The sequence below is a fragment of the Shewanella yunxiaonensis genome (genome assembly GCF_018223345.1).
GTDB classification, from domain to species: domain Bacteria; phylum Pseudomonadota; class Gammaproteobacteria; order Enterobacterales; family Shewanellaceae; genus Shewanella; species Shewanella yunxiaonensis.
Map to the genome: position 1 here is coordinate 3196027 of NZ_CP073587.1, position 115343 is coordinate 3311369.

Here is a 115343-nt window from a genome sequence, read left to right on the forward strand (position 1 = left end):
GTGCCAGAAGGTTGGTGAATAAGTGTGATTTTAGTGTTTGGCGCTGGTTTGCCATCTGGACCAGTGATAACACCACGCATAGAAGACGTAGTATCAGCAGCAAAGGCCATTGTAGACGCACCGAGAGCCAATGCCATGGCGAGGGCCAGACGGCTTTTGGTAAATCCCTGAATCATCATTTGATCCCCTGAGTTTTATTATTTGATGTTCGTTCCCGAAACAGTTAATTTCTTAACCAACCGTTGGCCAGATCCAAACTGGTCCAACGAGCGCGTTTTATAGCATAAAAACATTGCACTTTTGTTTAACACACCCACAACAAACAAACAATTGTTTATTTTTTAGCCGGCAAATTAACGTTACGCCTATTTCTGCAACAAAATGCCTTTCGAGGAGCGCATGAATTGTCACCCCATTAATGTGTTCAAAAATATCTGTCTGTTTTATATGTTTTTTCAAGGAGGAATGGCGATGGCAGGCGATTTGAACACCCTTAAAGTTGCCACATTTAATGTCAGTATGGAGGGGGGCAATTATCTTGCTAAAGGGCAGAAAATACCGACGCCAGGCGCATTAAATACTTTGTTACAAATTAATGACAATGCGCAGATCTGCAACATCGCTGAGATCCTGCAGCGAGTGCGTCCAGATATCGTTTTACTCAATGAATTTGACTATATCCCCGACCCGAAGCAAGGCGTAGAAGCCTTTATCAAACGTTATCTGCATCAGCCACATCAAGGTGCGGCCGCCATTGACTACCCCTATTATTACCTGGCGCCGGTAAACACCGGTGAACCATCACCATTCGATCTGGATCATGATGGAGTAGCATCCGGCAAAGGTGCCGATGCCTGGGGTTTCGGCTGGTATCCAGGCCAATATGGCATGGTATTGCTGTCACGCTATCCAATAGATAGTGCCAACGTCAGGACCTTCCAGATGTTGAAATGGTCGGCCATGCCAGGCGCACAACGTCCAGTCGATCCGACAACGGGTCAATACTGGTATAACGAAGAACAATGGCGAGCATTACGTTTATCCTCCAAATCGCATTGGGACATACCGGTGAATGTAAATGGCCAGTGGCTGCACATCTTAGCCGCCCATCCAACGCCACCAGTTTTTGATGGTCCTGAAGATCGTAATGGCCATAGAAATCATGATGAAATCCGCTTATGGGCAGATTATCTGACCGGTGGCGAGACGGCGGATTATATCGTTGACGATCATGGTCATCAGCGCTCATTGCCTGATGATGTGCGGTTTGTGCTGTTAGGCGATATGAACTCGGCGCCATATAAAACGGCCGAACAAAGTGGTGCAGTGCGTCAGCTATTGGACCACCCGAGAGTTAATGGCAGCTTTGAGCCACAAAGTGACGGGGGGGCAGAATATGTCCCAGGAGTAACCGCCGCCAAATACTACACCGCATCTTGGAAGGAACGAGCCGACTACGTCTTACCCTCAAAACAGGGCTTTAAGGTGATTGATGGTGGTGTATTCTGGCCGACTAAAGCCGATCCGTTATTCCGTCTCGTAGCAAACCGCAGTGCATCATCAGATCACCGACTGGTTTGGCTCACATTGAAAATAACCCCCACCGCAAAGTGATTAGCACACTTTAAACAAAACCCCGGCGCTTTGCCGGGGTGGGTTGTTTGTACCTTACTTCAATGGTGAGCTTACTGCCCATTCCACGGTTTCAAACTGTCGTTACGCAATTGAGCTTTCTGCTGTTCGCTCAATTGATAATAGCCTTTACCCAAACCGGGCTCCCAATCACCATAGGAAGGATTTGGCAGCAAAATAAAGTGTCGGCCAAACTGTTGCTGATGGGCATCTACGGCGGCATTACGGTCAGCATTCAATTTGTGATAAGTATTTAATTCTGGGAAATCATTCAGATTATCCCCCAGAAACAGCACAACCTTATAACCATCCGCCTCAATCGATTGCATCCGTGGCGCTTTATCAGAAGTGTCCTTTTTCAGCCGCAGGGTGAAATCACTGACATTCGGAAAACCATCCTTAATCAGATTAGCTTTAGTGGCTGCAAAAGTGCGATCTGAGCGATTTGATACGTAAAACATGGTGCCACCATTGTCAGTCACATATTTGGCAAAAGCCACAGCGCCATGCAAAGCCGGGGTCTGTACGGCATTGACCCAGTTATCCCAACTGCTTGAAGCAAACGGTTGCTGGTGTTGGATCTGCCAAGCCGCATACGGAGAGTTGTCCAGCATGGTTTCATCCAGATCGACCATCACCGCCAATTTCCCTTTCTGGGTCGCTTTAGCCGCATCAAATGCCATCTGCGCTGTATTGTATGCCTGGTAACATAATGCTCGGTATTCCCCGGCATTCTGCATCCACAGGACAGACTGGGTATTCTGGGTAACTAACTCACTAGTTTCAGGTGTTGTCTTAGCAAAGGAGGTGGCCGCAACGAATACCAGCGGCAGTACGGAGATCAATGCTTTCATTAGTTCCTCATATCTCTATCTTTCAAAAATAGTTACTGGTTCAATGCCGGCAGTAACGGGGTAATAGTGCCATCGACAGGATGGGTAATCGGTAAACCTAAAATATGCGCCACCAGTGGATAGACACTGACATTATCAAATGCAGGTAACATAACCCCCTGCTTAAATGCGGGCCCTTCAGCAACAAATAATGCGCCCATATCTTTGATGTAGCTGTAGCCATGATTACCACCGCCATGACGTTCAGCCAGTGGTTTGGCAGTGAAATAGCTAGGGGCATCAACTTCGAGAATAATGTCCGCCACGCGGGGACTATCGGTGTAATGGCGAGCTTGCAAATAGTCTTCGGTCAACACCCGATAATGACCATTAGCCACCTGCTTCAGCTGTTGCCTTAACGCACTGATATCTGGCTGAGTTACTGCGGGTTTAGCGTAAAGCAGTAACCGAGTCGAAGCATTGACGACCTGAAACTTTTGTTCGTCGATGGACAATTGCCGATAATCAAAGGCTTTTTGGTTATCAATAGCGGTCATGCCATGATCTGCCAGCACGATAAGATTTACCGGATAATCAAGCTGCTTAATACCAGCGCGCAAGCGGCCGATCAGTGTGTCAACTTTGGCAACGGCTTGTGCAACTTGTCCTGAGTCAGGACCAAAATCATGGCCCATCGTATCCACTAATGAGAAATATCCCGCGATAAAGTGAGGACGAGCGGCTGGCGGTAATTTGAGCCAGTCAATAATCTGGTCGATTCGCGCCTGATAGTCCGACTTTTGCGAATAGTGATAGTAATAAGAGGGTGTCATACCATTGATTCTGGCATCAGACTCTGGCCAAAAATAGGTGGCAGCTTTAACCCCATTTATCTCGGCTAAGTTCCACAATGGGATCCCTGACAACCAGGTGGAATCCTCTTTTCCCATCCCCATCTTGTAGCACTGCTGACGCTCTTTATCACAAAAACGGTTATCAACAATGCCGTGATGCACCGGGTACAAGCCGGTGATCAAGGTCAGATGATTAGGAAAAGTCTTAGTTGGATATGCCGGACGCAACTGTTCGGCTCGGACACCATTGGCAGCAATCGCCGCCAGATTTGTCGCATGATATTTTTCAATGTAATCCCAGCGGAATCCATCGAGCGACATCATTACCACCGTGGGTTCTGCCGTATTCGGAGTGGCCGCAGCAGCGGAAAAAGCCACGGATAGCAATGCTACCGATAAAAATCCCCACAGGGATATCACATGTTTTTTCATATTGATTAACTGATTATCAGAACGATAGGTCAATTTGAGCGAACAGTATAACGGCAAACGATGACAGAAATGAGCCTTTTAATTGTCATAAAACGTGTCATCGGAAGATGAGGCAATTTGTCATCATGCAGCCACCAGCTCATTGTTGATTTCTGAAAGCAACCCAGAATCGGACACACTGTAACAACGATAAATGCTTAGGCTGCTATGCTGATAGCGATTTCGCGCTAAGACGCAGCATGTTATGTTGATGTTCAGAGACGTTTATCAACAGGGAGTGTAAATGCAGCTTACCCTTCAGGTCACCTATCGTATCGGTGATAGTCACCGCAGCCGCCATTATCAAAGCGAAGAAAGCGCTAAACGGGGCATCTATAAATGGCTGCTGAAAAATCAGCAGCACGCAGATATCAGTGCCAGTTATTTCTCTGCGGCATCAGGCTATCAAGCGTTTCAGGATATAGAACAACTCAGCGACTACGCCCCCAAACCTTCAACCAACTTTTATCTGTCGCGAGCGTGGCAAGATTTACGTTACCAAGTATTGAATAGCCGCGAACACCGCTGTGCTTTGTGCCATCGCAGCGCTGCCGAACACGGCATTGCTGTGGAAGTGGATCATATTCTGCCGCGCTCCCGTTATCCGGATCTGGCACTGGATATCAATAACCTGCAGATCCTTTGTTATGAATGTAATCGCGGTAAGCGAGATAAATAGCGTGTTACCTTGTGCTCAACCGTTTTCATTTAATTTTCAGAAACTCTGGTTATAAAAGCCGTTTGCATTGATGCCTCGGCCCATCGAGCAGATGAGCGATTCCGGGTGGACTGGGTATCACCTGTCTCTCACTAACTATAACGACAAGGATAACCATGGCATCGACTTCCACTGGAAGCTGGCCGCGCCAGATCCCGTTTATCATTGCCAGTGAAGCCTGTGAGCGCTTCAGTTTTTACGGCATGCGCAATATTCTCACCCCTTTTCTGATGACGGCCTTGCTGCTGTCAGTACCAGAAGAACTGCGCCAGGGGGAAGCCAAAAACGTATTTCACTCATTTGTTATTGGCGTGTATTTCTTCCCGTTGTTAGGCGGTTGGATCGCCGACCGTTTCTTTGGAAAATACCATACGATCCTGTGGCTGAGTATTGTTTATGTCATCGGTCACGCCTGCCTCGCCATTTTTGAAACCAGCAAAACCGGCTTTTATTCCGGGTTGTTTTTAATTGCCCTGGGCTCCGGCGGTATTAAACCCTTGGTGTCGTCATTCATGGGCGATCAATTTGATCAAAATAACAAGTCATTGGCACAAAAGGCCTTCGACATGTTTTATTTCACCATTAACTTTGGTTCGTTTTTCGCCTCGTTATCGATGCCATTGATCCTGAAATTCTGGGGACCATCAGTGGCGTTCGGCATCCCCGGGGTACTGATGTTTATTGCCACCGTGTTCTTCTGGTATGCGCGTAAGCGTTATGTCCATATTGAACCGGACGCCCATGATCCCCACGGCTTTTTGCCAGTGATCAAAAGCGCCATCCTGACGCCACAGCCGGGACAGACCAATAAAGGTCTGTGGTTGAGCATCATCGGCATACTGCTGGCATTATTCGCGTTAAGCCAATTTGCCGTGCTCGGATTGGTTACCAGCTTGTGTCTGGCGCTGGTGCTGCTGATGGGATTTGTTGGCGTAGGGGCCTCAATGCAACTGCAACGGGCACGGCAACATCATCCCGCAGAATCGGTTGATGGTGTAAAAGCCGTATTTCGGATTCTGATCCTGTTTGCGCTAGTAACGCCCTTTTGGTCACTGTTTGATCAGAAGGCCTCGACCTGGATCTTACAGGCCAACAATATGGCGAAACCGGAGTGGTTCGAGCCGGCGATGATGCAAGCGCTAAACCCGCTATTGGTAATGCTGTTTATCCCGTTTAACAATTTCGTACTATATCCACTCCTGCACCGCGCCGGATTGCAATTAAATGCCCTGCGTAAAATGGGCGCCGGTATTGCGTTTTCTGGTGTATCTTGGATTGTCATCGGCACCATTCAATTAGCGATGGATGGTGGCAACGTGATGTCGATTACCTGGCAGGTACTGCCCTACGCGTTGCTCACCTTTGGAGAAGTTCTGGTATCAGCCACCGGACTGGAATTCGCTTACAGTCAGGCACCGAAATCGATGAAAGGCAGCATCATGAGTTTCTGGACACTGTCGGTAACCGTCGGCAACCTGTGGGTATTGCTTGCCAACGCCAGCGTCAAAAGCGATGCCGTCACTGCCAAGATTGCAGAAACCGGTATCAGTGTTACCGCCTTTCAGATGTTTTTCTTCGCCGGATTTGCGCTGCTGGCAGCACTGATTTTTGCCCTGTATGCCCGTTCTTATACCATGCAGGATCATTATCGTAGCGCCGAACTGCAGCAAGTCTGAACAGCAAAAAAACTAACCGACAACATCGACAAAATAGGTCAGCATCGTGCTGACCTTTTTGCTGTTAGCACTCAAGCAAGAATAAAATCTGCCATCACCGCAGCAATTGCCAGCCCATCATGTGGCTGCTGATAGCTGATCAGTGCCTGTGCAGTTTTTTGCTCACCAATATCGACCCGCCGTTTTTCCAACAGCGCTTTACCATACTCGGGTACAAATTCCGGATGCCCCTGAAAGGTGAGGACCAAATCGCCAATATTAAATGCCGCGATTGGGCAAAAATCGTTACTCGCCAGTAAGGTTGCGCCTTCAGGCAATTGCGTGACCTGATCGCGATGGCTGCAGATGAGTTTGAAATCATTGGTGTTTGCATGCAGCCATTGCGGCCGATGGCACCACTGATAGTCCATTACCCCGACACCCCAGCCATTTTCTGCTCGTTGAGCCTTGCCACCCAAGGCATGCGCCAGCAGTTGATGACCGAAACAGATCCCCAACAGCTTTTGTCCTGCGGCATAACGGCTTCGCAAATAGTCCGACAAGGTATTAATCCACGGCAATTCGCTATAGGCATCGGCTTTCGACCCCGTAACCAGCATGGCATCAAACACCTCTGGCTCCTGGGGGTAAATGCCCTCAATCACACTGAAAATTTCACTTTCGACGGCAATGCCAGCGCTGGCGAACATCTGCTGAAACATCGATCCATAACCATGATATTGTTGCAAAAATTCTGGATGTAGCACGTCTGTTTGCAATATTGCAAGTTTCACAATAAACCCCTAAAAATTACCACACTGTTTTTATCTTGCCGCCATCCACGGCCAAAGTGACACCCGTGATATAACTGGCCGCTGGCGACAATAAAAATGCCGCAGCATTTGCAAATTCTTGCGGCTCTCCATAGCGACGCATCGGCAGTTCTGCTTCCTGTTGCTGCCTCACTTCGTCGGCTGAGATATTCAGGACTTGTGCGCGCTTTATATTGAGCCCGGTAAGGCGATCGGTATTGATAAGGCCCGGCATCATGTTGTTGAAGCGAATATTGTCCGGCGCGTACTGCTGTGACAGGCTTTTCAGCAGTGAGGTTACGCCGGAGCGCATCACGTTGGATAGCAACAGAATATCAATCGGTTCTTTCACCGAGGATGAAGTCACCGCCACCACCGAACCGCCCCCCAAAGATTTCATGGAGGGCAACACACCACGAATTAGCCGCACGGCACTCATCAGTGTCAGCTCGAAAGCTGCCCGCCAATCATCGTCACTAAACTGTTCAAATTGTCCAGGAGGTGGCCCGCCCGCATTCACTACCAATCCCGATACCGGCCCGAAATCTTCCAGCGTGGCGTGCACCCAGGCATCAATGCTTGCAACATCCTTGGCATCAAAACTGTAGCCTTTAACCAGCGCCCCCGTTTGCGCGGCAATCTGCTCTGCGGCAGCGGCGATCGCTACGGGATCACGACTGGCTATAGAGACGTTAGCACCCTCCCGCGCACACTGCAGTGCAATGGCGTAGCCTATTCCCTTACTGGCCGCAGCGACCATCACGGTCTTGCCCTGTAATGCTAAATCCATCTATGAATCTCCTGTGTTTCAGGTTATTCGCAGACACTATCACGAACGCTGATGGTTGCGAAGCTGCGCTAACGCTCTACCGTTTAAATGCAACTTTGCGCTGACAACAGGAGTTTGTACTATGAGATTTCGACACTCACGGCCGCTTACCGCTTCTGCCAAGGGAACTATCGATGAAACGCGCCACTTTGCTGTCAGCACTGATGCTCTCTCTGCTTTTCACCGGCGTCAGTATTTCTGCGGCTGCCACACCCCACCCAATTGACGCGATTAAACCGGTGGTCGACGCACAAGCTGCATGGTTGATGAACCAATACCAAATCCCCGGAATGGCTTTTGGCTTGACGGTTAACGGGACGGTGCATTATTTCAGCTATGGTTTAGCCGACCAACAAAGTAACACACCGGTGACCGAAAATACCTTGTTTGAATTGGGCTCAGTGAGCAAGACCTTTGCCGCTACACTCGCCTGTTATGCCGAGCAACAGGGGCGGCTATGGTTCAACGATAAAGTGTCCCGTTATTTGCCAGAACTCAGTGGCAGTGTAATTGGCAATACTAAGCTCATCGACCTGGCGACGTATACTGCCGGTGGGCTACCACTGCAATTCCCCGACACCGTGACCAATCAGCAACAGATGCTGGCTTACTTCCATGACTGGCAACCCATATTCCCGGCAGCAACCCAAAGACAATATTCCAACCCTAGTATCGGACTTTTTGGTTATATCAGCGCCTTGAGTTTACACGCGGATTACCGACAGTTGGTTGTGCAGCATATTTTTAAAAACGTTGGCATGACAAACAGTTACATCGACGTTCCTAAAGATATAATGGCGCAGTACGCCTATGGTTACAACGCCGAAGGTAAGGCAGTAAGAGTCAACCCAGGAGTGCTTGATGCTGAAGCGTATGGCATCAAATCTACCAGTGCGGATATGGTGCGTTATATTCAGGCCAACATGGGAGAACTCTCTCTGGCTCACGAAATCCAGACGGCACTCAATAACACTAAGACAGGTTACTACCGGGCCAGCTCGCTCATCCAGGGGCTAGCATGGGAGCTTTATCCCTATCCAGTGACATTGCTGACATTGCTGCAAGGAAATGCCGCAGAAACCATACTACAACCGCACCCAATAACCCCATTGTCGCCCTCTTTACAATCTCAGCAAGTGTGGGTGAATAAAACCGGTTCAACCGGCGGCTTTGGTGCTTATGTTGCGTTTATTCCCAGCCAACACGCCGGCATAGTGATCCTAGCCAACAAATACTACCCCAACACCGCGCGGGTTAATGCGGCGTACCAAATCCTCACAGCCGCTATGCGACCGCTACCACAAGGCCAATAACAGAAAGGCACCATCTCGCTAAATAACGGGATAGTGCCTTCATAAAGCTGTTGTGACTCACAGACACTGACCCTATTGCTTGTCAGTGCCGTGCAAACTAGCCGACGATTTCGACCAGTACTTCACCAGGATTGATACGATCGCCCTTCTTCACATAGATAGCTTTCACTTCACCGGCAACTGGCGCAGTCACTTCAGATTCCATCTTCATCGCTTCAGTGACCAGCAATGCCTGACCGACAGTAACCTGATCACCGACCTTCACCAGCACGTCCACAATGTTGCCTGGCATAGTGGTGGTGACATCACCCGGACCACTCGCCTGCTTACGCTTACCATTGTCAGCCACCAGCTCGTTTAATGGTTCAAAGACGACTTCTTCAGGGAATCCATCAATCGACATATAGAAATGACGCTTGCTGGCACTCTTAATGCCTACACCAGTGATATCAATATGGTAGGTTTCGCCATGCACATCGATAACAAATTCGGTCGGAATTCCTTCAGTCTGTGGTACAGCACCGGCAGCGGTGTTGGTAATCGGCAGTAATGGTTCGGGCTCCAATGTGCCTTCAGCACGTTCCAGCAGGAACTTACGGCCAATTTCCGGGAACATGGCAAAGGTCAGCACATCTTCCTCAGAGGTGGCCAACGAACCCACGTCCGCCCGCAGTCCTTCTAACTCGGGTTTCAACAGGTCTGCAGGACGAACATCGATGATCTCTTCCTTGCCAATGGCTCGCTGTTGCAGCTCTTTATTGATGGCACTCGGTGCTTTACCGTAACGCCCCTGCAGATACAGTTTCACTTCATTGGTGATGGTCTTGTAACGCTCACCAGCCAACACGTTAAATACCGCCTGGGTACCTACAATCTGTGAGGTTGGTGTCACCAGTGGAGGAAAGCCTAAGTCTTCACGGACTTTGGGGATCTCAGCAAACACTTCATTGATCCGATCCAATGCCCCCTGCTCTTTCAACTGGTTTGCCAAGTTAGACATCATGCCACCTGGGACCTGATTGACCTGCACGCGGGTATCAACGCCAGTGTATACGCTTTCAAACTGATGGTATTTCTTACGCACTTCATAGAAGTAGCTGCTGATTTCCTGCAACGCTACCAGATCCAAGCCTGTGTCGTATTCAGTGCCGCGCAATGCTGCCACCATCGATTCTGTGCCGGGATGACTGGTGCCCCACGCCATACTGCCGATAGCGGTATCAATATTATCAGCGCCGTTTTCAATCGCTTTCAGCTGACACATTGCTGCCACACCAGCAGTATCATGAGAGTGCACGAATACCGGCAGATCGAAATTGTCTTTCAGGGCTTTGACCAATTCGCCGGTCGCATATGGGGTCAACAAGCCCGCCATATCCTTCACCGCGATGGAATCGATACCCAATGCCACCATCTCACGCGCCTGTTGCACAAACTTCTCAGTGGTGTGCACTGGACTGGTGGTGTAACAGATAGTGCCCTGTGCATGTTTACCAGAAAGCTTCACCGCTTCGATAGCGGTTTTCAGGTTACGCACGTCGTTCATGGCATCAAACACGCGGAAAACATCAATGCCGTTTTCTGCAGAGTGTTTGACGAACGCCGCCACTACGTCGTCACTGTAATGACGATAACCCAGCAGGTTCTGACCTCGCAGTAACATCTGCAAACGGGTGTTAGGTAATGCTTTACGCAACTGACGAAGACGCTCCCACGGGTCTTCCTTCAAAAACCGCAAACATGCGTCAAAGGTTGCGCCACCCCAGACTTCCAGCGACCAGAAGCCCACCTTATCCAGTTTCGGGCAGATCGGCAGCATATCTTCGGTTCGCATCCGAGTCGCCAGCAGAGACTGGTGGGCATCACGCAGCGCGGTTTCGGTAACAGTGATTTTCTTGCTCATGTGTTCTTCTTCCTGAGCCGACAGCCTAACTGTCGGCAATCATCAGTTATAAGCCGGCATTCGCTGCAATCGCTGCCGCAATTGCTAACGCCAGTTGTTCCGGACGACGTTTTTCTGAGTAATCCATCAGTTCCGGATGCTCCTCCACAAAACTGGTATTAAATTGACCAGTGCGGAATTCCGGATTACGTAGGATCTGCGAATAGTAAGGCGCGGTGGTTTTCACCCCTTGCACCCGCATGTCATCCAGCGCCCGCAAGCTGCGGTCCAGTGCGTCTTCCCAGTTAAGCGCCCACACCACCAATTTCAGACACATAGAGTCGTAATACGGTGGAATGACATAACCGGTATAAATCGCAGTATCAGTGCGCACACCAGGGCCGCCCGGTGCGTAGTAACGGGTAATACGACCGAAGGATGGGAAAAAATTATTTTTGGGATCTTCCGCGTTAATACGGAACTGCAGCGCAAAGCCGCGATGGCGGATATCTTCCTGCTTCACTGACAGTGGCAAGCCAGACGCAATGCGGATCTGCTCGCGCACAATATCAATACCAGTGATCTGCTCAGTAATGGTGTGCTCCACCTGTACCCGAGTGTTCATCTCCATAAAGTAGATTTCATCACCGGACAGCAGAAATTCTACGGTACCTGCGTTCTCGTAGTTCACTGCCTGCGCCGCACGTACCGCCATTTTTCCGATATAAGCGCGTTGTTCCGGTGTCAGCTGAGTACTGGGCGCAATTTCGATCAACTTCTGGTTCCGGCGCTGAATTGAACAGTCACGCTCAAACAGGTGCACGGTATTGCCTAAGCTATCTGCCAGGATCTGCGCTTCAATATGCTTAGGGTTGATAATGCACTTTTCCAGAAATACTTCAGCGGAACCAAAGGCTTTAGTCGCTTCAGAAATCACGCGCGGAAACTGCTGCGTGAGTTCTTCACTACTGTTACAGCGGCGGATCCCACGTCCACCGCCACCAGAAGTGGCTTTTAACATCACCGGATACCCGATGCGTTCTGCTTCTTGCAAAGCTTCTGCGAGATCTTTCAGGTTACCTTCAGTACCAGGTGTGCAGGGGACACCCGCCGCCATCATGGTACGACGTGCCTCAGTTTTATCGCCCATACGCCGGATAATTTCTGCATCTGGACCGATAAACTTAACACCATGTTCAGCACACAACTCTGCCAGTTGCGGATTTTCAGACAGAAAACCATAACCGGGATGTAATGCGTCACAGCCCGCTTCCACTGCCAAACTCACCAGACGTTGCGGACTCAGATAACCTGCTAAAGGATCGTCGCCCAAACTATACGCTTCATCAGCACGCTTCACATGCAACGCATGACGATCAGCATCGGAATACACGGCCACCGAACGGATACCCATTTCTGCACAAGCCCGGATGATGCGCACGGCAATTTCACCCCGGTTGGCAATTAGGATTTTTTTAATCACAAATAGTGACCTCATTCATTATTAACTTGGATGATCCATGGACGATAAACCGTACTTCCATTTCTGAAATAATTAAAATTAATATTTATTTGGTTTACTATAAGGAATAAGTTATCTATTGAGAAAAATCGTGAGAAATTCCTACATGAGGATCACTTTGCGGCAGCTGCAAGTGTTCCGTACCGTCTGTGAACAACTTTCTTACAGCCGCACCGCAGACCTGCTGGGGCTCACGCAACCCGCGGTAAGTCAGCAAATACGCTTGCTGGAAGAACTCGTTGAAGAACCCTTGTTTGAGTATATTGGAAAAAAGTTATATCTCACTGATGCCGCAGAACATTTGTTTCGTACAACGAACGATATTTTTCAGCGATTGGACGAGCTGGATATGCAATTGTCGGAGTTACGCGGCACATTGAAAGGCAATCTGCGGATTGCTGCCGAATCCAGCGCTAAATATTTATTGCCCCATATTCTCGCGAGCTTTCAGCAACGTCACCCGGATATCCACTCAACCTTGAATGTGTTCAACCGTTCACAGCTGTTGAAGCGGATGAATGAAAACCGTGATGATTTAGTGATCATGACTAACGTACCGGAAGAGTTATCGCTGGAATTTATGCCGTTCCTGAAAAACCCGATTATTGCGGTAGCCAATCCGCGTCACCCACTGGCGGAGCAACCGGGCCCCCTCTCGCTTGATGCGCTCCCCGCTTATACGCTGCTCAGCCGCGAAAATGGCTCCGGTACGCGCAAAGCATGTGAAGAGTTTTTCCAACAAAAACGCATTCATTTCAACCACATCATGGAATTTAATTCGCATGAAGCACAACGTGAAGGGGTTATTGCCGGTCTTGGCATTGCCTTTGTGCCAAGACACTGTGTGTACCGGGAATTGCAGGATGGCTCCATCATCGAACTGCCCATTAAAGCCATGCCATTGTTACGCAGCTGGTGTTTAGTGCATCCACGCGGCAAGAAACTGTCACCGGTAGCGCAGGCATTAGAGGATTTCATTCGTGAAGAACGACAAGTGATCCGCGCCATTGCCGAGAAATTTGGGGTTAACCGGCCATAACGGCAAATCCATCGGCTAACTGGCGGTTTTCTGAAAAGCCATCCGCGGCGTGCCATCGCGCACATAGATGATGCCGCAATACTGGTAGCCGTTTTTGTCAATCACCCGCCGCATCGGCGCGTTATTCTCATGGGTATCGATACGCATGTTGCCGGTCTGCGCAAAACACCACTCCAGGCAATAGGTGGCGATACCCTTTTTGTTACTACGCACCGCAATCCGATGCAGCACGCCATAAGGCAGATCGTTGATCCATTCACCGCCATCAAGGTGCTGATAAGTAGGCTCCTGTTCCACCGCAAAATAAAAAGTGGCGACAGTTTCCCCATCATCCAGACACAGGTAACAGTGACCTTTTGTGATGCCTGCAGCAATCAACTCTCGCTGCGGATAACCATCAGCCCACTGTCCACCGTTCCCTGTTGCGACCATAAACGCTTTAGCGTGTTCATAAATCGCCATAATGGTATCGAGATCGGCCATGGTCGCTTTGGTTATCTGCACTGAAACTCCTTACATTTTTACCACACTACAATTATCAGCAACGGCGGTATTTGTCCGCTTATTCTGTTGCTGGCAACTGTTGCACATCCCAACCGCCACCGAGGGCGGCGATCAGTTTTACGCTGGTGAGCAATTGAGTGCCAACCAGCGACAACAGATTCTGCTGTGAATTGAGACTGGTGGCCTCGGTGGTTGCCGCATTCAGATAGCTGATCATCCCGGCCTGATACTGATTCATGGTGACTTTAGCCGATTCCATGGCGGCATCCGTTGCCAGCTTTTGTGCGACCATCTGCTTCTGCAGCGCGGCGGTTTCCGCCAGATAATCTTCAACTTCGGCAAAAGCTGACAACACGGTCTGACGATAGCTCGCCACCGAGGCGTCATAAGCCGCGCGGGCGTTATCGACTTCAGCACTGTTGCGACCAAAATCCAGTACGGAGCCGCTTAATTCTGGGCCAATAGACCAGACACGCGATGGCAAGCTGAAAAGATCCGACCACGTACTGCTTTGGTAACCACCTGTCGCCGATAACGTCAGATCTGGATAATACCCCGCGATTGCGACACCAATTGCCGCATTCGCTGAGGCGACACTGCGTTCCGCGGCGGCAATATCAGGACGTCGTTGTAATAACGCCGACGGGATGCTGCCAGGCACCTGAGGCAGATGATAGCTCAGTGGTGCCGGGTCAATTTTAAAGGTTGATGGCACTTTACCCACCAATACCGCAATGGCATGTTCATACTGCGCACGTTGCCAGGTGAGGTCGTATTCCGAAGCTTCGACACTGTGCAGCTGATTACGAGCCTGCGCCACATCCGCTTTGGATGACATCCCCGCTTTATACTGATTTTCGACAACGGTCAGATACTTACTGTAGATTTTGATGTTGGTATCGTACATCTCGATACGTGCATCCAGGATCCGTAACTGGAAGTAGTTCTGTGCTAACTCTGACTGCGCGCTTAACAAGGCATTGGCTAAATCGGCGGCACTGGCTTGCGCCGATGCGGTTTGCTCTTCGCGAGTACGACGCAGTTTACCCCAGAGATCCAACTCCCAACTGGCACTGCCGCTCACCTTCATGCTATTGGCAACCGCCGCCGAACTGCCGGAACGGGTAACCGAAGTGCCCAGATCAAGCTGTGGATACAGATCCGCCCCCGCGGCCTTCGCCATCGCCTTGGCTTGCGCATATTGCGCTGCATATTGCGCAACATTCTGGTTATTGATAGCGACCTGTTGTAGCAAGGATGACAATTGCGGGTCCTGATACACCGCCCACCATTCACCCTTTTGCTGTTGATCCTGTGGCTGCGATTGGCTCCAGCCCTGGGCTTCTTTGTATTGCAGGCAAGTTGGCGCCTCTGGACGTTGATAATCAGGGCCGACAGCGCATCCTGACAGCAATAACAGTGCGGCGCTAACGCCAGTTAATGTGAATTTTTTTACTATCATCAACTTATTCACCTAAGTGCATGGGCTCACGGGTGCCGTTGTCACGGCGAATAATACGGTGCCACAAGCGGCGGGAGGCCTGACTCATGCGATCCATGTACAGATACACCACCGGGGTAGTGTACAGTGTCAGGATCTGGCTGATCACCAGACCGCCACAAATTGCAATCCCTAATGGACGCCGTAAATCGGCATCACCACCACTGTCCAGCGCCATCGGCAGGGCGCCGAAAAATGCCGCCAGAGAGGTCATTAAAATGGGGCGGAAGCGCTTGATACAGGCTTCAAAAATCGCCTCCTCAGCCGTCAAGCCTTTGGAGCGTTGGGCATCCAGGGCAAAGTCAATCATCATGATCGCGTTTTTCTTCACGATGCCGATCAACAATAAAATACCGATCAGCGCAACCACGGTTAATGGGGTACTGGTCAGCTGCATCAGGATCAGCGCCCCAATCCCCGCAGACGGCAAGGTCGACAGAATGGTCAGTGGCTGTACATAGCTCTCGTACAACATCCCAAGCACGATATACACCGCCACCAGTGCCGCCAGGATCAGCAACGGAATATTGCTGATGAAGCTCTGTGCCATCTGGGCATTACCGGCATAACTGGCAGCCACGGTTGTTGGCAGCGCAATTTTCTGCAGCGCCGTTTGAATGGCCTGTTGCGCCTGCGCCAGGGTATAGCCGTCATTGGTATTAAATGCGATGGTCACGGTAGCCGAATGTCCCTGGTGCGCCACCGCTAATGGTGCGTTACCGCTGACAACGTGGGTAAAAGCACTGATAGGGATGACATCACCGCTGCTATTCACGATGTGCATATTTTGCAGCACTTCAGAATCGCCGGTGTAATCCTTGGTAAGGCCCATCACCACATAATATTGATTCAGCGATTGGTATAAGGTGGCAACCTGACGTTGGCTAAAGGAGTTGTTCAGCAACATGTCGAGATCTCTCACCGAGATCCCTTGCTGTTTCGCAGCATCACGGTCAATCACTAACCGCACTTCCTGCCCACCCACTTTTAAGTCAGAATCGACCCCGCTTAATTCTGGCAAGGCCGACAGCGCATCCTGTACTTTGGGCGCCCAGATTTCCAGCAGATCCAGATCATCCGCCTGCAAGCTAAGCTGATAGCTGGCATCAGCGCTGCGGCCACCAAAACGCAAATCACTAGCTGCGCGCAGGAAAAGCCGTCCGTCAGCATATTGCAACGCCTTTTGATACAAGCGATTAGCCACTTCTGAGGCACTGGCGGTACGCTCTGAGTACGGTTTCAGTCTGATGAAGAAACGTGCTTCGTTACGTGAGCCATGACGGCCACTACCAATAGAGCCCATCACGCTGGCAACTGCTGGGTCGGACTGGATCATCTCGGAGTATTTTTTCAGCCGTGGTTTCATCATCGCAAAGGATGTGCTTTGATCGGAACGCAAGCTGCCAAAAATAATCCCGGTATCCTGGGTGGGAAAAAAGCCCTTCTGCACCACGGCATACAGGTAGAAGTTAAACATGATGGTAATTAACAAACTCAGCAACGTCAGCCGTCGATGTTTCAGGACAAAGTGCAGCGATGTCTGGTATCCCCGATGCATTGCGGCCAAAAATCTTTCAATGGCGCGATAGAGACGGTTGGGCGTCGAAGACAGGGTTTGCCGACGTAAAATGCGGGAACACAGCATCGGTGTCAGCGTCAGCGACACCAGCATGGAGATCAGCAATGACACGGTCAGTGTCACGGCAAACTCGCGGAACAAGCGACCGACGATGCCCCCCATCAGCAGCAGCGGAATAAACACCGCCACCAGCGACAAGGTCATCGACAACACGGTAAAACCGACCTCTTTAGAACCACGCAGCGCCGCACGCACCGGCCCATATCCCGCTTCAAGATGCCGGGAAACGTTCTCCAGCACAACAATAGCGTCATCGACTACAAAGCCGGTGGCCACAATCAGTGCCATCAGCGACAGGTTATCCAGGCTATAGCCCAGCAGATACATCACCGCAAAGGTACCGATAATCGAGATCGGCAATGCCAGTGCCGGGATCAACAAGGCGCGGCCGTTACGCAAAAAGACAAACACCACCGCAATCACCAGACACACGGCAATGATCAGCGTATTTTCCGTTTCATGCAGCGATGATCGAATGGTGGGCGAGCGATCCATCGACACCACCAGCTGCGTCTGTTCTGGCAATAACTTTTGAAACAACGGCAACTGCGCTTTGACGGTATCAATGGTTGCCAGCATATTAGCGCCGGAAGCTAACATCACCGCGATGTTAATGGCTGGCTTACCGTTGTAGTAACCGATGTTGTACTCGTCCTGCACACCGTTATACACATCGGCGACATCGCCAAGATGGATAGCCGCACCGTTCACATAAGTGATGACCAGTTTTTTATAGTCAGCAGCATCCTGCAATTGATCATTACTGTTGATAGCCCAGGCATAACGCTCAGTCTGGATAATGCCTTTCGGACCATGTGAGGTAGCGTTGGTGATCGCCTGACGCACCGTGTCGAGTGAAATGCCGTAATGAGTCAGTGCCTGTGGATGCAGATCACCCCGCACAGCCGGTAACGAACTCCCGAAGATAGACACAGAGCCGACCCCCTGCACCTGTGAAATGCGGGTTTCCAGATTACTGGCGGCAAAATCGTACAACTCAGCCGCGGTTTGTTTGTCAGAGGTCAGTGCCAACATCATGACCGGTGCCGAAGACGGATTCATCTTACGGTAAGTCGGTAAGTTGGGCATGGAACTCGGTAACAGACTGCGTGCCGCATTTATCGCCGCTTGCACATCGCGGGCAGCACCGTCAATGTCGCGATTCAGGTCAAACTGCAACACAATACTGGTAGTGCCCTGAGAGCTGGATGAGGTCATTTCATTGACCCCAGCGATTTGTCCCAGCGCTCTTTCCAATGGAGTGGCAACGGTTGCGGCCATGGTTTTCGGGCTGGCACCGGCAAGGCTAGCCGACACCACAATCACCGGAAATGACACCGATGGCAATGTGGATACGGGCAGCAATCTAAAGCCGAGCACCCCGGCCATGATCAGCGCCATGGTCAGCAGCCAGGTAGCCACCGGTCGAAAGATAAACAGCCGCGAGAAGTTCATTACGCGTCTCCATTCATCGGCACATGGCGGTGACGCGCAAAACGGTCAAACAGCAAATAGATGACAGGCGTAGAAAATAGCGTCAGCAACTGACTGCAGATAAGCCCGCCCACAATCACCAAGCCCATCGGCTGGCGCAATTCGGCCCCGGAGCCGTGTGCCAGCATCAACGGCAAGGCCCCTAACAGCGCCGCCATGGTGGTCATCAATATCGGACGGAAACGCAATAAACAGGCTTGATGGATCGCGTTCCGCGGCGACAGGTGCTCCACTTGCTCTGCCTCCAGCGCAAAGTCGATCATCATAATGGCATTTTTCTTCACAATACCAATCAATAGGATCACCCCGATCAGCGCAATCAGGCTGAATTCGGTATTGTTGAACAGCAAGGCCAGAAATGCGCCGATAGCCGCGGTCGGGAGTGTGGACAGAATGGTCACCGGATGAATAAAACTCTCGTACAGAATCCCCAGAACAATGTACATGGTGACCACGGCTGCGAGGATCAGATACAGAGTATTGCTGGATGATTTGCTAAAGGCTTCCGCGGAGCCCTGATAGGTCAGAGTGATGCGTTCTGGCACCTGCAACGATTTCAATGTCTCGGCGATCGCTTGTTGAGCGTGCTCCAGGGCATAACCATCCGCCAGGTCAAAGGAGACTGTGACTGCGGGGATCTGTCCTAACCGCGCCTTCATCAGCGAGCCGGTTTTCTGGGTCACTGTAGCTACGTCAGTCAAACGCACCATTGGCGTGGTACTGACAGTGCTGCCAGTGGTGGAAGCCGTCGTTGTGCTGCTGGTATTAGTTCCCGCAATGTAGATGTCGCTAAGATTCTCAGGACTTTTCTGGAATTGCGGCGCGACTTCCAAGACCACTCGGTACTGATTCGCTTGCGTGAAGATGGTCGAGATCAGCCGTTGTCCATAAGCGTTATACAAGGCGGTATCGATATCCGAGGCAGTAATGCCATAGCGGGCGGCAACCTCACGGTTGATTGTCACATAGCTCACCCGTCCCTGGTTATCCAGATTGCTGACCACGTTTTCAAAACCGGGCTGCAGTTTTAATGCGGCGACCAGTTTCGGCGTCCAGGTTGCTAACTGGCTGCTGTCGGTATCATCCAGGGTAAATTGGTACTGGCTCGGCGTGAGTTGATCATCCACCGTCAGATCCTGCACTGGCTGCAAGTACAACTCAATGCCGGGAATGTCGGCCACGGTTGCCGCTAAACGTTTAATGATTGCTGGCGCCCGGTCACTGCGGGACTCAAACCCCACCAGACTGATCTGCAGCGAACCACGGTTGAGACTGATATTGTTATCGCCGTCCACCCCAATAGTGGAGCTGATGGTTTTCACATCCGGATCTTGCATCAGACGTTGCACCATCTGCTGCTGGCGTTTGGCCATCTCGCTATAAGACACATCGGCAGTGGCAATCGTGGTGCCGCGGATCATGCCGGTGTCCTGTGACGGAAAAAATCCGTGCGGGATCACCATATACAGCAATACCGTTAGCACCAAAATTCCTGCCACAGCAGTCAATGCCAGGCGCTGATGATCCAATACCACCGTCAACCAGCGGTCATAGCCGTTGAGCAAGCGATCGAACAGTTCTCCGCCTTTCTTATAAAAGCGGGTCTGCTCATTTTCCGGGATATGGCGCAGCAAGTAGGCGCACAACATGGGCGTGAGCGTCAGCGATACCACCATCGACACCAAAATCGATACCGACAAGGTAATGGCGAATTCACGGAACAACCGCCCCACCACGTCGCCCATAAACAGCAACGGGATCAATACTGCAATCAAGGAAAACGTCAGCGAGATAATGGTGAAGCCAATCTCTTTGGAGCCTTTTAAGGCAGCTTCCATCGGGGATGCACCTTTCTCCAAATGACGGGAAATGTTTTCCACCACCACAATCGCATCGTCAATCACAAACCCGGTAGCAATAGTCAGCGCCATCAAGCTGAGGTTGTTGAGACTGAACCCCGCCAGATACATCACGCCAAAGGTGCCGATCAAGGATAACGGTACCGCGACACTGGGGATCAAGGTAGCGGCAATCGTTCTCAGGAACAGGAAGGTCACCATGATCACCAATGCCACTGACAGCATCAGTTCAAACTGGACATCATCAATCGAGGCACGGATGGTCTGAGTACGGTCTGATAAAATGGTGAGATGCACGCTGTCGGGCAGCAGTGTTTCCAGCTGCGGCAGGCTGGCTTTAATCCGATCCACCACACTGATCACGTTAGCGCCCGGCTGGCGTTTGATCTGCATGATAATGGCCGGTTTTCCGTTAGCAGTCGCTAACAGGTACTGGTTTTCGGTGCCATCCTCGACGCTGGCAATGTCCTTCAAGCGCAGCGGTGAGCCATTTTCGTATTTGAGGATCAGGTTGGCGTATTCATCGGCACTGCGCAGCTGATCATTGGCATCAATACTGATGGAGTGATATTTGCTGTCAAAACCGCCTTTGGAACCATTGACGTTGCTGTTATTAATCAACGTGTAGATATCTTCCAGCGACAACTTATGTGCCGCCAGCGCCTGTGGATCGGCTTTAATTCTCACCGCGGGCTTATGTCCACCCGCCAGTGATACCAATCCCACGCCGGAGATCTGCGATAACTTCAGGGCAATGCGGGAGTTCAGCAAATCCTGCACTTTGGTCAGCGGCAACGTATCGGAAGTCGCGGCTATGGTCAGTACCGCACTGTCGGCCGGGTTCACCTTTTTATAGGTGGGCGGATTAGGCAGATCGCTAGGTAACAGACTATCGGCCGAGTTAATGGCTGCCTGCACCTCTTGTTCGGCCACGTCCAGCGATAACGACAACTCGAATTTCAGGGTGATAATCGACGCGCCGCCAGAACTGGTGGAATACATCTGACTCAACCCGGACATTTCGCCCAGCTCGCGCTCTAACGGTGCGGTGACTGACGTTGCCATCACATCTGGGCTGGCGCCGGGATACAAGGTGGTCACCTGAATGGTCGGATAATCCACTTCCGGCAATGCCGACACCGACAGTTGTTTATAGGCCACCAAGCCGGAAAGCAGCACTGCCACCATTAACAGAATGGTGGCAACCGGGCGTCGGATAAATAGCTGAGACGGATTCATGAACGATCCTGTTGCTGAGTGAGCACTTTCACTTGCGCACCATTGGACAGGTTATCCATGCCGGTAGTTACCACCTGCTCACCCACCTTAACGCCTTTGAGGATCACGATATTATCGTCATCGGCGTTCGGACCTGCCGTTACCTGGCGTTTTTCAACCTTGGCATCCTGACCGACCACAAACACAAAATCGCCATTGTCGCTAAGCTGTAACGCCGCTTTCGGGATCACGATGGCGTTTGCCAGCGTCTTCAGCTTCAGCTCAATATTGACAAATTGATTCGGATAAAGTTTTTCCGCTTTATTGTCGAAAGTGGCTTTCAGCTTAACCGTGCCGGTATTGGTATCGATCTGGTTACTGATGTACTTGAGTGTACCTTGGGCAATTTGGGCACTGCCGTTCTGATCGTAAGCATAAACAGGGAATGCCTCACCGGCGCGCAGCCCAGTGAGTACCGGTTGTAACTGTGCCTGCGGAATACTGAACGTAGCGGCAATTGGATCTGTCTGCGTAACGGTGACGATTTCGGTGCTATCGGCAGACACCAGATTTCCCGGATCGACCAAACGTAAGCCGACATAACCACTGACCGGCGCATGGATATTGGCGTAGTCGATATTCAGCTTTGCCGATGCCACTTGGGCTTCATCCGCTTTTACCGCGCCACGATACTGGCCGACGGTGGCAATCTGATCCTGCAGATCTTGCTGCGATAAGGAATCCTGCGCAAACAATCCCTGGTAGCGTTTCAGGGTGACTTCAGCGCTTTGCAGCAATGCCTGATTCTGTGCTAACGAGCCTTGATATTGCGCTAAGGTGGCCTGGTAACTGCGATCATCTATCTGCGCCAGACGCTGCCCCTTTTCCACATACTGGCCTTCTTCAAAGAACACCTGTTGCAGTTCACCGGTAACACGACTAGTGACCGTCACCGTACGATTGGCGATCACGGTGCCGAGGGCTTTCAAATAGACATCCACATTCTGCGTGGCAGCCGTGCCAACATATACGGCATTTGGCCCACGGCTGAACATGCCCGGCGGCCCACGACGTGATGACGATGCCGCCGCAGATTGCTTTTGCGCCATCGGCGCAGTGCCAGCTTCGGTGCTGGCAGAATGGAAATGCTTCCAACCCAGCCACCCCAACACCAGCAAAACAATCAGGGTGATGATAAGCAGGGAACGACTTTTCGTGTTTTTGGCAACCGTGTTATTTGTCATTGCTGAACCGTATCCATCGGGCTTGTTTATATGAGTGACCCGCATCTCATCTCCGCAATAACATCGCGGTGAACCAGCGGACATCGCAATCTATCCGTATCACCAAATGCTCAGACAAAGGTCACTATCTAGTAGAATGGTTCTGTGACTTTATTGAGACCTTTAAGTTCAATAAACGAGCCCCCAACTCCGCCCGCTATTAAAAACGTCAGTATCTCGCTAAAGCCCAGCATGGCTGGATCTATACCATATTCTGAGCGGGCTTTCTTGTGGGGGATTGTTGCAGGATATTACGGTGCATACATTAATTGACTTTTCCATAATGGCACTGCATCAGCTGCGATGAAAATTCGATTAACACAGTGGAATGAGGTCATTTTTTAAAATTTCAGCAAAATACTTTGGATACACACTGTTACAACAATTTGCCGCGATGATCTCGCCACTATCGTCAGCCAACGCTCGGGCGTCATAGTAAAATGATGACGCTACGAGCCATGTTAAATTAACGCGTTAGCTTTTCCATGGATAACGCAAGTTTGCGGATAACCAACGCCGTTGCTGTCAGTTATTGCAACCGCTACTGTTCAATCCATTGCTGTTGCTGGTAGTACCAAACGCGCTGCTGCTGATCCAGCTGATACAGGAATAACCAACCGTTATTGACCAAGGATGCCACATCTGCATGTTTTGCCATTATCGCTTCGATCGCCGCCTTAGGTGCTTGAATAAAGGCACTGAGTCTGACCGGTTGATGGCGATATTGCTTGCCATCATGTACTGATTGCCTTGACAGGCCGATGCGTAAATCGCCGCCATTGCCTTCAAATACCCCGATATGCCCGCCGACTACGTTATGCAGCAGTTTATTGCCGCTGCCATATTTTTCCGGAGCCGTCACCGAGGCGTAATATTGCAGATTAATCCAATTCATCACCAGCAACGGCGCCGTCATAATCTTTTCTAACTGCGTAAACTCTGGATCTTCACTGACGTGATATTCGTGCAGAAATGCCCGGCCGCCAAAGTTCAGTTTGCGGGTCAGACTCCGCGGCGCAATAAACACCCCGGCGTTATTACATAACCCCCATTCTGGCCGCATCTGTGCCCAACTGGTTGCACGCTGCTTAAAAAACCGCTTCGCTGCCGCATTGCTCTCAGTTGCCGGGGCCTCAAATTGGGTCATACGCGCCAATCTGGCTTGTTGCCCAGCGCCAATAATCCACCTGCGCCATGGCGCATCAGGGGCGTCGAACACAGTTATCTCATCCGTAGTCGTGTTATGCATGGCCGCGTAAAACTGGGTATCCACAGGAACCGTCACCCCAAAACTTGGCATTTGTGCCCGGACCTCAGCTTCGTTCAACAGATGAGCTAACACTTTGACGTTCACCTCACCAGTCTGGCCCCCACAGGCACCACAATCGAGGCTGGAAGCAGTATGGTTGTTACAGGTCTGGCTGCCATGGCCGGTAAGCAATACCACTTTCGCCAACCGCTGACTGATCCCCATCGCTTTTAGTATACCCGCGCCTAACTCAGCTTTTTCCGTGGCACTAAGCAGTTGTTGCTGTCGCACCAATTCCCATTGCTCGTTATGTCTCACATCGCGGTTGACCGGATTTTCAGTACCGTGCTGTAACACCACTCGCTTGAACAAACTGACTAACTTTAACAGGCCGCCAGCTTCCACCATTCCCAGATTGGAAGAAGGCTTTTCCAGACTGCTTTGCCACCCCAGTTTAGTCAGACGCAGGATACGTTCTGGTTGCTTATGGGTTTGTTTGGCAATTAACTGCGGTGCCAGCAACCCCGGCAGTTGTGGTCGTAAAATGCTGCCATCGTAGGTCTGATAGGCGATAGGGATACCAAAAAAGCCGGCGAAGCCGAGTGTCTCGATGTCACTGGCTTGCGCTTCCAATGCCCGACGCATCGGTTCAGAACGCACGTCAATACAAAAGATGGCTTGCAGTTCCGGGCGCGCCAGTTCTGGTGTGGGAGTGACAGCTTTCACTTGCGCTATCCAAGGCGATTGCACACTAAGCTCCAACGCGCGCTGCCATAACCACAGCGGCGCCAATTGTTGCTGCGCCAGCTGATAAAACGCCTCCACATGACTTGCCTGATGATGCAGTGTCTGGCGGATTTTCGCTGCAGTTGATGCGTCATGCTGAATGAGCCATTGCATTAACACCGTATCCCACGCCAGCAGTATGGCGGTTAATCCCAAGGTGTGTGGCACATTGATCGGCTGCTTCGCCAGTCCGGCTTGCCAATCTAACCAGGATTGCCAACCGGCCCAGCCTGACAGTTGATGCAGTGATGCGCGCATGAAGGCATAGGCTCCGGAGTCACTTTCCCAGATCGATTGCCAGTTGACACCAAGCTCATCAAACAGCGCGGAGACGCTGTCCGGCAAGGCGCGAAAATGGGCTAAGAGGTCAACACCTAACAAGGTGTTAATCCCCTTGTCACGGGCCACCACTTCTAACCAACTCTGATACAAATGTTCGCCATTTTTACCATGGGCATCAAAGCGTTCAGGATATTGATGGTAAAGCCCGATAAACTGGCTCACCTGCTGGACGATTTCCTGTGCCCAGCTATGTCCCTGTGCCGATGGAATGGTTTCATCCATCAACATCGCCAGCGTTTTCCAGCGTACCGAGACATCGGTATCGCCGTGCTGAATATCTTCCTGCAACTGCGCCAACGTTAGTGGCGAATGCTGTTCAGTAATCGCCTGCAGCAGATGTTGCGCGGTGATCTGCTGCCCCCAATGCTGACGGTAATAGCTTTTACACATCAACCCGGTCTCACCCGTGAGTACCGCTTGTTCGGCAAAGGTGCGCTCAATCTGTGCATGCCGCTGCGGCCACCAAGGGTTTACCGCAACCGACTGGTCCAAAGGGAAGGCCGGGGCAATCGAGGCCGATACTAGCTTGGCAATATCCAGGGGTGAACATGCTATCTGTTGCTCAATCATTGTTTTGCCTCAGCGTTGATGTGCCACTGTGCGTGTTGCAATTGCAGTAGTGAAGTGCTGGGCCACAATTTCAACGTTAAACGAGTCGCCCATTCATCGAGATAAGCTCCGGCATTCAACCAGATAAACAAGCGCTTCACCCAGTGCACATGCGGCCAGTATTGCAGGGCCACCGAGAGTGCAAACAGGCTGAAAAACAACAGGGCAACAAAACCATCAGCGTAAGGATTCAGTGGCGCATCCACGCCCATCAGCGCGGCCAAATGGTGTTTAGCGGTGGTATAGAGCGTTAGTAACGCCGAAGCAAACAGTAAGGTGATGATAATACGCGGCAGACTGCCGCTATCCCAACGTGTCACGCTCGGCACCAACAGCGCGCTTAATGCAAACCAGACCAACACGGTCGCGGCCATGCTAGTCATTACCGCAAACTGCCATTGCGCCACCAGCAGCAACAAGGCAGATAGTGTCAGCGCCAAACTCCAATGCCGTACTTTAGGTTTGATTTCGCCCGCCAGTTTAGCGGCCAAGTAATGGTTAACGGTGCTGCCGCTGTTGAGAAATGAGTAAGATTTATAAAAGGAGTGGGCAAACAGATGTAGCAGCGCCATTTCGTACAATCCAAGCGCAATCTCCACCAACATCAAGCCCATCTGAGAACTGGTGGACCAGGCCAGTTTTACCTTGACGCTGATACGCGTGGTACTGACCAGTCCGGCAATGGTGCTGCTGACGCCTGCGAGTACCACCAGCAACCAACTGGCAGTGGCACTGGCTGCCAACACTGGCGCGAAAAACAATAGTAAAATTCCGCCGAGATTGACGATACCGGCATGCAGTAGCGCTGAAACCGGGGTCGGCGCCTCCACCACCTGGATCAACCAGCCATGCATGGGCAACTGCGCACATTTAATCAGTGCCACCAACGCCAGTAACACCGCCGCGAGGGTCAGTTGCGGGCCGCCATGCGCTTGCGCCACCTGCAGCATTAAGTCATGGATATTTGCCGTGTGAAACTCGCTGTATAACGTGATAAAAGCTGCGGCTAATAACAGTTCGCTGAAACGTGCTAACAAGAATTTTTTGTGGGCAGCCAATTGCGCTCTTGGACGCAGCGGATAAAACAGGATCAATCGATGTAAGCAGAGGCTCACGCTTACCCAGGCAGTCCAAAACAGCAGCAACTGATTGCTGATGATCACCAACACCACAGCACTGATAGTCATCATCAATGCGCGTAAAAAGCGGCCGCGATCAGCTTCGCCAGCGAACGCCACCCAGCTATAACGCACAATCGTGATACCGATAATCGCCACTAAACCCAACAACATGAGTTTGAGCGGTGTCACCAAAAACAGAGAAAACATGACGACTCTCATACATTTAACAGTGGCGGTATTTTGAATCGCTGGTTAAATTAAGTAAAATATATAATAAATTAGTAATCGTTCTATTTTACAGAACTATAAACACTCATGAGCCGACTGAATTACCATCATCTCTATTACTTTTGGCAGGTGGCACAGCAAGGCAACCTGACCCAAACCGCGCAAAAGCTGCACATCTCGCAGTCGGCACTGTCATTTCAAATCAAACAGTTAGAGCAAGCGTTAAACGTCGAGTTGTTTACCCGTCAGGGGCGCAAGTTACAACTAACCGAAAGTGGCTATCATGCGTTGAACTACGCCAATGAGATTTTTAAAAACGGCGAAGAGCTGGAACAACTGCTTACCAGCGGGACGACACTGCCCAGCGCGACCATCCGCATTGGTATGCTTTCCACCATTTCCCGTAACTTTATTGAGCAGTTTATTCAACCGCTGCTCACTCAAAACGACGGCCGTTTCTCGTTGCAGTCGATGAGCCAAACCGGCCTATTAAACGCCTTGGCCGAGTTACAACTGGATATGGCACTCACCAATATCCCGGTGCGCGGCTCCAACAACGATAACTGGCAAAGCCGGGTGTTAGCGCGCCAACCGGTAGCAATCATTGGCCCATCCGGTTTAGATTTAACCCCGGTATTTGACGAACGTTACCGCCATCGCCGCTGGGTGTTGCCCTATGGCGAAAACCCGTTGCGTTCGGCGTTCGATGCCTTTGCCGCCCAGTATCAACTGCAACCGGAAGTTGTGGCTGAATCCGATGACATGGCGATGCTACGTCTGTTAACCCGAGATACCGGCGCGCTGGCGGTGATGCCGGAAGTGGTGGTCAAAGACGAAATCGATTCGGGGGAGTTAAAAAACTATATGTTGCTGCCCAACGTCTATGAAAACTTCTATGCCGTAACTGCCAAACGCCGGGTAGTCCATCCTAAATTGGGCATGTTGATCCGGCCACTTAACTGACCTCAGGGCCGCTAAACCGGGTAACTGTTTCCGGCTTTGGCTAAAAGTTGTTATTCAGGTCTTAGAAATCTAAACCAGAAATGTTGTTTACTTAGAGCGGTTTGAAAACCTCAATGATGTGATAAAAATACAGAGAGTCGGCCCACATGAAAAAATCAATACTGCTTTTATCATCCCTGTTGCTGTTCGCGGGATGTTCCCCAAAGTCCACAGATCAATCCAACCTGTTCAGTGTTAAGGTGCCTCAATCAATCAAGATCACTTCGATGGACAAAGCCAGAGAATTACTGGACTTCGGCGGTATGTACAGTTTCTGTGGTGCTTACAGTAAGTTGTCAAAAAATGCTGATGTACCGGGACATGCAGACGAATATTTGGGTATGGCTGACAATATTTTTGCGTTGGTGCGTAACGCTGACTACACCGGTGACGGATTTGACAAAGCGGATCACCAGGTCATCGATTTATGGAAAAAAATGAAGAATATAAATGACATAGTTAATACCCAATTAACGAAAAAGATGGCAGCGAATCCGAAGATGGGCGTGAGCGACGTTTATGCCATTATCAATCAGAAAAAAGATGACCAACATAAGGTGAGCTACACTTGCAGCACTGTCGGTACGGCCTTGAAAAGTTTCCTGGAACATCCTCAAAGCTAATATTATTCACCTGACACAGGCATTCAGCGGGCGGCGAGACACTTCGCCGTGCTGCTGACACCTGGTAAACAATCATGCAGCTAACAGCGTGTTGCGGCTGAAATTTGCACGCGAGCGCAACCCGCTGTTGGATTATCAAAGTGAGGCCATTAAGCACATTGCAGATGCGTAATGAATGCCTCAATAAAGAGGCACTAGCGGCTATCTTCCGTGGCAGCAGTCATGGCTTTTTGCAGTACCTTGAGGAATTTGGGGTCATAAGGCCGTGTCACATTAAAGCGCATATAGGCTTTGCCCTCCTCGCTACCAAAGAACAGTTTACCTGGCGCGGTCATATATCCCTGTTGGTATAACGCTTGCTGCAGCTGTTCACTGTCAATATGTTCACCAAAGTAACACCAGAGAAAGAGCCCCTCTTCACCATCCCCCACCTTAAGGCCGAGGCTTTGTAGTGCCGCGCGTGCATGTTGGCGCGCGTCTGCCAGACGATGGATGATGCGTTTACAGCTTTTGTCATACTCGCGAGAGGACAGCAATTGGTATACCGCGTATTCAGTAAACATTGATGAAGCCAGCACCTGCGAGGACTTAAACAGCAGTAAAATATCAATGATCTCTTTTTTCGCAGCCACATAACCGACACCTAGCTGCGGCGTTAATACCTTGGAAAAGCCGCCAATTTGTATCACTCTCTGGAACTGATCCATGGCGGCTAACTGCGACACCGGATGGTCCAAATAACGACTACTGAAGTCAGCGTAGTTGTGGTCATCAATGATTAAAAAATCATATTTTTCAGCCAGTTTAAGCAGATTAAATGTCTGTTGTGGCGACAGAGTGTCACCCATAGGATTTCCCATCACCGAACTACAGTAAATCGCGCTAACGGGTCGCGATTGGCACAACGCTTCAATCTTGTCGAAGGCATCGGCTTGTTGCAGTGACGGTACTCTTTCAATCTGCATGCCACGCGACATCAACTGGGTACTTAACATAAAGCTCGATGGCGCTTCGATAATGACGCAACTACCAACATCAAACAGCGATGCGGTAACCAATCCCAACGCTTCATGAGCACCGGATGTCAGTAACATCTGCTCTCTGGTTAATGACAAATTGTTGCTTGAGAAGCGCTTACATAGGTATTCCAACAACGGTGGATAGCCTGCTGCTTCGGTAAAATTGCCCAACTCACGCAAGTTGTGTCGTAATGAGGCACGTAGCGCGGTGGATAACTGTTTTTCTGGCAGCCAAGATTGCGGTAAGCAACTGCTGCCATAGTTATTGCTTGCAGGGACATCCGCGAACAGGACCAATTTCCACGCTTCTTGTTGCTGAAATTGGATATCACTGCGTGGTGTTACCGGCTTTAGCATTCGCTCAGCAGCACAAACGAAGTATCCCATGCCCGGACGAGATTCAATCAAGCCGTAAGCGGTAAGACGATCATAGGTTCTGATGATAGTGTCACGACTAAGCGATAGTGATTGCGATAGTTTGCGGATGGACGCCAGCTTACTGCCGCTGGGATAAACCTTATTTACGATTTTACTGCGTAGCGCCTCAAATAGCTGATCGCAGAGGTTTTTTCCCTGTTTGCGATTAGCCTCAGCGTGCATCTGCTGTGGGTCAAGAGGATAAAGCAGATCGTCCTGCATCTCGATGATATCCAGCGTTAGTTAACTGTTATGATCAAACTAGCATAACGGTTTGACCAAAATAGTCACTAACTGTACCGACCACTAAGCAAATTTGTTGGGTATATTTTGCTCAGATTCACCATAAAACAAAAAATTAACATATATAAAAAATGACTAAATAAATAATATCTTAAAGGAATCAGAGGGAAGAACTTATGCAGGCAAAGACCCACAACTCACGCACAATGCGGCATAACTATTTAACCGTATGTGTGGTTGCAATTTTGGCGACAGGGGCTGGCGTTTCCAGCATGACTCACAGCGCCTATGCTAAAACACAAACAGCCCCGGCTAACAATATGGCACAGTATGCGTTTGATATTCCAAGTGGTACTTTGCCTAAGACGCTGCAGCAAATTAAGCACGTGTCCGGCGAAAACATTATTTATGACCAAGAGAAATTGTCAGATGTCAGTGTTCCTGCGCTACATGGTACTTATACCATACAGCAAGCGTTGGAAATCATCTGTGCCAAAAACAGTTTGGTAATCGTCAAGACTGACGCCGGTTGGTCCTTACAGTTACCACAAGATATGGAAAAGGTTACGGTTTATGGTAGCCAAAACGCTGCCGAAAAATCCTTCCAGGTTACCCGCTCCGAAACGGCCACCCGCTTTGGCGTCGATTTACAAGATCTGCCACAAAGTATCACGGTGATTACCTCTCAGGTGTTGGAAACGCAGCAGAACCAAACCGTACAGTCAGCCTTGATGACCAGCGGTGGCGTGTCCACCCAACAAGGCTCACAGGGCAGTTCATCTTTCCGCATTCGTGGCTTTGGTACCTCAGGCATGATGTACAATGGCGTAGCTAACTCTAGTGCAACCGCCACTAACGTCAATGCCGTAGAACGTATCGAAATTCTCAAAGGGCCCCAGTCCATTTTAAGTGGAGCCTCATCGATGGGCGGTTCAGTCAACATTGTACCGAAAAAGCCGACTTCGACTCCCATCCGCAAAATCTCAGCAGTTTATGCGACCAACAATGATTTAGGTGGGTCGGTAGATCTATCACAACCACTGACTGATGACGGGAAATTAAGTACTCGTTTTATTGGTGCCAAGTCAAAAGCAACCGAGTCTTATGGTGACTTTGATAAAGGTCGTGAATCTAAATTCGCACAGTGGGGCTTGCGCTGGAACGATGATAAAACCGACTTTTATATCAATGGTTCCTATGACAAAAACTTTGCACCGCAGGCTCCTTTTACCGTCGCCCAAGACGGCAAAATCTTAGCTAAGCCCACCATGCGCGTTGGTACACCGGATGCCGGTGTTGGTCAAAAAGCCACGTCCTTTTTGTACAGTTTTGAATATGCACTGAATGACTGGGCAACCATCGTGAGTCGGGCACAGTATTCGAAAGCCGATACCGATCTCAACGTGTTTTTGACCTATGGTCAGCTAGCGCCAAACACTTATTTAACGACCAATACCAATAATGAATCGTCAATTACCACCTTTTCTGGCGATCATTATTTGCGCTTATCCGTTGATACCGGCCCAGTTGAACACCGCATTTCAACCGGTATCAACCACATGGAAACCAAAAACACCAGTGACTATTACGACTCCGCTTTTGAGCTGGTGGACCTCTATGCTACGGAACAATACGACTTCCAACCCACGCTGCGTAACGATGAAACCCACTCCAATATTGTCAAAATCAGTGCCAAGCAGGTTGGCGCGTTTTTCCAGGATTTAGTGGGATACAAGGATGTTTATCTGTCGTTAGGAGTGCGTCGTGACCGCTACCTGGACGGACCTTCAGATGTCATTAACCTGTTGTACCCCAACTACTCCTCTACCGTTGGCACCAAGAAGACCTACAAAACTACCCCAAGTGTGGGCTTGCTATACGCAATGAATGAAAACTTATCCTTCTATGGCACTTATTCAGAAGGCTATATACCGCAGAACACCTCTCGCCCCAACTGCGCGGATGGCACCTACGGTTTACCCGCCAAGGAAACCCGAAATAAAGAGGTAGGCGTCAAGCTGCAAACCAATGATGGTAAGTTCTCGGTAACGTCCAGCGCCTATCAGATCCAGGAAACCAATACGCTCAGTTATGACTCGCTTGAACAGTGCTACAACGTACAAGATGCGCGACAAGTGAAGGGGATGGAGTTGGAAGCTCAGGGCAGTCCACTTGATGGTCTGAATATGATCTTCTCCTACACCTATACTGATGTCACCGATGTCAATGACCCTGATTACTATGCAGCAGCAATCTCCGCGCACAAAGCCAGCTTATGGTCTAACTATCAGTTGCCGTTTAGCGAACTCAGTGATTTTGGCGTAGGTTTTGGTGTAACGGCTTACTCGAGTTCACGTATGGGATACACCGCAACGGCGGCTGAAGTCCCCGGTGGGGCACGCGTCGATGTCGGGGTGTACTACGATAAGAAACCATGGCAGGTACGCCTCAACGTCAACAACCTGTTTGATCGTACCCTGTATGGGGTGACAACCACCGAAGTGTTTGTTCCTATCGAACCACAGCGCAACATGTCACTGTCGGTGTCTTATAACTTCTAAGTGTTCTCTGAAGTGTGCGCTGTCATTCATTATGGTGGCGCACACTGCCTTATCTGCCGTTACCATTTATGGTGTAAGTAAGATTTTTGTAAGGTTAACAATTAATGACGAATTCATCAGCGTTCAACGCTGACATTGATGGCGCCAAGTTCTCAATGCGAAGTGCTGATCGTCCGACGATATGGCAACTAATATCACCCTTTTGGCTATCATCGCAAAAGCATCTCGCTTGGCTGATTTTTGCGATTATGGCCGCAATGTCGTTCACCACCACCTATGCCTACGTCAAGCTCAATGAAGTCCAGGGCAAACTGACCGATGCACTGGTGGCAGTGGATTGGAACACATTGAAGTATCTGTTGCCACTGAGTTTAGGGGTAGGCTCAATCGCGGTGCTCCTGCCGTTGGTATCGACGCTCTTTCAAGGTTATCTCGATTTACGCTGGCGTACTTGGTGGACCCATTCCTATGTCAACAAGTGGACCCATAACAACACCTTCTACAAGCTGGAGCGTGATGGCTTAATCAGTAACGCTGACCAACGTATCGCTGAAGATATCAAGCTGTTTACGGCACTCACACTGAATCTCAGCTTATCGCTGATTACCGTAGTGGTACAAACCGTCAGCTACAGCATTTTACTGTGGTCAATTTCCAAAACTCTCGATGTCACTGTGTTCGAGGTCAATGTTGCTATCAATGGATACATGGTGTACGCCGCTTACCTCTACTGTGCTTTACACATCGCATTATCACACTGGCTAGGTAAGGTACTTATCGGCCTCAATATGCATAAGCAAACGGTAGAAGCAGATTTCCGCCGTCAGGGAATGACCTTGCGCGAATATGCAGAACAGATCGCCTTTTATGGTGGTGGTGAGCGCGAATCCGCCACCCTGACACAACTGTTTCAACGGGTTTATGGCAATACGCTGCAGATTCTGATGCGCACCTTCAAATTAATGTTTGGTCAGCATGCGTATGCCCAAATATTTGCCTTATTACCAACCTTGCTAGCCCTACCGTTACTGCTGTCCGGCAAAATCTCCTTTGGCGATATGGTACGGATTACGGGTGCCTATTCAATGTTGGTCAATACCATCGAATTTTTCCCGCAAGCTTATGCCAGCTTTACCAACTGGATGGCGTTAGCCAACCGATTGCGGGACTTTCTCTGGGCCGTCAATAAAGTTGAACAACAAACCTCAGAAATTGATTATCAAATTAATTCTCAGCCACAACTGTGTTGTGAACAATTGTCCGTCAAACGTCCTAATGGCGATGGTCTGATTGATGCGCTGAACTGGCAGGTAAATCAAGGCGAGCGCTGGTTGATCAAAGGCAGTTCTGGCACCGGTAAAAGCACATTACTCAGAGTCTGTGCCAACTTGTGGCCATACGGTGCTGGCAAGATTGCGGTGCCGGCGCTGACACAACTGTTTCTGCCGCAACGCAGTTACATTCCGGCCGGCAGCCTAAAAGAGGCGTTGTGTTATCCCCATAGTGACACCCAATTTACTGATGAGGCCTGTATTCGGGCGTTAAACGACAGCTGTTTAGGCGAGTTATCGGCGGCGCTATCGATACACGACAAGTGGCAGCAGGTGTTATCTGGTGGAGAACAACAACGGTTGGCGATCGCTCGCGTGTTATTGCAACAGCCACAGTTGGTATTTCTCGATGAAGCAACCAGCGCCCTCGATCCTGACACCGAAACACAACTTTACCGCAACTTAATGCAGCAGTTGCCAGACGCCACCATTATCAGCGTGGCTCACCGCGAAACCCTGCACCGTTTTCACGATCAAGTATTAGATCTCAATCATCATCGGAGCATTCATGCCCACAGCAATCATTAAAGTTACTCAAGCCACTGTTCGCGAAAATATTACCGATTCTACTGGCTATGTATTACTGGATCTTTGGGCGCCGTGGTGTGTGCCATGCCGGAATTTGGCACCGGTAATAGACTCCATTTCGAAACTGCCTGACAGTGAGCTGCAAGTCGCCAAACTGGATGTGGAAGCCCACCCTGAGGCAATGACGCAATTTGGCGTTCGCGGGATTCCGACGTTGATCCTCTTTCACAACGGTCAGGAAATTGGGCGTCAGGTTGGACAGAAATCGTTTCGTGAATTGAAAGCCTGGCTGGAAACACAACATGTTGACCTTGGCGAGGCGAAACCACTTACTGCCGCAGTGGGTGACTTTGCGTCCTTTTATGGTGATGAGGAGCTACGGCAATTTTTTATTAATCGGGTGATGCACCATGCCGCACAGCAGCAGATCATTGCGCGCAATTATCCATATTGGGATGAAAAATCAGGTTCAATCAGCGCCGCTTTCACTCACTGTGATTCATTTACTGTGTTTGAGCGGGTAACCGGTATTAATGCCACTTTTGCCGCACTGCTGGAGTTAATCGCCCCTACCGAAGTTCATGCCTTGCAACCCATTACCGACGCATTGACCGCAGGTAAGAATTACGCGCCGATGCCAATGCGTTTCATCCATGCGTTTTTCGCCGAACCCAGCTTTGCCTGGCCGACATTATTTGCTGAGGTCAACGAGGCGGAGCAGTTAAGACTGGTGTTTGTCGCATTACTAGAACGCTATCTGCGTGGTCGCGATATCGACGACGCACAGTGCCAGCAGTTGCAACGACAAGCGCAGGCGCTGTTACACCATCAGGACGTCAGCGTGGCACTGGTCGCCGCCATTATCGAACAACTGGCAACATTGCCAGCAGCCAGCGATTTCGACAGCTGGAACGAAGTGATCGGTCGATTGAAAACGCTCATCTATGATATCGGCAAACATCTTTCAGGTTGGTCTGCCTACGATCGCAATACCGAAAAACGCCGCTTCCAGTGGTTTATGAATAAAGAGCAGCAGAGCGCATCCGGCAAACTACAAGGCACCGAACTGGAAGCCTATCGCCAACAGTGGCAGGAAGAAAACACCGAATATCAGCTTAAAGAAGCCGCTTTTTTTGCTGACAACTTTGCCAGCATGCAACCCATTTATCACCGACTGCATCAGCTGCTCACCGAAGCGTTACTGCATAGTCCTATCTATATCGCGGCCTAATCAACACCGGAGTTATGTTTCAACATGGCAGATTTACATTCCACTGGGCAGATGGCGTCAGCGGTCGACCATTTGCTGCAGCTAAACCAGCAATATCCGCAGCGCGACATTCAAGTCAACGCATTTGAGGCATCCGGACTCAATCTGGACCTACGCCAGGGCAAACTGGAATCGCGGGTGAATGAGCAGAAATTTGGTATCAATATCAAGGTGTACGAACAAGGGAAAAGTGGCAGTGCTAACGTCGCCAGCTATCATCCGCAGTCGCTGACCGAAGCATATCAGGCAGCATGCGCCATTGCGAAAGCCACCGATACGGATGCTGCTGCGGGAATTGCTGCACCAGAACAACTCTGCCGCCAACCCAAGGCGCTCGAACTTTATCACCCGTGGCCATTAGCGGAAACACAAACGATTGAACTGGCCAGACGCATTGAAACCGCTTTAGAGCAGTATTCCTCTCAAGTAAGCAGCCATGGCGTGCATGTGAGCCTCAGTGAAATTCGTACCCTGTTAGCGAACAATCATGGTTTTTACCAAAGTAGCGAGCAATCACTGTATGGCATGGGAGCCACGGCGCTGGCACGTAATGAGCAATACAACGAAATCGACTGGTGGCACACCATGTCTCGCCAGCCCGAGCACTTTGACGAGGTTGAGTCTATCGGCGTCAAAGCAGCACAGCGCGCTGAGCGTTACTTACACCAAAGCAAGCTCAGTAGTGGTAAATATCCGGTGTTATTCGATCCGATGAATGCCATGTCGTTGATCTCCCATATAGTGCAGGCCATCAGTGGCCCCGCGCTATATATGAACGCGAGCTTTTTACAGCACAAACTGGGGCAAGCAATTATGCCGGCCCACCTGAATCTGCACGAAGACCCATTTGTAGCCAATGGCTTAGCGAGTTTTGCATTTGATGGTGATGGCATAGCACCGAGCCAACGTGCATTGGTATCGGAAGGCTGTTTGGCTGGATTTTTACTGTCGTTGTATGCAGCTCGGCGTCTGGCATTGTCTGCCACCGGCAACGGTTTAGGGGCGGGGAATCTGACACTGAGCAGTTCGCAAACCACTGCAAATGATTCCTTTGCCGCGATGTTGAAAAAGCTTGATACCGGGCTACTGGTGACAGGCTTAGTCGGTGATGGCATTAACCTTATTAGTGGCGACTATTCCCGTAGCGCACGTGGTTACTGGGTGCAACATGGAATAATTCAACACGCCGTTACTGGCGTCACCCTGTCAGGAAATCTGCAGCAAATGCTCTCAGATATACAGGCAGTAGGTAACGATCTTTATACTCAGGGTCCCTTTACCACAGGTTCAGTATTGATTGGGGAGATGCAGGTTTCTGCATAAGGTGAGCATAATGAACAATTCAACCAACAACGCGATTACGCTCGCCAGTGAGCAACTGCTGGCGCCTAACGGGCTGGATATTCACAGTTTGCAGCAGGTGTTGCATGTTATCCATCAATACCAGGTCGACTTTTCCGATCTGTACTTCAAACAGCATCGGCAACAACGTTGGCTTTTGGAAAATGGCCAAGTGCGTTCAGGAAGTTTCGATGTTGATCAAGGTGTTGGTGTAAGAGCAGTTTGTGGCGATGAAACCGCCCTGGCCTACTCACAAACACTGGATAAAAACGCTCTGATGCTCGCAGCACAGTCGGTGCGTACGGTGGGGCATCATGGCAATGGCGTCATTGAAATCGTACCCAAAACCATGCCATTCGCCAGCTACTATCCCGCGCAGGACAGTATCAGTCGTTACGCTGACATCGAAAAAATCGCCCTGTTACAGCGAATCGAGCAGATAGCACGCCAACTGGAATCGCGTGTTGAGCGCGTGATTGCCAGTCTGACACTATCGCATTCCACAGTATTGGTGATGCGACATGATGGCCGCTTGGGGGCCGATATTCGACCAATGGTAGAACTTCACGCCACGGTATTTGTAAAACATGGCGAACAACTCGAAAGAGCCAGTTGCAATCTTGGCGGGCGCACCGATTTAACACTGTTCACGGAAGACTATTTACAGGCAAAATTGCAACAGGTAGTCGACTGTGCATTAACCAAAATTGCGGCAGTGCCGGCTCCAGCGGGGCGCATGCCCGTAGTATTAGGCCCAGGTTGGCCTGGTATGTTATTGCATGAAGCGATGGGCCACGGCTTTGAAGCCGATGATATCCGTCTGGGCAGCTCGATTTATCGGGATAAGTTGGGTCAGCGGATTGCGCCGAAAGGGATCAATATTGTTGATGATGCCACGCTTGTGAACCGTCGCGGCTCCCTGCAGATGGACGACGAAGGCGAACAAGGTCAGTGCACCGCCCTAATCGAGGATGGCATTTTGTGTGGCTATATGAATGACGCCCTCAACGCCCGGTTGACCGGCATGACACCCACAGGCAATGGTCGGCGCGAATCCTATTCCGTACTGCCAATGCCGCGAATGACCAATACCTTTATGCTGCCGGGACAATATGAAGCAGCGGAAATTATTGCCTCGGTAAAACAAGGGATCTATCTTGCCGAACTCGGCGGTGGACGTGTTGATACGGTAAGTGGTCAATACTCTTTTGAAAGTGAACAGGCGTATTTGATTGAGAATGGCAAAATTACCCGTCCGGTCAAAGGGGCTACATTGGTGGGCAGCGGCCCGGAAACCCTGCGACAGATTTCCATGGTCGGTAATGATCTGGCCTTGGATAACGGTGGAGCTATCTGCGGTAAACGCGGCCAAAGTGTCGCGGTTGGCGTTGGGCAGCCCACGCTCAAAGTCGACAATTTATTGGTAGGAGGGACTGCATGATGCACCGAGGGTGCAACCGGTAATGAAAAAGGTATTACTGACGGGATTCGAACCTTTTGGCGGCCAAGTGCTCAATGCCTCATGGTGTGCTGCCCAAAGGTTGCATCATACCGTTATCGATAACGCAACGGTAATCGCGGCGCAGCTGAGTTGCAGCTTTCACAAGACTCACGGTGAACTTAAGCAACTCATCTCTCGCCATCAACCCGATGTTGTGCTGTGTCTTGGACAAGCCAGTAACAGCTCAGTAATTCAGGTGGAGAAAGTAGCATTGAACTACATCGATGCCCGTATCGCCGATAACGATGGTGTGCAGCCTATTGAGCAACCAATTATTAACGATGGGCCCAATGCTTACTTTGCCAGCGTGCCAGTAAAGCGTTTAGTCACGGCAGTGCAAGCCCATCAGATCCCCGTGAGTTTGTCGTACTCAGCAGGCACATTTGTCTGTAATCAGTTGTTTTATTTACTGATGCATGAACTGACACTGCATCCGCAGATGATTGGCGGCTTTATTCATGTGCCCGCTTGTGAACAGCAAAGACTGTTGCATCAACACCCGTTTATGAGCACGGCACAAGTAGTGACCGCATTGAAGATTATGATCCAACGGTTACAGCAGCCGCAAGATGAGGTAACCCAGTCACTGGGCACCCTGTATTGATGTGTTCATCTGCCAATCGAAGCCCCCCCTATCAATCACGTATAAGTGTTCAGCGTTATTCGGCCCGTTAGCCCGTTTACTGGCGGTTTGAATCAACAAAGTAAGCCATTAAATTCTCTAAAAACAAAACCCCCGAACTTTAGTTCGAGGGTTTTGTATTAATGCTTGGACGAGAACTAAGGCAACTATGGTCTTAGTTCATCCACAGTGAGCGATGTAAACTAAATTACATCATCCCCCCCATGCCACCCATACCGCCCATGCCACCCATATCAGGAGCGGCTTCTTCCTTTGGCAGCTCACCGACCATAGCTTCGGTGGTGATCATCAGGCCAGCAACGGAAGCAGCGAACTGCAGTGCAGAACGGGTCACTTTGGTTGGGTCCAGAATACCCATTTCCAGCATATCGCCGTAAGTGTCGTTACCAGCGTTGTAACCGAAGTTACCGTTGCCGTCTTTCACTTTGTTGGCAACTACTGAGGCTTCTTCACCAGCGTTGGCAGCGATCTGACGCAGTGGAGCTTCCATTGCGCGCAGCGCGATAACCACACCGTGTTTCTGATCTTCGTTAGCTACTTCAACATCGTGGATTTTAGAAGCTGCGCGTACCAGAGCAACACCACCACCAGCAACCACACCTTCTTCAACTGCGGCGCGAGTAGCGTGCAGCGCGTCTTCCACGCGTGCTTTCTTCTCTTTCATTTCTACTTCAGTAGCAGCACCAACTTTGATCACTGCGACACCACCGGCCAGTTTAGCCATGCGTTCTTGCAGTTTTTCTTTGTCGTAATCAGAAGTAGATTCTTCGATTTGCTGTTTGATCTGTACCACGCGGGCTTTGATCTGAGCTTCTTCACCGTTACCATCGATGATGGTGGTGTTGTCTTTGGTCAGCACAACGCGCTTAGCAGTACCCAGGTCTTCCAGAGTGGCTTTTTCCAGTTCCAGACCGATTTCTTCAGCGATAACAGTACCGCCAGTCAGGATAGCGATATCCTGTAGCATGGCTTTACGACGGTCACCGAAACCAGGAGCCTTCACAGCAGCCACTTTCACGATACCGCGCATGTTGTTTACAACCAGTGTCGCCAGAGCTTCGCCTTCAACATCTTCAGCCACAATCAGCAGTGGTTTACCTGACTTAGCCAAGCCTTCCAGCACTGGCAGCAGTTCACGGATGTTGGAGATTTTCTTGTCAACCAGCAGGATGTATGGGCTGTCCAGCTCTACGCTGCCAGTTTCTGGTTTGTTGATGAAGTATGGAGACAGGTAACCACGGTCAAACTGCATCCCTTCTACCACATCCAGTTCGTTTTCCAGTGCCTGACCTTCTTCAACGGTGATAACACCTTCTTTACCAACTTTTTCCATCGCAGTGGCGATGATCTGACCGATAGATTCGTCAGAGTTAGCAGAGATAGTACCTACCTGAGCGATAGACTTAGAGTCTGAGCATGACTGAGACAGGGCTTTCAGTTCTTCAACAGCGGCAACAACCGCTTTGTCGATACCACGTTTCAGGTCCATTGGGTTCATACCCGCAGCCACAGCTTTCAGACCTTCGTTAACGATAGCCTGAGCCAGTACAGTGGCAGTAGTGGTACCGTCACCCGCAGCATCGTTGGCTTTGGAAGCAACTTCCTTCACCATCTGAGCGCCCATGTTTTCGAACTTGTCTTCCAGTTCGATCTCTTTAGCAACTGACACACCGTCTTTGGTGATCAGCGGTGCGCCGAAGCTCTTATCCAGAACGACGTTACGACCTTTCGGGCCCAGTGTTACTTTGACTGCGTTAGCCAGAACGTTTACACCCGCCAGCATTTTTACGCGGGCATCATTGCCAAATTTAACTTCTTTAGCTGCCATGTTGATTATCCTTTGATTCTTTAGTGAGTTGGAATGACGTAATGGTAAGCGTGGCTTATTCCACAATGGCCATCAGATCAGATTCAGACAGGATCAGTACTTCTTCACCGTCGATCTTCTCTTTCTTAACGCCGTAGCCTTCGTTGAAGATCACGACATCACCAACTTTCACATCCAGTGGCCGCACTTCGCCATTTTCCAGGATCCGGCCATTGCCTACTGCCAGCACTTCGCCGCGGGTAGACTTTTCGGCCGCGCTGCCGGTCAGCACAATGCCGCCAGCGGAAGTAGATTCCACTTCCAGACGTTTAACGATTACGCGGTCATGTAATGGACGAATATTCATTTATGGATTCTCCTAATGACGTTTGCCCAATTTATTTAGGCGAGTTTACAGGTTGATTATATACAGCAGCGTTATCTGCCGCCGCTCGATGTACCTCTATATGGGGCTGATTTTCAGAGTTCCAAGTGCGATCGAATAAAATTTTTTAAAATTTTTCCGCGTTGATTCCGCCTTTACACAATCGGGTTTTGCCGCTTACGCGCTTCCTGCTAAAATCGCCGGCCAATGGCATTTTCAAATTCTTCACTCATGGGGTAGTAGACGATGAGGGACAGACACGGGCTGCTAAGCCAGCCAATCGGTCGTGTGCTGCTCAACATGAGCCTGCCCAATATGCTGGGTATCCTGACGGTACTCGGTTTCAATCTGGTAGATACTTTCTTTATCAGCCGTCTCGGTACAGAAGCATTGGCCGCAATCAGTTTTACCTTTCCGGTGACCTTGATTATTGTCAGTGTTGCAATTGGCATTGGTGCTGGCGTCTCCACCAATCTCGGGCGGCTGATTGGTGGCGGTCATGCCCCCCAAGCTAAAGTGTTTCTGCACGATGCTTTGTTGCTGACTTTTTTGTTGATCAGTACGCTGGCAACCGTCGGTAGTCTATGTAATGACTGGTTGTTTACCCTGATGGGCGCGACCGATGGCATTCTGCCGTTAGTTCATCAATATATGCAGATCTGGTATCTCGGCGTGCCAGTGCTGGTATTGCAGATGGTGGGCAATCAAGGACTGAAAGCCACGGGGGACACCCGTTTACCGGCGCAGATCCTTGGACTGGCAGCACTGATTAATCTGTTGCTCGACCCGCTGCTGATTTTCGGTATTGGCCCATTTCCACGACTGGAACTGCAGGGGGCCGCGATTGCCACCGTAGTGTCATGGATAGTGGCACTGTGCTTCTCCAGTTACCTGCTGGTACTGAAACGTCAATTGCTGGTGGCAGCCCCCATCAGTATTAGTCGTTGGTGGGCCAACTGGAAACAACTGGCTCACATCGCCCAGCCCGCGGCGGTGATGAATCTGATGAACCCGCTGGCCAACGCCATGATTATGGCAATGCTGGCGCGCATTGATCATGCAGCGGTAGCCGCCTTTGGGGCGGGGACACGTTTAGAGTCGGTGTTGCTCATCGTAACCATGGCGCTGTCATCCAGTGTTGTGCCCTTTGTCGCCCAGAATCTTGGCGCCAGTCAGAAACTTAGGGCGCGGGCAGCGGTGCTGTTGTCATTGCGCTTTATTCTGGTATTTCAGACCTTGTTATATCTACCGTTGGCACTGTGGGCAGAACCGCTGGCGAGGCTGTTTACTGATGACGCGCGAGTGCTTGAATGGCTGACGTTTTATATTCGGGTGCTGCCGCTCGCTTATGGACCGCTGGGCGTTGTAATTATTGTGGCGACGGCCCTCAATGCGTATCACCGCCCGATGGCCTCACTGACACTTAATCTGTGCCGCTTATTCCTGTTAATGCTGCCGCTGGCCGCTATTGGTGCCTGGTTTTATGGTGTGAAGGGGCTGTTACTAGCACTGCCGCTCAGCAATTTGTTGATGGGGATGGTGAGCTATCTTATTGCGCTGAGGATTAAGGAGCCAGCCAACATGCCGCCCCCTTGTCATTTTGAAAACGGCGACTGGACCGGCAAATAACTGTCATATTGACCGCACAAAAAAGCCCGGACACGATGTCGGGCAGAGGTTTGTCTTGAGTAGCGAGTGCTAGTTATCGCGTTTGTCGTCATCATCGTGATGCAGCTGATGACTGTCCGGTCGCTTATCGGATGGATCAGGTTTGTGCTCATACTCGCCGTCAATGACATCGTCTTTTTTCGGAGGCTGCTGCCGATTAAACGGCGCGCGCCCGTTGTAGGGTGACATGACCACTCGCATCTTCATGTGCTTATACATGAACTTGGCAATGACTTTACGGCAGATGGGGGTAAGAAAGATCACCCCGACAAAATCAGTAACAAACCCGGGAACCACCAGCAAAATGCCTGCCAGTCCCAGCAACATGCCTTCCACAATCTCTTCGCCCGGCGCTTCACCCTGTGCCAACTTGCGCTGTACCGCCATCAGCGTATTCAACCCCTGGCTCTTAACCAGCGAAATTCCCACCACCGCGGTGAGAATGACCAGCGCTACCGTGTTTAAAGTGCCTAACACGTCGCCAACCTGCATCAGCACCGACAGCTCTACCATAGGTAGAAATATCACTGCCACCAGCAAAATTAAAAAAGGCATGAAGATCTCTGTTTACTCATCTTTCGAACAAACTTAATGGGGCCATTACGGTCTGAATTCAAGACCGGCATAGCTGCCAAAGCTCACTGTTTTAGCAACTGCTTAATGCAAGTCTAGGACAAACCACGTAAAGTAAGCGCTCGGATTGTCCTGTCGACCCAGTCATCAGTTAATTAACAGAGTGACACAGATGAATAGTAAAATGCCAGAATTCCTGTTGGTGTTCTGCAGTTGTCCAGATCATGACACCGCACTGACACTTGCCAGAACGCTGGTAAAGGAAGGTCTGGTGGCGTGCGCGCAACTTTCATCGCCCATCACCTCGGTTTACCACTGGCAGGAACAACTGTGTGAAGACAGCGAAATCAGCCTCCAGCTTAAATGTCTGGCGGCGGTTTATCCGAAACTGCAGCAACGTGTGCTGCAACTACATCCTTATGAAGTGCCGGAGTTAATTGCTGTAGAGATCCAGCAGGGACTGCCGACGTATCTGGACTGGATAAAAGACAACACAAGATTATGAAACGACTCATCACCCTGCTGTTTGCCTCATTGTTATGTCTGCCATTGGCCCATGCCAGCGGTTTAAGCGATAAATTCCCTTTTCTTAAGAGCGAACCGGAGCTGATGCCGGTTGAGAAAGCCTTTGCCTTTGATGCCGAACAAAACGGCCAAGTGGTAAAGGTTAGTTTTGTGATTGCCGACGGCTACTATATGTACCGCGACAAATTGCAATTTGCCGTTGAAGGTGGTGAGCTGGGCGATGTCGCCAAACCAAGTGGTGAGAGCCACCATGACGATTATTTCGGTGATCAAGCGGTGTATCGCAGCTATGTGGAAATCCCTGTTGCCATTAAAAAGGCCGGGGATGCCGCGACACTGAAAGTCACCTACATGGGCTGCGCTGAAGGCAAATTGTGCTTTCCGCCAACCACCAGTACCTTGGTGCTGAAAGCTGTGGCTGAAAATGATGGCAAACTGGCGGCGAGCGCTAGTGCGCCCAATGAAAGCGCAGCGTCTGTGGCAACTCAGATTCAAACTGCCCGTCAGCCATTGACGGAGCAAGATTCACTGCTGAACAAGCTGATCCATAGCGATAGCAAGTTACTAACTCTATTCACCTTTTTTGTGCTGGGTATCGGTCTGGCGTTGACACCTTGTGTGTTTCCTATGTACCCCATTCTGTCCGGCATTATTGTCGGTCAAGGGCAAAAAGTGTCGACGGCACGCGCCTTCACCTTGTCGATGACGTATGTGCAGGGGATGGCCATCACCTATTCCATTCTCGGCTTAGTTGTCGCAACTGCTGGCATGCAATACCAAGCGGCACTGCAGAGCCCGCCGGTACTGATTGGTATTTCAATCCTGTTTGTCATTCTGAGCTTATCGATGTTTGGGCTGTATGAGCTGCAACTGCCCTCCGCCTGGCAACAGAAGATGAACTCGCTGTCCAACAAGCAGCAAGGTGGCAAACTCACTGGCGTCTTTATCATGGGCGCATTGTCCGGACTGGTGGCGTCACCTTGTACCACTGCACCGTTATCCGCCGTGCTGGTGTATGTGGCCCAAAGTGGCGATCTGCTGCAAGGCTTTATCACCCTCTACATTCTCAGCATGGGCATGGGTCTGCCGCTGCTGCTGATCGGGACTTCCGGCGGTAAATTGCTGCCGCGTGCTGGCGCCTGGATGGAGATCATCAAACACATTTTCGGCTTCCTGTTGATCATGGTGGCGATCATCATGTTGGGACGCATCTGGCCGGGATTGGTATCCGATCTGCTGTGGGCAGTATGGGGCATCTGCCTGGCGGGATATCTGATCCATGAAAATAAAACCACCGCATTCACCTGGAAACAAACAGTTCGTGGCGTGTTATTGCAGTTATTCCTGATCGGCAGCTTTGCCTATGGTACACAAGCGCTGCTGGCCTCCATGGGCTATGGTTTGGGCCCCGCCAGCGTGAAAAGTGAGGCCGTCTCATTCAAACACATCAGTACCCTGGCAGAATTTAAAACCGAAATCGCCAATGCCCAGGCAGCAGGCAAACCGGTGATGCTGGACTTATATGCCGACTGGTGTGTGGCCTGTAAGGAATTTGCCAATATCACCTTCAAAGATCCTGACGTGCAGCAACGAATGTCACAGATGGTGCTGCTGACTGCTGATGTCACCGCCATGAATAAAAATGACGAAGAGCTGCTGAATGCCTATAACGTTCTCGGTCTGCCTACCCTGTTATTTGTGGGCGCTGATGGCAACTTGCGCGATGACTTAAGGGTGACTGGCTTTATGGCACCCAGTGAGTTTGCGCCGCATTTAGATCATCTGCTGAACTGAGCAATGGTTTTTCCATAAGCGGAGTCTGCCACCGGCAACTCCGCTTTTTATTTATGCTATTGAATGTCTTATAGTAGATAACAAAATATTCGCTCGTGGATGATCATTCACTGCCATGGAACCCGCTATTCTTGTTATCACCCTTGCCTGTGGCTTGCTGGTCAGTCGTATTAACCTGCCACCGTTGATCGGCTATCTCGCTGCCGGGTTTGTGCTGTATGTGATGGGGTTTGACAGTCACAACCTGCCATTGCTTAACTCATTAGCCAGCCTTGGGGTCACCCTGCTGCTATTTGCCATTGGTCTCAAACTCGATATTCGGAGCCTGTTTAAAGCCGAAGTCTGGGCGGGCTCCAGCTTACATCTGATACTGTCAGTACTGCTGTTTGTGCCGTTGCTAAAATTGCTGGGGCTGATAGGGCTCAGCCAAATCACCCGTCTTGATGCCGCACAATTAACCCTATTGGCATTTGCCCTGAGCTTTTCCAGTACCGTATTTGCCGTCAAGGTGCTGGAAGATAAAGGCGATATGCAGACGCTGTACGGCCGGGTCGCTATCGGTATCCTGATCATGCAGGATATTTTCGCAGTGTTATTTCTCACCATTTCTAAAGGTAATTTTCCGTCTCCCTGGGCGCTGACCCTGTTACTGTTGCCGCTGGCAAAACCGCTGTTTTACCGCGCCTTTGACCGGGTCGGCCATGGCGAACTGCTGGTATTGTTCGGGCTAGTAATGGCACTGGTGGTGGGCGCCTGGCTGTTTGAAGCGGTCGGACTGAAGCCGGATCTGGGGGCGCTGGTTATCGGTATCCTGTTGGCGGGTCATGCCAAAGCCTCCGAGCTGGCGAAATCGCTGTTCTATTTTAAAGAACTGTTTCTGGTAGCCTTCTTCCTCACGATTGGCCTCAATGGCTTACCCAGCAGCAGTGATATTCTGTTAGCGTTGCTGCTGGTGTTACTGATCCCGTTAAAAATTCTGTTGTTTGTATGGCTGTTAACCCGCTTCAAACTACGTTCGCGGACAGCGATGCTGGCAGCGTTTAATCTGGGTAATTTCAGTGAATTTGGGTTGATTGTCGCCGCTGTTGCCACCGCCAAAGGCTGGCTGCCATCGCATTGGCTGGTGATCATTGCCGTAGCCCTCAGTATCAGCTTCTTATTGGCCGCGCCGCTGAACGCGTTAGTGGGCAAACTGTATCAGCGTTTTCAGAAAAAGCTGGTGAAACTGGAGCGACGCCCGCTGCACCCGGAAGACCGCCCGATTCCTATTGGCAATCCGCGCTTTTTGATCCTCGGTATGGGTCGCATTGGCAGTGGTGCTTATGATGAACTGAAAAACCGTTTTGGCGGTGAGATCCTCGGCATCGAACACAAACAGGAACTGGTGGATTTTCATCGCCAGCATGGTCGTAATGTGGTTAAGGGCGATGCCGCTGATACCGATTTCTGGGAGAAACTCGACCGGGCACCAAATCTGGAACTGGTGCTACTCGCGATGCCCTATCACGCCGGTAATCTGTTTGCGGTACAACAACTGAAAAAACTCGACTATCAGGGCAAGATCAGCGCCATCATCCAATACGGTGAAGACGCCCAATCACTGAAAGATCTCGGGGTCCACAGTGTCTATAACTTGTATGAAGCTGCGGGTGCCGGTTTTGTCGATCATGTGGTCACGGAGTTATTGCCACCAGAGCCAACGAACACTACGGAAACGGAAAAAACGTCTGCGGCCTGACCAGCGCAAATCCTTGGCAGATGGCACATTTCTCACTAACGTTTGGCCCGATAGTCGTGATATAACTGCAGGATAAATAAGTCTGTGCCAGACTTTGATAATTAAGTTGTTTTTGTGGAATAACCCGGAAAATGTCAAACCCTGCACCCAGTGCGACCAAACTCTTCGTCAAAACATTTGGTACGAAACCTGATGCGCTTTTCAGTGCGCCAGGACGCGTCAATATCATTGGTGAACACACCGATTACAACGACGGTTTTGTATTGCCCGCCGCCATCAACTTTCACACGGTCATTGCAGTAAAAGTTCGCAATGATGACCAGTTTCGCGCCGTTGCTGACGCGTTTCCCGATATCCGCCAATGGCGCTATGGCGCTGAAGGCCCCAAAGGAGAAGGTGACAGCTGGATCAACTATCTGAAAGGCTTTAGTGCCGCAGTGGCGCTCAGTGGTCTGCCCGCCAAAGGATTGGATCTGGCAGTTGTGGGCAATGTGCCGGAAGGGGCAGGACTGGCATCCTCGGCATCACTGGAAATTGCCTTTGGCACCGCCATTAACGACACCAGCCAGCTGCATCTGTCACCACTGGCGGTCGCCCAGCTGGCGCAGCGCGGTGAAAATCATTATGTGGGTCATGCCTGTGGCATCATGGATCACATCACCTGCGCAATGGCGGAGGAAGATAACGCATTACTGATCGATTGTATGGATCTGGAGTGCCAGCCGGTACCGATCCCGGAAACGTTAAGCCTGTTGATCATCAATTCTGGGCTGCCATCAATACGTCATAGCGACGAGTTTAATGAGCGGCGGGAACAGTGTGAACAAGTTGCCGCGCATTTTGGATTAGATACTTTGCGACATCTGACCTTGGCACAACTCGAACAGCAGCAGCCGGAAATCGACCCGGTGGCATACCGTCGCGCGCGGCATGTTGTCACCGAAAACAGCCGTACACAAAAAGCCGTACGGGCACTGACTAAAGGTGATATCAGCCGCATCTCTCAGTTAATGGCAGAATCGCACGATTCTATGCGGGATGATTTTGAAATTGTGCCCCCAGCAATTGATCAACTCGTGCAGATTATCAAGCAGCAGATCGGTGCGCATGGCGGTGTGCGCATGACCGGCAAAGGCTTCGGCGGCTGTGTTATTGCACTGGTGGAACATGATTACACCGATAAGGTGATTGCGGCGGTAGAGCAGGAATACCAACCCAGTACCGGTCTCGAAGCCAGTATCTATCTGTGCAGCCCGACCGCTGGCGCCGCCAGAGTAGCGAAATGATAAACTAATCAGCAAGGCAGAACGGATGAATCAAGGACAATGGAGCACAATGGTAAGGTTCAGTGTGTTGGAACCCTGGCAGGACCCACGTGGCGGAGAGATTGAACGCATACGTCTGGATAATGGGCTCCTCGCCCTTGAAGTGCTCAGTCTTGGTGGGATCATCCGTTCGTTATGGGTTCCGGATCGTGAGGGTAACCGCGGCAACGTGGTGCTTGGCACCGATTCGGCTGCCGACTATCTGACGCAAACTGCCCATCTCGGAGCGGTCGCGGGACGTTACAGCAATCGCATCGCCAACAGTCGCATCAGTTGGCAGGATCGCAGTTTTCAGCTCGATGATAATTTTCATGGTCACTGTTTGCATGGTGGGCAGCAAGGATTTAACCGTAAGCTGTGGAATATTGGCACCTTGCCGGATGGGTTGCGGCTGACGCTGGTGAGCCCCGATGGCGATATGGGCTTTCCCGGCAACTGTCAGGTGCAATTGGATTACCGGCTGGTGGGTAACAATCTCTATGTGGAATTCGTTGCTGCCAGCGACGCACCAACGCCGATAAGCCTGACCCAACACAGCTATTTTAATCTGGACGGTAGTGGTGATATCCGGCACCAGCAGATACAGTTGCTGGCAGATAAGGTGTTGGTTCCTGATGCCTTAGGTATCCCGCATGGTACCATGGCGGTGGCTAATTCCGTGTTTGATTTGCAACAAAGCGCTACTTTAGGTGAGCGTTTGCAGCATCCGGAGCTGGCAGCAACTCACGGCTATGATCACTGTTATCTCATTGATAATCCAAATGCAGACCTTCGACAAGTCGCTACCGTCAAAAGTCCCCAAAGTGGCCGCCAACTGACCTTGCACACCAATCAGCCGGGGGTACAGTTCTATACCGCTAACTTCCTGGAAGGTACACCCGGTCGTCGCGGCAGCACCTTACAAAATTATCAGGGCTGGTGTCTGGAACCCCAGATGTTACCCGATGCGCCGAATCAGCCACAGTTGCCTTGTCAGCCTTGGCTTTTGCCGGGCGAAACCTACCACCATATCAGCCGCTATGAATTTGGCAGCTGTTAGCGATGAACTTTCATTTCAATAGTGAAGACCTCGGGCAGATCAGCATTGGGGCCTTTGCGTTGTCTGTGCCCATCGCTTTTTCACAAGAAGCCTGGGATTTAGCTGCAGCACTGCCACTGGGGAATATGATCTTAGTGGTGTTACTCAGCTTGGGATTTATTGCGTTATTTGCGTATCAGAGCGTGTTCCAGGCACGGATCCGCACCCGTATCGCCGTCTTTTTATTGCGGATTGTGTTGGCCTACACCTTGACGCTTATCATCGTCAGCATCGTATTGCTGGCATTAGATAAATGGCCGTTACTGAGCGAGCCCTATCTGGCGCTGAAGCGGACATTGCTGATTGCCATGCCCGCCTCAATGGGCGCCATCATAGTCGATAGTTTTGATAAGGAATAACTGACTGACGATTACTCTTCGTAATCGTCTTCATCATCCCAGCTATCATCGCTGTCATCTTCGAAATCATCGCCGACAACATCACTACCACTCTCTTCATCGTCATCAAGCTGCGGTTCCGGCTTAGCTTTGCGAGCAGGCGCAGTATCCTTGATGTTCGCCAGATTGATACGCGCAGAATGTTTCTGCATGAATTCGTTTCTGGCTGATTTCCATGCACCACCAAATTCACTTTCAGCGGCTTTCAGCTGTTCGTCACTCAGTTCGTGAAGGTTAGGCTTCACCATATCTTCCACATACTCCACAATGGCTTTACGCTGAGTGTTGTACAGGTAGATACGGCCCGCAGAGGCCTCGGGTAACTGATTGTCATGGATGACGATGGCGTTTCCTCGCGCGGTTCTCAGCTCGCCATACCAAACTTGTTTTTTAGCAGTGTTATACATATATGCCAATACCCTTAAATCAACACATATACCAAATTAATAAATCAAAAATGCGCACGTTAACCGAGGTTTTCCGTCCACAGGAATGCGCCCACAACCACCGGGGTCAGCCAGTGCGTATTTTTGCAGAATCTTTTACAGAATCAATGGCGAAAATGGTGATTTAACAACCAAAAATGACAGTATTCACACCGTATTTTTCGGCCATCTGGCGTCAAAAGGGAATTTAGCCTAAAAAGCCGCTAACGCAAATGAATTTGTGCGAGAAATAACTATTAATTGCTATCGGCGGCGAATTTTACGCTATTGGTGAACAAAAATTGAATTTTAGCTTAGAGCGCTAACATCACTTTGCCAACATGCGTGCCCGCTTCCATCAAACTGTGCGCTTCTGCCACTTGCTCCAATGGATAGACTTTATGGATCGTGGGTTTTAACATGCCGCGTTCCAATAATGGCCAGACCTGGTGCCGCAATTGTGCGGCAATTTGCGCTTTCGCCGCCACGGTTTGTGGTCGCAACGCTGAACCGGTCCAGACAATCCGTTTAAACATCAATAGTGCGACATCAACCTCTGCCATACGGCCACTACGGGTGGCAATAGACAACATGCGGCCATCCATCGCCAACACTTTCAGATTGGCATTGATGGTCTTGCCCGCTGAAATGTCCAGCACCACGTCAACCCCGCGGCCCTCAGTAAATGCCAAGGTGGGCTCAACAAACGCATCATCGTGATAATCGAAAGCAGCATCCGCCCCCATCGCCAGACAGTAATTGCGTTTCTCTTCCGTACCACTGGTTGCAATTACCCGACACCCAAACGCCTTAGCCAGCATCATGGCAGCAGTGCCAATACCACCGGAACCACCATGCAGCAACACGGTTTCACTGCGCTTTAAGGCTCCGCGCATAAACAGATTGCCCCACACAGTAAAAAAGGTTTCCGGTAGCGCTGCAGCCTCGGTCATACTCCAACCCTGAGGTACTGGCAGACAATGCCCGGCCCAGGTAAGTACGTACTCACTGTAGCCACCTCCCGGCACCAAGGCACACACCCGATCGCCTACCTGCCAGCGGGTTTCGCCCTCAGCAATGGCGGCAATCTCGCCAGCCACCTCCAGCCCGAGCACCGGCGAGGCATCTGGTGGTGGTGGATAATTTCCCTGGCGTTGAAACAGATCAGGACCGTTAACGCCAGCAGCAACTACTTTGATCAGTACCTGACCAGTCATCGGTTCAGGCACAGGCACATCTGCCACATATAACACACTAGGCTCACCAGGGGTGTCGAACGCTACCTGTCGCATCTTACTTCCTTTTTTATGCTGTCACTGTTAACGCTACTGTAGCAGTGAAGCAGGAAAAACGTCAGGTCCCGGCAGAAAAAAGCATTGGCAAGATAGTCACCTGCAAAGAATTGTCAGGTTGCCATCGGCAAGTATTGCCGCTAACGGCCGAAGGGAAATTATGCGGACAGCAGGACTGTCCGCAGCGTGTGGGGACTAACGCAAGTTATATTGCAGCAGCTTCTTGCAACCGGGCACCATGTTGCAAACGATGCGGATGACTATAGATATTGGCACGGCTGTTACGGCAAAAGCCGACAAGGGTGATATTACTTTTTTCCGCTAACTCTGCGGCGAGTGCAGTGACAGCCGACATCGCGAATAAAATGCCGATATCGGCACTCGCCGCCTTTTGCACCATCTCAAAACTGGCACGGCTTGTTAACAAAACTGCCGCAGGCTTTTCTGCATTCCGTCGGGAAAACGCCCCAATCAGTTTATCCAGCGCAATATGTCTACCAATATCTTCATAAACATATATCACTTCACCTTGATTATTTAATCCGAGCGCGGCGTGAGTTGCCCCAGTTAATTCAAAATTGGTTTGTTTAGCTTTTGCCTGTTCTAAAATACCTGGCAAATAATCCATATTAAAAACTGCATCTGAATCAACAATTTTAATTGGCTTCACCGCGTCGTCCAATTGAGCCACCCCACACAATCCACAACCAGTACGCCCAGCCATACTGCGCCGATGTTCCTTTAAATCCATGAAGCAACGCTGGGTAATTTCGATGTGAATAATGATGCCATTTTCCACATGTTCGATATCCACACCTTTGATTTCATTAACATTTGAAACAATTCGTTCAGATAATGTAAAGCCGATAGCAAACTCTTCCAGATCACGCGGACTGGCTAACATTACCGTGTGTGAAATACCGTTATAGACCAAAGCAACTCGCACTTCATTCGCGAGTTTATCGGTTAATTCGGAACACTTATTGCGCTCAATAAGGGTGATATTTTTTTCAACTACAACATTTTGATTATTATCGTACATAAGCACCCCATGAACTACCATTTATTAAAAACAAGTGTGCAAAAAATTAAATTCTTATCTTGATCACAAAGGACAGATGAAAATAAAAGTTTCATTGAATTATCGTCCTTCATTAATTACTATCCGGTTGTCCTCTTGAGGAAGAACGTCGTCTCCGGTGAGGCGTCCGGACTTCAAATCCGGGTGGGGCTGCCAGCAGTCCTGGGTAGGTTCGACTCCTATGTTCTTCCGCCACTCCCCGTGGTCCCGAAACAACTCACCATCGCGAATATCCCGACTGTTAGAACGGTACTTGCGGCGGGTAAAGCCACTGCGGTCAAAAAATTCCAGTAACTGAATCGCCACCTTACGACCGAGTCCCACCATGTCCTTAAATTCCGCGGTTTCGAGTGCATCATGGTAACGAAAATGCTCGCGGATGGTATCGGCGATCTCACACAATCGAAAATTGAGCATGTAACGATCTTTAAGGATGGCGCAGATATAGCCCTGCTGGACCAGTTGAATACACAATGGACGGATATTATCAGCGTCTGCCGCCAGCGCTTCGGCCATGTCCGTCACCCATACCGGCCCGGATTGCTGGATTAACCAAGGCAGCAACTGTTGCCAGAAGGTCAGTGCCGCCGCCGAGAGTTGCTGTTTGTGCTGCGGCAAGTGCAGCATAGTGCCACGATTCAGCAACCGCCCCTGTTGCATCAGTTGCTCCATCACTGCCTTGGCCACTGCTTCAGGCAATGAGCAATGGCACATACGTAGCAGCCGGCTCAGCCCCACCCCTAATTGATCAGGGGCTTGCTGATGATATTCCGCCAACACTTCGATAAAACGCTCGGCTTCCCGGTCCAGTAATGCCGGCGCCACCAACCAATGTGTAATTATTTGCAGTCCTGCTTGCGCTAACAGTTGCTGCAATCCCGGCTCACTCAACTGCCAGCGCCAGATGACTTCGCTCACCGGTAATGCGGCAGTGGTTGCCAGTTGCTGCAATGCGATAACAGCATCGTCGGCTTGTGCCAACGCCCACAGCAACTCCAATCGTTGCGGCGTGCGTTTACGGCGATTCGGCACGCTGAGTGCCAGTACCCGACCCGCGCCCAACGTCTGCTTGCCATTGGCATGGCGCAAGATAATCCTGTCGTCTTGGCACAGCTGCAATGGTTGCGCCAGGACCAGTTCTGCCAATTGCTGGCCTTGGGGACCCGGCTCACCTAATAATGACAAATGTGCCAATGTGTGATCAGCACCATGATGACAATGCACACTTTGCCAGTGTCCCACCGGTTGACTGGCAGCGACCACCACTACTGGACGGTCACTGGGCTCCGGCAGCGCGATGCTACTCAGCCAGTCGCCGCGTTGCGGCGGACGATTATTATCAGTACCGGTGAGATTCAATGCCACGCGGTTACCCGCCGCCACTGACGGTGTCTCCTGCCCTTGTGCATGAATGGCGCGGACCCTTAAGCCACCTTTTTGCGCAGAGCTATATAAGGTATCGCCAATCTTCACTTCGCCACTGATCAGGGTCCCAGTGACCACACATCCCGCACCTTTCACCGTAAACGAGCGATCCAACGCCATGCGGAATAACTGTTGCGGTGAAGGCTCATCAGCCGAGAGCGTGTAAATATGTTGCCGCAGCGCATCAATGCCATCGCCGGATACCGATGACACCGGAAATACGCCTTCTGCCGTAAGTCCGTAAGACTGAAGCAACTGCGCAGTTTCACGGATAACGTCGGCCTGACGTGCAGCGTCTACCAAATCGGTCTTGGTCAGCACCAAGGTGAGACTTTGTAGTGGCAATAATGCCAGAATGTCCAGATGGTCACGGGTCTGTGGCATCACCCCGTCATCACAAGCGACAATCAGCAATGCATGACGGGCATGACTGACGCCCACCAGCATATTATTGATAAATTTTTCGTGCCCCGGCACATCGATAAATGCCAGCCGACTGCCATCCGGTAACGGCAAAAACGCATAGCCGAGATCGATGGTCATGCCGCGGCGTTTCTCTTCCGGCAGACGGTCAGCGTCCATCCCGGTGAGCGCCTGGATCACCGAGGTTTTGCCATGATCGACATGGCCGGCGGTGACAATAATCATAACGCTGCCCCCGAGGCTTGCAGGTCAGCGAGTAACGCATCAAAATCATCGGCACCGCGCAGATCCAGCAACAGCTGCTCATTGGCAATCCGGCCAATCACTGGGCGGGTGGCGGTTTTGAAATGCCGCTCCAGCGTCAAAATAGAGGCACCATTTACGGCACTAAATGCCAGCGCCACCGACGGCAGGAAAGTATCTGGCTGTGAACCACTGCCCACTTGAGTGTTGCAATCGATGATCTGTAACGAGTAAGCCGGCGCATAAACCTTGGCAAGCGCAGTTTGCAGTCGCTGGGCTTGCAACTGTAACTCGCCCTGAGTGCGCGCGAACTTCTTCATGATCGGCAGTTCACGATCCAACGTTTCTGGCTTGAGATAGTGGCGCAAGGTGGCTTCCAGTGCCGCCAGGATCAGTTTGTCACAACGCAGCGCCCGCTTCAGCGGATGCCGTTGGATATCGTTTATCAATGACTGGCGCCCGACAATCAGCCCTGACTGCGGGCCACCCAATAATTTATCGCCGGAAAAACTCACCAAATCCACACCGTCTGCCAGCATCGCCTGCGGGGTGGGTTCCTGTTTCAGTCCGAAACGGCGCATATCCGTCAGCGCACCACTGCCGAGATCTGACAGCAATGGGATAGCTCTTTCCCGGCAGAGTTTGCCCAATAACGCTTCATCCACGGCGGCGGTAAAGCCACTGATATGGTAGTTACTGGTATGCACCTTCATAATGGCGCCAGTATTTTCGGTAATGGCCGCTTCGTAATCGCGCAAATGGGTGCGGTTAGTGGTGCCAACTTCCACCAGCGTACAACCGGCCTGACGCATAATGTCAGGAATACGAAACGCGCCGCCAATCTCTACCAGCTCACCGCGGGAAACGATCACCTCTTTACCGGCAGCCACCGCCGATAGCATCAAAAGCACCGCCGCCGCATTGTTATTCACCACGCAGCAGGCATCCGCGCCAGTGAGACGATGCATTAGCTCGCTGATGGTATTGTCGCGATGGCCGCGCTTACCGGCTTCCAGCTCAAATTCCAGCGGCGTCGGATAACGCATCACCGAGGTTACCGCCTCGATAGCCGCTTCTGACTGTTGTGAACGTCCAAGATTGGTATGCAAAATGGTGCCGGTCAGATTCCATACCGGTTGCAGGCTATGGCGATGACTCGCCTGCAGTTGATCAGCTAAATACTCGAAAATACTCGTCGCAGAATCGAGCCACTGTGGCAGTTGCTGACGGCTGGCAATTTCACTACGTGCAGCAGCCAGCATCTGGTTTAACGCGAGTTTGAATTCAGCCTTACCGTAGCGCTGCAACAAGGGTTGTAATGCATCCTGGCTGAGCAAAGCGTCCATGGAGGGAAGCGCTCGATAGAGCTTTTCCGGGGTATCAAGTACTTGGGTCATCATCTGTCACAACTAGCAAAGGATAAAGGAGAGAGCCAACGGCCCATCCCGGTATATTCCAGGCGATCATGCCTAAGATTCTGACGCCGACAGCAGAGCGTAACGCTACCTCAGTTTGGCATCACCACAGTTAGTACACCGTGTAGCGCTATAATGCCACTGTGTTCAGCTCAAACTGCAATGCAGGTAACGCTATCCGGATTATTGATTTCTATATTTCGGCCAAATTGGACAAAGTGTCGCGGCAGATTTGCCATCTGCCATGATACGGCCGCAGGTCACGCCTTCACCGACATAAAAAAGCAGCGCCACTAAGCGCTGCTTTTTACTGTTAACCCAGAGCCAATTTATTGGGCGGGTTTAAGCAGATATTTCTCGAAGAAGTCGGTCTTCAGCGTCTGTCGATGCAACGTCGTCCCCTCGCCTTCTTTGAGCGCGTGGGTACGGTTGGGGTACGACATAAACTCAAACTGCTTGTTGTATTTCACCAGTTCGTTGATCAGCTCTTCCGTGCCCTGATAATGCACGTTGTCATCACCGGTGCCATGCACCAGCAGTAACTTGCCTGTGAGGTTTTTGGCAAAGGTGATCGGTGAGCTCTGGGTGTAACTATCCGGATCAGTTTTCGGATTGCCAGAGTAACGCTCCTGATAAATGGAGTCATACAGACGAATATCCGCAACCGGCGCAAATGCCGCGCCGACCTTGAACTTGTCACCATGGCGGAACAGCAAATTCAGGGTCGAGCTGCCTCCACCTGAATGGCCCCAGACACCCACGCGTGCGCTATCTACCTGGGGCCAGCGTTTGGCGATGGCATCCAACGCATCTACCTGATCCCGTACCGTAATGATGCCGATTTTCTTATAGATAGATTTACGCCATTCGCGACCTTTGGGGGCGCGGGTACCGCGGTTATCGACTGACACCATGATAAAACCATGCTGTGCCATCATGCTGGACCACAGATAGTTATCGCCGCTCCAGACATCCTGCACGGTTGAACCCCAGGGTTCGCCGTAGACGTAAAAAATAATCGGGTACTTTTTGGATTTATCCATATGCGGCGGAAACATCACCCACCCATCCAGCGCTACACCGTCACGCGCCTTCACCTGGAAAAACTGATGCTGCGGCAGATCCAGTTTGGCCAGTTTGGCTTTCAGTTCGGCGTTATCAGTCAGCGCTTTAATGGTGTTATGGCCGTCGACTTTGATGATTTCGCTGGAAGGCGGCACATCAAAGCGGCTATAAGTGTGCATTGCCAGACTGCCATCTTTGGAGATGTAGTAACGGTTATTGCCACTGAAATTTTCCGGGGTTATGCGAGTAACCTTACCGCTGCCATCAAGACTGGCCTTAAACAGATAGCGTGCCTCCGGATGGTTCGGTGAGGCAGTAAAATAAAGGCTGTTGGTAGCTTCATTCAGTGTCAGCAGGTCGACTACATCGTAGTCCCCTGGTGTCAGGTCCACCACACTTTTGCCATCACGGGAAACCCGGTACAGATGACGCCAACCGTCGCGTTCACTGTGCCAGATAAAATGACGGCCATCTTTTTCCCACTCGGCCGGATAGTACCACTCCAGGAACGCATCATCATGCTCGGTCATGATGGTGGTCAGCTGTTGTTTCTGCCAATCGAACAAACGCAAAACGTTGGTATTCTGCGGCCGATTCACATCCTGGATCAGCACTGCTTCACTGGTCCCCGCCCAACTGATACGTGGCACGTAACGGTCACGATTGTCACCAGGTAATGGTGCCCAGCGGGTTTTTCCGTCTTGCACATTCACCACCCCGATGCGCACGGCAGAATTCTGTTCACCGGCTTTCGGATAGGGGAACTGGGTGATGGTTGGATACAGCCCCGCGGTGTTATTGATCATGGTGAATAACTTCACACCACTGCTATCAAGCTGCCAATAGGCGATATTCTGACTGTCGGGGCTCCAAAGAAAACCATCCTTGATGGTGAATTCCTCTTCATAGACCCAGTCAAAATGGCCATTGATTAAGGTATCGCTACCATCATGAGTGAGCTGTGTTACTTTGCTGCTGCCCAGCGATTCCAGGTAGATATTGTTATCCTGAACATAGGCGACACGTTTACTGTCAGGCGAGAACTTGGCAAACATCAGCTTCTTGGCGGCAGGTTGTGCGCCCCCGAGCTGGTACAGTTTGTTGCTCTTGAGATTCAGCACCCAGAAATCGCCGCGAGTGCGGCTGCGCCACACCTTCTGCCCATTAGTGAAAACTAACAACCATTGGCCATCATCTGACCATTGGTAATCTTCAATGGTAAGCGCTTCTTTGGCACCTTGGGGGGTTAACTGCTCCAGCGACACCAGCACTTGGCGACCGCTGCCATCAGCTTTATAAAACACAATGTCACTGCCTTTGACACCATGTTCCTCTTCACCTGCTTTTGGCTTGGTTTCGGCTTGTTTGTCACGCGGTTCCAGCACGGTATAACCGCTGCCGTCATCCAGCCAGCGGAAATAAGGCGCACGTTGCGGTTCGAATTCCTTGTCCTGGTAAATACGTTTGAGGGTGAGTTTAGCGCTGGTATCCTCCGGCGCTACCGAAGAGGCACAGCCACACAGACTCAATAGCATAGGCGCCACACATAGTAGAGATTTATAGATATTCATCGGATTTATTATTGAATTTATTATTGAAACAACAAGCTATTCATTAACACAAAGCCGATATTGTATACAGCCTCTGGTGCCTGAAACTTCGTTAGCAGATGTGTACCGTCCCTGGTGCACACGCTTAATGACTGCGAAAGAATGGGGGTTTGGCGAACCAGATAATCACCATCAGCCCAGCAAACATCCAGCCGAGCAAGGTGAAATAGTCGATGGTGGACATCATTATCGCCTGTTGCTGTAGCAACTGTTCAATCTGCGCCAGATTACTTTGGGTAACGCCGCCCATCTGTTGCAAATAATGTTGTGCCTTGTCGTTCAACAGACTGATGTTTTCGCTCAGTTGCGCCCGGTGGAAAATCTCTCGGCGATCCCACAGCCAGATACTCAGCGAAGAGGCAAAGCTGCCCCCCAGCACCCGCAGAAAGGTAGCGAGTCCGGAACCATCGGCAATCTCGTGGTGTTCCAGATTTGACAGCAAAATAGTGGTCAGCGGCATAAAGAACAGCACCACCCCGATGCCCATAAACAGCTGTACCAAGGCTACCGAAGCAAAGTCTACTTGCAGATTGAACCCGGCACGCATGAAACACGATGCGCCGATCACGATAAACGAGCCGGTCACCAGCAATCGCAGATCAAACTTGTGGGCATATTTACCGATAAGCGGCGAAGTCAGCAGCGGAATAATACCCATCGGCGCCGCCGCCAGCCCCGCCCAGATCGCGGTATAGCCCATGTTGATCTGTAACCACTGCGGCAAAATCAGCGCGATGGCAAAAAACGCTGCGTAACCAAACACTAACGCTATGGTACCAGTGGTAAAGTTGCGATCGCGGAACAGCGACAGATTGACGATCGGATGATCACTGGTGAGTTCCCAAATCACAAATGCCACCAGCGATACCAGCGATATCAGCCCCAAGGACACGATAAAGCTGGATGAAAACCAGTCGAGATCGTTGCCTTTATCCAGCATGATCTGCAACGCGCCCACCCCGATCACCAGCAGCGACAACCCGCCAAAGTCGATGGGATTACGCACTGTGTCTTCCGGGCGTTCCCGCAGCTGTAAAAACACCACCAGGGCGGCAAAGATGCCGATAGGCACGTTGATGTAAAAGATCCAGCGCCAGGAGTAATTGTCAGTGATCCAGCCGCCAGTGATCGGCCCGACAATCGGGGCCACCACCGTGACCATCCCAATCAAAGCCAATGCCAACCCCCGTTTGTCGCGCGGGAATATCGCCATCATCAAAGTTTGCGACATCGGAAACAGTGGCCCGGAGAAGAAACCCTGCAATGCCCGGAACAGGATCAATTCATTCATCGAATGCGCCATACCACAAAGAAAAGAGGTGATGGCAAACATGATCACAGAACCTAGGAACAGCTTGGTTTCGCCAATGGTACGCGACACCCAGCCGGTCAGCGGCAACGCAATCGCATTACACACCGCAAAGGAAGTGATCACCCAGGTACTTTGGTCGGAGGACACCCCAAGGTTACCGGCAATTGTCGGCAACGCCACGTTGGCAATGGTGGTATCCAGCACCTGCATGAAGGTCGCCAGCGACAACCCGAGTGTCGCCAGCGCCAGATTCTGCGGCCGGAACTGATAGTTATTCATCCGTTAGTTGCCTTTGGTCTCAGCGACGACTGCACTATCCGTGGTGATACCATTTTCCTTAAGGATCTGCTTCACCAGCTGGTGTGCCTGCTGTAACTGATCGTCATAGATATCAGTGCTAAACCGGGGTTTGCTGACTGGGGTTTGTGCCAGCAACGGCCCATTTTCATCTTGCAGATGTACCGTGACCATGGTTGACAACCCAATCCTCAGCGGGTGTTGTTTTAGCTGCTGCGCATCATCTAGCACTACTCGCACCGGCAACCGCCGTACGATTTTGATCCAGTTACCTGTGGCGTTTTGTTCTGGCAGCAACGCAAACGCACTGCCGGTGCCGATCCCCAAACTGGCGATATGCCCTTTAAAATGCACATTATCACCATACAGATCGGCCACGATATCCACTGGCTGACCGATCCGCATTGCCGCCATCTGACTTTCTTTGAAGTTAGCGTCAACCCACACCTGTTCCAGCGGCACCACCACCATCAAAGCGGTACCGACCGACAGTTGTTGCCCGACTTGGACCGCACGTTTAGCGATGTAACCGGACTCCGGGGCTTTGATTTTGGTGTATTGCAGATTGAGATAGGCGTTTTGTAGCTGTGCAATGGCGCTCTTGATGGCCGGATGATTGGCAATAGTGACGCCTTCAGTCAATGCCAGTTTTGCATTAAGTGACTGTTTTACTGCATTTAACTGATTCTCGGCTGCTTTCAGACTGTCCCGATAATGGGTCACTTCCTCTTCGGAGATCAGATTCCGTTTTGCCAGTTTTACCCGCCGTTGATAATCCGCCAGCGCTTGCTGATAAGTGACTTGCTGCACCTGCACCTGCGCTTGATAGTTGTCGACATCGTTATACAGACCGCGGGTCTGGCGCACCACATTGGCCAGATTCGCTTCGGCACTATCCAGCGCAATTCTGGCGTCACTCGGGTCAAGAGTCACCAGGGTCTGGCCTTTCTCGACATAATCGCCTTCATCGGCAAACACCTGAGTCACACTGCCGGCAATCTTCGGCGCAATTGAGATCAGATTGCCCTGTACATAGGCATCATCAGTCTCTTCATAAAAACGGCCATATTCCTCTTGATAAACGTAAGCGCCCAAACCTGCCCCCATGATCACCAACAGCAATCCCAGCAGATATTTTTTACGTTTGCTGGGTTTTGCTGACGATACTGCGGCCGACTGTTTTTCTGTTGTTTGCTCAACCATAAAAGTCTCGTTCGATATTCAGATAAAAAGGAGTTATTCCGGTTGCTGCTCCAGCACGCCACCGGCAGATAAAAGTTTGCGCAGCAGCGACTCTAGCTGTGCGATGTCCTGGTCATCCAATCCCAGGGTGAATTCATTCAATACTTGTGCAATCAATTCCGGTAGTTGTCGACACAAAGCCTGGCCGCTTTCAGTGAGTTGCAAGGCTATCTTGCGCCGGTCGTTATCATCTCGAACCCGCTGCAATAGCTGTTTCTGTTCCAGCCGATCTAACATGCGAGTGGTGGCACCCGCGTCGATGGATAACCGCTGACTGAGCACGCTGCAACTCTCAACATGATCACGGTGGACCAGCATCAATACCTTGAATTGTTGTGCCGTGATATCCAGCGGCAGCAGATGCCTTGTCAGTACCCGATCTTTATGTTGGTTCACTAAGTGCAACAGGTGCCCCAGTGAAAACGGATTTTGTTCAATTTTGCTTGCGGTAAAATATGCCATGTCAATATTTGCCTAGGCAATTAAATAAAAATGAATATACGCCGCGGCGATACATGATGCAACCGCCATAACTCTGCATCGGCCATATGACCAGGAATAATCGCTAGGTTATCGATGAATGCGCAGCGGTAACCGTGGCATTTGGCAAGGATTTGCGTTAGCTTATGCGGCTTTCTTTGCCGCGCTAATGGTGCATTCATGTTTATCGGGTTTGATTACGGCACATCTAACTGCTCAGTCGCGCATATGGTGAATGGCGAGCCGCAGCTGCTACCACTGGAAAATGCCAGCCACTATTTGCCATCAACACTGGCGGCGCCGACCCGCGAATCCGTTTCCGAATACCTGTTTCGTCATTATCAGATCCAGCCGTTAGATGCAGTTGGTCAGCAGTTGCTGCGCCGTTCTGTCGCAACGAACCGCGAAGAAGGCATCAACCTGCACGCGGAAGATTTGCTGTTTGGTCAGGCGGCACTGGAGCTGTATCTGGCGCATCCGCAAGACCTGTATTACGTCAAATCACCGAAGTCATTTCTGGGTGCGATGGGTTTGCATGAGGTGCAACTGAGCTTTTTTGAAGATCTGGTGTGCGCCATGATGGCCAACATCAAACGGCGAGCAGAACAGATCAGCCAGCAAACGATTGACGATACAGTGATTGGTCGGCCGATTAACTTCCAGGGCAGCGGCGGCGAAGCATCCAACCATCAGGCAGAAAACATCTTGCGCCGCGCCGCCACCCGTGCCGGATTCCGGCAGATTGAATTTCAATTCGAACCGGTCGCTGCCGGGCTGGAATATGAAGCCGGGCTGACACAGGAACAAACCGTATTAGTAGTCGACATCGGTGGCGGGACTACCGACTGTTCACTGCTACAGATGGGCCCCAACTGGCGCAAGAAAAAAGACCGCAATGACAGTCTGTTGGCACACAGCGGCCAGCGCGTTGGTGGTAACGATCTGGATATTCATCTGGCATTTCGTCAGTTAATGCCACACTTCGGCTTGGGCAGTTTGCTGGAATCCGGGCTGGAGATGCCGATGAAACAGCTGTGGAATCCAGTGGCAATAAATGATCTGTCCGCACAAAATGATTTTTATGGGCAGCGCAATCTGGCAGAGCTCAAACTACTGCATAAGGAAGCGCAACAACCGCAGAAACTGGCTCGCCTGTTACAGGTGTATCACGACACGCTCGGCTACAGTTTGGTTCGCCGTGCCGAAGAAGCCAAAATCGCCCTGTCACAACAGCCGGAATTTCACAGCACACTGACATTAGCAACGGAAGCGCTGCCGGTGACCATCCATTACGATGAGATGTTGCAAGCGTTGGATGGCCCCAAACAGCAGATCACTAAGCTGGTACGGGAAGCCTTAACCCAAGGAGGCTGTACGCCGGACGTGATCTTTATGACTGGCGGTTCGGCGCGTTCTCCCGTCTTGCGGCAGGCGGTCGCAGAAGTATTACCACAGGTGCCTTTAGTCAGCGGTAACGACTTCGGCTCAGTCACCGCCGGGTTGGCGCGTTGGGCCGAGGTGTGTTTCGGCTGATTACTTAAATAAGTACTCCGCTAACACCTGACGCTGCTGTCCCCACTCATCAGTGACCCCAATCCCCAAGCCGATAATCTCACCTTCAGCACTGGGGAGGTGTTGCTGCATCAATTGCTGGAATGTCGCCAGTTGCGGATTTTTCTCTGCCGCTAACAGCGTCAAATGTGGCTCAAAATTCTGAAAGACATTGGGGCTACCATAACGCTCGAATGCTGCCAGTTTATCCGGGTAGGCCTTCACCCACGCAGGCAGCACTGGATTCGGATCGCGCAGCGGCGCTAGCGCTAAAGTCACTGCATCTGCCAAGCGTTGCAATGCAGGACTACGCTCCACCTCAATAAAGGCCCAGTTACCTTTAGTCACCGTAAAACCTTTGGCAACCAGTGGCAGCGGCTGATTCTGCTGACTCAATTGCTGTACCGCCTGTTTGATAGCGGCGTCGCTTCCGTCAGGGAAAGCGGTCAGATACAAAGTGATATGTACCGGAAGCCCTTGCTGATAAAAACTTTGCATGCCATAAGTGGCTAACTGCTGGCTGGTGTTACTCACCAACTGCACTATCGGTTTGGAAGGAATGGCATAAACATCCAGCATTTGTGCCGCCTGACTGCTGCTTGCGCCAAGTGACACGGCGACTAGCCAAGCGCATGTGAATAAACGAGTTTTTAGGGACTGCAATCCGTTCACTGTGACTCCCAAATAGCGGTGATTAACGTGGTGATTATAACGGCTTGTGCAATACGGCAACTGTCAGTAAGCATTTCAGCCACTCACCAAAGATAAATTCACCAATAGTAACAACCCCTGACAATATAGCGTTTGTCGCCCCGGTAATTTATCGCTAGCATGATGGCTACATAAATATACTTCTATTTAACAATCATGAAGATACAGAAACTCTTACCCGTGCTATCGCTGGTAAGCGCCATCAATTTTGCCGTTGATGCAGCACCGGTTACCCCACTGACTTCGCCAGTTACAACCTTTGCCATGTGGCCAGGTGCACAATACGCCAGCAATATTCCTACAGTAAAACAAGTACTTGGTTATGATCTTGGCGAGCGCATCACCAATGATGATGACATGCTGCGTTACTTTGATGCACTGGCAAAAGCGGCTCCAGACCGGATCAAAATCTTCAATTACGGCCAGAGCTGGGAAGGGCGCCAATTAATTTATGCGGTGATTGGCAAACCGGCAACCATCGCGCATTTAGATCAATATGCCGCAGAGATGCAGGCATTGGCCGATCCCCGCAAAACCAGCGAAAAGCAGGCGCAAGCGCTAATCGACAAACTGCCCTCTTCCGTGTGGCTGGAACACAGCGTGCACGGTAATGAAATCAGCAGCACCGACGCCGCCATGATGACCGCGTATCACCTGCTGGCATCACAAAACGATGCCGTGATAGACAAGATTTTCGCCAACACGCTGGTGTTTATTGACCCGCTGCAAAACCCCGATGGTCGCAACCGTTTCGTGAACTATTACTACCAGACGGTGGGGATGGTACCGAGCAGCGATCGCTTAAGCGTCGAACATAATGAACCCTGGCCCCAGGGCCGCAGCAACCACTACCTGTTTGATATGAACCGCGACTGGCTGGCCATCACCCAGCCAGAAACCGCTGGCCGCATGAAAGCGATGCTGCATTATCATCCCAACATCGTGATCGATCTGCATGAGATGGAAGGCGATTCCAGTTACTTCTTTGTGCCTGCCGCCAACCCATTTAACCCGCATATGAGCAAAGCGCAGATTGCCAACAACACCCTGGTCGGCAAAAACAACGCCAAGTATTTTGATCGCTTCGGCTTTGATTACTTCACCCATGAAGTGTTTGACGCTTTCTATCCGGGCTATGGCGATAGCTGGCCGACCTTCTTCGGCGCGTCTGCCGCCACCTATGAAGTAGCCTCCGCACGCGGCGACTGGTTCCGCACCGCTACCGGCAAAACCATCACCTTCCCGCAAACGGTGCAGAAGCACTTTGTCGCGTCTATTTCCACCGCGGAAATGGCCGCCGACAACCGTAAGAAACTGCTGACCGATTTTTATCAGTATCAGCAGCACGCCATAGAAGCCGGTAAAGATGACAGCAAAGAGCGTACCTTTATCATTCCGGGGGTGCGTGATGCCGCCGGTAGTCATAAGCTAGCGAACTTGATGGCGCGCCACGGCGTAGAGGTCAAACAGGCCGACAAACCATTCAGCGCCTGTGGTAAAGATTATCCAGCGGGCGCCTACTTTATTGATACCGCCCAACCACGAGGCCGTTTTGTGAAAACCACCTTCACTAAGCAGGTGGATATGGACCAGGATTTTCTGAAAGAGCAGGAACGCCGTCGCGCCCGTAAACTCAACGATGAAATCTATGATGTGACTGCATGGTCATTGCCGCTGATGTTTAATATCGATACCGATGCCTGTGGCAAAACCGTGGATGTTGCCAGCCATCAATTAACGGTCGACGCACCTTTGGTGGGCAAAGTCACTCATGCCGATGCCAAAGTCGCTTATCTGGTGCCGTGGGGAGATATGGCGGCGGGACGTTTCCTGACCGCAGCGCTGCAAGCAGGTTTAACCATTAAAAGTGCCGATAAAGCCTTTGTCACTGGCGACAACACTCACTATCCAGCGGGCTCGCTGATTGTGGAAGTGAAAGCCAACCCAGACAATGTGGCCGACCTCGTCAGCAAAATTGCCCATGACACAGGTGCGCAGGTGACCGGCGTTGACAGCAGTTGGGTCAGCGAAGGGCCAAGCTTTGGTAGCGAAAACACCGTCACCATGACCGCACCCAACGTCGCCATCGCCTGGGATGAACCGGTCAGTTCACTGAGCGCCGGGAGTGCCCGCTTTGTGGTAGAACAGGAATTCCACTGGCCAGTCACCGCTATCCGCTCTGACAAATTGGCGAGTGCTAACCTGAGCCATTATCAGGTGTTGATCCTGCCATCTGGCGATTACACCGCGGCACTCGGTAAAAATGGCGCGGCCAACCTGAAAGCCTGGGTCGCACAGGGCGGCGTATTGATCACGCTGGCCGATGCCACTCGCTTTGCCACCCAGCCGGATATCAGCTTGCTGGACGTGAAACAGGAACTGGCCTACCAAGCTCCGAAAGAAGGTGAAGACAAGGCAGCATCTGAGGCAGAAGCCAAGGATGACAAAGACAATCAGGATAACCGCGTACCGGGACAACTGATCAAATCAAAAGCCGAGCTGATTACCTCCATCGAAAATGACAAGGAAACACCGGATAACGTCGCTGGCGTGCTGGCCAATGTCGAAGTAGATCAGGAGCATTGGTTAACCGCCGGGGTTAATCCACAAGTTGTCTCTATGGTCACCGGCCATGATATCTACACCCCAATCAAACTGGCTTCCGGTAAAAACGTCGCCTGGTTTGCCGATGAAAAACATCTGCTCGCCAGTGGTTATCTGTGGCAGGAAAATCTGAAACAGCTCGCCTACAAACCATTTTTGATTTATCAGCCAACCGGTAAAGGCATGGTCATTGGCTACACCGAAGACCCCACCAGCCGCGCCTATCTCGATGGTCTCAACGTCATGCTGATGAACACCATCTTCCGCGCCGCCGCCCACGCCACACCGCTACGGTAATTAAGCATTCAAATGCAAAAATGGGCCTTCATGGCCCATTTTTTTATTCTGAGTTCTGGTTAACGCGAATTTGGACAATTTCGTGTTAAAGCCTTAACTCTAACTCGTCAGTTTCGGATAAAAATTTCTATGGGGTAACACCAAGCTAAAGGGCGCAAACATGTAGGCGATAATCGCGATGCGCCCACATGTTTGCATCCCTGCGACTGAAGGGAGAGACTTAAGCGCCTTGTTAGGCGATTTGCCCAATTAGACCGCATTAATAACCCCTTACAACTAAGAAGAAAATGCAGATAGCGGACATCAGTAGAACGTAAATAATTAGAGGGCCTGCATTACCATTTTTGGCCTCTGACGCTAAATAAGCATTAAACTCTTTTTTACTCTGCCTACGGTCATGCTTGGATGAAAATTATGATTGCCTACTGATGTAATGCCTTCAGTTACAAACTCTTTTTCCGTAGCTAGTGTAGATAAAGGACCAAAGTCTATCGTGCCGTCTGATTTAAGTACATACCAGCTAGAGCCGTGTTTAACAATGAAACGACCATCTGAAACTGAGTATTGACCTGCCTCTATCCTTTTGACAGATGTCATGGTATTCCCTTATCACCTAACGCCACAATAATCGGCGCAAACGCGTGAGCGATAATTGCGAAGCCACCCACGAGTATGCGTCCGGCACCGCAGGTTCGAATTAAATTGGCTTGTTATACGAGTTGTTCACCACATCCTTTACATTTTTTAATCTTCCATCCCCAACCAGGATTTCTACCACAGTTAGGGCACAACGAATATTTGTATGCAAAATATAAGAATATTAGCCCGATAAATTTTAGAGATAATGTAATAATAAAAGGCTCATACTCAAGCAACATGGGCAATATCAGTGCGGGTATCCAGAATAATAAAAACATTACTGTAAGCAGTTTTCTTTTTTTCTGATTTTCAACGTACGTTTCTATATGTGACATAGCTTCCTTACTCGTATAACGTCGCCATAAACGGCGAGCAACTTGTTGTGAATCCAGCGCACGTAATGCGCGGTGTTTAGTGGCCTTTTTTTATAATGCGCCCACGCCAATAAGCTAAAGAAAATAATAGATGGTATTAGAATTCCTAGTATCCATGTAATACATTCAACAATAAAATTTCCTCGTTAGGCTAATTAATTCCGTACTTTGGAAGACGCCCTAAACTAAGAACCTTAAATGAGCACCACCCTATCCAACACCAAGGCCTAACGATAACGCCTAACTCTATTAGTACGAATATAGCTCTAAATATCAAAACTACTGGTCTAAATAAGACTTCAAGGATTTCCATACTGATCCTTAGAACGCATAACGCTTCATTAACTTTTGTTTTCACCTATTTCACAAGATGGTATTTCTGTTGTTTCGATCAAATTAACTTCCCAAAACTCGCTTAAGCTATTTTCATATTGGGCAGTAACTCTATACTTAGTACAAGGTTTAGCTTCTATTGGGAACCACGCTTCCCGTGTTTCTGAGCGCCCTCTATGTTTTTTAGTTGTTTCTAACAGTATTAAATGAGGACCAGGTTCTATGTTTATTTTTGTATTATTTGAGAAGATTTGCTTACCATCGATGACTTTGACCCTAACTTCATAGTTATTATCATCAGAGCTAACCTTTCTTCCACCATCTATTACCGCATAGGGTGTTGATTGGCATCCAGCTAATATTATAAATATGGATAAAACTAATTTTGAAAGTCTCATTTATTCATCCTTAAAAAGTTAACAGCTTATTAGTGCACATTTATCTCATTAGACCAGTAAAAACGCGTATTGTTAACTAATTGTGTCGCCTAGTTACCTACCTAGGCTAGACATGAGGCAAAAATTCCTTAACTGACATCATGTACTGGTAGGTCAGAAGAAAGGTGTAACGGGCAATCGGTGGTGACGATACAATGAACGACTAAACAGAATGTAAAAACCGTAACCAAGTAAACAAATAGCTGCTACAAGGAACATTTTTTGATGTAAGTATTTAAAAATAGCTAAAGCAGTAAGCACATATAAAAATGGCATTAGCTCATAGAGATAGTTGGGAATATTACCAGTTTTCCTACGTTTGACAGGATCTGTTCGCCGATTTTGTGAACGGAGAGAATAGACCCTAGCCCCCAGAACAAACAACACAATCGCACAGAAGTGGGCAAAACTAGATTCAAGCACCATTAAACTTGTACTAGCAACCGCCATGTATCCATAGGGCAATAACTCGTAAAACGATCTGTTGAGCATAAGCACTCCTTTGCTTTAGTTCAATATCTTTGGTCAGGCCTGATATGATCTGATCCAACAATTGTGGACAATATGCAACATTACTAAAATTTGGTCAAATGACAAAGTACCACATGGCGACCGAAACGAATTCCTGAAACGTTTTGGCGCAAATCAGTCAAAAGGTAATTCTGCGTGTCCTGTGATAATTATGCCTGGCGATTCGTAAAAACTGCCGCCAACAATGCGATATGCTGATGCGTTCATCAGTGTTTCTGCATCCCCAGGTTTTATATTCTCGCTATTAGTGGCCGATAGAACCGTTCTAAACCATCGCCCTGATTTTGTAAATGAAGGGTATTCAACTCGGTAGAAGAGCCAGTTTTGGGCACAATTTGGACATTGGTAAAACCAGACGTCGCCATAACGACTATTAGTCATATCAAGACCTAAAAATACGCCGTTACGTTCACAATCCCAAAGTCTGGGCTGCATGCATTCACATTCATCAATTGACATAAAACTTATCCCGAGCCCCGAATTAAGGAAACAATCGTCACTCTGTCGCATTGCTAAATTTTGGTCAATCGTGGATTGCTAGCGTTAAGCTGGTAGATGGTGATGAGCAACACGATTACGCCAAAGGCTTTTCCCCTTGGCGGCAATCTGATGGCATTTAAATGCTACCCGGTAACTGCCGGCTCTTGCGGCACCAAGCGTGATAGTGGCTTTTCCACTTCACTGTAATGGCACAACTCCAAGCGACCATCACGGTGTTCCAATACTGCGGTGCAGTTCTCTACCCAGTCGCCGGTATTGATATAAAGCCGTCCTTCTCGGTATTGCAGTTCTGGATGATGAATATGCCCGCAAACCACACCATTGACGCCATGAGCGAAGGCGCTTTGCAGCGCGGCTTCGCGAAAACGCTGCATTGCTGTTTCTGCCTTGGTAGAGCACTGTTTTAAAGTACGTGCCACCGACTGATACGGCAAACCCAACAGTCGCCGTCCGGCGTTCCACAGTCGGTTGAGGAACAGCACTAAATCGTAAGCATTATCACCGAGCCAGGCATCAAAGCGGCTGGCGCATAATTCCCGGTCAAATTCATCACCATGGATCAACAGTAATTTGCCGTGAGATGGACTGTCGTAGATAAACTCGCGATGGACTTCTATCTGGTCCACCGCACCACCATCAAAACGGCGCATGGTGACATCGTGATTTCCCGGTACATAAATCACTCGAGTCCCCTGGCGCGCTTTGTCCACTAATAACTGAAACACTTGTTGGTGTGTGTTAGGCCAATACCAACGCCGGTTAAGTGCCTGCATATCAACAACATCGCCGACGAGAAACAGAAAATCGCTTTGATGTTGTTTGAGAAAGGTCAACAGATACTCGGCGCGACAATGCTTTTCGCCAAGGTGAAGATCCGATAGCCAGATAGCCCGGCAATAGCGGCTGGTTGAAGTTGCTGCTGAGGTCATGGTTAGGTTCCTGTACCTGACGGAAATTCAACAGCTGCAGATTAGCTAGCAGGTTTGACGCAATGGTTACCACAACTTGATGATTTTATGACAAGGACTCAGGTAAAAGGCCGTGAACCAAGGTCACGGCCTTAACGACAACGGGGGTTATGCTACCTGTTGTGCTTGCTGCAACAGCGCTTTTTTCGCCGCATTACGCTTGGCAACCCAAGTGGTAAGCAGTGGCACCGTCAGCGCCGTCAGAATGGTTGATGCCGCCACTTGCGTGGTTGCAATGGCGGCCGCCTGATGCATGCTTGGATCAATCAATGCAATGGCAGCAGGAGTCGCCACCGCATTACCCGAGGTCGATGAGATTGCGGCCCCGGCAACGCCGGAACCGCCAGAGGCTTTGTCGGCAAAGATGTTAAAGACACCGCCGAGAAGTAAGGTCATCAACCCCAGTAAAATGCCAGATGCACCTGATGACAATAGCATACCGAAGTCGATACCCACCCCTAGTCCAAAGGCAAAGAAAGGGATCAACATATTGGCACCGGCGCGGAGGAATACTCGCATCTCCTCATCCAGGTTACCTAGTAACATGCCGATCAGAATAGGAATGATCACACCCACCAAATTCATAAAAGGAATGGATACCAAGCCAGCGGTTCCGAGTGCCACCATAGTCAGGAACGGCCCATCGTTGAGAGAAACAATGGCAATAGCACCAACATCGGTTTCTGAGCCATATTCACCTGTCAAAGCAGCATACAAACCGCCATTGCTGTTGGTCATCGCGGCGATAATTGCCAGTGCTGACAGACCGAACAGACCATCTGGACCAAACAGTTTGGCAACCGCCAACCCAACTGCTGTTCCCACTAAAAACTTCACCAGCGTAATGGTGACACCGGTTTTTACTGCTTTAGGTGCCGCTTTCAGTTTGATGTCTGCCCCCATGCAGACCAGAAATACCCCTAAAATTGCCATCGCGCCGTGGGAAATGGAGGTAACAAAACCACCAATTTCTAACGAGCCAGGAGCAAAGGTTTTGAACAAGGCACCAAGCAGCAAGGGGATTACCATCATGCCGCCGGGAAATTTCTCGATTGCTTGTTTGATTTTCATAATGTTGTGCTCTGATTAAAGCGCTGGCGCTGATACTGAATCAGCCCCAGCGCAAGTGCTTAGAAAGTAGGTGCAGTCTTGTAAATACAGAACTCTTTATGACCGAGGGTTTCCGCCTTGGTGTGCTTGCCACTGGCAACCGTCAGGATCTCCTTCAGTAATACCTGGCCCATGTCCTGTATCGATTTTTCGCCGTCGATAATCGCGGAAACATCCAGATCGATGTTGCCGGGCATCTTGTTATAGGTCTGCTTGTTACCGGTGATCTTGATAACCGGCGCAATGGCATTGCCGGTTGGTGAACCGCGACCGGTGGTAAATACCATGATATGAGCACCACCAGCCGCCATGCCGGTCATTGACTCGACGTCCTGCCCAGGGCTGTCCATGATGTAAAGTCCTTTCTGGGTAGGCATATCGGCATAATTGAGAACACCAGTAATCGGGGCATGGCCAGACTTATGGATACAACCCAGCGATTTTTCCTCAATAGTAGTCAGGCCACCTTCAATATTGCCGGGAGTGGGCTGCCCACCGCGAATATCTTCGCCAAGTGCCATCGCCCGAGCTTCGCAATCACGTACCAGTTTTAGAATGGCTTCGGAGGCTTCTGGCGTAATGGCTCGGCGCGCCACTACATGTTCTGCACCAATGAATTCTGTAGTTTCTGACAGCATGGAAGTGCCACCGTTATTTACGATGGCGTCAGAAGCCTCACCCAGTGTTGGGTTAGAAGCCAGACCTGATGTGGTATCAGAGCCACCACATTCCATACCGAGGATCAGTTCGCTGATGTCACACTCTTCGCGCACTTGCAGTGATAACTGCTGGGCAAATTCCCGTGCATATTCAGCACCTTTAGCCAGTGCCCCCAATGTGCCGCCATCGCCTTGAATGGTGACCATTTCAACCGGTTTGCCGGTCTTTTTAATCTCATCATAAACATAAGTGGGTTCGGTACCCTCACAGCCAAGACCGACCACGACTACTGCGCCAACGTTGCCATTCAGCGCAGTGTTGATAACCGTTTTAGTGGTAAGGCGCGCATCGGAGCCAATCTGACAACAGCCGAAAGTGTTGTTGATATAAGTACAACCCTGCACTTTTTCAGCGATCTCACGAGCGACCTGGTTAGAACAAACACTGGTCGCCAGAACCAATACATAGTTACGAATGCCGATCTGACCATTTGGTCGTCTGTATCCCATAAATTTCATCATGACCTCTCATTCATCTGTGCTGGTTATGCCTGGTGATCGCCGCGACCACGTTCACTTTCCACGTTATGCACGTGTACCCACTCGCCGACTTGAATGTCCTGAGTTGCCAGACCAATCGATTCGCCGTATTTGATGACATGCTCGCCCGCAGCAATTGGCTTGATCGCCAACTTATGGCCGAAGGCGATATCGTCTTTTAGCCTGACTTCACTGTCCTGATCGTTGATAAACATGCTGGCAACATCGCCTTTTTTAAGGGCAACGGTGGCGACTGCTATCGAGTCTTGCGCCGTAATCACCACTGCGTTCTTTTTCATCTCATCCACCTCTTATGTTTATTGGCAACACCACTATCGCAATCACGATGCCAAAAAATTAGTGGATTGATTTTGTTTAATTTTTGTGAAATTGCTCGACCGCCACCAGAAAAAAGTGAGGTACTATCCATCAACCACTGCAGCAAATTACATCACCGCCAGTTGCAACCGCTGAACATTGCAACAGTTGGAGTACGTCCATGAGTTACCGCAATAAAATATGTCTGGTGGCCCCATATGAAGAATTGGCCAATGCCGCTGAAAGACTGCTACTAACGTTGCCATTTGCGATTGATATTTACCGCAGTGATCTGACCCATATAGTCAGCGATATTCCAGTGTTGGAAAGCCGAGGCTACCAGGTATTGATCAGCCGCGGCGGCTGTGCTGAATTGCTACGACGCAACTGTGCATTGCCCCTGGTGGAAATCAAAGTATCGCTGTTTGACCTGTTCGATGTGCTCTCGCCCTTTATTGGTCAATCGCAAAAAATCGGCGTGGTGGGATTTCGTAGCGTGATATCCAGTTGCAAGAAACTGACGGAAAAACTGTGCATTAACAGTGAATTACTGTTTGTGGAGGATGACCATGCCAACGATATGGAAAAGCAGATCCTTCAGGTGAAACAGCAACTGGATAATCGTCAATTCGACTGGATTGTCGGTGATGCGGTGTATCAGGACTTTTTTGCGCGCAAAAAAGAAGGCTACACCATCATTCAGTCCAGCGATGAATCGATCACTAAAGCCTTTGAAGACGCCGATGCACTTACTAAAGCCTTTGTCGCCAAACATAAAGAAAGTCTTTATTTTCAAACGGTTTTTAACCACTACGAAAATAGTTTAATTACAGTCAACGCCAATGGTGAAGTGATCCACGTTAACTGTAATGCGGGGGAAGTACTGGGACTGGAAGGCAAAAATATTCGCGTTTTAGCTGATATTGATCCGGCGCTGGAAAGCGCGATGGATTGGGAACGACTTACGCAAGGCAAGAAAATTATCGGCACGATTGTCGATGCGGACTGTGGCACCTTGGTGATCAACCAGATCCCGATGCTGGCCGAAAACGCCCTATACCGGGTGATGCTCAGCATTCAAACCGTAAACAACCTCCGAGGCATGGAATACAACGTACGCCGCCATGAATTGGCGCGGCGCGGATTGTCGACCCGTTACAGCTTTAGGGACATCATCTCCACCAACAAAGATATGCTGAGGCGGCTTCAGCTAATCGAGAGTTATGCTAAAACCGATGCCACCATCATGATTTACGGTGAAAGTGGCACCGGCAAGGAGATGATTGCGCAGAGTATTCATAATGCCAGTAACCGCAGTCATGGCCCGTTTGTGGCGGTGAACTGTGGTGCGTTAGCCCCGCAATTGCTGGAAAGTGAGTTGTTCGGCTATGTTCCGGGTGCGTTCACCGGAGCCTCGGCTAAAGGCAAGATGGGCCTGTTTGAATTGGCGCATGGTGGCACAATTTTCCTGGATGAGATCAGCGAGCTGGATAAAAACCTGCAATCCCGGTTGCTGAGGGTATTACAGGAACGGCAAATTATGCGTTTAGGCTCTGACCAGGTGATCCCGGTAGATATCCGGGTGCTGTCGGCCAGCAATCATCAGCTGCAGGCATTGGTAAAAGAAAACAAATTCCGCGAAGATCTCTATTACCGCCTGAATATCCTGAAAGCTACCCCGTTGCCACTGCGCGACCGCCGAGAGGACATCATTCCGATTGGTCAGCATTTGATCCAGAAATTTTCACGCAAATACAACAAGCCGGTCATCGAACTGAGCAATGAACTGTGGCAACTGCTGCTGAAATATAACTGGCCGGGCAACGTGCGGCAGTTGGGTAATATCATTGAGCGGCTGGTGCTGTCGATTACCGTCAGCCCCGCCTCCATCGACGAAGCCTTGCTATTGCTGGACGACATGGAAACCGATGGCGAAGCAGTGCTTAAAAACAGTTGCCGCAAATGCCGTTTCGTCAATGGCAGTTTTGGGGAGATCCGTCTGGCGATCCTGCAATATATCCTGCAACAGGAACACTACAATAAATCGCGTGTCGCCAAGCGGCTGAATGTGGATCGAACCTCCATCAATCGTTGGCTGAATGAACAATAAAGCTGAATCGACAAGGTGCGTTCGCCGATTTTTATGCGACGCTAACCGCCGAAGTCATCCAGCAGGATGTTGTCTCGCTCGACACCGAGGCTTTCCAACATGGAGATCACCGAGCTGTTCATAATGGGTGGGCCACACATGTAATACTCGCAATCTTCCGGCGCCTTGTGCTGTTTGAGAAAGTTTTCATACACCACGTTATGAATAAAGCCGGTATAACCGTGCCAGTGATCTTCTGGCAACGGTTCCGACAAGGCGATGTGCCATTCAAAGTTCGGATGAGCGCGTGCCAGTTCATCGAACTCCTCCTGATAAAACACTTCACGCAGCGAGCGGGCGCCATACCAGAAGGTCATCTTGCGTTGGGTCTGCCGGGTTTTCAGCTGGTCGAAAATGTGCGAGCGCATTGGTGCCATCCCGGCACCACCACCGATAAACACCATTTCTGCTTTGGTATCTTTGACAAAGAACTCTCCAAACGGCCCGGAAATCGTCACCCGGTCACCCGGTTTCAGATTAAAAATGTAGGAAGACATCTGTCCTGGCGGAATATGTAGTTTAGGCGGCGTGGCAATTCGCACATTCAACATAATGCGGCCCTTTTCTGCCGGGTAGTTCGCCATGGAATAAGCTCGCATCAGCGGTGTATTTACCTTGGACACCAGCTCAAACAGATCATGTTTTTGCCACTCATCACGATACTTTGCATCTATATCAAAATCGCAGTAATGCACTTCGTGAGCCGGGGCTTCAATCTGGATATAGCCGCCCGCTTTGAAGTTCACCTCTTCGCCTTCGGGTAGTTTCAGCAATAACTCTTTGATATAGGTTGCGGTATTGCGATTAGACAGTACCTGACATTGCCATTTGCGGACCCCAAAGATCTCTTCTTCCAACTCCAGTTCCATATCGTTTTTCACGGCGACCTGACACGCCAGTCGGCACCCCGCTTTAGCGTCTTTTTTGCTGATATGCTCCATCTCTGTCGGCAGAATATCGCCACCACCGGATTTGATAATCACCCGGCACTGACCACAGGTGCCACCACCGCCACAGGCAGATGGTACAAAAATCTCTTTGGATGCCAGTGCGGCCAACAGCTTACCGCCAGCAGCCACGGTGACGCTTTTGCTGGCATCATCATTAATGGTCAAATGCACATCGCCACTTTGTACCAGACGACTTTTGGCAAACAGGATCAACGCCACCAGCAAACACACCACCAAGGTAAACATGCCGATGCCAATTAACATTTCCATCTGAATGCTCCTTCGTGGTTACAGGGTGATACCCGCAAAGGCCATAAAGCCCAATGCCATCAAGCCAGTGGTGATAAAGGTAATGCCGATACCTTGCAGATTCTTCGGTATTGCGTTGAATTTCAGTCGCTCGCGGATCCCCGCCAGCAGCACAATGGCCAGCGCCCAGCCACAGCCCGCGCCGACACCAAACACAATCGATTCGCCAAAGTTGTAATCACGGTTGGACATAAAAATCACCCCGGCAAAAATGGCGCAGTTTACCGTCAGCAGCGGCAGAAAAATCCCCAAGGTCTGGTACAGCGCCGGGACATAACGATCCAGCACCATTTCGAGGATCTGCACCAATGCCGCAATCACCCCGATAAAGGTGATCAATTGCAGATAGCTCAAGTCCAAATTGGCGAATCCGGCCCAGGCCAGCGCCCCCGGTTTCAACACATAGCTGTAAATCAGCTGATTCACCGGCACCGCCAGCAGCATCACCACAACCACCGCAATACCAAGGCCAAATGCCGTCGACACCTTTTTCGACACCGCCAGAAAAGTACACATACCGAGAAAGAACGACAACGCCATGTTGTCGATGAAGGTCGCCTGAATAAACAGATTGAGATAGTGTTCCATGACGCCTCCTTAACGCTGCCGGTTGCGAGCGATATTGATCAGCCAGATGATCACGCCGATCAGGAAAAATGCACTCGGCGGCAACTTAAACATCTCATTGGGCAGATACCAGCCACCATTTGCCACGGTTTGCAGCAGTGTTTTACCAAACAGGGTGCCCGCGCTCAGCAGTTCGCGGACAAATGCTACCGATAACAGAATAAAGCCATAACCGGCAGCGTTGCCCAGGGCATCCAGCACCGCCAGATGCGGCGGTTCTTTCATGGCGAAGGCTTCGGCGCGCCCCATCACAATGCAGTTGGTGATGATCAGTCCGACAAACACCGACAGCTGCTTTGACAGCTCTGGCGCCAAATCTTGCAGCACCATATCCACGACGATCACCAACGAGGCGATAATGGTCATCTGTGCAATGATGCGCACACTGTTGGGAATCAGGTGGCGGATCAGCGAAATAAACAGGTTGGAGCAGACCACCACAAAGGTCACGGCTAATGTCATCACCAAGGCCGTCTGCATGGAGTTACTTACCGCCAGTGCGGAACAAACGCCCAATACCTGCATGGCCACGGGGTTGTTGGCAAACACCGGCTGCCACAGCAATTCACGCGTCGTTAATGTTGCACTCATTTCGCGGCCTCCATCGCTTTTAGTTTGGCAAGCAGCGGCGTAAAACCTTCGTCACCAAACCAGAAACTGATCATATTCTGCACCCCTGCACCAGTGCGGGTGGCACCACTGACGCCATCTATCCCATTGAGATCGCCCGCCTTAGCGCCGCCTTTAACAATTTTCAGCGCCAACTTTCCGTTTGCATCAAATAGCTGTTTACCATGCCATTTTTGACGCCAATCCTGGTGGTTAATGAAATCGCCGATACCCGGCGTTTCGCCATGTTCATAGAAGACGACCGCCTCGACGGTATTGAGATCCGGCGTGAGACCAATAAAACCATAGATAATTGACCACAAACCTTTTCCGTAAATCGGCAGCACCCAGCTCTGTAGTTTTCCTTGCGCATCATCCACCCGAAAGATACGGATTTGATTGGCGCGGGTCTTGATGCGGGCGATGTCTTTGGCAATCTTGCTGGAACTCTGCGGATTGATCGCGGCCATACGCTCGTCATAATCCAGCAAGTCATCTTGGGGTAACCGCTGACCATCGGCCAAGGTCACTAACATGGGGGTCACCCGCGAACCAAACAATGTTTTAAAGTTGCTGTTATCACTCGGAATGTCGGCGGCCAGCAGCACATTCTGCATCAGCTCATTGCGCTGCTTTGCCAGCTTGCGCTCTTTCAATACACCGGCGGTGCCCGTGATCATAAAGGAGCACAGCAGACACAGGACGATGGTGAACAGGAAGGTTCCGGCGACACTGTCTTTATTGAAGGCCATTGCGCTTGATCCTCCGTCTGATGTTAAACCGTGCCACCAGCGAGTCCATCAGCGGCGCCCACAAGTTGGCGAACAAAATCGCCAACATTATGCCCTCCGGCATTTTGACGTTGGCGATCCGAATCACCACCGTCATGGCGCCGACCAAGATACCAAACAGCAGTTTGCCGGGACGGGTATAGGCGGTGGTCACCGGATCGGTGGCCATAAACATCATCCCCAACGCAAAACCACCGGTGACCAGGTGCCAGGTCCAGGGCATCGCCGTCCAGGCACTGCGACTGTTACCGAAGTAGTTGAACAGCAAGGTGGAGACAATCATCCCCAGCATCACCCCGGCCACAATGCGCCAATCCGCCAGCCGAGTCAGCAGCAGTAAACCGCCGCCCAACAAAATGGCTAAGGTGCTGGTTTCGCCGATAGCGCCCACCTCGAAGCCGAGAAATGCCTGCCACCAACTTGCATCGCTGAACGCCTGATACCAAGCATAATCGGTGAAATGCAGCTTATTCGCTGCCACCTGCGCCAGTGTGGTCGCGCCGCTATAACCATCAACCGCCACCAGTTGTGCACTGGTGGTGACTTCGGCTGGGTAGGCAAAATAGATAAAGGCCAAGCCCGCTAGCGCCGGATTGAGGAAGTTATAACCCATGCCGCCAAACAACTCTTTAGCCACTACCACACCAAAGCTGACGCCCAGCACCACCAGCCACAGCGCAATATGAGCAGGCATACACAAGCTGAACAGTAACGCTGTGACGAAAAAGCCCTCATGCAGATCCTGCTTGCGCGCCTTCGCAAACACCATCTCCCACAGCAGGGTCATTAGTAACGCCACCAGATAGATCGGTAGGAAATAACACAGACCATAACTGAAGGTAGCAACCGCACCGGTGTCTGCGCTCAGTGGTTTGAAAATTAAAGAAAATAGCGAGGACTGCCAACTATTAGCAGCCGAGGCTCCGGCGATTATTGCCAGCTTGGCTTGTAAGCCCGTGTTATAGATACCCAACAGGATCGTTGGTAGCAGACACAATCCCACCAAGGTCATGGTGCGTTTAACATCGATAGCATCACGCACATGCACCGAATCCTGAGTACTCCCCCCGTGACCGATAAACATGGAACGAAAGAAATCTTTGATGGTTGAACCTGGCGCATCAAGGCGATTCTTTCTTGTCTGTTTGGACTTCTTCATCAGCCTTCCCTCTCAATGATGGTCAGACAAGCGCGGAGTTCCTGGCCGTAATCGTATTTACTGGGGCAGACAAAAGTGCACAGCGCCAAATCTTCTTCATCCAGTTCCAGCGCCCCCAACAGTTGCGCCTCATCGGTATCACGCACCACCAAATCCCGCACCAGCAAGGTGGGCAAAATATCCAACGGCATCACGCGATCCAACTGTCCAAAGGCCAACATGGCACGTTTGGCACCACCATAATGGGTGGTCAGGGCAAACAATTTTTGTGGTAAGAAACGCGATAGTACGGCGCCGGTCACGGAAAACAGCTCTTTGCCTGGGCGCATCCACGGTAACACTTTAGGACGATGATCTTCTTTGAGTACGGACAGTTGCGGCCGGAAGCGGCCAAGATAGTCCAGTTCAGCCACCGCCGTGAAACCGCCCAGTACCGAGCCGGAAATGACACGGCTCAGGTGTGGTTGCTTGAGTTCCCCGGCCACCAGCTCACTGACTTTGGCACCCATCACCGTCCGTAATAAGCGGGGATGTTTAACCTGAGGCCCAGCCAGCGAAATTACCCGGCTAGTATCCAGTTCACCGGTCGTGAACAGCTGCCCGATGGCGATGACATCCTGATAACCAATATGCCAAACCTGACGCTCAATACTGACGGGGAACAGATGATGAATGTGAGTGCCCACCAACCCGGCAGGATGCACACCGGTAAAGTGCCAGGTTTCAACCTGGGGAATTTCGTTACCAGGCAGTAATGCCGGATTGCCATCCTGACACAGATAGAGTTTGCCGTCAGTCAGGTGCGCCAACACCTGTAAACCTGCGACAAAATCCTCGGCGGCCTCATTGATAATCACCCGCGGATCAGGGGCTAATGGATTGGTATCGGTGGCGGTGATAAAAATAGCGGCAGGGGCACTACCGGGTTTGGGGGCACGGGAAAAAGGTCGGGTGCGTAACGCCACCCACAGACCACTTTCTAGTAACTTTTGCTGAACGGCTTGACGACTCAGAGTGGTTAAATCCGCTTCGGCGCCGAAGTTGATGTAATCGTCGCCGTCCAACGTAATGACTACCGACAGTAACACGCGGCGGTCACCACGATTAATCGCAGTCACAATACCGCTGGCGGGCGCGGTAAAACGGACACCTGGATTACTTTTATCTTCAAACAGCGGTTGACCTTTGCGAACCCGCTCGCCTTCCTCTACGAGCATGGTGGGCTTCAAGCCAATATATTCATGGCCGATTAACGCCACCTGGGTCACGGCTGTTGCGGTTTCAATCAACTGTTGGGGCGCGCCGACAATGGGCAGATCCAGCCCTTTCTTAATCGTGATAATACGCTTTGCAGAATTCACCATCGCGCCCGCCTCGAGATTAATAATTAACCGAATGCTACAGAACGCTTGGCTAAATTACCGCCAACTGCATCACATCAAAATAAATTTTCGTAATATAAATACGAAAAAAGTAACAGGGAAGACCGCTAAAACCGTTAAATTAACCTTAAAACGTAATAAATATACGTTTTTTACTTCCAATGATGCCATAACGCGGCGAGCGCACTTTGTAATGGTTCATCCCTGATGTTACGGCATCATCCACGGTAACAGGTCCCTGTAGTTGTGCCAGAGTTAACACCGGCCATCCGTCGCAACAACCACTATTAACGCTACAAATTAATAATTTGCGAGCAGGATCACTATGAAAACTATGATCTCGATCGCCTATCCTCCGGATTACCTCTTGCGGGGTATATATCCCTAACTTTGGTAAGTTCTAGACTTTTTGCAAATTCTGAAGCTTTCGCAAGCCAAGACGAGCAAAGGCAGGTCGAAAATGCAGCCATCATCAAAGGAATACCACATCACCAGTCTGGTGATCCATGCCGACCCCGGTCATATCGGCCAGGTCAGTTCTGATATCTCGTTGTTATCCGGCACCGAGATCCATGCCAGTACCCCAGAAGGCAAATTGGTTGTCACCATTGAAGCGGACAACCAGAAAGCACTGCTGGACCAAGTGGAAACCATTAACCGACTGTCGGGCGTGTTGTCCAGCAGCCTTGTTTATCATCAGGTTGAGACCCTCAGCCATTAATAACGATCATAAGAATGAGGAAACACTATGAGCATTAGTCGCCGCGAGTTTCTGAAAGCCAACGCCGCCATTGCGGCTGCATCAGCGATTGGCGCCACGCTTCCCGTGAAAATCGTTGAAGCTGCTGAACACAGTGACAATATTAAATGGGACAAAGCCCCTTGCCGTTTCTGCGGCACCGGCTGTTCGGTATTGGTCGGCACCCGTGATGGCAAAGTGGTGGCCACCAAAGGCGATCCGGAAAGTCCGGTCAATCGCGGTCTGAACTGTATCAAAGGCTATTTCCTGTCAAAAATTATGTATGGTAAAGACCGTCTGACGACGCCGTTACTGCGGATGAAAGATGGCAAATACGACAAGGAAGGCGAATTTACTCCGGTCAGCTGGGATAACGCCTTTGATATCATGGCGGAGAAATGGAAACATGCGATCAAGACCAAAGGGCCAACCAGCGTAGGCATGTTCGGCTCCGGCCAGTGGACCGTGTGGGAAGGTTATGCCGCGGTCAAACTGCACAAAGCCGGTTTTCTGACCAACAACATTGACCCCAACGCCCGTCACTGCATGGCCTCCGCAGTTGGTGGCTTCATGCGGACTTTCGGTATCGATGAGCCGATGGGGTGCTACGACGATCTGGAAGCGGCTGACCACTTTGTACTGTGGGGGGCCAACATGGCCGAGATGCACCCAGTACTGTGGGCGCGTCTGTCTGACCGCCGCTTGAGCAACCCTAACGGTAAAGTCCATGTACTCTCAACCTTCCAGAACCGTTCTTTTGATCTTGCCGATAACGCCATGGTTTTCCGGCCACAGTCAGATCTGGTGATCCTCAACTTTATCGCCAATTACATCATCCAGAATGGTGCGGTTAACCAGGATTTTGTCAGCAAACACACTAAATTTGCCAAAGGCGTTACCGACATTGGCTATGGTCTGCGCCCGGATCATCCGTTGGAGAAAAAAGCGAAGAACCCGGGCAGTGGCAAATCCAGCCCAATCAGCTTCGATGAATATGCCCAGTTTGTCAGCACTTACACCTTAGAATACGCCGCCAAGATGAGTGGCGTTGAACCGGAAAAATTATTGGAACTGGCAAAAGCCTATGCTGACCCGAATATCAAGGTGACCAGTCTGTGGACCATGGGAATTAACCAGCATGTGCGCGGCGTTTGGGCCAACAACATGCTGTATAACCTGCATCTGCTGACCGGCAAAATCGCCACTCCGGGTAACAGTCCATACTCATTAACTGGTCAGCCATCGGCTTGCGGTACTGCCCGTGAAGTGGGCACGTTCGCTCACCGTCTGCCGGCTGACATGGTGGTCGCTAACGACAAGCACCGCGCCATTGCTGAAAAAATCTGGCAGCTGCCAGCAGGCGCGATTCCGCCCAAACCAGGCTACCACGCCGTACTGCAAAGCCGCATGCTAAAAGATGGCAAGCTCAACTGTTACTGGACCATGTGTACCAACAACATGCAGGCTGGCCCCAATATCAATCAGGAAATCTATCCGGGCTTCCGCAATCCGAAAAACTTTATTGTGGTGTCTGATCCTTATCCAACCGTCACCGCGATGACCGCCGATCTGATCCTGCCGACCGCTATGTGGGTGGAAAAAGAAGGTGCCTATGGCAATGCTGAACGTCGCACACACATGTGGCACCAGCAGGTCAAAGCGCCACAAGGTGCACAGTCTGACCTGTGGCAGCTGATGGAATTTGCCAAACGGTTTAAGGTCGCGGAAGTCTGGCCAGCAGAGCTGTTAGCCAAGCAACCAGAATATGCCGATAAAACGCTGTTTGATGTGCTGTTTGCCAATGGTGTCGTCAACAAATTCCCGGTCAGTGACTGCAAAGCCGAGCTGAATGATGAATCACAGCACTTTGGTTTTTATGTGCAAAAAGGCCTGTTTGAAGAGTACGCCAGTTTTGGCCGTGGTCATGGTCATGATCTGGCGGACTTTGACGCCTACCACGCCAGCCGTGGTCTGCGCTGGCCAGTAGTTAACGGCAAAGAAACGCTGCACCGCTTTGTGGAAGGCGCTGATCCTTATGTTAAAGCTGGCAGTGGTTACCAGTTCTATGGCAAACCTGATGGCAAAGCAGTGATATTTGCCCTGCCTTATGAACCGGCAGCGGAAGAGCCTGATGCCGAATATGACTTGTGGATGAGTACCGGCCGGGTACTGGAACATTGGCATACCGGTTCCATGACTGCCCGTGTACCAGAGCTGTACCGTGCCGTCCCCGATGCACAGATTTTCATGCACCCGGAAGATGCCAGCGCCCGTGGACTGAAGCGTGGCGATGAAGTCATCGTTGCATCCTCTCGCGGTGAACTGAAAACCCGGGTAGAGACTAAGGGCCGTAACAAACCGCCAAGAGGCGTGGTGTTCATGCCATTTTTCGATGCGCGGCAACTGGTCAACAAGCTGATGCTGGATGCCACCGATCCACTGTCTAAAGAAACCGATTTTAAGAAATGTCCGGTCAAGGTCATGAAAGCCTGATTAGCACAGGCAGGTGACTGAGACTCACGCAGTCACCTGCCTGCGGCACCAGCATTGATGAGCGTTGCATCAATGCTGCAATCAGCAGTCTTTCACACAGAATTACAACGATTTGCCCTAAAGGCGGAGAAAGAGCAATGAAAAAAATACTCACTTTAGCAGCGCTGTTGATGGTGATTAGCGGCTGCAGCGGCGAACACGCAGCGAGCGCAGCCAAACCAGTAAATGTAACCTCGCTTGGAGGCCAGACGCCCGTCACTAAGGCTGTAGCGGTGGCCGATGAAGCGCAATATCCCAGCCATGGAACTGCCATTCCACGTAACTTTGCCGAACAACCCCCATTAATCCCTCATAAAGCGGATTATCCGATTACGCTCAAACACAACAGCTGTCTGGGATGTCATAGCTGGGACAGAGCAGCCAAAATGAAAGCCACGCCAGTGGCAAAATCCCATGTATTGGATGACAAAGGCACGCTAAAAGGTCAGAATTACTTCTGTACTCAATGCCACGTACCACAGGCAGACAATAAACATCCGCTGGTTGGCAACAGTTTCAGCCAGCCGTAAACAGGCAAAAATCACCTTATCTAGTGTTCCTGGGGATAACGTGATTAGGCAAGGCTCCCATGGATAGGGAGCCTGGTCTTTCTCCCAATGCTAGCCATTCCCTGCGACTGCATCTGGCAGTTTCTGCAAAATCACCACTCGCCGCTCGTCATGAAAGCGCAAACGCAACTGAAAACGCTCACATAACCAGTGAAAACTGTCGAGATGGAAAAAGCTGCAGTGGGTGGGATCACGGGTGTAATGCCATTCGTAGAATTGGTCTTCATCGCGCCAGCGATCCGTCATGATACCGAGAATACCGCCGGGCTTCAGACGGGCGGTTAATTTCTTGAGCTCCACATCTGGCTGGTGAAAATGTTCAAAGCATTCGCTTGCCAAAATAAAATCGTATTGCGGTTTCAGCGTAATTGGGAAAAATGCAGGATCATAGTCATCGCAGTGAATGCCCTGTTGTGCCAACAGTTTTGACATCGTCGGCCCCGGACCACAACCGTAATCAAGCCCCTGCCACGTTGGCTTTAGCCAAGGCAGCACCGGGTCCAGCAACCGGCGTAAAAATGCAACATAACCGGCATCGTCAATGCTGTTTTCATGGGTTGCGTAATATGCGCGCTCATCCGCCAGCGCCAAACGCTCGGTGGGGTTCAGATAGATTAACTTGCAGCAATCACAACGCAGGTAGCGCCGAGCGACTCGCGCTGCCACCTGCGGCTTATCACCGCCATCGCCACACAAAGGGCAAATCAGTGCTGACAAACACTTCTCCGTTACTCGCTAAAATCAGCGACACTTTAGCATTCGCCACGCCCTGATGCCCAACGATTATGCCCTTAGCGATAGATATATTGCTTGTTGTAGCGCATCACAAACGGCAGCAGACTCGCCGACATCAAATAACCATCTTCCTTCAACCAACGATGGTCGTAGCGAATATTCTGGCAGCGCTCTTGGGTCTGACACATATTATTGCCCATCAGAATATGGTGCTGCGACTGTGTGATGGCATCGTCCGGGTTATAGCCAGCTAATCCCATCTGCTGATAGATATTTGATAAAGTGCCAGCGGCATCAAAGCAGAACTGCTCATAACTAAGTTGATAATGGGCTAAATGATGGCGACGCATGAAACGTTCACGCAAGCGGTTACCGAAATACCAACGCAACATCTGGAACCAGTAACGATTCTTGATTTTCTTCAGGCCACGGCGATGAGCCGACCGGTCTGGCCGGGTTTGGGCACAGATAAATGACCGCACATCGCGCATCAAAAACAGCACAAAGGGCGCAAGTTCTGGTTGGTCGGCCATCAGTTGCAAATGACGAAAACCTTTAGAGGTATCCACCATAAACTTGTCGCTGCCATATTGGCGTTGGAACGCTTTCATGACCTGTAAATAGGCCTTCCCGATGGGAGTGCCTGGTGGCAGCGCCGGGAGCACTTTGCCCCAAAAGCTGCATTCAGCCGCCTGCTTACCACAACTACAGATTTGCGCGGGATCGTTTAACCAATAAGATGGCGGTTGCCTCAACACCTGCAACACTTCGCCAAGCGAAATCAATTGCGGATGACAAGCAAGCGCCATAGAAAACACTGTGGACCCCGAATGCGATAAACTGGTCACTGCAAAAAACTTATATGGTTGCGCAGTTGCCAAACCGGCCTCCTAACCTCTAAGAAACTGAACGTAGCGTTACTTTTGCTGGAGTGTATTCAGCTCTGCTGCGGGTTTGGACCCTTTTTTAAGTCTTTTACATATCTATACAGTTCACGCCATAGCCTTGAACAAGCTGACGTAGTGCCCTGACGGCCTCACCATGACACCGTTGGGAAAAGTCTTCTCATCACAGTGCAGCGCACCGCCAATAGTACTGTCAGCACCACGCGGCTGAGGCTAATAGCCCAACTCCTGACAGAGTTTGGCAAATCCATCGGCAACATCTTTGCTTTCAATCATCGCCTGTAACACCGATGCCGCGCTGGCACCATCCAACATCAGTCGTTTTGCCAAGAACAACATAAAAGCCATCTTACCCTGCTCAGAATCCTCATTAGTGGGTAAGTCCTGCATCATCAAGGTCTGACAGAAGGCTTCCGGATACCCCCATAAGGTCAAAATGTACGCGCTGAGTAAGGTCGCATCTTCAAAATCGCTGCGACTCTCTGGTAATTCGGCGGCGGCATTCTGTTGCAGTGTTTCCAACATCAATTGCCCAATCGCGCTTAACAACGCGGCAGAAAACACCGTATCCCGCTGCGCCAGTGACATGCCAGCATACTGAGCTATCCGCCGGCAGTAGTTAGCGTGAATGAATGCCTGATTGTTGATGTGATGATGCACGCAGGCCGGTAATCGTTGCTTGATGTCCTCGCTAATCAACAAGGTGGTGATAATCGCTTCAGTGAGTTTGGCACCAAGACGCGTAATCGCTTCCTGTAATGATGAGGTTTGGCGGCTAAAACCCAACATGGCCGAATTGGCGCTCTGAATTAATTTGCCACTGACAACGGGATCATGGACCACCAGCTCGGCACAATCACTGAGATCGGAGTCGGGATCAGCCAGCACCTGACGTAACTGCATGATCAACTGCGGCATAACAGGCAACTGATTGATACGACCAACTCGCTGGCGATCTTCCAGAGTAAAAGGCAGTTTTTGTAACCGTTCGGCACATTTGAACAGATGGGCCAGATCCTGTTCACGGTAGGGTTTGGCAAAGACAAAATGACTATAGGATTCTAACTGTTGAACCACTTCCGATGAGCAATCTGCCGTGAGCAATACCCGAATAGCCATCGGCAGCTTATGACTTGCCTGCTGCAGGATCTGATTTCCCAGGATCCCCGGCATCACATAGTCACTCACCACGATATCGGCACTCATGGCCGCACCCGCACCGCCATATTCCAACCAGCGTTTGGGCTGGTCACATAATACAAATACCCAGTCTGGTCGCAAGCGCATTGCTAATCGATGCAGTGCTTTCAGCAACAACATATCATCGTCGACAAAGATGACTTTGAGTTGACTCATGTGCAGTCTCCTTCCAGCAGCCAAGCCTCTCTTTTACCTTAACGGTGACACCCACAGCTTGTCACTCTCAGCCCTCCGTCAGCCTCTGGCTAACTTGCTAGTATTCATTTTAGATCATAAAGTTAACTGGCAATGGACAAGCCTATAGGTAACTGCATGCAAGGAGTCTGTAGATGATTGCACTGGCCAAAGAAACGCCTGCCACAATCCTATGCGTGGATGATGAGCCGAGTATTTTAAAATCGTTACAGCGCTTATTTCTGGGGCAACCCTGCGAAGTATTACTTGCCAGTAGTGGCGAGGAAGCATTAGCGCTCATGCAAGATCGCGCTGTCGAAGTGATTATCTGTGATATGCGGATGCCACAGATGAGTGGTGCCGAATTTCTGCAACAGGCCGCGCAACTGCAACCTAATGCTTACCGGATGCTGATGACAGGTTACGCTGATCTGGCATCCACCATCGCCGCCGTCAATATTGGTCGGATTCACCGCTATATACAAAAACCTTGGGATAACAATGAACTGCTAAAAGCCGTGGATGAAGGACTTGAGTATTACCGGTTACTGCTGACCAATCGGCAGCTGACCGCACAGGTCGAGCAACAGAACACCCGATTAAAGCAGCTCAATCAAAGCCTAGAGGAACAAGTCCAGCAGCGTACGCAGCAACTAAGACAAAGCTTACAACAGCTGAAATCACTGTTAATTCAACGAGAAAAAGAAAGCGACGCGATTCTGCAGCTGCTGTATAACATTATTTCTATTCACCCTCACCTCAGCGGCGACTATGCCCGCCGGGTCAGTCAAACCTGCCATGATCTGGCTAAAGCCTTAGGATGCAGCAATACCCAACAGCAGTTGATCAGTCATGCCGGGCTATACAGCGAAGTCGGTAAGCTGGGATTTAACTCAGGGCTGCTGGACAAACCGTTTCACGCACTAGGGGCCAATGATGCGCATCGGTATCTGTTCCACCCGCAATTGGCCGAAGAAATTATGGCACCGGCAGTTCACTTGCAACCGATAGTGGAAATCATCCTGCATCAGTATGAGCACTATAATGGAGATGGTGTTCCCGATGGACTCAAGGCACAGGAGATCCCAGTGGGTTCACGCATCTTGGCAGTGGCCCGTGACTTTTGGGCGTTGATATATAAGCGCCTCAGTGAGAATGTGCACAGCCATGCCGAGGCTATCGCCTGGTTAAAGCGTCAACAGGGTTCTGTTTACGACCCGCAGTTGATTGCCATAATGGAACAGCTGCAGCAACGGCAGCAACTGAATAAACCCGAAGTCGATGATGTACAGGGTGCCACTATCGAGCAACTGCAACCCGGCATGCAACTGAGCCATAATTTATATAATCGCAATCAGATGCTGTTGCTGCCGCAAGGTCATGTACTGACACAGCAATCGCTGGACAAACTGCGGGAATATCAGGCCAAACACAAAACCGTGCTACGGTTGCAACTGGAAGTTACCGACAAGTCCAACTCACCGACCGCCTGAACAACAGCAAAACACTGTGACCACTGGCAGGAGTTATCATGACTAACAATTCGCTGGCATCGCTACTGGATAAACTGCCCCTCGGAATTGCCGTTGTTGACCGTAAATACAGGATCCTGTACTTCAATCCACGATTTGCCAAAGAATTACAGCTACCGGAAGAGTTTCGGTTATGGTCATCGCTACTAACTCTTTGCCCTACTCACGCACCGTTGCTAAAGCAGCACCTGGACAAAGTAGCGGCCTGGCCAATTGAAACCTTTCCCTGCGATGTACGACCGCCAGATGCCTTTGAATTTACCGTGACAGATGAGATCACGGCCACGAGTTCACCGCTGTTACACATGGAAATTTTTCCGCTAACCATCACTGATGGCGTTGTCAAAACGCTGTGCCTGTTGCTGGATAGCGGCAGTTTCTACGCCCAGACCAAACAGCAGATGGCACAGGAATTGGCAGCGGAACATGCGCAGAAGCAACAACTGCTGGACAAATTGGAGGCGGCCAGAGGACAGCTGCTGCAGGCAGAAAAGATGGCGTCCATTGGTCAGCTAGCAGCCGGAATTGCTCATGAAATCAATAATCCGATTGGTTTTGTCAGTTCTAATTTGCAGAGTTTACAGGATTACGTGACACGGCTGCTGAGTATCATCAACAGTACTGAAGCGTTACTCGCCCCACAGCAATTACCAGAGTTTCAGTCAATCCTCACACAGCAGCAGTTTCAATTCATAGCGAAAGACATTAGTGATTTGCTGCATGAATCACTGGAAGGCGTCAGCCGCGTCGCCGCTATCGTCAGAAGCCTTAAAACCTTTGCACACGTCGACGACAATGAATGGCAATATGCCGACCTGATAGACGGCATGGAAAGCACCCTGAAAATAATGAATAACCAGTTGAAATATAAAGTGACACTGCACAAAGATTATCAGGCAGATTTACCCTTGCTGTATTGCCAGCCACGGCAGTTGAATCAAGTGTTTATGAACCTGCTAATGAACGCCGCCCAGGCGATTGAGGAGACGGGACATATTTGGGTAACTATACGCAGCACCAGCCAACCATCAAGCGTGGAAATCAGTATCAGAGATGATGGCTGCGGCATCGCCGCTGAAAACCTCGATAAAATCTTTGACCCTTTTTACACCACCAAACCAGTTGGCAGTGGCACAGGGTTGGGATTATCGCTGTCATACAGCATTATTCAGAAGCATCATGGCAAAATTAGCGTGAACAGCGCGCCGGGGATTGGCACGGAATTTATGCTACGCTTGCCACTACAGGGGGAGCCTCATTTACGACCATAATCCCCCGTTGCTTCACACATAAAAAAATGGCGCTTTTCGGCGCCATTTTTGCTAACCCAGACAGATTAGTGCCGCGCCAACCGATTCAATACGTATGTGAGTACGCCTCCGGCATGGTAATAAGCAATTTCCATCTCAGTATCCAGTCGGCTTAACAGGTCAATGGCCTTGCTGCTGCCATCGGCATAATGGATTAGCGCGCGGATATTCTGATTGGGTTTGAGAGGTGCAGTCAGACCAACAATATCAATGTGCTCATCGCCAGTAAGTTTTAATGTCTGGCGATTTTCGCCGTCTTTAAACTGTAACGGCAGCACGCCCATGCCCACCAGGTTGGAGCGGTGAATACGCTCGAAGCTTTCCACAATCACCGCCTTGACGCCAAGCAGCAATGTGCCTTTAGCCGCCCAGTCGCGACTGGAACCCGTGCCGTATTCCTTACCGGCAACCACCACCGTCGGGATCTGCGCCTGACGGTATGCCATCGCGGCATCATAGATAAACCGCACTTGTTGCTCGCCACACATCCGGGTAACGCCGCCAGTGTGTCCGGGCACCATCTCGTTACGAATACGGATATTGCCAAACGTGCCACGCATCATCACTTCATGATTACCGCGCCGCGAGCCATAGGAGTTAAAATCCGTATCTGCGACACCGTGACTGCGCAGATACTGTGCTGCCGGGCTGTCCTTAGGGATCACGCCGGCAGGTGAGATATGATCCGTTGTCACTGAATCACCCAGCAATGCCAGTATCGCGGCACCTTTGATATCGGCTTGATTGCCGGCATACGCAGCGTCAAAAAATGGCGGTTGCTGAATATAAGTCGAAGATGCCTCAAACCGATACGTACTTCCAGAACCGGCATCAATCGCCCGCCAGTTATCATCGCCGTGAAACACATCGGCATATTGCTCACGGAACTGCTGGCGGCTGATGTCGGCCAGCAGCGCGGCAATCTCAGCATTTGATGGCCAAATATCTTTAAGATATACCGGATGGCCATGAGGGTCCTGGCCTAGCGGTTCTTGGGTCAGATCAATACGGGTCGTGCCCGCCAGTGCAAAGGCGACGACCAGCGGTGGTGAACACAGCCAGTTAGATTCCACCAGCGGATGAATACGGCCTTCAAAGTTACGGTTGCCAGACAACACCGATGACACATGAATTTTCTGGTCACCTACCGCTTGAGTGACATTGTCTGGTAGCGGTCCCGAATTACCGATGCAAGTGGTACAGCCGTAACCCACCAGATTGAATCCTAAGGCATCCAGCGCCGGTTGCAGCCCTGCTTTTGCCAAATACTGGGTTACCACTTTGGAGCCGGGAGCCAATGATGATTTCACCCAGGGCTTACGCACCAGCCCTTTGTTCAACGCCTTTTGCGCCAATAACCCGGCCGCCAGCATCACTGCTGGATTTGAGGTATTGGTGCAAGAAGTGATGGCGGCAATCACCACATCTCCGTGATGCATGGGCAAATCAGTCCCCGCCAACACAAACGGTTGCGACAGATCATCGCGTCCGGACAGCTTGATAGCAGCTTCTGCTGCCTGTTTCATACCCGCCAAGGGCACCCGATCTTGCGGTCGTTTGGGGCCGGCGAGACTGGGTTCCACCGAGGACAAATCCAAACTCAGCGTCGCGGAAAATTCCGGTGCCGGGGCACCACTTTCGCGCCACAATCCCTGCGCCTTGGTATAAGCTTCCACCAGCGTAATGGTCGATTCATCACGGCCACTCAAGCGCAGATATTCCAGCGTTTGCGCATCAACCGGGAAGAAACCACAAGTAGCACCATATTCCGGCGCCATATTGGCGATGGTGGCGCGATCCGCCAGCGGTAGCTGATCCAGACCGTCACCATAAAATTCGACAAACTTACCGACCACACCATACTGACGCAGCATCTGTACGACACGCAATACCAGGTCGGTAGCGGTAATCCCTTCACTGAGTTTGCCTTGGAGTTCAAAACCCACAACATCCGGTAACTGCATCGAGATAGGTTGTCCCAGCATCGCCGCTTCCGCTTCGATACCGCCGACACCCCAACCGAGGACCCCCAAGCCATTGATCATCGTGGTATGGCTATCGGTGCCGACCAGAGTATCGGGATAGACCAAGGTGCCGTCATCCGTGACCTGACGCCAGACCCCTTTTGCCAGATATTCCAGATTGACCTGATGACAGATGCCAGTGCCTGGTGGCACCACGGAAAAATTATCAAAGGCTCCCTGCCCCCATTTGAGGAACTGGTAACGTTCAAGGTTGCGCTGCATCTCAATCGCAACGTTTTCTTGATAGGCACTTTGACTGGCAAATTTTTCGATACTGACGGAATGGTCAATCACCAAATCTACTTTGGATAATGGATTGATTTTCTTTGGGTCACCACCACGCTCGACTAAAGCGGCGCGCATGGCGGCTAAATCGACTATGGCAGGCACCCCGGTGAAATCCTGCATCAGTACCCGGGCGGGGTGATAGGCAAGCTCTTGCGTGCCACCCTGACCATGACTGTTAGCCACAGCTTTCAGTGCCGTCAGGTCACAATGCTCGGTATGCAGATGCCGCAGGATATTTTCCAGCAAAATTTTACTGCTGACCGGCAGATGGCAAACATCGGGAAATTCACTAACAGGACCATCGGTGAGGGAATAATACAGGTAGGTATTAGCACCAACTTGCAGTTGGCGTTTGGCTTGCGCCTGGAACTTGAGTTTGGACATCACTACTCTCCCTGAATTGAGTTAGTCTGAAGCCTCGTCGTGCTCCCAGCATATGAGATCCACGCCCCCTTCTCAAGATCTTATTCTAATTTAACAATTAGATTAATATTTCATAATTTATTTTTTAGATTAAAATAGTCAAAAAAATCGCCCGTTGTTAACGAGCGATTCTGGGCTTTTTAAACTAGATGGATTAAGCTGCTTTTACTTTTCTGTGGAAAAGGAAACTGCCTTTCCACGAGCCCTGGGTATTAGCCTTGGCAGTTTTTGCCTTAGCTTCAGGGACTGCAGTAGATGCAGCTTCATAAAGGGCGCTTACCCAACCACTCTGTGCGGATTTCATGGCAAATTCCTCTGTTCTTTATCTAGATACGACTTTAGTATTAGAACAGCTATAGGTAAAATGAATTAATTCCATAGGCAGGATTCCAAAGAAGAATGAATATTCCTATCAAGACATTGCATTGCTTTTTACGACTGGTGGAAATCGGCAATTTCACGCGGGCAGCTGAGCAGCTCTACCTCACGCAGCCGACGCTGAGCAAGATGATCCAGCGTTTAGAGGAAACTTTGGATCAGCAGTTATTGATCCGGAGTAACCAGAAAGTCGAGTTAACTCAGGCAGGGCAGATTTTTCATGCCAGTGCCAGTCAGATCATGGGACAATGGCATCGGATGGAGCAGGATCTGGCTAACCTTTCCGGTTTGAAGTCTGGTCATTTACGCTTGGGCGTGTGTCCGATGATGAGCACACTGACCATCGACCTGCTGACCAAGTTTCGCCAGACCTACCCAGGGGTTGAACTGCATATGCAGGAATACGGTGGTTTCGGTTGTGAGCAGGCGTTGCTGGCGGACTCATTGGATATTGCCTTTACGGCGTTGCCGGTCACCAATTCAGAGCAGTTGTCTTCTGTCCCCTTGCAGGGTTACCCATTAAAAGTGTGCCTGCCTAACGATCATCCATTAACGGCCAAAGAGCGGATCAATTGGTACGATTTGGCGCAATACCCGTTCATTCTGTACAACGAAGATTTTTCGCTGGCGAAGCTGTTTGCAAGGCTGACTAAGGAAGCGGGGGTCACCCTCAATATCGCATTTCGCAGTGGTCAGTGGGATTTTCTCGGGGCGATGGTGGAAGAAGGCATGGGCATAGCAATTTTGCCTGAGCCTATCTGCAATAAGCTAGATAAAAGCCGCTTGGTGTTCCGCCCCATGGAAAAGGATCTGTTCTGGCAAATTGGCCTGATTTGGCGCAATAACCTGCCGCTGACGCCAGCGGCCGAAGCTCTGCTGGCGCTGAGTCGCCACCGCAGTTAGTGTTAGCCAGCGCTGGGGATCACTAAGACATCGCTGCGGATCCGTTGCAGGATCTGTTCAGCGGTGTTGCCAAGCATCCAGCCCATCAACCCTTGACGCTGTCTCGCCCCCATCACCAGATAATCACTCTTCAAGCGGCAGGCTAACTGATATAAACAGAGATCCGGTTCGCCGCAGATGATATGGATCTGCTCTTTGGGTAGGCCCATCTCTTCCAACGTTAACTGATGGCGCCGATAGGCATCTTTTATCAGCTGCTGCACATTCAGTACTTCCAGATCGCGGATCAATCTGGGCACCCGCAAAACATAGGCAAGATGCAGCTCGCCGCCGGTGGCCGTTGCCAGCTCCCGCGCATGGTGTAATACCTGCTGATTCAATTGCTGCTTTTGCGGATTCTCAGTATCCAGATCTAGCGCCATCAGCACACTGCTGCCATGTTGTAACGGATTTTGCGTCAACAACATCACTGGGACTTTGGTGGTGCGCAACAGTTGCCAGTCGGTAGGTAACATATGCTCACTGGGATGGATCCCTTTAACCACCAGATCAAAGCCTTCATTGGCCGCGTATTCGGTCACATGTTCATACAGATACTTACTCCAGACCACATGTAATGGTACGTCGCTGGCATCCAGCTGTTTCAGACGCTCGGTCAGCTGTTGCCGTTTATGCTCCTGCAACTGCTGTTTGGCTTCTTCGTAAATGACGCGATCACCGTAAAAGTACTCATAACAGTAGGCAAAAATCTCCGGAGTCTTTCCCAGCAACTTAGCCAACTGTAGTCCCTTGCTAATCACATCGGTATGAGTGGACTCATGCGGTTCCACGATAAATAGTTTACCCATTTGATTTCTCCCGTATTTCCACTGGTTTTTAGGCAGAAATTGGTCTCTACTCAATAGGGGGAGGGGTAAGACTACAAGCCCCTTCATAAGTGTATCAAAGCGGGGGCAGAACGTGCCGATAGATGACCTTTTAATCGCGCTGTTTTTGATCCTACTGCTGTCCAGACTGCTCGGAGAGGGGTGTCAGCGACTCGGATGGCCGGTGGTCGTCGGCGAAATTGCCGCCGGGGTCATCCTTGGGCCATCATTACTGGGATGGCTGCATCCCAATCAGGTGCTGGCTAACATCGCCGAATTAGGCATCATCCTGCTGTTATTTAGCATCGGCACTGAAACCTCTATTAAACGGCTTTACCATGCGGGCTCACAGGTATTATTGGTGGCAATCAGTGGCATTGTACTGCCGATGCTATTCACTGGTGTGGTGGCCTATTTCTGGCTGCAGCTATCGCCGTTTGCGGCCTTGTTTTATGGCTGTGCACTGACCGCCACCAGCATCGGGGTGTCGCTGCGAGTCCTGAAAGATGCCGGACAACAGCAACAACACAGCAGTCAGGTGGTACTCGGTGCAGCCGTCGCCGACGATATTGCCGGAGTAGTCTTGCTGAGTTTGCTCTACAACTTTGCCAATGAAGGCAGTATTGCCCCGCTACAACTACTGAAACTGATCGTTACCCTACTGGCCTTTTTAATCTTGGCCCCACCTTTGGGGCGATTGATGATTTACCTGCTACGTTTTGCCAGCGGCCATGCCCAAAATGAAGGTTACGAGGCAGTGGTGATGCTGACATTTATCTGTTTGTTTGCCTGGCTGGCCGATGCCGCCGGAGCGCCCGCATTGCTCGGTGGCTTTTCGGCGGGGCTGGCATTATCCCGCCAATTTACCTGGCCGTGGCGACGCTATCTGCAAAACCCCTTTTCCTTTACCAATAAGCTGGAACATGCCATGCGACCGTTGACGGAGGTGCTGGCACCGGTGTTTTTTGTCTATGTCGGGATCAGTCTCGATCTCAGTCAATTACAGTTCAATGCCAGTAATTTGCTGTTACTGCTGCTGATTGTTGTGTTAGCGTTCGCCGGTAAACTATTAGCAGGCTTGCCAGTGCAAGGCCCCTGGCGCGACAAATGGTTAGTCGGCTGTGCAATGGTGCCGCGAGGAGAAGTTGGATTGGTGTTTGCGCAGATTGGGCAACAACTGCAAATCATTCCGGCAGAGGTGTTTACTGGCTTGGTACTGGTGATTGCCATCACCACTTTATTGGGGCCGCTGCTATTGAAAGCCCTGTTGCCCCACGGCACGGTGGCAAAAAAAACGCCGCAGTAGCGGCGTTTGTCAGTTATTGCATCTTAAACTGCCGTTCCAGATAGTCTGTCAGCGATTTATACAGGTGGGTTTTCACCTTATTGCCGCGCATCGAGTGCTTGGCGCCAGGATAGTTAATCATCTCAAATAACTTGCCATCGTCCTGCAACGCCTTATAAACGCGGGTACTGTTTTCAAACAGTACGTTGTCATCCGCCATGCCATGGTACATCAGCAGTCCACTCTGATAGCTACCGATGTAAGGCAGCACACTGCTTAAGCGATAACCTTCGGCATTATCATGCGGATTTGCCAGATAGCGTTCGGTGTAATGCGTGTCATACAGTGACCAGTCGGTGACCGGTGCCCCGCTGATCGCGACTTTAAAATAATCCGGTGCTTTAAACTTGCACATCAGCGCCATATAACCGCCATAGCTGTGACCATAAATAGCAATTTTGTCGGCATCCACCCATGGCAAAGTCCGTAGATACTCCACACCCTGTTGCTGATCCGCAACTTCGGCAACCCCAAGTTGTTTGTAGATCACCTGTTCAAAGCGCAGCCCCCGATGACCGGAACCCCGGTTATCCAACTGAAATACCGCAAACCCTTGCTGCAACAGATATTGGGTAAAATAGTCCTGACTGTTCCAGCTGTTAACCACCAGTTGTGCGTGCGGACCACCATACACCCGCACCAACACCGGATATTTTTTATGGCTATCAAAGTTAACCGGTTTAAACAGCCGATAGTGCAACGTCTGCCCATCTTCTGCGGTTAACGTACCAAATTCAGGTAGCTGCCACAGACCCGCATATTGATATAAGGGATGTCCTGGTTTGACCGCATTTTCCTCCACCCACGCCAGACGCTTACCATCGGCATCATGCAAACTCACCTGTGGTGGTTGCGCCAGTGAGTCGAAGTAATCCAGATAGACAGATTTATTGTCGGCAAATACCGCTTCATGCATCCCATGCCGTTGGGAAAGTCGGGTTAGCTCGCTGCCATCAACACGCACTTTATACAGCTGTTTCTCAATGTCGCTATCTTTGCGGCCGGTGAAATACACCCAGCCCTGTTGTTCATCCACATGGCGGATACTATCCACTGCCCAGTTACCGTGAGTCAGTTGTTGTTTCACCTTGCCATCCGCAGCGAACAGATAAATATGATTAAAACCGCTGCGCTCAGAGGTCCACAAAAAACCACCCTGCTTGAGGAAATGCAGATCTTTATTGAGATTGATCCAGATATTGTTGCGTTCGGCGACCAGGGTTGTTGGGGCCTGATCAGAGTGCACATCAACAACGCGCAGATCCAACTGCTGCTGATTACGACTCTGCCACTGGAACGACAGATGACGACTGTCCGGCAGCCACTTCACCCGCGGCAGATAAAAGTCGGTGTCGTTACCGAGGTCGACCCATTTGACAGATTGCTGTGGTAGCGAAATCACGCCGAGCTTGATCTGCACATTAGCAGTACCCGCCGCCGGATAACGTTGCTGTGTCAGTTTGATACCATCCGCATAAATTTCGTTACGGGTAACTTCCTCCACCGGCGATTCATCCACCCGGTTAAACGCAATCGCTGATTCGTCCGGCGCCCACCAATAGCCGGTCATGCGCCCCATCTCTTCTTGCGCCACAAACTCCGCCATACCATTTTTAATGACGCCGCCACCGTCTTTGGTGAGTTGTGTGAGCTTATCGTTCGCCAGTGTCAGCATCCACAGATTCTGACCAGCAACAAAGCTGACATAGTGTCCTTTGGGCGACAGCTTGGCATCGGTGGCAAACCCCGCCCCCGTAGGCAACAAGCGCACCTGAGCGTCGGCCAGGGTGTAGTAATAGAGTTTACCGGATGAAGGGATCAGCAGTGCTTTACCGTCATCAGCCCAGGCGTACTCCATAATGCCCTCACCAAAAATTCGTTGCCGTTCGCGGCGCGCTTTTTCTTCATCAGACAATTCGCCCTGTTGCAGTTTGGACGCATCCAGCAACATGCTGACTTTGCCGCTGGCGACATCCATTTGCCACAAGTCATAAAAGTGCAGATTGTCCTTGCGCCCCACCAAAAAGGTGGCACGGGAACCATCAGGGGAAAGTTTCAGTTCACGCGGGCTGCTGCCAGCCAGATCGGGCGAGCCATAGAGTCGTTCAACAGTGAGTGGCGCAGTGCCGCCGTTTAGGGTTTGCGCAAAGCTGGCCGCGCTGCCAAGTGAAAGTGGGATTGCCATAAGTAGAGAGTAGATCCAGTGTCGGGTCATTTATTGTTATTCCATCATTTGTTTATCAGAAACCGCCTGATAACTTCAGCAGTCCATTCTGCCTTATTTCCTCAGTGTTAAACAAACCTCCATGCAATCGCTGAAAGCTGCAGATTTTTGCGCTATCATTGGCGCCCAGGATCGGCTCCCGAATTCACATAAGGAAACAGCATGCAAACCCTGGCTCAAACCCTAGCCAATCAAGCTATTCCGGCATCGCTGGCGCAACTGCTCCAGACCCTCGCCTCGACCTCTGTCGCTATCAGTAACGCCGTACGCCGTGGCGCACTGGCGGGCGTGCTCGGCAGCACTGACCACGAAAACGTGCAGGGTGAAACCCAGAAAAAACTGGACGTGATCACCAATGAGATGCTGAAAGATGCACTGCGTGCCGATGGCACGGTGCGGGCGCTGGCATCCGAAGAGGAAGATTTTCCGGTCGTGCTCGGCGAGCACGGTGATTATCTGGTGTGTTTTGATCCACTGGATGGTTCTTCCAATATCGACATCAATTCGCTGGTAGGTACGATCTTTTCGGTATTGCCAGCACCACAAGGTGACGTGAGTGAGCAGAGTTTTCTGCAAAGTGGTCGCCATCAGGTTGCCGCCGGTTATGTGTTATATGGCCCAGCGACCATGCTGGCGCTGACCACAGGTCAAGGGGTGCAGCTGTATACTCTGGACCCACAAAGCGGTGAATACCTACTGACCAACCCTGCGGTCAGCATTCCCAAAGACACTGCCGAGTTTGCCATTAATATGTCTAACCAGCAGTTTTGGGAAGCGCCAATGCAGACGTATATTGGCGACCTGCTGCTGGGTAAAATCGGCCCGCGTGAAAAGTCTTTCAATATGCGCTGGATTGCCGCCATGGTTGGGGATGTACACCGAGTGCTGAGTCGCGGCGGGATTTTCACTTACCCCACTGACAACAAAAATCCGCAAAAGCCTTACAAACTGCGCCTGATGTACGAAGCCAACCCCATGTCATTACTGGTGGAGCAGGCTGGCGGTAAATCCAGTACCGGTTATCAGGACATTCTGGACATTCAACCAGCAGCGATTCATCAACGGGTAGCGGTCATTCTGGGTTCTGCTAACGAAGTCGCGACTTGCCTGGAATACCATGCTGTCGACTATAGCGATGAGCCAGAGCTGTAATTGCTAAACACCGGGCGGTTTGCCAGCGTTGGCAAGCCGCCAAATCGCGTTATAATAGCCGCCACATGACGCTAATCCCGGCGATGCCGCCAAGATTCCACTGAAAGTGAAAGGATAAATAAATGAGCTTACTTGCTGTGCCTGCGGGCAAATCCCTGCCAGACGATATCTATGTCGTGATCGAAATTCCTCAGAACCACGATCCCATCAAGTACGAAGTGGACAAGGATACCGGTGCCCTGTTTGTGGACCGCATGATGACTGCCCCAATGTTTTACCCATGCAACTACGGTTACGTGAACCAGACCCTGAGCCTAGACGGTGACCCAGTTGACGTACTGGTGCCAACGCAATACCCACTGCAGCCAGGTAGCGTGATCCGCTGCCGTCCAGTGGGTGTATTGAAGATGACTGACGAATCTGGCGAAGATGCCAAAATCGTGGCCGTACCACACGACAAAGTCTCTAAAGAATACAAACATATTCAGGACGTAAACGATCTGCCAACTCTGCTGAAAGCTCAGATCAAACAGTTCTTTGAACACTACAAAGATCTGGAAGAAGGCAAGTGGGTGAAAGTTGACGGTTGGGAAGATGCCGCTTCTGCCCGCGCTGAAATCCTGTCTAGCGCAGCGCGTTATAACGAAGGTAAATAAACCTTCGCTATTATTTCTGAAAAGCCCGCAAACGCGGGCTTTTTTGTTGCCGTTTAGCAACGGGGTTACGACAAACCAAGCTGCGCTTGGCAGAAGCTATCACTTCGTGATTGCAAACTGCGTTTGCGAAAGTCGTGAGCTTTCGCGCTCACACTGCGGCCAAGGGGCGATGCTCGTCCCTCACCCCTTGGAACCTCGAGAACGCCCCACGGCGCAAAACACTACGGTGCTTCTGGTTTGCCATTTTCGCAAATCGCCGCCAACTCGGAATCCATTCCTCGGAGCGGCTTCTTCGGCATCCATGCCTCGATAGTTCAATGGCTGCCCAACGCACCTGCGTAGCGCCAAGGGGAATTGGTGTTGCCTGGCGGTGTGATATTCATACAGCACTCTTTGTGCTTGAAAGATTTTTATACCAAATCGTTTGCAACGAACTTAAGGTTTACGTTGCGCGACAATTTTGATCTCTCGCAATGTGAAAATTTCTAAAATGTTCATAATATTTTATCTAACAAGACCTTAAAAAATCTTGCTAATTAAGATTTAAATGCAAAGTATGGGTAATACTTTGTTATGTGAATCTTTCTACACTGTATATTTACTTTTATTGTTAGTTTTATATCAAGTTTCTAATTTAAGGAAAAATATGAAAACTTTTGGTTTTGCAATTGCTTCTGTATTATCAGTTGTTGGTATTTCATTTGTCGTTCTTTTATTACATGCCGATATTGGTGATGTAATGTTTGCCATGCTAAGCGGCAGTTTTGCTGCGATGCTAATGTCTGTTGCCTGTGTTTTTAAAAATATAGAACCGCAAAAAATATCACAAATGATGTTATTCTCGATTATTGCATCTGCAGCCACATGGCTTATAGCAACGATTACATTAAAAATAACTACAATATCTTTATTTAATACAACCGCCTTAGCTTTTGATTTAATCATTGGAATGATTGGTTCCATCGCCACCTATTGCTATTTATTAGATGAATTTACCGCTAACAAGGAATAATTGAAAAATTAACATCTTCTGGTCGTGGAACTGCTCGTTCCACACCAGAGGACAAGGGGATTGGACGGCCTCATCCCCTTGTCAAACCCCATACCGCCCCACGGCGCAAAACGCTCCGGGCTTATGGTTGGCCATTTTCACAAATCGCCGCCAACTCGGAATCCATTCCTCGGCGCGGCTTCTTCGGCATCCATGCCTCGATTGCTCAATGGCTGCCCAACGCACCTGCGCAGCGCCAAGGGGAATCAGTATCGCCTGAATATCACTTGTTCGAACAAGTTTTGGACATAAACGTGATAGACCTTTTGCTCTAATTAGTCTATTTCGGATTAAAATTTCTATGGCTTAACGCTCGCTTAAATGGCGAGCAACTTGTTGCGAGTCCAGTGCGCGTAGCGCACGATGTTTGAAGCGTTTGTTATGTGATTTAGTAATGCTCATTTGCTTTGAAACCGTACTTTTTCTCTGCAAACAAGATAAATTCACCAATTCCTTTTTCGATCGCTTCAAGTATATGTATATAACCCTCTTTGGTGAGTGTTCGGTCAATGGCAAAGTGATGAACGATACCATGTCGGTATTGAATTATGTCAGATATACGATTCTCTAAGAAAGTAACTGAATTTCCGATCTTTTTCTTTTTATATAAAATCTTCCTTACATCTATATCAAGCCAGTCTTTATAGGCTTTATTAAGCTGATTTAGATTTTGAAATGTGTAATTTCTCGCTATAACATTTTCGACAGTAGCTTCTTTACGCTCCACCTCTAACAGAGTTTCAAAATCTAACTTCTGTTTGTGAACGCTTCGCTTATCTAGCGCAATCGGATCATATTTAATGAGAATCTGGAAGGCTTGGGAGAAAAAATATTCAAACATCGATACCGCAAATGGAACTAATCCGTTATAAAGGACTCGGCTTGGATCTAAAGTTTGTGTGAACTTCACGAAATCATCGACCTCCCCATCATCAGGGACAGGAATTTTCATTGAGGGATCAGGTAAAGAGTGACGAACCGCCGAGATCTCTTGCCGAACATGGCTATGAATTGAAGAAATGCCCCGACTGATTGGAGTGCTGTTATCCTCCCATAAAGGAGCATACCTGTTAGTGCCATAATCCCCTTGAATTGTGCCACCGAATAGCTTTCTAGCTCCTCTCAGAACATCATTAAGCATCTTTACGTCGTGCCAACTAGCGCTATATAAGTTACGCACATGCAATGCCCACTCATTGCCTGTGATTTTCAGCTCATCTTCCCGTACCGGATATATATCGGCTGAAACACCGTCTATAGATTTGAAGTCTTCGTAGTCAAACCAAGAGTAGTTAAGAGTACCTTTAGGCCAATCCCAAAAATGACCGCATTTCTCGAAGCCGAGATTTTCCAGGTAGTTCTTTAAGTCATTTTTTGTTGCTTTCTTTGGGTATAAAGTTACGTCCCTTCCCATTTGGCTTAGTCCTCAGCTAGACTCTGATTTCATATAACGCCCAGTTAAGGTGTGAGCGACGCAATACCGAAGCTCCCGCATACCACCTTAAACACTAAACGCAACGCATAGTGAAAATGCCACGCGTTTCGAATCACTCTTAAACAGTTTGTTAGGGCTTTTTGGTTGCAGACAGTTGCTCAACTCGCTGATTTATAAATATATAAAGGTTTGATGAGAACATACCCACTGCTATCGCAACAAGCGCCATAGTATAAAAACTGCTCTCAGTTTGCATGGTAATTGTTGATGCAACACCTTGCTTTTCTAAATGCGGCGCTACTATAGCTAAAATCACGCCACTTTTAATTCCTACCCATGAAAACATTGCCATTAATCCTGAGGAAACAACTAATACGCCATGCTGTCCCCCTTTGACTCCCGCCATTAAAATTCGAGCAATAGCACCTAAAGATCCCAAAAAGAAAGGGATGACTAAGAGCACTATCGCATTAAATGCTTGGTTGATTAATACAAAGGTCTCTTTATCTATTTCATAGATACCGGGGTTTCGCAACGAGGCAAACATGAGTATTGAAAATGCAAACATGAATGTAAAAACCAAGTACATACTTTTCCTGAACTCCCTCTGCCGAGCATCATATTTTTCTCGGTCAAAGTGAATGTGTACAGTTTCTGAATTTGATGATTCGAGTTCCGTTTCTTTTTTTTGACTTTCGATATTTGGCATCTCAGTCACTTTGTTTTCTATAGTCATAAGTACTCATATCGATAATGGGCATAGCCCTAAAATCATAACGCAACGGCGCGGTTTTCCGTGTCCGTTGCCGTGGCTTGTTTTGTGAGTGACAGATTACGTAGGAGGTGCGCATGATGATGGGCTATTTGACTTCCTTGTATCTGAACTCTCCGTATTCCGCCAACCTTGAGAATGTTTGTTCCTCACTTGAAGCTGGCTGGCGGTGGCTGCGTGCAAGCTCGCTTCATCTGCGACGCTAACGCTTCAAGCGTGCCTGAAAAAATCAAACTTCGCTAGACGGATTTGCGATATTAAAATAGGCTGTAATAATATACAGTATTTTATCGCTAACCTATTGTAATGGCGGCACAAAACATTTTATTAGTGCGCATGCGCATTTACCTTGTTGGACCAGTAAAAACGCGCACAGTTAACTATCTGTATACAAAGAACTTATCAGCATTCTGTTAAATATACTATCTGGAAAAACGCGCATGCGCGTTTTCCAAACCTATTATCTTACCCACAGTCTTTGTAATTACATGATTTTAATGATATTTATTCATGTTGAAATGTGAAAACGCGCACGAAGTTGGGATAAAAATCGCCATGATTTCAATATGACTGTATGCCTGTCCAGCTTTTAGGCATTTCAAAGAAGGACAACATTTGAGTGAAATTGATGAAAATTTCTAGGCGAGAAAGTCTGCGTTTGACTGCACCACAGACAACGAATCAACTCACTTTGGGGCAAAAATGTGTTAACCCGAAAATACAGACAACACCAGTTCCCCTTCGGCACTGCCGAGGATGTTTAGACAATGGTGTAGCTAAGGCAAGGATGCCGAAGCGCGAAGGTTGAGCATCGCGAATGAGACAATGTCTCAAGTTTGTGAGCGCGAGGTGGGGATAGCTTTCAAGGATAGAAAACCGTGAATCCTGAGAGTCGCCATTTTCACCATAAAGCTGAGGACCTTTCAGCGCCGTGGGGGTTCCAAGGGGCGTAAGATGAGCATTGCCCCTTGACCGCAGTGTGAGCGCGAAAGCTCACGACTTTCCAATTTTGTTTAACCCAATAAAAAAGTCACTGCATTGCAGTGACTTTCCCATCAACCCTGAAAGGTGACAATCCCCTTATTTCAGAACGGGATATCATCATCCCAGCCATCATCCAGATCTGGAGTGTAGTTCTGTTGTGGCTGCTGCGGTTGCTGTTGTGGTTTCTGCTGCGGCTGCGGCGCTGGGCGCTGCTGTGACTGCGGCTTATTAGGCGCATAACCACTATTTTGCTGTGGCTGATAAGCTGGCGCAGCCTGCTGCGGTGCATATTGCTGCTGTGGTTGCTGTTGTGGTGCAGCGTACTGGTTGCCACCCTGAGGTGCACCAAAATTACCACCGCCCATGTTGCCACCCTGCATTGGTGCGCCACCCTGATTCTGTGGGCGACCACCGAGCATCTGCATGCTGCCTTGCATATCGACCACGATCTCAGTGGTATAACGCTCCTGACCACTCTGATCTTTCCACTTACGGGTCTGCAAACGGCCTTCCAGATAAACCTGAGAACCTTTGCGCAGATATTCACCTGCCACTTCAGCCAGCTTGCCGAAAATTACCACACGGTGCCACTCGGTGCGTTCCTGCTGTTGTCCCTGCTGATCCTTCCAGGTATCACTGGTCGCGACGGTGATATTTGCCACAGCATTGCCGTTTGGCATATAGCGCACCTCTGGGTCCTGCCCCAGATTGCCCACCAGAATTACCTTATTAACACCACGACTGGCCATGAAAATCTCCTGCGATTCTTAATCTTTACGTTGAGCTTAATTGGAAGAGCCTAGCACAGCTCGCGCCGCCGTTAAATCGAATTGATCGTTCACTTTGAGGTAGGCAACCTTTTCCTCAAGCACGACAATAGCTTCGGCTACACCTTCCAATTGTGACAGCTTGGCGGCCATCTGTTGTGCCTGTTCACGGCCCTGTACCGCGGCTTCCAACGTGTAACTCTTGAGGATTTTTGGATTTTTCATGCCAAAGGTAAGGCCAAGCCACACCAACATCAGCACCACGGCGACGATAAATACGCCAGTAGATCCCAACAGCTGATAAGCCCCGCCGCCGAACAGACCACCACAGAAAGCCCCTAAAAACTGGCTGGTAGAATAGACGCCCATGGCCGAGCCTTTAGCGCCCATTGGGCAGAACTTGGAGATCAAGCTTGGTAACGACGCTTCCAGATAGTTGAAGCCGGTAAAGAATCCGATAATGGCAATGCTCAAGGCGACCAGACTGTGCGGCAGTGAAGCCATCAGGCACAAGGCGATGACCATGATCACCAAGGCAATCTGGAACATCTGTTTGGTATTTTGCCGTTTCACGCCAACGATGATCATCGGCACCATTAACATAAAGGAACCGACAAATGCCGGGAAATACAGCATCCAGTGTTTCTCTTTCACCAGTCCGGCATCAACCAGATCCAGTGGCAGCGCCACAAACACGGCGGTCAGCACTAGGTGCAACAAGAAGATACCAGCATCAAGACGGAACAACTGCGGATCTTTAAGCATTTGCAGCAGCTTGCCGGTTTGCGCCAGCGTGTCTCCGGCAGGCGCATGCCGCACCGGATTGGGCACTAATAGCTGCATGATCACCATGCCGACAATCGCCAGCACACCAGTAAGCGCGAATAAACCGCTAAGTCCCAGATGTTGTGCCACTACCGGCCCCACCAACAAGGCCACAGCAAAGGAACCACCGATACACATGCCGATGATTGCCATGACTTTGGTGCGCTGTTCGTCGCGAGTCAGATCAGCAGCCAGTGCCAGCACCGCGGCGGCAATCGCGCCCATGCCTTGTATCGCACGACCAGCGACAACGCCATAGATGCTGGTAGACATTGCCGCCACCACGCTACCGATAGCGAATAATACCAGGCCACCGAGGATCACCGGCTTGCGGCCGATTTTATCGGACAGAATCCCCATTGGGATCTGCAACAGTGCCTGGGTCAGACCGTAGGCACCAATGGCGATACCTACCCATAGTGGAGAAAATCCTTGCAGATGTTGTCCGTATAACGCGAACACCGGCATGATCATAAATAAGCCCAGCATGCGTAATCCAAATACGCCGGCTAGGGAGAAGGCGACTCTTTTCTCAGTTCCGGAAAGTCCAGCATTGGCCATGTAGTTGTTGCCCTGAGTTCAGTTTTATTTAAGGAAACGCAGTTTAACACGAAGCCTTTTTTTCACCCAAAGGGAAATCCCCCTGCGTGGGATCATCATTCAAAGACTGAAGATAAATTAGCGACATATCAAAAACATAGTGGGATTAAATTGCGTTAATGTTACCAATGACAGCAAAGTCGCAGTACTAGGCTGATTTTATGAGCAAAAGCGCTGGGTTATAAACAAAACACCCGCTAAGTAGCGGGTGTTGGTGACAACTTATTGTGCCGAACCAGTGCCTGGACCACGGTAACGTGACAACCAGTAAGCGTATTGATCCGGCAATACTGACGCTGGTTTTTCGATCCCCAGGGCTTGGGCAATCTGCATCGGATAATGCGGATTGGCAAGATGGGCACGCCCGATCATCGCCAGTTCAATCTGCTTATCAGCGATCGCTTTTTCAGCGGTGCGCGGATCATCAATACACCAGCTAGTGGCGACCGGCAGTTCGGCTTCACGTCCGACCTTGGCAGCAATCGGGACCATAAAACCCGACGCCCAAGGGACTTTGGCATTCTGAGTTGAGAAGCCCATGCTGACGTTCAGCATATCCAAACCCGCATGTTTGAACTGACGCACCAACTCAATAGATTCCGCCAAGGTTTCTTCGTCATGACCATCAAACTCGATCACGCCAAAACGCGCCGTCAACGGCAGATGCTCAGGCCAGACTTGGCGCACCGCTTGTAGAGTTTCCAGCAGGAAGCGACTACGACCAGCAAAATTCCCCCCGTAGGCATCGGTGCGTTGATTGGCTGCACGGGAGAAAAAGCTTTGTGCCAGATAGCCGTGGGCAAAATGCAGTTCCAGCCATTCAAAACCGGCCGCTAATGCTCGCTGGGCCGCGGCGACAAAGTCCGCTTGTACCCGTTGAATATCGGCAACAGTCATCGCCTTCGGCACCTTGGGCAAGCCGCCGCCAAAAGCGATGGCTGACGGAGCAATGGTATCCCAGCCGTTGGGCTGATCAGATGGGATATGGTCATCACCTTCCCATGGACGATTGGCGCTGGCTTTACGGCCAGCATGACCTATCTGAATACCGGGCACGGCACCGCCGGCTTTAATGGCCCTGGCAACACGCGCCATGCCCTGGATCTGGCCATCTTCCCATAAACCAGTACAGGCTGGGGTAATGCGGCCTTCAGGCGACACGCCGGTGGCTTCAACAATGACCAGTCCAGCGCCACCACGGGCAATCGATGCGTAATGTGCTTCGTGCCAGTCAGTGGTGTAACCGTTGACAGCGCTGTACTGACACATAGGCGGCACAGCAATGCGGTTGCGCAGTGTCACCCCTTTAAGGGTATAAGGCGTAAAAATTGCGGTCATAATTACCTCATCAACTCGTGCAATATGAACAATATGATTGCCACAGTCTAAGTAGTTGCAACTATAATTTGAACCAACATGTAATTATGGTTTTGATAATTTTTACTTATGATTAATCCGCAGTGGCTGCAAACTTTTACGGTACTGAGTGAAATGAAAAACTTCACCCGCACCGCCGAACGGCTCGGAATTACGCAGGCAGCGGTCAGCCAGCAAATGCGACTGTTAGAACAGCAATTCGGCCACTTACTGGCACGCCGTGGCCGCGAGATGGCGCTGACCCCAGCTGGGGTGGCACTGCTGCAATATCAACGAGAAGTAGAGAACGCTGAAAACCGTCTGCAAATGCGTTTAACCGAAGCGGAAGCCACCTGCGGCGACGTTGGCATTGTCTCCCCCGGCAGCATCGGTCTGCGTTTGTATCCGTTACTGTTAGAGTTACAACAGCAACATGCCGGACTGGTGCTCCGTCACCGCTTTGCGCCCGATCCTGAAGTACTGGAAGTGGTGCTCAGTAATAAATACGAGCTGGGTTTAACCAGTACCAAACCGGATGATCCGCGCCTCAGCGCCAGCCGTTTTACCGAAGAACCATTGGAACTGGTTATCCCTGCCGACAAAACGGTGGATAGCTGGCAGGATTTAATGCAGCTGGGTTTTATCGACCATCCTGATGGCAGGGCAATGGCGACTCGGCTGTTAAGTCGCTGCTTTCCGGGCAATCCTGGTATTAGCAGTTTACCCATCACCGGCTTCAGCAATCAGGTCAGCCTGCTACTAGAACCGGTGGCCAGAGGCTTAGGATTCACTGTGTTACCGCACTTCGCGCGAATATCATTCGCCAAACAACCGGCCATCAAGGTAGTAGAAACGCCGGTAGCTGTGGTTGATACCCTGTGGCTAATCCACCGCCAGGAATGGCCGTTGTCGAGCCGTGCCGAAAAAGTCGTGGCGTACCTGCGACAAGCACTTTGCGGTTCCGTTAACACTACGGAACCAACCTAGAAAACCCCTAATTCATCAGGGTTTTATTGTCATCGCACGGTGCTTTACACGCAGGTTAAAAAGCTGACAATCACTAGGAGTCGACGGTAATTTATGCGATACTGATCGTCTTTTTCTTCGGTCAGCAATCAGCAATTTCAGAGATGGATAAGATAGAAATCCGCGGTGCTCGCACCCATAACCTGAAAAATATCAATCTCACGATTCCCCGGGATAAATTGATTGTTATCACTGGGTTATCTGGCTCCGGTAAGTCCTCGCTGGCGTTTGATACGCTCTATGCAGAAGGCCAACGCCGTTATGTGGAATCCCTGTCAGCGTACGCGCGCCAGTTCCTGAGTCTGATGGAAAAGCCCGATGTGGATCATATCGAAGGGCTGAGCCCGGCGATCTCCATTGAGCAGAAATCTACCTCGCATAACCCGCGCTCTACCGTCGGTACCATTACCGAAGTGTACGATTACCTGCGCTTGCTTTATGCGCGTGTTGGCGAACCACGGTGTCCTACCCATGGCGAGCCACTGGCGGCACAAACGGTGAGTCAGATGGTGGATCAGGTGCTGGCGTTGCCCGAAGGCGAACGCATGATGCTGCTGGCGCCGGTGGTGCAAGCTCGTAAAGGTGAGCACGTCAAACTGCTGCAGAATCTGGCGGCCCAGGGCTATATCCGCGCCCGTATTGATGGTGAAGTCTGTGATCTTTCCGATCCACCAGAGCTGGAACTGCAAATAAAACACACCATCGAAGTGGTAGTAGACCGCTTCAAAGTGCGTGCCGATCTGCAACAGCGGCTGGCCGAGTCCTTTGAAACCGCGCTGGAACTCTCAGGCGGCATTGCCACAGTTGTCAGCATGGATCACACCGATGCGGCGCCGCTGCTGTTCTCGGCTAACTTCGCCTGTAGCCAGTGTGGTTACTCCATGGCGGAGCTGGAACCGCGACTGTTCTCTTTCAACAATCCCGCCGGTGCCTGTCCGACCTGTGATGGTCTGGGCGTACAGCAATTTTTTGATCCGGACCGGGTCGTCACTAACGATGAACTGTCGCTGGCCGGCGGCGCTATCCGTGGCTGGGATCGACGTAACTTTTATTACTTCCAGATGCTGACTTCTCTGGCAGAGCACTATCATTTCAAAGTGGAAACCCCATTTTGCGAGTTGACCGACAAAGTCCGCGATATTGTGCTTTATGGCTCCGGAGACGAGAAAATTGCCTTCCGCTATATCAATGATCGTGGCGATGTGGTGATACGCAACCATCCATTTGAAGGCATCCTCAACAACATGGACCGCCGCTACCGCGAGACCGAATCCAATGCGGTGCGTGAAGAGTTGGCAAAATACATCAGTAACCGTCCGTGTAAAACCTGTGGCGGCTCGCGTTTGCGTGAAGAAGCACGCAATGTGTTTATTGGTGATGTCAGCCTGCCGCAACTGACCGACTGGTCTATCGGCCATGCCAGCCGTTACTTTGCCGAACTGAAATTTGATGGTCAGAAAGCTCAAATCGCCGAAAAAGTGCTGAAAGAGATCCATGACCGCCTGGGCTTTCTGGTGAATGTTGGCCTGAACTATCTGTCACTGTCACGCTCTGCAGACACGCTTTCGGGCGGTGAAGCGCAGCGTATTCGACTGGCCAGTCAGATTGGTGCCGGTCTGGTAGGCGTAATGTATGTGCTGGATGAACCGTCTATTGGCTTACATCAGCGCGATAACGAGCGACTGCTGAGCACCCTGACCCATCTGCGCGATCTCGGTAACACTGTGATTGTGGTAGAACACGACGAAGATGCTATCCGCTGCGCCGATTACATTGTGGACATCGGTCCCGGTGCCGGCGTGCATGGCGGCGAAGTGATCTGCGCTGGTGACCTCGGCACTATCATGCAATGTGAGCAGTCACTTACCGGACAATACCTTTCAGGCAAGCAGACTATTACGGTACCTGGGCCGCGCACCGTGTGTGACCCGAATAAAATGATCAAGCTGTATGGTGCCCGTGGCAATAACCTCAAAAATGTTAATCTGGAGATCCCGATTGGCTTGCTGACCTGCATCACCGGGGTGTCTGGTTCTGGGAAATCGACGCTGATCAACGATACTTTTTTCCGTATCGCCCATAAGATGCTGAACGGTGCCACGGTCAACGAACCGGCACCTTATGATCGCGTCGAAGGCATGGAACTCTGCGACAAAGTCGTGGATATCGACCAGAGCCCGATTGGCCGGACACCGCGTTCTAATCCGGCGACTTACACTGGCATTTTCACTCCCATCCGCGAGCTGTTTTCCGGCACGCAGGAAGCCCGGACCCGCGGTTATCAGCCGGGTCGTTTCTCCTTTAACGTGAAGGGTGGTCGCTGTGAAGCCTGTCAGGGTGACGGCTTAATTAAGGTGGAGATGCACTTTCTGCCAGATGTTTATGTGCCCTGTGACGTCTGTAAAGGCAAACGTTACAACCGCGAAACGCTGGAAGTGAAATACAAGGGCAAAAGCATTCACGAAGTGCTGAATATGACGGTAGAGGAAGCCCGTACTTTCTTTGATGCCGTGCCAGCCATTGCCCGTAAACTGCAAACGCTGATGGACGTCGGATTGTCTTATGTGCAGCTTGGACAAAGTGCCACCACCTTGTCGGGCGGTGAAGCGCAGCGGGTGAAGTTAGCCAAAGAGTTGTCAAAACGCGACACCGGCCAGACCCTGTACATTCTGGACGAACCCACCACCGGCCTGCATTTTGCGGATATTCAGATGCTACTGGACGTACTGCATAAGCTGAAAGCCCAGGGCAATACCATTGTGGTGATTGAGCACAATCTGGACGTGATTAAAACAGCTGACTGGATTGTTGACTTAGGGCCAGAAGGCGGCTCAGGCGGCGGCACCATTCTGGTAGCCGGCACCCCGGAACAGGTGGCCGAACATGCGGAATCACATACCGCGCGCTTCCTCAAGGCACTGCTGAAATAGTTCGCAAGAAGACCACAAAGGGCCCAAATTTAGGGCCTTTTGTTTTGATCACAAGGTGTTCATGCGTCCCGCGATTATCAGCATTGCGGCATCGAGATTGCAAAGTGTTAACGTGGAACAAGTATTATTTTTCTACAGACTTGTGACGAAATTACACTATACTTTTCGAACAGCGCTGGATATTTGTTGCGCATAGCGTTATAATCCGCCGCTTTTAAAATGGGAAGTCAACGCGGGGTTGATTTTCCTGCTGTAAAATTCTTTTTTGCGTTTTCAACGCACCCACAAGGCTACAATTCAATGTCATCCAGTGAACTGACTTTCCGTGAACTCGGGCTTTCCGAGGAGTTGCTGCGCGCCCTGAACGAACTGGGCTACGAGCATCCAACCCCTATCCAGGCCGCCAGTATCGTGCCGCTGATGGAGGGTAAAGATATTCTGGGCCAGGCTCAGACAGGGACCGGTAAAACCGGCGCTTTTGCTTTACCGTTACTTAACGCCATTGACCATAAATTCAATGCCCCGCAAATTCTGGTATTGGCGCCAACCCGGGAACTGGCCGTACAGGTCGCAGAAGCGTTCACCAGCTATGCCAAATACCTCAAAGGGTTCCATGTACT

The 115343-nt window shown here is 50.5% G+C and carries 89 protein-coding genes, 1 tRNA gene and 1 pseudogene (2 of these 91 only partly in view); 37 read left to right on the forward strand and 54 right to left on the reverse strand.

What is annotated here, in order from left to right:
* Positions 1-179: the beginning of a TonB-dependent receptor gene (locus tag KDN34_RS14640; protein WP_212594447.1), read on the reverse strand. The gene continues 2992 nt to the left of window position 1, outside the view; only the first 179 of its 3171 coding nucleotides appear in the window; the start codon lies at positions 177-179; its stop codon lies beyond the left edge, outside the window.
* 292 nt (positions 180-471) lie between these two features.
* On the opposite strand from KDN34_RS14640, the gene KDN34_RS14645 reads away from it, so the two are divergent.
* Positions 472-1614 (forward strand): endonuclease/exonuclease/phosphatase family protein, encoded by a 1143-nt coding sequence (locus KDN34_RS14645; protein WP_228730356.1) that lies wholly within the window; start codon positions 472-474, stop codon positions 1612-1614.
* A 71-nt stretch (positions 1615-1685) separates the two neighbouring features.
* Here the strand turns inward: KDN34_RS14645 and KDN34_RS14650 are convergent, their stop codons facing one another.
* Both KDN34_RS14650 and KDN34_RS14655 read right to left on the reverse strand, forming a co-directional pair.
* On the reverse strand, positions 1686-2486 hold the full coding sequence (locus KDN34_RS14650; RefSeq protein WP_212594448.1) for a 5'-nucleotidase, lipoprotein e(P4) family: 801 nt from the start codon (positions 2484-2486) through the stop codon (positions 1686-1688).
* Between the two features lie 32 nt (positions 2487-2518).
* Entirely contained in the window at positions 2519-3751 is a 1233-nt protein-coding gene (locus KDN34_RS14655) for an alkaline phosphatase family protein (RefSeq protein WP_212594449.1), read from the reverse strand.
* A gap of 283 nt (positions 3752-4034) precedes the next feature.
* On the opposite strand from KDN34_RS14655, the gene KDN34_RS14660 reads away from it, so the two are divergent.
* Both KDN34_RS14660 and KDN34_RS14665 read left to right on the forward strand, forming a co-directional pair.
* Positions 4035-4469 (forward strand): HNH endonuclease, encoded by a 435-nt coding sequence (locus tag KDN34_RS14660; protein WP_212594450.1) that lies wholly within the window; start codon positions 4035-4037, stop codon positions 4467-4469.
* A gap of 155 nt (positions 4470-4624) precedes the next feature.
* Complete coding sequence (locus tag KDN34_RS14665) at positions 4625-6184, forward strand: POT-type proton-dependent oligopeptide transporter (protein ID WP_212594451.1); 1560 nt, start codon at positions 4625-4627, stop codon at positions 6182-6184.
* A 71-nt stretch (positions 6185-6255) separates the two neighbouring features.
* Here the strand turns inward: KDN34_RS14665 and KDN34_RS14670 are convergent, their stop codons facing one another.
* A complete protein-coding gene (locus tag KDN34_RS14670) occupies positions 6256-6957 on the reverse strand; it encodes an amidotransferase (RefSeq protein WP_212594452.1) in 702 nt (233 codons plus the stop codon).
* Positions 6958-6973: 16 nt separating this feature from the next.
* The gene (locus KDN34_RS14675) at positions 6974-7765 is read right to left on the reverse strand and encodes an SDR family oxidoreductase (protein ID WP_212594453.1); all 792 of its coding nucleotides are present in this window, start codon (positions 7763-7765) and stop codon (positions 6974-6976) included.
* A gap of 173 nt (positions 7766-7938) precedes the next feature.
* Here KDN34_RS14675 and ampC point away from each other — a divergent pair, with 173 nt between their 5' ends.
* Entirely contained in the window at positions 7939-9117 is a 1179-nt protein-coding gene (ampC, locus tag KDN34_RS14680) for a class C beta-lactamase (RefSeq protein WP_212594454.1), read from the forward strand.
* Positions 9118-9214: 97 nt separating this feature from the next.
* Here the strand turns inward: ampC and oadA are convergent, their stop codons facing one another.
* The gene (gene oadA / locus KDN34_RS14685) at positions 9215-11020 is read right to left on the reverse strand and encodes a sodium-extruding oxaloacetate decarboxylase subunit alpha (RefSeq protein WP_212594455.1); all 1806 of its coding nucleotides are present in this window, start codon (positions 11018-11020) and stop codon (positions 9215-9217) included.
* 46 nt (positions 11021-11066) lie between these two features.
* On the reverse strand, positions 11067-12482 hold the full coding sequence (locus KDN34_RS14690; RefSeq protein WP_212594456.1) for an acetyl-CoA carboxylase biotin carboxylase subunit: 1416 nt from the start codon (positions 12480-12482) through the stop codon (positions 11067-11069).
* A 130-nt stretch (positions 12483-12612) separates the two neighbouring features.
* Here KDN34_RS14690 and KDN34_RS14695 point away from each other — a divergent pair, with 130 nt between their 5' ends.
* Positions 12613-13560 (forward strand): LysR family transcriptional regulator, encoded by a 948-nt coding sequence (locus KDN34_RS14695; protein ID WP_275483375.1) that lies wholly within the window; start codon positions 12613-12615, stop codon positions 13558-13560.
* A 15-nt stretch (positions 13561-13575) separates the two neighbouring features.
* Here KDN34_RS14695 and KDN34_RS14700 read toward each other — a convergent pair whose 3' ends face one another.
* The 7 genes from KDN34_RS14700 to KDN34_RS14730 form a co-directional block, all read right to left on the reverse strand.
* A complete protein-coding gene (locus KDN34_RS14700; RefSeq protein ID WP_212594457.1) occupies positions 13576-14064 on the reverse strand; it encodes a GNAT family N-acetyltransferase in 489 nt (162 codons plus the stop codon).
* Between the two features lie 58 nt (positions 14065-14122).
* Entirely contained in the window at positions 14123-15526 is a 1404-nt protein-coding gene (locus KDN34_RS14705) for an efflux transporter outer membrane subunit (protein ID WP_212594458.1), read from the reverse strand.
* 4 nt (positions 15527-15530) lie between these two features.
* A complete protein-coding gene (locus tag KDN34_RS14710; RefSeq protein WP_212594459.1) occupies positions 15531-18659 on the reverse strand; it encodes an efflux RND transporter permease subunit in 3129 nt (1042 codons plus the stop codon).
* Positions 18659-21796, reverse strand: a complete 3138-nt coding sequence (locus KDN34_RS14715) for a multidrug efflux RND transporter permease subunit (RefSeq protein ID WP_212594460.1) — start codon at positions 21794-21796, stop codon at positions 18659-18661. Before KDN34_RS14715 ends, KDN34_RS14710 begins: the two co-directional genes overlap by 1 nt.
* Positions 21793-23019: an MdtA/MuxA family multidrug efflux RND transporter periplasmic adaptor subunit gene (locus KDN34_RS14720; RefSeq protein ID WP_212594461.1), complete on the reverse strand. Its 1227-nt coding sequence runs from the start codon at positions 23017-23019 to the stop codon at positions 21793-21795. Before KDN34_RS14720 ends, KDN34_RS14715 begins: the two co-directional genes overlap by 4 nt.
* 580 nt (positions 23020-23599) lie before the next feature.
* Positions 23600-26005, reverse strand: a complete 2406-nt coding sequence (locus KDN34_RS14725; protein WP_212594462.1) for a DUF2309 domain-containing protein — start codon at positions 26003-26005, stop codon at positions 23600-23602.
* Positions 26002-27372, reverse strand: coding sequence for an NADH-quinone oxidoreductase subunit L (locus KDN34_RS14730; RefSeq protein ID WP_212594463.1), 1371 nt, complete (start codon positions 27370-27372; stop codon positions 26002-26004). Before KDN34_RS14730 ends, KDN34_RS14725 begins: the two co-directional genes overlap by 4 nt.
* 108 nt (positions 27373-27480) lie before the next feature.
* On the opposite strand from KDN34_RS14730, the gene KDN34_RS14735 reads away from it, so the two are divergent.
* On the forward strand, positions 27481-28356 hold the full coding sequence (locus tag KDN34_RS14735) for a LysR family transcriptional regulator (RefSeq protein ID WP_212594464.1): 876 nt from the start codon (positions 27481-27483) through the stop codon (positions 28354-28356).
* Between the two features lie 146 nt (positions 28357-28502).
* Positions 28503-29018, forward strand: coding sequence for a hypothetical protein (locus KDN34_RS14740; protein ID WP_212594465.1), 516 nt, complete (start codon positions 28503-28505; stop codon positions 29016-29018).
* A gap of 194 nt (positions 29019-29212) precedes the next feature.
* Here the strand turns inward: KDN34_RS14740 and KDN34_RS14745 are convergent, their stop codons facing one another.
* Positions 29213-30676, reverse strand: coding sequence for an aminotransferase-like domain-containing protein (locus tag KDN34_RS14745; protein WP_212594466.1), 1464 nt, complete (start codon positions 30674-30676; stop codon positions 29213-29215).
* Between the two features lie 197 nt (positions 30677-30873).
* Here KDN34_RS14745 and KDN34_RS14750 point away from each other — a divergent pair, with 197 nt between their 5' ends.
* The 6 genes from KDN34_RS14750 (at position 30874) to pcp (ending at position 39833) form a co-directional block, all read left to right on the forward strand.
* Positions 30874-33258 (forward strand): TonB-dependent siderophore receptor, encoded by a 2385-nt coding sequence (locus KDN34_RS14750; protein ID WP_212594467.1) that lies wholly within the window; start codon positions 30874-30876, stop codon positions 33256-33258.
* A 104-nt stretch (positions 33259-33362) separates the two neighbouring features.
* The gene (locus KDN34_RS14755) at positions 33363-35117 is read left to right on the forward strand and encodes an ABC transporter ATP-binding protein/permease (protein ID WP_212594468.1); all 1755 of its coding nucleotides are present in this window, start codon (positions 33363-33365) and stop codon (positions 35115-35117) included.
* Entirely contained in the window at positions 35098-36348 is a 1251-nt protein-coding gene (locus tag KDN34_RS14760) for a thioredoxin family protein (protein WP_212594469.1), read from the forward strand. The genes KDN34_RS14755 and KDN34_RS14760 overlap by 20 nt, the downstream gene beginning before the upstream one ends.
* A 24-nt stretch (positions 36349-36372) precedes the next feature.
* Positions 36373-37710, forward strand: coding sequence for a TldD/PmbA family protein (locus KDN34_RS14765; protein WP_212594470.1), 1338 nt, complete (start codon positions 36373-36375; stop codon positions 37708-37710).
* Positions 37711-37720: 10 nt separating this feature from the next.
* A complete protein-coding gene (tldD, locus tag KDN34_RS14770) occupies positions 37721-39169 on the forward strand; it encodes a metalloprotease TldD (protein ID WP_212594471.1) in 1449 nt (482 codons plus the stop codon).
* A gap of 22 nt (positions 39170-39191) precedes the next feature.
* Positions 39192-39833 carry a pyroglutamyl-peptidase I gene (pcp, locus tag KDN34_RS14775; protein WP_212594472.1) on the forward strand — a complete coding sequence of 214 codons (642 nt, stop codon included), beginning with the start codon at positions 39192-39194 and terminating at the stop codon, positions 39831-39833.
* 226 nt (positions 39834-40059) lie between these two features.
* On the opposite strand, the gene groL is transcribed toward pcp, so the two are convergent.
* On the reverse strand, positions 40060-41700 hold the full coding sequence (groL, locus tag KDN34_RS14780; RefSeq protein ID WP_212594473.1) for a chaperonin GroEL: 1641 nt from the start codon (positions 41698-41700) through the stop codon (positions 40060-40062).
* Positions 41701-41755: 55 nt separating this feature from the next.
* On the reverse strand, positions 41756-42046 hold the full coding sequence (locus KDN34_RS14785) for a co-chaperone GroES (protein ID WP_133039343.1): 291 nt from the start codon (positions 42044-42046) through the stop codon (positions 41756-41758).
* 264 nt (positions 42047-42310) lie between these two features.
* Between KDN34_RS14785 and KDN34_RS14790 the strand changes: the two genes are divergently transcribed.
* Positions 42311-43693 carry an MATE family efflux transporter gene (locus KDN34_RS14790; RefSeq protein WP_212594474.1) on the forward strand — a complete coding sequence of 461 codons (1383 nt, stop codon included), beginning with the start codon at positions 42311-42313 and terminating at the stop codon, positions 43691-43693.
* 69 nt (positions 43694-43762) lie between these two features.
* Here the strand turns inward: KDN34_RS14790 and KDN34_RS14795 are convergent, their stop codons facing one another.
* On the reverse strand, positions 43763-44287 hold the full coding sequence (locus tag KDN34_RS14795; RefSeq protein ID WP_212594475.1) for an FxsA family protein: 525 nt from the start codon (positions 44285-44287) through the stop codon (positions 43763-43765).
* Between the two features lie 190 nt (positions 44288-44477).
* On the opposite strand from KDN34_RS14795, the gene cutA reads away from it, so the two are divergent.
* From cutA to KDN34_RS14825, 6 genes are all read left to right on the forward strand, one after another.
* Entirely contained in the window at positions 44478-44810 is a 333-nt protein-coding gene (gene cutA / locus KDN34_RS14800; protein ID WP_228730357.1) for a divalent-cation tolerance protein CutA, read from the forward strand.
* Positions 44807-46624 carry a protein-disulfide reductase DsbD gene (locus KDN34_RS14805; protein WP_212594476.1) on the forward strand — a complete coding sequence of 606 codons (1818 nt, stop codon included), beginning with the start codon at positions 44807-44809 and terminating at the stop codon, positions 46622-46624. Before cutA ends, KDN34_RS14805 begins: the two co-directional genes overlap by 4 nt.
* Before the next feature lie 115 nt (positions 46625-46739).
* Entirely contained in the window at positions 46740-48362 is a 1623-nt protein-coding gene (locus KDN34_RS14810) for a cation:proton antiporter family protein (RefSeq protein ID WP_212594477.1), read from the forward strand.
* A 131-nt stretch (positions 48363-48493) separates the two neighbouring features.
* Complete coding sequence (gene galK, locus KDN34_RS14815; RefSeq protein ID WP_212594478.1) at positions 48494-49648, forward strand: galactokinase; 1155 nt, start codon at positions 48494-48496, stop codon at positions 49646-49648.
* Positions 49649-49697: 49 nt separating this feature from the next.
* A complete protein-coding gene (locus KDN34_RS14820) occupies positions 49698-50726 on the forward strand; it encodes an aldose epimerase family protein (protein ID WP_212594479.1) in 1029 nt (342 codons plus the stop codon).
* 2 nt (positions 50727-50728) lie between these two features.
* Positions 50729-51124, forward strand: a complete 396-nt coding sequence (locus KDN34_RS14825) for a DUF2391 family protein (protein ID WP_212594480.1) — start codon at positions 50729-50731, stop codon at positions 51122-51124.
* Between the two features lie 11 nt (positions 51125-51135).
* On the opposite strand, the gene KDN34_RS14830 is transcribed toward KDN34_RS14825, so the two are convergent.
* From KDN34_RS14830 to fdhD, 3 genes are all read right to left on the reverse strand, one after another.
* A complete protein-coding gene (locus tag KDN34_RS14830; protein WP_212594481.1) occupies positions 51136-51570 on the reverse strand; it encodes a hypothetical protein in 435 nt (144 codons plus the stop codon).
* A 332-nt stretch (positions 51571-51902) separates the two neighbouring features.
* Complete coding sequence (locus tag KDN34_RS14835; RefSeq protein ID WP_212594482.1) at positions 51903-52880, reverse strand: NAD(P)H-quinone oxidoreductase; 978 nt, start codon at positions 52878-52880, stop codon at positions 51903-51905.
* A 205-nt stretch (positions 52881-53085) separates the two neighbouring features.
* Positions 53086-53922: a formate dehydrogenase accessory sulfurtransferase FdhD gene (fdhD, locus tag KDN34_RS14840; protein ID WP_212594483.1), complete on the reverse strand. Its 837-nt coding sequence runs from the start codon at positions 53920-53922 to the stop codon at positions 53086-53088.
* A gap of 139 nt (positions 53923-54061) precedes the next feature.
* Here fdhD and KDN34_RS14845 point away from each other — a divergent pair.
* Positions 54062-54156 (forward strand) — tRNA-Sec (locus KDN34_RS14845).
* A gap of 114 nt (positions 54157-54270) precedes the next feature.
* On the opposite strand, the pseudogene selB reads toward KDN34_RS14845, so the two are convergent.
* From selB to KDN34_RS14875, 6 genes and pseudogenes are all read right to left on the reverse strand, one after another.
* Positions 54271-56034, reverse strand: a pseudogene (gene selB / locus KDN34_RS17520) (selenocysteine-specific translation elongation factor); the annotation flags it as partial.
* Positions 56031-57452 (reverse strand): L-seryl-tRNA(Sec) selenium transferase, encoded by a 1422-nt coding sequence (gene selA, locus KDN34_RS14855; RefSeq protein WP_212594484.1) that lies wholly within the window; start codon positions 57450-57452, stop codon positions 56031-56033. The gene selA and the pseudogene selB, both read right to left, overlap by 4 nt.
* A gap of 344 nt (positions 57453-57796) precedes the next feature.
* The gene (locus tag KDN34_RS14860) at positions 57797-60103 is read right to left on the reverse strand and encodes a S9 family peptidase (RefSeq protein WP_212594485.1); all 2307 of its coding nucleotides are present in this window, start codon (positions 60101-60103) and stop codon (positions 57797-57799) included.
* 124 nt (positions 60104-60227) lie between these two features.
* Positions 60228-61733, reverse strand: a complete 1506-nt coding sequence (locus KDN34_RS14865) for a DHA2 family efflux MFS transporter permease subunit (protein WP_212594486.1) — start codon at positions 61731-61733, stop codon at positions 60228-60230.
* Positions 61734-61736: 3 nt separating this feature from the next.
* The gene (locus KDN34_RS14870; protein WP_212594487.1) at positions 61737-62954 is read right to left on the reverse strand and encodes an efflux RND transporter periplasmic adaptor subunit; all 1218 of its coding nucleotides are present in this window, start codon (positions 62952-62954) and stop codon (positions 61737-61739) included.
* 33 nt (positions 62955-62987) lie between these two features.
* The gene (locus KDN34_RS14875) at positions 62988-63455 is read right to left on the reverse strand and encodes a MarR family transcriptional regulator (protein WP_212594488.1); all 468 of its coding nucleotides are present in this window, start codon (positions 63453-63455) and stop codon (positions 62988-62990) included.
* A gap of 198 nt (positions 63456-63653) precedes the next feature.
* On the opposite strand from KDN34_RS14875, the gene yegD reads away from it, so the two are divergent.
* The gene (gene yegD / locus KDN34_RS14880) at positions 63654-65006 is read left to right on the forward strand and encodes a molecular chaperone (protein WP_212594489.1); all 1353 of its coding nucleotides are present in this window, start codon (positions 63654-63656) and stop codon (positions 65004-65006) included.
* Here the strand turns inward: yegD and KDN34_RS14885 are convergent, their stop codons facing one another.
* Positions 65007-65639: a 2'-5' RNA ligase family protein gene (locus KDN34_RS14885; protein ID WP_228730361.1), complete on the reverse strand. Its 633-nt coding sequence runs from the start codon at positions 65637-65639 to the stop codon at positions 65007-65009.
* A gap of 252 nt (positions 65640-65891) precedes the next feature.
* Between KDN34_RS14885 and KDN34_RS14890 the strand changes: the two genes are divergently transcribed.
* Positions 65892-68636 (forward strand): M14 family metallopeptidase, encoded by a 2745-nt coding sequence (locus KDN34_RS14890; protein ID WP_212594490.1) that lies wholly within the window; start codon positions 65892-65894, stop codon positions 68634-68636.
* 357 nt (positions 68637-68993) lie between these two features.
* Here KDN34_RS14890 and KDN34_RS14895 read toward each other — a convergent pair whose 3' ends face one another.
* The 8 genes from KDN34_RS14895 to KDN34_RS14930 all read right to left on the reverse strand — a co-directional run bounded on the left by KDN34_RS14895 (position 68994) and on the right by KDN34_RS14930 (position 75027).
* The gene (locus tag KDN34_RS14895; protein ID WP_228730362.1) at positions 68994-69233 is read right to left on the reverse strand and encodes a hypothetical protein; all 240 of its coding nucleotides are present in this window, start codon (positions 69231-69233) and stop codon (positions 68994-68996) included.
* Positions 69234-69990: 757 nt separating this feature from the next.
* On the reverse strand, positions 69991-70380 hold the full coding sequence (locus tag KDN34_RS14900) for a hypothetical protein (RefSeq protein ID WP_212594491.1): 390 nt from the start codon (positions 70378-70380) through the stop codon (positions 69991-69993).
* Between the two features lie 153 nt (positions 70381-70533).
* Positions 70534-70911, reverse strand: a complete 378-nt coding sequence (locus KDN34_RS14905; RefSeq protein ID WP_212594492.1) for a hypothetical protein — start codon at positions 70909-70911, stop codon at positions 70534-70536.
* A gap of 153 nt (positions 70912-71064) precedes the next feature.
* Entirely contained in the window at positions 71065-71409 is a 345-nt protein-coding gene (locus KDN34_RS14910; protein WP_212594493.1) for a hypothetical protein, read from the reverse strand.
* Positions 71410-71573: 164 nt separating this feature from the next.
* The gene (locus KDN34_RS14915; protein WP_212594494.1) at positions 71574-72380 is read right to left on the reverse strand and encodes a UDP-2,3-diacylglucosamine diphosphatase; all 807 of its coding nucleotides are present in this window, start codon (positions 72378-72380) and stop codon (positions 71574-71576) included.
* Positions 72381-72527: 147 nt separating this feature from the next.
* Positions 72528-73490, reverse strand: coding sequence for a 2-keto-3-deoxygluconate permease (locus KDN34_RS14920; protein WP_212594495.1), 963 nt, complete (start codon positions 73488-73490; stop codon positions 72528-72530).
* 59 nt (positions 73491-73549) lie between these two features.
* Positions 73550-74710, reverse strand: coding sequence for a UxaA family hydrolase (locus KDN34_RS14925; RefSeq protein WP_212594496.1), 1161 nt, complete (start codon positions 74708-74710; stop codon positions 73550-73552).
* A gap of 23 nt (positions 74711-74733) precedes the next feature.
* Positions 74734-75027 (reverse strand): UxaA family hydrolase, encoded by a 294-nt coding sequence (locus tag KDN34_RS14930; protein ID WP_212594497.1) that lies wholly within the window; start codon positions 75025-75027, stop codon positions 74734-74736.
* 200 nt (positions 75028-75227) lie between these two features.
* Here KDN34_RS14930 and KDN34_RS14935 point away from each other — a divergent pair, with 200 nt between their 5' ends.
* Complete coding sequence (locus tag KDN34_RS14935; RefSeq protein WP_212594498.1) at positions 75228-77156, forward strand: sigma 54-interacting transcriptional regulator; 1929 nt, start codon at positions 75228-75230, stop codon at positions 77154-77156.
* 41 nt (positions 77157-77197) lie between these two features.
* On the opposite strand, the gene nqrF is transcribed toward KDN34_RS14935, so the two are convergent.
* From nqrF to KDN34_RS14965, 6 genes are read right to left on the reverse strand one after another with little or no spacing between them, the layout of a single operon-like run.
* Positions 77198-78415: an NADH:ubiquinone reductase (Na(+)-transporting) subunit F gene (gene nqrF, locus KDN34_RS14940; RefSeq protein ID WP_212594499.1), complete on the reverse strand. Its 1218-nt coding sequence runs from the start codon at positions 78413-78415 to the stop codon at positions 77198-77200.
* A gap of 18 nt (positions 78416-78433) precedes the next feature.
* Positions 78434-79042, reverse strand: coding sequence for an NADH:ubiquinone reductase (Na(+)-transporting) subunit E (nqrE, locus tag KDN34_RS14945; RefSeq protein ID WP_212594500.1), 609 nt, complete (start codon positions 79040-79042; stop codon positions 78434-78436).
* A gap of 9 nt (positions 79043-79051) precedes the next feature.
* Positions 79052-79672 carry an NADH:ubiquinone reductase (Na(+)-transporting) subunit D gene (locus KDN34_RS14950; RefSeq protein ID WP_212594501.1) on the reverse strand — a complete coding sequence of 207 codons (621 nt, stop codon included), beginning with the start codon at positions 79670-79672 and terminating at the stop codon, positions 79052-79054.
* Positions 79669-80442 carry a Na(+)-translocating NADH-quinone reductase subunit C gene (locus KDN34_RS14955; RefSeq protein WP_212594502.1) on the reverse strand — a complete coding sequence of 258 codons (774 nt, stop codon included), beginning with the start codon at positions 80440-80442 and terminating at the stop codon, positions 79669-79671. The genes KDN34_RS14950 and KDN34_RS14955 overlap by 4 nt, the downstream gene beginning before the upstream one ends.
* Positions 80429-81640, reverse strand: a complete 1212-nt coding sequence (locus tag KDN34_RS14960; protein WP_212594503.1) for an NADH:ubiquinone reductase (Na(+)-transporting) subunit B — start codon at positions 81638-81640, stop codon at positions 80429-80431. Before KDN34_RS14960 ends, KDN34_RS14955 begins: the two co-directional genes overlap by 14 nt.
* Complete coding sequence (locus tag KDN34_RS14965) at positions 81640-83004, reverse strand: Na(+)-translocating NADH-quinone reductase subunit A (protein ID WP_212594504.1); 1365 nt, start codon at positions 83002-83004, stop codon at positions 81640-81642. The genes KDN34_RS14960 and KDN34_RS14965 overlap by 1 nt, the downstream gene beginning before the upstream one ends.
* Before the next feature lie 478 nt (positions 83005-83482).
* On the opposite strand from KDN34_RS14965, the gene KDN34_RS14970 reads away from it, so the two are divergent.
* The 3 genes from KDN34_RS14970 (at position 83483) to KDN34_RS14980 (ending at position 86823) form a co-directional block, all read left to right on the forward strand.
* On the forward strand, positions 83483-83743 hold the full coding sequence (locus tag KDN34_RS14970; protein WP_212594505.1) for a chaperone NapD: 261 nt from the start codon (positions 83483-83485) through the stop codon (positions 83741-83743).
* Positions 83744-83770: 27 nt separating this feature from the next.
* Positions 83771-86254 carry a nitrate reductase catalytic subunit NapA gene (gene napA, locus KDN34_RS14975; RefSeq protein ID WP_212594506.1) on the forward strand — a complete coding sequence of 828 codons (2484 nt, stop codon included), beginning with the start codon at positions 83771-83773 and terminating at the stop codon, positions 86252-86254.
* Positions 86255-86391: 137 nt separating this feature from the next.
* On the forward strand, positions 86392-86823 hold the full coding sequence (locus tag KDN34_RS14980) for a nitrate reductase cytochrome c-type subunit (protein WP_212594507.1): 432 nt from the start codon (positions 86392-86394) through the stop codon (positions 86821-86823).
* A gap of 90 nt (positions 86824-86913) precedes the next feature.
* On the opposite strand, the gene KDN34_RS14985 is transcribed toward KDN34_RS14980, so the two are convergent.
* The 3 genes from KDN34_RS14985 to KDN34_RS14995 form a co-directional block, all read right to left on the reverse strand.
* Positions 86914-87579, reverse strand: coding sequence for a class I SAM-dependent methyltransferase (locus KDN34_RS14985; protein WP_212594508.1), 666 nt, complete (start codon positions 87577-87579; stop codon positions 86914-86916).
* A 74-nt stretch (positions 87580-87653) separates the two neighbouring features.
* Positions 87654-88478, reverse strand: a complete 825-nt coding sequence (locus KDN34_RS14990) for a hypothetical protein (RefSeq protein WP_212594509.1) — start codon at positions 88476-88478, stop codon at positions 87654-87656.
* Positions 88479-88715: 237 nt separating this feature from the next.
* Positions 88716-89858, reverse strand: a complete 1143-nt coding sequence (locus tag KDN34_RS14995) for an HDOD domain-containing protein (RefSeq protein WP_212594510.1) — start codon at positions 89856-89858, stop codon at positions 88716-88718.
* Positions 89859-90031: 173 nt separating this feature from the next.
* Between KDN34_RS14995 and KDN34_RS15000 the strand changes: the two genes are divergently transcribed.
* Together KDN34_RS15000 and KDN34_RS15005 are read left to right on the forward strand one after the other, a co-directional pair.
* Positions 90032-91369 (forward strand): HD domain-containing phosphohydrolase, encoded by a 1338-nt coding sequence (locus KDN34_RS15000; protein ID WP_212594511.1) that lies wholly within the window; start codon positions 90032-90034, stop codon positions 91367-91369.
* A gap of 38 nt (positions 91370-91407) precedes the next feature.
* Complete coding sequence (locus KDN34_RS15005; RefSeq protein WP_212594512.1) at positions 91408-92679, forward strand: ATP-binding protein; 1272 nt, start codon at positions 91408-91410, stop codon at positions 92677-92679.
* Between the two features lie 65 nt (positions 92680-92744).
* Here KDN34_RS15005 and acnA read toward each other — a convergent pair whose 3' ends face one another.
* Together acnA and KDN34_RS15015 are read right to left on the reverse strand one after the other, a co-directional pair.
* Positions 92745-95414 (reverse strand): aconitate hydratase AcnA, encoded by a 2670-nt coding sequence (gene acnA / locus KDN34_RS15010; protein ID WP_212594513.1) that lies wholly within the window; start codon positions 95412-95414, stop codon positions 92745-92747.
* A gap of 193 nt (positions 95415-95607) precedes the next feature.
* Positions 95608-95757, reverse strand: coding sequence for a hypothetical protein (locus KDN34_RS15015; RefSeq protein ID WP_212594514.1), 150 nt, complete (start codon positions 95755-95757; stop codon positions 95608-95610).
* A 95-nt stretch (positions 95758-95852) separates the two neighbouring features.
* Here KDN34_RS15015 and KDN34_RS15020 point away from each other — a divergent pair, with 95 nt between their 5' ends.
* On the forward strand, positions 95853-96734 hold the full coding sequence (locus tag KDN34_RS15020) for a LysR family transcriptional regulator (protein ID WP_212594515.1): 882 nt from the start codon (positions 95853-95855) through the stop codon (positions 96732-96734).
* A 2-nt stretch (positions 96735-96736) separates the two neighbouring features.
* Here KDN34_RS15020 and KDN34_RS15025 read toward each other — a convergent pair whose 3' ends face one another.
* A complete protein-coding gene (locus KDN34_RS15025; RefSeq protein ID WP_212594516.1) occupies positions 96737-97582 on the reverse strand; it encodes a universal stress protein in 846 nt (281 codons plus the stop codon).
* Positions 97583-97694: 112 nt separating this feature from the next.
* On the opposite strand from KDN34_RS15025, the gene KDN34_RS15030 reads away from it, so the two are divergent.
* On the forward strand, positions 97695-98906 hold the full coding sequence (locus KDN34_RS15030) for a cation:proton antiporter (RefSeq protein ID WP_212594517.1): 1212 nt from the start codon (positions 97695-97697) through the stop codon (positions 98904-98906).
* A gap of 13 nt (positions 98907-98919) precedes the next feature.
* Here the strand turns inward: KDN34_RS15030 and KDN34_RS15035 are convergent, their stop codons facing one another.
* Positions 98920-101130 (reverse strand): S9 family peptidase, encoded by a 2211-nt coding sequence (locus KDN34_RS15035; RefSeq protein WP_407695774.1) that lies wholly within the window; start codon positions 101128-101130, stop codon positions 98920-98922.
* 201 nt (positions 101131-101331) lie between these two features.
* On the opposite strand from KDN34_RS15035, the gene KDN34_RS15040 reads away from it, so the two are divergent.
* The 3 genes from KDN34_RS15040 to KDN34_RS15050 all read left to right on the forward strand — a co-directional run bounded on the left by KDN34_RS15040 (position 101332) and on the right by KDN34_RS15050 (position 103989).
* Positions 101332-102321 carry a class 1 fructose-bisphosphatase gene (locus KDN34_RS15040; RefSeq protein ID WP_212594519.1) on the forward strand — a complete coding sequence of 330 codons (990 nt, stop codon included), beginning with the start codon at positions 101332-101334 and terminating at the stop codon, positions 102319-102321.
* Positions 102322-102443: 122 nt separating this feature from the next.
* The gene (ppa, locus tag KDN34_RS15045; protein ID WP_212594520.1) at positions 102444-102977 is read left to right on the forward strand and encodes an inorganic diphosphatase; all 534 of its coding nucleotides are present in this window, start codon (positions 102444-102446) and stop codon (positions 102975-102977) included.
* A gap of 646 nt (positions 102978-103623) precedes the next feature.
* On the forward strand, positions 103624-103989 hold the full coding sequence (locus KDN34_RS15050) for a hypothetical protein (RefSeq protein WP_212594521.1): 366 nt from the start codon (positions 103624-103626) through the stop codon (positions 103987-103989).
* 427 nt (positions 103990-104416) lie between these two features.
* On the opposite strand, the gene KDN34_RS15055 is transcribed toward KDN34_RS15050, so the two are convergent.
* The 5 genes from KDN34_RS15055 to KDN34_RS15080 all read right to left on the reverse strand — a co-directional run bounded on the left by KDN34_RS15055 (position 104417) and on the right by KDN34_RS15080 (position 110749).
* Positions 104417-105442, reverse strand: coding sequence for a hypothetical protein (locus tag KDN34_RS15055; RefSeq protein WP_212594522.1), 1026 nt, complete (start codon positions 105440-105442; stop codon positions 104417-104419).
* Between the two features lie 151 nt (positions 105443-105593).
* Positions 105594-106199 (reverse strand): hypothetical protein, encoded by a 606-nt coding sequence (locus KDN34_RS15065; RefSeq protein WP_212594524.1) that lies wholly within the window; start codon positions 106197-106199, stop codon positions 105594-105596.
* A 1121-nt stretch (positions 106200-107320) separates the two neighbouring features.
* On the reverse strand, positions 107321-107968 hold the full coding sequence (gene ssb / locus KDN34_RS15070; RefSeq protein ID WP_212594525.1) for a single-stranded DNA-binding protein: 648 nt from the start codon (positions 107966-107968) through the stop codon (positions 107321-107323).
* A 36-nt stretch (positions 107969-108004) separates the two neighbouring features.
* The gene (locus KDN34_RS15075) at positions 108005-109372 is read right to left on the reverse strand and encodes an MFS transporter (RefSeq protein ID WP_212594526.1); all 1368 of its coding nucleotides are present in this window, start codon (positions 109370-109372) and stop codon (positions 108005-108007) included.
* 261 nt (positions 109373-109633) lie between these two features.
* Positions 109634-110749: an NADH:flavin oxidoreductase/NADH oxidase gene (locus tag KDN34_RS15080; protein ID WP_212594527.1), complete on the reverse strand. Its 1116-nt coding sequence runs from the start codon at positions 110747-110749 to the stop codon at positions 109634-109636.
* A 108-nt stretch (positions 110750-110857) separates the two neighbouring features.
* Between KDN34_RS15080 and KDN34_RS15085 the strand changes: the two genes are divergently transcribed.
* The 3 genes from KDN34_RS15085 to KDN34_RS15095 form a co-directional block, all read left to right on the forward strand.
* Positions 110858-111754, forward strand: a complete 897-nt coding sequence (locus tag KDN34_RS15085) for a LysR family transcriptional regulator (protein WP_212594528.1) — start codon at positions 110858-110860, stop codon at positions 111752-111754.
* Between the two features lie 143 nt (positions 111755-111897).
* Positions 111898-114723, forward strand: coding sequence for an excinuclease ABC subunit UvrA (gene uvrA, locus KDN34_RS15090; protein WP_212594529.1), 2826 nt, complete (start codon positions 111898-111900; stop codon positions 114721-114723).
* A gap of 300 nt (positions 114724-115023) precedes the next feature.
* Positions 115024-115343, forward strand: partial view of a DEAD/DEAH box helicase gene (locus tag KDN34_RS15095; protein WP_212594530.1) — the 5' end (the start) only. 1525 nt of this gene lie beyond the right edge of the window; 320 of the gene's 1845 nt are visible here — the first part of the coding sequence; it begins with the start codon at positions 115024-115026; its stop codon lies beyond the right edge, outside the window.

Bases quoted from the DNA above. Each gene is read 5' to 3' on its own strand.
- KDN34_RS14865 (WP_212594486.1), bottom strand. From the start codon at position 61,733: ATGAATAACTATCAGTTCCGGCCGCAGAATCTGGCGCTGGCGACACTC.
- KDN34_RS14755 (WP_212594468.1), top strand. From the start codon at position 33,363: ATGACGAATTCATCAGCGTTCAACGCTGACATTGATGGCGCCAAGTTC.
- KDN34_RS14665 (WP_212594451.1), top strand. From the start codon at position 4,625: ATGGCATCGACTTCCACTGGAAGCTGGCCGCGCCAGATCCCGTTTATC.
- KDN34_RS14870 (WP_212594487.1), bottom strand. From the start codon at position 62,954: ATGGTTGAGCAAACAACAGAAAAACAGTCGGCCGCAGTATCGTCAGCA.
- KDN34_RS15015 (WP_212594514.1), bottom strand. From the start codon at position 95,757: ATGAAATCCGCACAGAGTGGTTGGGTAAGCGCCCTTTATGAAGCTGCA.
- KDN34_RS14710 (WP_212594459.1), bottom strand. From the start codon at position 18,659: ATGAACTTCTCGCGGCTGTTTATCTTTCGACCGGTGGCTACCTGGCTG.
- KDN34_RS15040 (WP_212594519.1), top strand. From the start codon at position 101,332: ATGCAAACCCTGGCTCAAACCCTAGCCAATCAAGCTATTCCGGCATCG.
- KDN34_RS15000 (WP_212594511.1), top strand. From the start codon at position 90,032: ATGATTGCACTGGCCAAAGAAACGCCTGCCACAATCCTATGCGTGGAT.
- KDN34_RS14765 (WP_212594470.1), top strand. From the start codon at position 36,373: ATGGCAGATTTACATTCCACTGGGCAGATGGCGTCAGCGGTCGACCAT.
- galK (WP_212594478.1), top strand. From the start codon at position 48,494: ATGTCAAACCCTGCACCCAGTGCGACCAAACTCTTCGTCAAAACATTT.
- KDN34_RS14760 (WP_212594469.1), top strand. From the start codon at position 35,098: ATGCCCACAGCAATCATTAAAGTTACTCAAGCCACTGTTCGCGAAAAT.
- nqrE (WP_212594500.1), bottom strand. From the start codon at position 79,042: ATGGAACACTATCTCAATCTGTTTATTCAGGCGACCTTCATCGACAAC.
- KDN34_RS14740 (WP_212594465.1), top strand. From the start codon at position 28,503: ATGAAAAAATCAATACTGCTTTTATCATCCCTGTTGCTGTTCGCGGGA.
- KDN34_RS14645 (WP_228730356.1), top strand. From the start codon at position 472: ATGGCAGGCGATTTGAACACCCTTAAAGTTGCCACATTTAATGTCAGT.
- KDN34_RS14920 (WP_212594495.1), bottom strand. From the start codon at position 73,490: ATGAAAATCAAACAAGCAATCGAGAAATTTCCCGGCGGCATGATGGTA.
- KDN34_RS14960 (WP_212594503.1), bottom strand. From the start codon at position 81,640: ATGAAGAAGTCCAAACAGACAAGAAAGAATCGCCTTGATGCGCCAGGT.
- KDN34_RS14950 (WP_212594501.1), bottom strand. From the start codon at position 79,672: ATGAGTGCAACATTAACGACGCGTGAATTGCTGTGGCAGCCGGTGTTT.
- KDN34_RS14995 (WP_212594510.1), bottom strand. From the start codon at position 89,858: ATGAGTCAACTCAAAGTCATCTTTGTCGACGATGATATGTTGTTGCTG.
- oadA (WP_212594455.1), bottom strand. From the start codon at position 11,020: ATGAGCAAGAAAATCACTGTTACCGAAACCGCGCTGCGTGATGCCCAC.
- KDN34_RS14895 (WP_228730362.1), bottom strand. From the start codon at position 69,233: ATGACATCTGTCAAAAGGATAGAGGCAGGTCAATACTCAGTTTCAGAT.
- KDN34_RS14830 (WP_212594481.1), bottom strand. From the start codon at position 51,570: ATGTATAACACTGCTAAAAAACAAGTTTGGTATGGCGAGCTGAGAACC.
- KDN34_RS14720 (WP_212594461.1), bottom strand. From the start codon at position 23,019: ATGACAAATAACACGGTTGCCAAAAACACGAAAAGTCGTTCCCTGCTT.
- KDN34_RS14970 (WP_212594505.1), top strand. From the start codon at position 83,483: ATGCAGCCATCATCAAAGGAATACCACATCACCAGTCTGGTGATCCAT.
- KDN34_RS15005 (WP_212594512.1), top strand. From the start codon at position 91,408: ATGACTAACAATTCGCTGGCATCGCTACTGGATAAACTGCCCCTCGGA.
- KDN34_RS14860 (WP_212594485.1), bottom strand. From the start codon at position 60,103: ATGAATATCTATAAATCTCTACTATGTGTGGCGCCTATGCTATTGAGT.
- fdhD (WP_212594483.1), bottom strand. From the start codon at position 53,922: ATGTACGATAATAATCAAAATGTTGTAGTTGAAAAAAATATCACCCTT.
- KDN34_RS14930 (WP_212594497.1), bottom strand. From the start codon at position 75,027: ATGAAAAAGAACGCAGTGGTGATTACGGCGCAAGACTCGATAGCAGTC.
- ppa (WP_212594520.1), top strand. From the start codon at position 102,444: ATGAGCTTACTTGCTGTGCCTGCGGGCAAATCCCTGCCAGACGATATC.
- KDN34_RS14820 (WP_212594479.1), top strand. From the start codon at position 49,698: ATGGTAAGGTTCAGTGTGTTGGAACCCTGGCAGGACCCACGTGGCGGA.
- KDN34_RS14925 (WP_212594496.1), bottom strand. From the start codon at position 74,710: ATGATGAAATTTATGGGATACAGACGACCAAATGGTCAGATCGGCATT.
- KDN34_RS14730 (WP_212594463.1), bottom strand. From the start codon at position 27,372: ATGTTTTCTCTGTTTTTGGTGACACCGCTCAAACTCATGTTGTTGGGT.
- KDN34_RS14715 (WP_212594460.1), bottom strand. From the start codon at position 21,796: ATGAATCCGTCTCAGCTATTTATCCGACGCCCGGTTGCCACCATTCTG.
- KDN34_RS14705 (WP_212594458.1), bottom strand. From the start codon at position 15,526: ATGATAGTAAAAAAATTCACATTAACTGGCGTTAGCGCCGCACTGTTA.
- KDN34_RS14980 (WP_212594507.1), top strand. From the start codon at position 86,392: ATGAAAAAAATACTCACTTTAGCAGCGCTGTTGATGGTGATTAGCGGC.
- uvrA (WP_212594529.1), top strand. From the start codon at position 111,898: ATGGATAAGATAGAAATCCGCGGTGCTCGCACCCATAACCTGAAAAAT.
- KDN34_RS14805 (WP_212594476.1), top strand. From the start codon at position 44,807: ATGAAACGACTCATCACCCTGCTGTTTGCCTCATTGTTATGTCTGCCA.
- KDN34_RS14795 (WP_212594475.1), bottom strand. From the start codon at position 44,287: ATGCCTTTTTTAATTTTGCTGGTGGCAGTGATATTTCTACCTATGGTA.
- cutA (WP_228730357.1), top strand. From the start codon at position 44,478: ATGAATAGTAAAATGCCAGAATTCCTGTTGGTGTTCTGCAGTTGTCCA.
- selA (WP_212594484.1), bottom strand. From the start codon at position 57,452: ATGATGACCCAAGTACTTGATACCCCGGAAAAGCTCTATCGAGCGCTT.
- acnA (WP_212594513.1), bottom strand. From the start codon at position 95,414: ATGTCCAAACTCAAGTTCCAGGCGCAAGCCAAACGCCAACTGCAAGTT.
- KDN34_RS14650 (WP_212594448.1), bottom strand. From the start codon at position 2,486: ATGAAAGCATTGATCTCCGTACTGCCGCTGGTATTCGTTGCGGCCACC.
- KDN34_RS14790 (WP_212594474.1), top strand. From the start codon at position 42,311: ATGAGGGACAGACACGGGCTGCTAAGCCAGCCAATCGGTCGTGTGCTG.
- KDN34_RS15055 (WP_212594522.1), bottom strand. From the start codon at position 105,442: ATGGGAAGGGACGTAACTTTATACCCAAAGAAAGCAACAAAAAATGAC.
- tldD (WP_212594471.1), top strand. From the start codon at position 37,721: ATGAACAATTCAACCAACAACGCGATTACGCTCGCCAGTGAGCAACTG.
- KDN34_RS14750 (WP_212594467.1), top strand. From the start codon at position 30,874: ATGCAGGCAAAGACCCACAACTCACGCACAATGCGGCATAACTATTTA.
- KDN34_RS14785 (WP_133039343.1), bottom strand. From the start codon at position 42,046: ATGAATATTCGTCCATTACATGACCGCGTAATCGTTAAACGTCTGGAA.
- KDN34_RS15035 (WP_407695774.1), bottom strand. From the start codon at position 101,130: ATGGCAATCCCACTTTCACTTGGCAGCGCGGCCAGCTTTGCGCAAACC.
- KDN34_RS14655 (WP_212594449.1), bottom strand. From the start codon at position 3,751: ATGAAAAAACATGTGATATCCCTGTGGGGATTTTTATCGGTAGCATTG.
- KDN34_RS14725 (WP_212594462.1), bottom strand. From the start codon at position 26,005: ATGATTGAGCAACAGATAGCATGTTCACCCCTGGATATTGCCAAGCTA.
- KDN34_RS14735 (WP_212594464.1), top strand. From the start codon at position 27,481: ATGAGCCGACTGAATTACCATCATCTCTATTACTTTTGGCAGGTGGCA.
- KDN34_RS14810 (WP_212594477.1), top strand. From the start codon at position 46,740: ATGGAACCCGCTATTCTTGTTATCACCCTTGCCTGTGGCTTGCTGGTC.
- KDN34_RS14660 (WP_212594450.1), top strand. From the start codon at position 4,035: ATGCAGCTTACCCTTCAGGTCACCTATCGTATCGGTGATAGTCACCGC.
- KDN34_RS15025 (WP_212594516.1), bottom strand. From the start codon at position 97,582: ATGGGTAAACTATTTATCGTGGAACCGCATGAGTCCACTCATACCGAT.
- groL (WP_212594473.1), bottom strand. From the start codon at position 41,700: ATGGCAGCTAAAGAAGTTAAATTTGGCAATGATGCCCGCGTAAAAATG.
- KDN34_RS14905 (WP_212594492.1), bottom strand. From the start codon at position 70,911: ATGCTCAACAGATCGTTTTACGAGTTATTGCCCTATGGATACATGGCG.
- KDN34_RS15050 (WP_212594521.1), top strand. From the start codon at position 103,624: ATGAAAACTTTTGGTTTTGCAATTGCTTCTGTATTATCAGTTGTTGGT.
- KDN34_RS14825 (WP_212594480.1), top strand. From the start codon at position 50,729: ATGAACTTTCATTTCAATAGTGAAGACCTCGGGCAGATCAGCATTGGG.
- KDN34_RS14900 (WP_212594491.1), bottom strand. From the start codon at position 70,380: ATGAGACTTTCAAAATTAGTTTTATCCATATTTATAATATTAGCTGGA.
- KDN34_RS14835 (WP_212594482.1), bottom strand. From the start codon at position 52,880: ATGCGACAGGTAGCGTTCGACACCCCTGGTGAGCCTAGTGTGTTATAT.
- ampC (WP_212594454.1), top strand. From the start codon at position 7,939: ATGAAACGCGCCACTTTGCTGTCAGCACTGATGCTCTCTCTGCTTTTC.
- pcp (WP_212594472.1), top strand. From the start codon at position 39,192: ATGAAAAAGGTATTACTGACGGGATTCGAACCTTTTGGCGGCCAAGTG.
- ssb (WP_212594525.1), bottom strand. From the start codon at position 107,968: ATGGCCAGTCGTGGTGTTAATAAGGTAATTCTGGTGGGCAATCTGGGG.
- KDN34_RS15020 (WP_212594515.1), top strand. From the start codon at position 95,853: ATGAATATTCCTATCAAGACATTGCATTGCTTTTTACGACTGGTGGAA.
- napA (WP_212594506.1), top strand. From the start codon at position 83,771: ATGAGCATTAGTCGCCGCGAGTTTCTGAAAGCCAACGCCGCCATTGCG.
- KDN34_RS14910 (WP_212594493.1), bottom strand. From the start codon at position 71,409: ATGTCAATTGATGAATGTGAATGCATGCAGCCCAGACTTTGGGATTGT.
- KDN34_RS14890 (WP_212594490.1), top strand. From the start codon at position 65,892: ATGAAGATACAGAAACTCTTACCCGTGCTATCGCTGGTAAGCGCCATC.
- KDN34_RS14745 (WP_212594466.1), bottom strand. From the start codon at position 30,676: ATGCAGGACGATCTGCTTTATCCTCTTGACCCACAGCAGATGCACGCT.
- KDN34_RS15080 (WP_212594527.1), bottom strand. From the start codon at position 110,749: ATGACCGCAATTTTTACGCCTTATACCCTTAAAGGGGTGACACTGCGC.
- KDN34_RS15085 (WP_212594528.1), top strand. From the start codon at position 110,858: ATGATTAATCCGCAGTGGCTGCAAACTTTTACGGTACTGAGTGAAATG.
- KDN34_RS14675 (WP_212594453.1), bottom strand. From the start codon at position 7,765: ATGGATTTAGCATTACAGGGCAAGACCGTGATGGTCGCTGCGGCCAGT.
- KDN34_RS14935 (WP_212594498.1), top strand. From the start codon at position 75,228: ATGAGTTACCGCAATAAAATATGTCTGGTGGCCCCATATGAAGAATTG.
- KDN34_RS14915 (WP_212594494.1), bottom strand. From the start codon at position 72,380: ATGACCTCAGCAGCAACTTCAACCAGCCGCTATTGCCGGGCTATCTGG.
- KDN34_RS14955 (WP_212594502.1), bottom strand. From the start codon at position 80,442: ATGGCCTTCAATAAAGACAGTGTCGCCGGAACCTTCCTGTTCACCATC.
- nqrF (WP_212594499.1), bottom strand. From the start codon at position 78,415: ATGGAAATGTTAATTGGCATCGGCATGTTTACCTTGGTGGTGTGTTTG.
- KDN34_RS15075 (WP_212594526.1), bottom strand. From the start codon at position 109,372: ATGGCCAATGCTGGACTTTCCGGAACTGAGAAAAGAGTCGCCTTCTCC.
- KDN34_RS14965 (WP_212594504.1), bottom strand. From the start codon at position 83,004: ATGGTGAATTCTGCAAAGCGTATTATCACGATTAAGAAAGGGCTGGAT.
- yegD (WP_212594489.1), top strand. From the start codon at position 63,654: ATGTTTATCGGGTTTGATTACGGCACATCTAACTGCTCAGTCGCGCAT.
- KDN34_RS14875 (WP_212594488.1), bottom strand. From the start codon at position 63,455: ATGGCATATTTTACCGCAAGCAAAATTGAACAAAATCCGTTTTCACTG.
- KDN34_RS15065 (WP_212594524.1), bottom strand. From the start codon at position 106,199: ATGACTATAGAAAACAAAGTGACTGAGATGCCAAATATCGAAAGTCAA.